The following is a 112513-nucleotide window of genomic DNA, read 5'->3' as shown; positions in this document are numbered from 1 at the left end:
CGCGACGGACGCCCTCGGAATAGACGTTGGCTTCGTCGTCACTGTGGCCGGCTTCCTTCAGAGCGCCCAGAAGGCCGCCGGTCGCGCCGCCCGCTGCGGCGCCGACCGCTGCGCCGACAGCCGTCGAGGCCAGCCAACCAGCCGCTACGACAGGGCCAAGGCCCGGGATGGCGAGCATGCCGAGGCCGGCGAGGATGCCTGCGCCTGCGCCGAGCACGCCGCCGGTGGCCGCGCCCTTGCCCGCGCCGTCGGCGACGTCATTCTCACCGTCGCCGTTGTTGCCGCCCAGCGGGCCCTTGTTGCCGCCGGCCGAGCCGGAGTGCCAGTTGTCGGTGTTGTTCGAGACGATGCTGATCTTGTCGTGCGAAACGCCTGCGGCTTCCAGTTCGGCGACGGCGTCGAGGGCTTCGGTGTGGCTGTCGAACAGCCGAGTGACGGTGGCCATGAATGGCTCCTTGAGGTTGTTGGAGAGGGTGGATCGACGCGGCCTATTGAGGCGACACGACGCCTTTGTAGTCGACCGAAACGGTGGTGGCGGCTCCGCCCGAACGCGTGGCCTGGGCCTTCCAGATGCCCTGCTCGTCTTGTGTCAGCGGGCCGGAGACGACGTAGCCCGCCTTCTCGATCGCTTCCTTGGCCTGACCTTCGGTGAAGGAGTTGGCGCCGGGGGTCAGTTCAGCTTTTTCCGCCGTTTCCTGAGTGTCGATGGCGGGGTTGGCCGGAGCTTCCGCGCTCGAGATGGCCGGCCCTTCAACCGGTGCTTCGGCGTTGTCGGCGTTGCCGCAGCCGACAAGAAGGATAGAGGTCGCCGAGAGGGCGAGGATGGTTTTCAGCATTGAGCAGTCCTTCCAAGATTGCCCAGCAGAAAGAGACAACCAGCCTGTTCGTTCCTAAGGCCAAGGTTGATACGGGCGCTGTCAGGCTAACTTCCCTAAGGGACAAAGCGCCCTACCCTGGGCTCGATCAGGCAAGGGCGGCCGCCCAAGCGGCGTCGGCTTGGGCGCGGAAACGCCGAAGTGTGGGTCTGCTGATCAAATGGCGCTGGATGCTGAAGGTGTTGTAGATCGCCGCGTGGGTGGTGAGGAATCTCTGGGCTGAGGCCTGGGATTTGAACCGCTGCTGCTGTCGCTCTCGTCGTCGGATCGGCAGGTGGGAGTTCTCTGCCCGATTGTTGTCCCGAAGCCGGCCGGGTCGATGCAGATGCCTCAAATCCAGGATATCGAGCGCCGCGCCATAGGAGGCCAAGCCGTCCGTCGTGATCGTCTGAGGCTCGATCGGCTGGTTGTGTAACAGGCGTCGGAGAAGCCTCAACGCCGCCTCTGTGTCCCGCCGGCGCTGGACCACGAGGTCGAGGACCTCGCCTTCATCGTCCACTGCGCGCCACAGATACATCCGCTTGCCGCCGATCCAGCAGACCATCTCGTCCAGGTGCCAGCGCGGCGACGGGGCTCCTCGCCGCTTCTTCAGCCGCCGGGCGATCAAGGGGCCGAACTTGATGGTCCAGCACCGGATCGTCTCGTAGCTGACGTCCACACCGCGGGCCGCCATCAGTTCCTCGACGTCACGAAAACTGAGGCTGAAACGAAAGTACAGCCAGACGGCATGGCGGATAACATCTGCCGGAAACCGGTGACGCTTGAACGAAATCGACTTCACGAAACATCATCCCCGTCAGCGGCTTAGGCCGCCGTAAGTGGAGACGTTTTAGCGTTGGACTGACAGCACCGTAGCGCCTATGTGCAGGTCGACAGCAGTAACACCATAGGCGAGTACAGGCGTAACCCGCCGACGAGTCTGGGTTGGGGATACCGGCTGTCCGCGAGCCGGGGCGATTTCGACCGCCAGGAGGCCGAAGCGACCTGGCTCGGTCCATCGGGTCAGGTCACGGCCCAGGCCGTGCATGCCGACGGTGCTGCCGCCGCTAGATTGCTCGTCAGCGGCGGGGTGATCCTGGCGGGCGGCGGCGCATACGCCACCCGCCGCGTGGACGGCGCATTCGCCTTGGTCGAGACGCCCGGTCAGGCCCATGTCAGAATCTACCAGGAAAACCGTCTCGTCGGGCGCACCGATGCGGCCGGCCGCGCCATCATTACCGCGTTACGGCCTTATGACGACAACCGGATCAGTCTGGCGGCGGGGGACTTGCCGCTGGACGTGCGTATCGACGGAGACATGCTCAACATCGTCCCGCGGTTCCATGGCGGGGTCGCTGCGCGCTTCGGCATTGACAGGAATCGCGGCGGCACGGTGTTGCTGCAACTGCCGGACGGACAGCCGATCGAACCCGGAACGCCTGTCCAGATCGACGGTTTCGGTTCGTTCGTCGGCTACGGTAGCGAGGTTTTCGTCGATGCGATCCGAGAAGGCGTTGTCCTGGAGGTGCAGGGGGCCGGAGGCTCCTGTCGCGCCGTGCTGCCTTCGCCGCCGCCGGAGACTATCCTTCCCCGCATAGGACCACTCACCTGCCAACCCCCGGGAGGCCCTCGATGACCCTGTGTCGGATCATCCTTTTTCTGTCGGCGCTGTGCGGCGGCATGGCTCTCGCCAACGGGGCCGAGGCGGCGTGCCCATTCCTGTCGTTCTGCACGTGCACCGCTTCGGCAACGGGGGTCAGCTTCGGCAACTACGATCCACTGTCGCCGATCCCGAAAGACGCAGCCGGCACGGTCACCGTCAATTGCACGTTCGCGGAATTGGGCAGCGGCACGTATGACATCAGTCTCAGCCCGGGCATGACGGGAACCTATGCCACCAGAAAACTTACCAGGGCGCAGTCCAGCATCGACTACAACCTTTACACCACTGCGGCGCGCACCCAGGTCTGGGGCAATGGCACGGGCGGGACGCAGAGAGTGGTGGGGACCCTGTCCGGGCTCCTCTCGAACCAACAGACCTTCAGCATACACGGCCGCGTACCTCCCGGGCAGAACGTACCGGACGGTGCCTACACCGACGTGATCGTGGTGACGGTCGCCTACTGAATTGGACGCAAAGCGGGCAGATGTCTGCCGACATTTCCGACCGTAGAGGGCGGAGGCATCAGGAGACCAGGTCAGCGGACGACATCAGGGCCAGCAGGCCAAGCCCTGCATCAACAGGCCGAATACCGACCGTAACCCACCAATCCCTACCTCAACGCCCTTGCCAATCGAGCGCCGTCCACAAAGGACAAGTTAGCGTTAGACTGACAGCACCGCCGCCTCTAAGCCCTGGCCTATTCAGACCAAGCGAGCCATCGCGCGCCGTGGCGGGCAGATCTTCCCGCCACTGACCAACGCCGTCAGGCTGCTGAAGCCGTTTCAACCCGATGTTCCCACGGGATCTGACGCTCATCCAGAACGATCAGATTCGTGGCTTCGATCAGTACGCCCGGCGAGTGGTGGCCGATCAGGGATTTGACCGAGAGGGCCGCGTTCCGAACCAGAATGGAGGTCTCCTCGGACGAAAAATCAGTCATTCCGCGGGCGCGCTCGACACCCATTTCGTCATAGACATGGACGACGTCGCCCTTGGCATAGGAGCCGGTCATCGAGACGACGTCGTGGCGATCGATTCCGCGCTCGCCCCGCTCGACGGCATCGGCCGCTGTGTTCGAGATCACGATACTCCCTGCCGCCTGGAGGCGATTGGTCAGCCAGGCCGCCCAACTTGTCATGGGCTCGGCATGGGCGACGCAGGTTGTGCAGGGACGCTCGCCCTTCATGACCGAAGAGACCGGATTTTCGACCTCGCCATTGGCGATCAAGGTGTTGCAGCCCGCGTTCTGAGCCATGTTGGCCGCCTGCATCTTGGTCAGCATGCCGCCAGTGCCCAAGGCGCTGACAGAGCGGGTTACATCCAGATATTGCGCGACGTCGGTCACGGTCTCGATCAGCGTGGCGCCCGGTTCGGAGGGGTGGCGATCATAGAGGCCGTCGACGCTGGTCAGGATGACGAGATGCTGGGCCTGGACCATCTGGGCGACCTTGGCCGCCAGCCGATCGTTGTCGCCGACGCGGATCTCCTCGGTGGTGACCGTATCGTTCTCGTTGATGATGGGCAGGACATTGGCCGCAAGCAGACGATCGACCGTATTCTTGGTGTTCAGGAACCGGCGGTGATCCTCGAAATCACCCAAGGTGACCAGAATCTGGGCGACGTTGATCTCATACTGATGGCCGATATGGGTGTAGGCGTTCAGCAGCAATGGCATGCCACAGGCGGCCGCCGCCTGCTTGTCACGCAAGCCTGCCGTCTCGGGGGTGACGTCGATCATCCGCATCCCCAGCGCGACGGCGCCCGACGAACACAGCACAACCTCGTATCCCTCTTCGCGAAGCAAAGAGATATCTTCGATGATTCGCTGCATGAATCCCCAACGGGGCGTGAGGCGCTTTTCATCAGCAAGAAGGCTAGAGCCGACCTTGATAACTATACGTTTCTTTTTACTCATATTGTTCTCCACTATCATATTCGATGTCGGAAGATTTAATCTAAAATTATCACAAATTGCACACGACTTGACGTTTTTTCGTTTGCAGATTATGGTGGCATTATACCCATGTGGGCAGAAATGGCAAGTTTATGCCGTTTCGTATATTTCCATAGCTCATGCAGATTTTTGATCTGGAAGTTATTTGGATATTCTCGCCCCAATTTGCGTCTTGATTAGTTCTGGACACCATTAAATCAATAAAGGAGGCGCGGTTTGAAGATCGCTCTTGTCGGTTACGGAAAAATGGGAGAGGCGTTGCTATCCCAGTGGCGGGCGGCGTCGCCGAGCTCGTTCCCTGACTACCGATTTGTGGTGATCGATCCCGCCGCGCAGCCGACGCCGGAAGGCCAGGAGGGCCCGAAGGGGGCGCCGGTGTTCCTGAACGCCCCACCGCCAGCGTCCGACAGCGCCTTCGACCTGGTGATCCTGGCGGTGAAGCCCCAGGTTCTGGACGTCGTCGCCCCGCTCTACACCGAACGCCTCGCGGCCGGCGGCTTCGTCGCCTCGATCGCAGCCGGCAGTTCGATCGCCCGGCTGAAGTCCCTGACCGGCAATGCGCCGATCGTGCGGATCATGCCGAACCTCCCGGCCGCAATCGGCGCCGGGGCCAGCGGCCTCTGCGCCGACCCAACTACCGATGCTGCCCAGCGAGGTATGGTGGAGGCGCTTATGCGTGCGGTGGGCTCCGTCCTGTGGGTCGACGATGAGGATCAACTGGACCGCCTGACCGCCATCGCCGGGTCAGGGCCGGGCTATGTGTTCGAGATCGCGCGCACCTATACGGAGGCGGCGACCCAACTCGGGTTCAGCCCTGACGCCGCCAAACAGCTGGTGCTGGACACCCTGGCCGGGACGATCGAGATGGCGCGGCAATCGCCACTCTCGCTCGAAGACCTGCGCGAAAGCGTCACCAGCAAGGGCGGGACCACCGCCGCCGGCCTGGACGCGCTCAATGGCGAAGGCGAGCTCGACCGGCTGTTCCGGTCAACACTTTCTGCGGCCTACGCGCGCGCTGTCGCACTGCGCTGAGCCGCATCCCTGCAACCGATTAGAGGTATCCTGCTATGACCCTGACTGAACTGAAGACTGAAACACCCGCCTCCCCCGCAGATCACGTCGCCACCCTGGGCGCCGCCGCTCGCAAGGCCGCGCGCGCCCTGGCCGCAAGCTCGGCCGAAACCCGTGACCGCGCCATCCGCGCCTCGGCCGCCCGCCTGCGCTCCGCCATGGCCACGATCCTGAAGGCCAATGCCGCCGATGTCGCCGACGTCGTCGATCACAAGCCCGCCGCCTTCATCGATCGGCTGCGTCTGGACAAGGCGCGCGTCGCCGCCATGGCCCAGGCTCTGGACGAGATCGCCGACCTGCCCGACCCTCTGGGCCGCGAACTGGCGCACACGCGTCGCCCGAACGGCCTGGATATCCGCCGCGTTGCTGTGCCGATCGGCGTCATCGCGATGATCTTTGAATCTCGCCCCAACGTCGCCGCCGACGCCAGCGCGATCTGCATAAAGTCCGGCAACGCCATCATCCTGCGCGGCGGTTCCGACAGCAGCCGGTCCACGGCCGCTATCGTGGCCTGCATGCAGGCCGGTCTGGCCGATGCGGGCCTGCCCGAGGCCTGCGTCCAGACGGTTGGAACACCCGACCGCGCCGTCGTCGGCGAACTTCTGCGCGCTATCGATCATGTCGATCTGGCTATTCCCCGCGGCGGTCGCAGCCTGGTCGAACTGGTCCAGCGCGAAGCCCGCGTCCCGACCCTGCTTCATCTGGATGGCAACTGTCACAGCTACATCCATGCCGGGGCCGACGTCGCCCAGGCCGTCGCCGTGATCGCCAACGCCAAGCTGCGCCGGACCGGCGTCTGTGGTGCGACCGAAAGCATCGTCATCGACCGCGCCATCGCGGCACAGGCCATCCCCGCCCTCGCCGACGCCATGCCGAACTGCGAACTGCGCAGTGATCCCGAGGCCTGCGCGATCCATGCGCGTCTGCTGCCTGCCCAGGCCAATGACTGGGATCTCGAATATCTGGATGCCATCGCTTCGGTTCGGATCGTGGACGATCTGGATGCTGCCATCGCCTTCGTGTCGGAACATTCTTCGGGCCATACAGACGCGATCATGACCCGCGACGCCGACGCCGCGAACCGCTTCCTGCTCGAGATCGACAGCGCGGTCGTGATGCACAACGCCTCGACACAATTCTCGGACGGCGGCGAGTTCGGCATGGGCGCAGAGATCGGCATCGCCACCGGCAAGATCCACGCTCGCGGCCCGGTCGGCGTCGAACAGCTGACCAGCTTCAAATACCTTGTGCGCGGCGACGGCCAGACCCGCGCCTGATCGCGCGCCAACCGCCAAGCCTTGAAGCCGAGCCTGCTCGAACTAGCCCCGAAAGATCTTGATGAACTTCGAAACCCTGGTGTCCCTAGGCGCCTATTTCGCTCTGATGCTCGGCATCGGCGTCTATGCCTGGCGCAAGTCGACCAGCAACGTCTCCGAGTTCATGCTCGGCGGGCGTCAGCTGTCGCCGGCTGTGGCCGCGCTGTCGGCTGGCGCCTCGGATATGAGCGGCTGGATGCTGATGGGTCTGCCCGGAGCCATCTATCTCTCCGGCTTCAGCGCCGCCTGGATCGCCGTCGGTCTGTTGATCGGGGCCTGGGCCAACTACCTGCTCGTGGCGCCCCGGTTGCGGGTCTACACCGAGCTGGCCGGAGACGCCGTCACCATCCCCGACTTCCTGGAAAAGCGTTTTGACGACAAGACCCGGCGCATCCGCGTTCTGGCCTCCCTCGTGATCGTCATCTTCTTCACCCTCTACACCTCCGCCGGACTGGTCGCGGGCGGCAAGCTGTTTGAGGCGTCCCTGGGCCTCGACTACACCCTGGGCCTGTTCGTGACGGCCGGCGTCGTGATCGCCTACACCCTGTTCGGTGGCTTCCTGGCGGTTAGCCTGACCGACTTCGTCCAGGGCTGCATCATGTTCGCTGCGTTGGTGCTGGTCCCCATCGTCACCATTGCGACCCTGGGCGGCTGGTCCTCAACCGAGGCGACCGTGGTCGCGGCTCATCCGGATTATCTGTCGTGGTTCTCCGGCGTCACTATACTTGGGCTGATCTCCAGCCTGGCCTGGGGCCTGGGCTATTTCGGCCAGCCGCACATCATCGTCCGCTTCATGGCCGTGCGCTCGGTCCGCGACATGCCGACGATGCGGCGGATCGGCATGTCGTGGATGGCTGTGACCGTGATCGGTTCAGTGCTGTGCGGCTTCGCCGGCCTCGCCTACGTCACCCGCACGGGCCTGACCCTGAACGACCCGGAGACGATCTTCATCGTCCTGTCTCAGACCCTCTTCCACCCCTATGTCGCGGGCTTCCTGCTGGCCGCGATCCTGGCGGCGATCATGAGCACGATCTCCTCCCAGTTACTGGTGTCATCCAGCTCCCTGACCGAGGATTTCTACAAGACCTTCTTCCGTCGCGAGGCGAGCCAGAGCGAACTCGTGCTGGTCGGACGGCTAGCCACGCTGGCGGTCGCCGTGGTCGCCATGGGCCTCGCGCTCGATCGGTCCAGCAGCATCCTGTCGCTGGTCGGTAATGCCTGGGCCGGCTTCGGAGCCGCCTTCGGCCCGGTCATCCTGCTTAGCCTGCACTGGAAACGCATGACGGCCAGCGCCGCCCTGGCTGGCATCGTCGCCGGCGCGGCGACGGTGCTGGTGTGGCTCTACGCCCCCTTCACCATCGGCGGCGTCGCTCCGTCCCAAGCGATCTACGAGATCGTCCCGGGTTTCATCGTCAGTGGCCTTGTCGCACTTCTGGTCGCCCGTTTCGGCAAGAGCGCGCCGCCCGAGGTGGCCGCCACCTTCGACGAAATGCTCGCGGCCGACGGACTCGGCCGTTCGGGAAAGGGCGCTGCCAGAGAAACTCCCGTCAGTTGAGAAGCCCCTACCCGGGGACTCGATCAGTCAACGGCGGCCGACCAAGCGGCATCGGCTTCAGCGCGGAATCGCCGGAGCGTGGGTGGTGAGGGATCTCTGGGCTGAGTCTCGAGATTTGAACCGCTCCTGCTGTCGCGCTCGCCGCCGGATAGGCAGGTCGGAGTTCTCGATCCGATTGTTCTCCCGAAGTCGGCCCGGTCGATGCACGTGTCTCAGATCCAACTGATCCAGTGCGGCGCCGTAGGACCCCAGGCTGGCGGTCGTGACCGTCCGCGGCCCGATCGGCTGGTTTTGAAGGAGGTTGCCAGCGTGGGGACGGCGGGCCCCGCCGCTTCTTCAATCGCCTCGCGATCAACGTGCCGAACTTGACCGTCCAGCAGCGGATCGTCTCATAGCTGACGTCGATCCCGAGTTGGTTCACCAGCCCCAGGCGTCCATCATCACCCGGAACAGGTGGGTGTTGGGGAAATATCCCCGGACCCGCTCGGCGCCCACCCCGATCGCCAGCACAGGAACCTCCTCGGCCGTATGCGTCCGGTTCACCAGCACATTCTCCAGTCGAACAAGGTCGGCCCCGTCATCCGAGGTCTTCCAGGCATCGTAGCCTTCCAGAAGAGGTTCACCCCGGCGACCCCCATCAACCTGGAGACCGAAGCTGTGGTCCGCGGTGAACACCAGCAGGGTGTCGCTGAGATCGACCCGCGCCTGGACCTCGGCGATCAGCCGGTCGAAATCAACGACGTTCTGAAGACCCGCGCGCGCATCGTCGGTGTGGGCGTCCCATTCGACCGTCAGGAAATAGCCGCGGGGGGATTGTTGCAGGATGTCCAGGGCCCGGAGCGTGGCGGCGTGGACGTCCATCGCGTCACTGACCACCACCGGCCGCATGTTCCCGGCCGGTACGTCACCGAGCGTCGCATAGATTGGTCGGGCGTGAGTCTGGCTGAGCTCATCGAAGCTCGTGCCCAAAGCGGCCAGCTGCTCGCCGACTTGCTGACGGCCCGCGCCGACCATGACATCGACGCCGTCGCCGAACCTCGGCGTGAAGGCCTGGACGAAAATCGGGCCCCAGTTTCCGCGATCGTTCGAATGGGCGTAGTTGGCCGCCGGCGTGGCGTCGGCAATGGACTGGGTCGTGATGACGCCGGTCCACAGGCCGTTTTCCTCCGCATATTCCAGCAGGGTCTTGGTCGGGGCGCCGTCGCTTTGCCCTCTCACCGCGTCAGGGCCCTGGCTGATGACGCCGTTGCGGGTCTTCACTCCCGTTACGATCGACGACATGCCGTTCGCCGAGTCCGAGACGAAATCATCGACCGGTGAAGTCTCGCTCAGGCCGAGGTGCGGCCATTGCTGAACATTCAGACGGAGAGGCTCGCCATAGCCATGCAGGCTGGCGGCAGAGATCGTCGGCACGCCGGCCGCATCTGCGAGGAACAGGATGATGTTCCTCGCCCTAGCCGGCTGCGTCGCCGCTGTAGCGATCGCGGGGTTGTCCTGCGCCATCACAGACGCGGGGGTCAGTACGAGCGCGGCGGCGACGGCCAGGAAGGTCGGATAGCGGACGCGTTTCATGTTTGCGGTTCCAGGCGTGAAGGGGATCGATCGCCGACCACGGCGTTGGGCCGGGGCGAGGGCGCTTCGTCAACGGACGGACTATCGCCCGGGCGTGACAGTTTGGGCAGTCGCTTGCCGCGGACTGTCCGGTGATCGGCTCATCTCCCGGTTCCGTCGGCGGCGAGCAGGTGCTGCAGCACGCGCTTTTCCAGCACCAGCAGAGCGCCGGCGTTGTTGGTGCGCATGACCAGTCCTGCAGCGAGCGGCCGTGCGGCCTGGTGAACGGCGGAGGCCAGACGCTCGAACTCCGGCCGGGCGCGACCACTGACCCCATGCAAGGCGCAGAGCTGGCGCCAATCTTGCACAAAGCTCTCCAGCAGCAGCCCAAACCGCGTAACGCGGGCCCCGGAGTCGGGGCCTTTGGCGTTCATGGTCAGTTCGGCGCGGAGGTCGTCGATCAGCCACTGCACCTCTGCGGCGGGCATGATCGGCGACTGCTGGACGCTCTCTGTCAGCAGGCGCGGCATGGCGTCCGGATCCCAGGGCATCGTCCGCCATTGCGCCTTGGGCGGCGTCGGGCCGCAGGCGAAACGCCAGAAGGCGGCCGTTCCGGTCGTGTCCGCGACCAGGTGGACGCGATCCGCGCTCGACCCGTTCTCGACATGGTGCCTGCGCCAGTTATCGAAGATCCAGGCCTCCCCGGCGGCCATATGCACGGTCTCTCCGTCGCAATGGAAACGCACCTGCGGCCGGGTCAGGATCGGGACGTGCAGGCGAACGCGTGTGTGCCAGTGGTAGTTGATGTCGGCATGCTCCGGCACGCGGGCGCCCGGCGCGAGGCGCATCAGGCGCGAACGGCTCCACACCACGCCGAACCCCGCAAGCACCTGCTGTACGTAAGGCATGGTCGTCAGCCAGCGCGTCCCGAGCATCTGGCCATGTACGGAATCCGTCTCCGCCCCGCCGGCGCTGATCAGGCGCGCCGCGCTGTTGCCGGCCAGGCTGTCGGGGTGCGAGACCCAGGCCTCGGCCGGAAGGGCCGCGACCTCGGACTGCAGACGCTCGACATCGAACAGGACCGGAAGCTGGAAAAAGGGTTTGGCGAGCCGCATTGATCAGTCCCTGTAGCCGGTCACGGCGTCGCCCAGCGCATCTTCCAGAGGCGACAGCCAGGGCGTGTAGTTCCGCCATTGGTCCAGCCCCTCCCGCGCGATGGGACGGCGCACCTGTTCGGAGCTGGGCGTGCGGATGCTGCGCCGGGTCTGGTGGAAAGCCAGACAGGCCGGTTCGAACGGCAGTCCGCAGTGCGCCAGCATGCGCCGAACCCCGCCTTCGAGGTCGTCAACCACGTCCTCATAGTTCACCCGCAGCGCCCGGCCTGGCAAGACGTCGTCCCAGTGGCTCATGAGCTCGAGATAGGTCCGGTAGTAGCGGCCGATGGCCTCGGCTCCATAGGTGAAGGCGTGATGGGTCGTGCCGAACAGCTGCTTGAGATTGCTGAACCCACAGGCCATCGGCGAGCGCCGGACGTCGATGATGATCGACCGGGGCAGGATCAGCTGGATCAGGCCGATGTGCCAGACATTGTTCGGCATCTTGTCGATGAAGAATGGCCGGCCCAGCCGGCGGTGGACGGCCGTGTCGGTAAGGAACCGCTGGCCCAGGGCGCGGGCCTGATCTGCCGTCAGGCGCGCGATGGCCTCAGGATGCAGCGGCAGGCCGCAATGGGGATCGCGACCGCAAAGTTCTCCGACGTATCGATCGATGACGGTCAGTTCCTGGGTGCCCTCGACTGCAGAATGGGAGGCCAGGATCTGCTCGATCAGCGTCGAGCCAGACCGTGGAAGGCCGACGATGAAGACCGGTGCAGCGTCAGCAACGCCCCAGCCGCTCCGCGCAGCAAAGAACTCGGCCGTGAACACCGCTTTCAAGCGCCGGGCGCAGGCCTCCGCGACCTCGGGACGCCAGCGGCCGGCGGCGCTGCGCAGGGCGTTGCCGCGTTCGTAGAACCGCCACGAGGCGGCATGGTCCTTCTGGTCTTCCAGCGCCTTGCCCAGAGCGAAGCACAGATAGACCCGATCCATCTCCTGCAGATCGTGTCGCGCCTCCGCAGCCTGCATACGGGCGACGTCATCCTTGGTGAAGGCATGGGTCTTCAGGTTGGCCAGGCTGAACCAGGCGACGCCATTGTCGGGGCGCGCCGCCAGGGAGGCGCGATAGTCCGCGATGGCTTCGCCTTGTCGGCCCGTCACCTTGAGGGCGTTGGCCCGCCACAGACGCAGGTCGGCGACCTCGGCGCTCGACCCGCGTCCATCGGCCAGCAGCGTTTCGTACAGGTCGATTACTGGCTCATGGTCGCCCAGGGCGACGCAGGCCGCGCCGTACAGTTTGCGGTAATCGCGGTTGGCAGGGTCTTGGGCGAGCAGGTGTTCCGCCTCTCGCCGCGCCGGCAGAGGCTGCTGCAGCGTGAGCAGCAGCATGGCGTAGTCGAGCCGGGCGGCGTGATAGTCCGGTGCGCGTTCGAGCGCCGCTTCGAGCAGTGTGGCGGCCTCCTCAGGCTCCTCCTGAGTCTGGCGGACGCGCGCCAACAGCCGCAGGGCCCCCACATTGTCGCCCGCCCGGCGCAGATAGTCCCGAAGGATTGTTTCGGCCGGCTCCAGGTCCCCGTCCGCCAACAGGCTGTCGGCCGCGACCACCTCCGGAGGCAGCTGATTCAGGACGGCCAGCCGCTCCGCCGCATAGGCCGCCTCGGCCGTCTCTCCGCGCAGGCGATGAAGCTGTTCCAGCATGTCCCAGCTGGCCGGCAACGTGGGATTGAGACGCACCGCCTGGCCCAAGGCCTCCAGCGCCGCAGCGGCATCCCCCAGCAGCACATGGCAGTGTCCGCGCTCCTGATGCAGGCGGCTGAACCGCGGATGCCGGTGGTGCAGATGCGCGAGTACGCCCAGGGCTTCGGGAATGCGCGCGCACACGCGCAGCTCGCGGGCGCGATGCAGCAAGGTGTCGCGCGTGTCGATGTCGAAGGGGGCGTTCACCGCGCGGCGCCAGTCATCAGGAAGGGCGCCAGCCATGGCGGGTCGGGCTGGTCGGCGTCGTAGTATTCGAAGATCAGATGGACGCGGTCGGTGTCGCCGGTGTTGCGCACCCAGTGCGGTCCGAGGTTGTCGACCTCGACCGCCTCGCCGACAGGGAAGTGATGTTCCTCGCCGCCGAAGAAGCAGACCACGGCCGGATTGGTCGACAGCGGCACGTGGATCTTGTGCGGCCACTTCGCGGCCGGATTGGCGTCGACGTGCGGATGGATCACGCCGCCCGGCCGCATCCTGGCCAACATCACCCGTGGAAAGACGCCGCGCGCATAGCCGTAGTCGCGCACGGCGGCAGCCATCACCGGTTCGAGCAGCGCACGCCAGTCCGGCCAGGCCGGGCGGTCGTGCGACGCACGCCAGTCGCGGCCGCTGTCGATGAAACGAAAGACGATGTGGCGCGTGGCGTCGAGGGCCTCGAGCTTGTTGGGCTTGTCGACGTTCTCGGCGTCCCAGACGGCTTCGGGAATCGCCCGCACGGCCGCTTGCAGCGCGACGATATCGACCGGCCCCAGCGGGCGAACGCCCGTGGTCTTGCGCGGATTACCGGTCAGGTCGACAGGGCTCACCGCGAACCTTCGAAGGTGTAGCCGAACAGGTCCAGGTCCTGCGCGTAGCGGGCGGCGACGGCGTCGATCAGCTCCGGGTCGTAATAGCGGCGATAGTCCCCGCGTCTGGTGCCGTTGATCCGCTCGAGCGGCCGGGAAGGAATGCCGATCCGCGCACAGATCGCATCGTACGAGCCCTGCATGTCCTCGACGCGGCCCACCACGTCCGTCAGCAAGGTCTCGCCATTCCCGTCAACCAGCAGGGACGCCTGCGGCTGGAACAAAATGTGCTGCTCAGGCGGCTGGTCGAACAGGAATTTGCGCATCACCTCGCGCGGCTGGCGCTCGAAGACGTCGCCTCCGCGCAGCATGAAGGCGCAGTAGGAGACGAAGCGGTCGAACGGATTGCGGACGAAGGCGAACTTCAGATAGCCGCCGAACGCCGCCTCGCCGAGGTGCGGACGCACCTGCTGAAGCGACAGGTGGCCGTGCCGGATGGCGGCCAGGTCGGACCACGGGAAACGCTTGTCGACGAACAGCCCCACCTGCTCGACATCCTCGTCCCCCATTTGTTCGCGCAGGGCCTGCCGGACCGCATGCGTGCCGGTCTTGGGCACGGCGGCGAAGATGAAGCGGTGACGATGGGAAACGATCATGGGTCGGATACCGAAAAGGGGCGCCCCCCCTCTCTGTGAGGAGGGACGCCCGTCATAGGCTGGCGATCGTGTCAGAACTTGTAGCTGACCCCGGCCATATAGGTCGTTCCGCTCTGGTTCTGATTGTAGAGATACTGGTTGCGCCCCCAGAACTGGGTGTCCTTCTCGTTGGTCAGGTTGACGGCGTCCACGGTGAGCTGCAGGTCATCCGCGATGTTGAAGAAGGCGGCAGCGTCGACGTAGGTCGAAGCCTCGAAGCCCCGCGTGCCAGCGCTCATCGGATCGGCGCTGTAGCCGCTGTAGCCGCTGAACCAGGTGGCGCGGTGGCTCATGGAGGCGCGAGCGCCCCACTGGGGGGTCTCGAAATACACAGTGGCGTTATAACTCTCGGGCGAGAAGCCGGTCAGGTCCTCGTCCGCGTCCACCTTGGTGTAGTTGGCCGTCACGCCGAAGCCGTCGAAAGGCGCCGGCAGGAAGGTCAGCTGCGCCTGCACCGTCAGTTCAACGCCGGTCAGAGTGTTTGTGCCCTCGATGTTGATGGGCATCGAGAACTCGCTGACGATGGTGTTTTCCGTGGCGCCCGGGATGGTGCCGAACGGAACACCTGTCTCGCTGAATGGCACGTTCTCCAGCAACACCGATCCGATGTAGTTGGTGATGTCCTTCTGGAAGAGGCTGACCGCGACGAGGCCGACGTCGCCGAAATAGTATTCCAGACCCAGATCGTAGGCGTTGACCTTGTAGGGCTCCAGATTCGGATTGCCGCGCGAGGCGGTGATCTCGCCCGAGTCCTCGTTCTGGAAGGCGCTGCCTTCGGCCGCCATCGAGCCGAGACCCGGGCGGTTCAGGTTCTGGGTCGCCGAAAAGCGCAGCAGGACGTCGGGGGCGACTTCAAGCACCGTGTTCAGAGCCGGCAGGACGCCCTCATAGCTGCCCTCGACATCGGATGTGCCCAGGTAGGCATAGCTGTCGCCCTGGATCCAGCCGACGCTGCGGGTGTCGGTCGAGTAGCCGCGCAGGCCGATGTTGCCGCGGAAGGGACGCCCCATCACTTCACTGTCCCAATCGGCCTGGACGAAGCCGGAGATCGTCTCTTCCGTGGTCTCGAAGACGTTCTCGATGTCCTGCAGCGCGCCGCCCGTGCCGTCGGTATTGGGACCGAAGCGGTGATATTCGCGGTATTTCGCGAAGGCCCGGTCGTAGTTGCCGACCAGCCAGGAGCCGAACTGGTTGGTGAAGACGTCGGCGATGTCGGCGACCGAAGTGCCGCGCGTCTTGCCCCGCGTGCCGTTGACGTTGTCGTCATAGAAGGTGTCGACGCCTTTCTGGCGGAACTTGTGATAGGCGGCGCCGGCGCTGAAGGTCCAGGTGTCGTTCAGTTCGAAGCGGGCGTTCAGCTCGCCCTCGTGAAGCTCAGATTCATTGTGGAAGCCACGGTAGTAGAACGAGTCCATCGCGTAGTTGGCCGGGTTGGTGGCGTCGAAGCCCGGATATTCGAAGGTCGCCGAGCGACCGTCAGCGCCATAGTTGGCGATCAGGTTGCCCTTGGCGCGCATGTACAGTTTGTCGTCGTAGGGCGTCTCATACGTCGACTTCTCGTAGCCGATGTGACCGTCGATCCTCAGGCGGTCGGACAGGTCCCAAGTGCCGGTCAACACGATCTGGTTGAACTCATTCTCGTTGCGTGACCGGCGATGCTCGCTGCCGAAGGTCGTGCCGGTGACGTCGGTCATGGTGACGTAGTCGTTGGCGTCCCAGGCGATGTCGTTGATGACCGACGCCGTCCGGAACATCGAAGGCCAGGGGGCGCCTGCGGCGGTGTCGAAGGCGATCGAGCCGGACGAGTTCAACGGGCGCGTGGCCAGGTGCAGCTCGTTCCGCTCAGTGGTGAACTGACCATGAAGCACGTCGAGCGTGAGCTCCATGGTCCCGGTCGGACGCCATTGGACCGCTGCCGTCAGGCCCACGCGCTCCTGCTCGGCGTTCCAGGACGAGGTGCGGTTGCCGTCAGCGAAATACAGGTCGCCGGACAGGAACTTCGCCTGTTCAGCTGCGGACAAGCGGGAGATGTTCAGGCCAGCGTTGACCATCGCCTGCAGACGGCCGGCGCTGGCCTGTTCGTAGTTATAGGTGTTGTGCCCCTGCTCGGTCGTCCGACGACGGCTGTAAGCCGCCGAGAAGGATACACCGAAAACATTGTCCCAATTCTGGGTGAGAAGGGCGGCGACGCGCGGCTGGGCGTCGTCGGTGTATTCGTTGGTCCCGACCTTGGAGGTCACGGCGCCGCGGAAGCCAGGCTCGGTGTCGAAGGGGCGACCGGTGAACAGGCCGACCGTACCGGCCATGCCGCCTTCTTTCTGCGACGCCTGGAAAGTCTTCTCGACCTCGACGCGCGAGAACAGTTCAGAGGCGAAAATGTTGAAGTCGAAGGCCCGGTCTCGCGACCGCTGGCCGCGGCTATCCTGGGCCGAGTCGACGTTGCCAAGAACTTCCATCCCGTTCAGCTGAACGCGGCTGAAGTCAGCGCCCAGTCCGCGCAGCGAAATCCGGCGGCCCTCGCCGGCTTCACGGGTGATCTGCACGCCCGGAAGACGCTGCAACGACTCCGCCAGGTTAAGGTCGGGGAATTTGGCCATGTCTTCCGCGACAATGGCGTCTACCGCGATGACCGAGTCCTGTTTGATGTCGCGGGCGTCGCTCAGCGAGCGGCGGTAGCCGGTGACGATGACCTCGTCGAGCTCACTGGCCCCGTCCTGCGCATAGGCGACCGTCGAACCGGCGCCGACGACGGCTGCGGAGACCGTAGCGAGCAGTAAATTCCTGAAATTCCGGCGCGTAGTCGGAACAGTGTTTTGCTTGAGCATGTGTTGTATCCCCCAACTGGTCTGCACCAGATTGTTAGAGCAGTTGGGGGTAACAGCCGCGTGACGTTTCGCTGACCACTCTGTGCGGAGTGCGAGAATTCGCGTCGTCCGATCGGTCGCTGTCATACGATCGCAATCGGCAAAACCTAGGAAGACGCGGGCGGCAGCGACTTGTCAGCCCCACCGTCCGGAGGACGAGCCATGACGCCAATGCAGGATCGCCGCAGCTTCATCGCCGCAATGATGGCCTCAGCGGGGGCGGCAGCCGCCTTTACGCCTTCGATCGCCCGGGCTCTGGAGATCCCCGCCGATCGACGCACCGGCACGTTGATGGACGTCGCGCACGTAGTTATCCTGACGCAGGAGAACCGCGCCTTCGACCATTATTTCGGCACGATGCGCGGCGTGCGGGGCTTCGGCGACCGTTTCGCCGTTCCTGCTCCCCCGTTGCAGACCGCGCCGGATCGTACCGTTCTGGTCCAGCCCAATGAGCAAGAGGGCGTCGAGCCCGCGCTGGTCGCGCCGTTCCGTTTGGATACGAATGCTGACTTCCGCCTCTATCGCCCGCTCGGCACGCCCCACGGCTTCGCCGACAGTCAGGCGGCCTGGGACAACGGGCGGATGGGCGAATGGCCACGCCACAAGCAGAACCAGTCGATGGCCCATTTCGCGCGCGAAGACCTGCCGTTCCAGTTCGCCCTCGCCGAGGCCTTCACCCTGTGCGACGCCTATCACAGCGCCCTGCACACCAGCACCAACCCCAACCGTCTCTATATCTGGACCGGCACCCACGACCCGCTCGCCAGGGCCGGCGGCCCCGCCATCAACAATGGCTATGACACCCTGGAGGCCGACCCGCTTCACCACGGCGGCTACCTCTGGACCACCTATCCCGAGCGACTGATGGACGCCGGCGTCGGCTTCCAGATCTACCAGGACATGGCGGACAATTTCACCTACAACCCCCTCGTCGGCTTCCAGAGCTATCGCCGGGCGCACGGCGCCTCGGGCGCCGCCGAGACCCTTCTGTCACGCCGAACCATGACGACCCGCACCCTGGACGGGCTCAAACAGGACGTGCTGGCGGGCAGCCTGCCGGAGGTGTCGTGGATTATCGCGCCTGCGGCCATGTCGGAACATCCCAGCGTCTCCACCCCCTCCAGGGCGCGGACTATACGGCCAGGGTGCTCGATGCCTTGACGGCCAACCCCCACGTCTGGGCGCGGACAGTCCTGCTGATCAATTTCGACGAGAACGATGGCCTGTTCGACCACGTGCCGCCGCCCGCCCCGCCAGCGCGCGTGTCCGGCCGCTCGGTCGGCGCGACCAGCGTACCGGCGGACGATGAATATCATGTCCACCCCCAGGCGGCCGGCGACGAGCCTTATCTGGACCGCCCCTACGGCCTTGGCATGCGCGTGCCACTGTATGTGATCTCGCCGTGGAGCAAGGGAGGGCATGTCGCGTCCGAGGTCTTCGATCACACCAGCATTCTGCGCTTCCTCGAGGCGCGCTTCGGCGTGCATGAACCCAATATCAGCGCCTGGCGACGCGGCGTATGTGGCGACCTGATATCATGCTTTGATTTCGCGGCGCCCGACACGGTCGACTTCATGGCGGCGCTTCCGGAGACCGAGGCGCTGTCGATCCGGGCGGCTCGCCTGGAGGAAATTCCTCCGCCCATGCCGGATCAGGCAGCCGCGCCAGTACAGGAGACCGGCCTGCGTCCGCGCCGCGCCACCCCCTATCATCTCGGCGCCCGGCTCCGGGTTTCGGACACAGGGCGCGCCCTGCTGCTGACGAACCAGTCGGTGGAGCGTGCAGCCGTCTTTCACGTCTATGACGTTGCGCGGCTGGACCGGTTTCCGGCCCGCTACACGGTGGGTGCGGGAGAGGAATTGGCCCACGCGCTCCCGCTGCCGGACAAAGACGTGAATCTGTTCGTCATCGGTCCCAACGGCTTCCACCGACGCCTGACGGGCCGAAGTGATCGGTTCGCGGTCAGCGTCGAGGGTGGCAGGGTCGCACCGACCGCACTGCGTCTTGAAAACCTCGCGTCGACGCCACTGTCGATCGCCATGACGGACCGCGCCTACGGCGCCGCCAGTGAGGTGGTCAGGCTGGCCGTCGGCGAGACCCGCACCCTCTCGATGGCGCTCACGGACAGCCACGGCTGGTATGATCGACAATTAGAGGCGGGCGGCCAGGCCTGGCGCATCGCGGGCCATGTCGAGACGGGACGCGCGTCCTGGTCGGACCCCGCGAACGGCGGACCGGGTCCCCTCCGCCTGGCTTAGCGCACGCGGATGTCGACGCTGATCCGCACAGCGTCGTGACGCCAGTGCTCGTGGTCGTACTCCACAACGCGGCCTTGCGCGTCGTAACTGATGCGCTGGACGGCCAGACCGGGCAGGCCTGGCTTTAGCCGCAAAGCCTTGGCTTCATAGCCCGTCAGGGCACAGGGCTGCATGCTGACCTGGTTGCGGGCGACGGACAGGCCGTACTCGCTCTTCAGAATGCTGGTCAGCGACTTGTCGAAGGAGAAGCGCAACAGGTCCGGCGCAAGCGCGGCGTCGACGACGATCCGCTCAACCAGCACGGCCCGACTGTCCACATAGCGGCGGCGGCGAATCATGTAGAGCGGCGAGCCGGCCGGGCGGGAGAAGACCTCGGCCAGAAGGGGGTCCGCGACGACCAGGTCGGCCGAAATGGTCTCCGTTGTCGGATTGCGCCCCTGCGCCTCGACATAGGACATGAAGCCTTCCCAGCGGGTCGGGTCATACACCACAGGCGGCGGCGATACGTACCAGCCGCTGCGGTCACGGCGATAGATCACCCCCTCTGCCTCGAGTTGGAACAGGCCCGCGCGGATGGTGCCTCGCGCGACGCCGACCTCGTCCTGCAGTCGCCGCTCGGACGGCAGCTTGTCGCCTGGCTTCAGATCGCCCGCGGCGATGCGCCTCGCGATGTCGTCGCGCATGCCCAGGTAGTGCAGACCTTCGGACTTCAAGGCTGAGGCGGTGTTCACCATTTGAATCCCGGGATTGAACCACGCCTTCGATCCGACCCCGTCGGTTCCACGTCAAGGCGCCACGCAAACGCCAAGAGTTTTTCACGAAAGCTTCGCCGAGCACGGCTCAATTCTTGGTACATACCAGTTTTGCAGGCCGTGTCTCGCGGCTTCTCAAGCCATTTCTCTCCGGGAGTCTGTCATGGACAAGCCGATCAAGGTCGCCGCGCTGGTCGTGGCCTTCACCGCCGCCGCAATGGCGGGCATGGGGCCCGCTTCCTCTGTCGCTGCTCAGACGGTCCGCCACGTCATTGTCATCGGCGTCGATGGCTTGAGCCCCGACGGCGTGATGAAGGCGGACACGCCGACCCTGGACAACATGATGGCCAATGGCAGCTGGAGCCTGCACGCCCGGGGCGTGATGCCGACGACAAGTGGCGCCAATTGGGCCTCCATCCTCAACGGCGCCGGTCCGGAACAGCATGGCGTGACGAGCAATGACTGGCAGGTGGGCGAGTTTAATTTCCCGACCTCGGTCACGGGCTCAGGCGGATTCTTTCCGTCCATCTTCCAGATTCTGACGGATCAGCATCCGGAGTGGGAGGTAGGTTCAATCTATAACTGGGAGGGGTTCGGCAACCTCTATGACCACCGGTTCGTGGACTACGACGTCAACGGCGAGAACGAGGACCAGACCACCGCACTGGCGACCGCCTACATAAGGGCCAGCTGCCCCAACTTCCTGTTCGTGCACCTCGATCACGTGGATCACGCCGGCCATCAATACGGTCATGGCACGCCGCAGTACTATGAGGCGGTGGCCAGGGCCGACGCGCTGATCGCTGAGATCCGGCAGGCCACCATCGAGGCCGGCATCGCCGACGACACGGTCATCCTGGTGACCTCCGACCACGGCGGCGTGGGCAAGGGGCATGGCGGAGAGACGCTGGCCGAGCTGGAAATTCCGTGGATCGCCTACGGCGGCGGCGTCAACCGGGGCGTGGAGCTCGACCTGCCCATCAACACCTTCGACACCCCCGCAACTGCGGCCTGGCTACTGGGCGCGGACATCCCCTATGCCTGGCTGGGGCGCCCGGTCCGGCCTGCCATGGCCGGCGAGCCGGCGCCGGTGCAGGCCTACCGGATCAGCAGCTTCCATGCCTCGCCGCTCATCGAACCCGTGGGGCAGGGCAATGCGCCTTCGGGCGGCCTGTTCGTCGACCGGACGGCGCAGATGACCATCCGCAATCCGAACCCAGTCGGCGAGATCCGCTATACATTGGACAATTCCATCCCAACCAGCGCGTCGCCCCTCTACGCCGGCCCGGTCCAGATCACCCGCAGCACCATCGTGCGCGCCGGCCTGTTCGTTGACGGCCTGGCCGCCAGCGTTCCGGCCACGGCCTATTTCCGTATCCTGGACGAGAGCGCCGGGCCGCGCGGCCTCACCTACAGCGCCTATCTGATGCCGGAAGGGCCGGTGCGGCTTCCAGACTTTTCGCGCCTTCAACCGGCGGCCACGGGTCATACGCATGAGCTGAGCATCGATGGGCTGACCCTGCCGCGCGAAGACGCCGTCGCCGTGGTGTTCGAGGGTGACATCACCATCGCCACCGCCGGGTCGTACGGCTTTTCGCTGGCCTCGGACGACGGCAGCAAGCTTTACATCGACGGCAAGACGGTCGTGGACAACGACGGCGACCACGGGGTGATCACCGCCGCCGGCAGGATCGATCTTCAGCCCGGCAAGCACGCCATCCGCGTCGAATACTTCAATGGGGGCGGCGGCTCTTGGCTGGGCGCCTATTTCGAAGGTCCCGGCATCCCGCGCCAGTTCGTCGATCCGAACCTGCTGACGCCGCGTTGAACGCCCCTTCCGCGGCTCGGTCCCATCGATCGGCCGGTCAACCGACTTAACGGCGCCAGGTTGTTCTGGTATAGTCCAAGATTGCCGCCTGGATTCCTTATGATGCGACCGCAATCCGCCGAAGCCTTCGTCGGCTCAACCATCGCCCTCTTCGATCAGCTCGGCGGCGCCCGCTATGGCGAGGCCGTGACGCAGCTCGAGCATGCGCTGCAATGCGCCCATCACGCGCGCGCCGCTGGCGATCCTGACGCGCTGGTGGCCGCCGCGCTGCTGCACGACATCGGCCACCTGCTGCAAAAGCAGGGCGAGGACGCCGCCGATCGTGGCCTCGACGCCTTTCACGAACGCATTGGCGCGGCCTGGCTGGCTCAGGGCTTCGGCCCGCTGGTCACCGAACCGATCCGCCTGCACGTGGAAGCCAAGCGCTATCTCGCGACCCGTGAAACCGGGTATCTGGAATCGCTGAGCCCGGCCTCCAGCCAGAGCCTGGATCTGCAGGGGGGAGCCATGACCGAGCCGGAGGCCGACGCGTTCAGCGCGTCTCCCGGGTTCGAGGCGGCTGTAAGGCTGCGTCGCTACGACGAACTGGGGAAGGTCGAGGGCGTGGTGATCGCGCCGCTGACCGACTATCGTGATCTGCTCATCTCGCTCGCCGCACAGACTGAAGCGGCGGCCCCGGTCGCTCAGACTTCCGCCTAGAGCAGGATCGGCTGAGGAGGAATCGCTTCGCGATTCCGCTGATGCCGTAAATCCTGCTCCAGATATGAGCGAGAGCCTGATTCACGCTTTCGACAGAAGCGCGAAGCGCTTCCGTCTCAAACGATCTGGCTCTAGCGGGCGTCGAGGCCATGGCCGGCACGCCGGGCGGCTTCGGCTTGCAGCGCCGGAACGAGATCGGCGACCGTGTCGATGACCAGGTCGGCGCCGGCTGCCCGCAACCGAACGGCGGCCGCGCTCAACAGAGCGGCCCGCGCATCGACGCCCAGCTCGGCCAGCGCCTGTGCCGTAAGGCCCGCCATATTGCCCGACGCGGCCACGCCCACGGTGAAACAGCCCGCATTCCGCCCCTCCGCCATCCCGACTTCGGCGTCGTCGACCTTGACCACACGTGCAAGCGGCCAGACGCCCAACTCGGCGCTGGCCTTGTAGATCATCAGCGGCGAAGGCCGTCCCTGGGGCGTTTCGTGCGCACACACGACCAGGTCGGGCGCATAACCCTGGCTCGCGGCGCGCGGCAGGATCGCCAGCATCATCTCGCGCGTGTAGCCGGTGCACGAGGCGATCTTCACACCCTGCTCGCGCAAGCTGGAAATGGCGGCGGCGACGCCGGGGACGAGGTCTGCAGTCTCTCCGGCCAGCCGGATCATCGGGGCCTGAAGCTCAGCCATTACCTGTTCAAGCGCCGCCTGCCCCGGCAGGGCGCGGTGCGCATCCTGCCAGGCCCGTGCGATCCGGGGCTGTTCGAACATGGCTCGGACATGGTCGGCCTTGGCGCGGCCCATATCGCGACGCGCCTCCTCTTCAGCGACTGTCACGCCGCGGGCGGCGAAGGCCTCGATCAACGCCAGCACAGGCGCGCGGCTGCCGAAATCGACGGTGGTGCCGGCCCAGTCGAAAACGACCATGTCAAAGGAGTCGCGGATGGAGGTCATGGTTCGGAAGTCTCCTCGAACAGGTTGGCGATCACCTCCTCGCCGAAGGCAAAGCCGGTGGAGGCGCCGTTCCCGGCGGTGACGAGCGCGAGGCGCACACGCGGATGCGGCGACTCGATCAGGCTGGCGTGGGGGCCGCGGGCATAGGTTCCCGTCCAGCGCTGCAGAACCGGCGGGGCCGGATGCCCGGTGGCGGCGCGCCACTCGTCCAGGATCAGCCGATCCACGGCCTCGCCCGCAAAGGGGTCCGGCGTGGCGGCATCGTGGTGGCTGTCGCCGACCACCAGGTCGCCGTCGGCCTCCTGCACGGCGATCAGATGGACGCCATTGGCGAGGGCGTCGCCCTGCTCCGCCTGCAGCCGCGCGCGCAGGGGGGCCGTTTCAGGCAGGTCTGCGTAACCGCCGTAACGGACGAGACCCAGATCCGACATGACCGGCGCCGGCAGGGTGAAGCCGGGCGAGGCCAATCGCATCATCTGCAGCTTGCAGCGCACCAGTCCGGCGTTGGACAAACGGTCCGGGAACAGGCTGGCGAAGTCGTCGCCGGGGCAGACCACCGCCGCACCGGCCTCGATCACGCCCCTGGCGGTGACGATGCGCGGCGGCTCGACCGCATGGACGGCGGTCTGGCGCAGGAAGACGACGCCGTAACGATCGGCCAGCCAGGCCGCCAGACGCGGGATCGCCGTACGCGAATCCACACGCAGATCATGGGGGCTCCAGAGGGTCGCGGCGGTCTCGGGGCCGGTCGCATCCGGCGCGCGCACCCGCGCCTCGTCCGCCGTCAACAGGCGACACCCCTCGCCCATTTCAGTCGCCATGAAGGCGTCCAGCACCGTGACGGCCTCGGGGCGCCGGACCGGTAGCCAAAGACCGCGTTGCAGTACCGGGATGCCCGCCTCTGCGGCGACCTCATCCCAGACGGCGCGGCTGCGGTGCGCCCGTCGCCAGACAAGGCCGCGGGGCTGGCCAGTGACGGTGACGAAGCCGAAGTTACGGATCGAGGCGCCGTTCGCCTGGGCGTCCCGGTCGATCACGACGACCGACAGACCCCGGCGGGCGGCGGCCAAGGCGCAGGCCAGGCCGACGATGCCCGCGCCCACCACCGCGATGTCGTAGCGCTTGTCCATCTGTCAGTTCACCGGTCGGGCCGAGGCGATCGGATCAATCCCGGCGTCGCCGCACCGGCCCGCCGCACGCAGCGGGTTGCACAGCGCGGCCGCATTCCCCGGCAGCCGCACCTGGTATCCGCCGGCGAACCGTGCGTCCGGTAGCATATAGTCGGTCGAGACGTATTGAGCGCCCGAAGCCAAGGCTGCGTCACGACGCCGGGCGTCGTTGACCCGCGCCTCGGCCGTATCCGCATCGGCGCGGGTGCGGACGATAAAACCGGCCTCAACCGCCGCCTGGATGCGCGGGCCCTCGGCGACGGGGTCGTTAAGCGTCAGATAGGCGGCGGCCGGCGAGGTCTCGTCGGTATTGATGAAGAAAACCCGGCCTTCGAGCGAGCGACGCGAACCGCGATAGGCGGCCGTCTTCTCCGGTCCCTCGTCCAGCACGAACATCACCTTGCCGCGGGCCTCGCCCAGCGTCGGCCAGGCTCCGGCGAGGACGGCCTCACGCAGCGTGGGATAGGCTCCCTGCACAGTGTCCGGCGTGATCAGGGCCTCGGCCGGGAAGACGGTGCGCACCTCGCTGTCCAGCGCATCCCAGGCTGCCGTGTCGAACGGGAGGGCGTCTGTTCCACCCGGAAGGGGCGAAGCGTCGGTTTTGGCGTTGAACATCAGAAGCAACGGGGCGTGATCGGGGTGGTCGACCGACCAGCGCCGGATGACGCCCAGACACTTGACCAGTTGCACGCAGACGCTCAACACATCGACGTCCTGGACATGCATCACCTTGAAGCCCGGAACCTGGAGCGCGGCGCCGTGCACCGGATCGAGCGTCAGAGCCGCAACGGCCATGCCCGCAGGCTCGGCAAACCTGCCGCCTTCGGGGTCGTAAAAGATGTCGATCTCGAGTTGGCGGGCGCCGTCGTCCAGTTGCTCGACCAACGGCCGATGGCCGTAGTCGAGTCCATCCGCCTGACCCGGGTCGAGCTGCCTCAGCAGGGTCATCAGCGGTCCGGGCATCGTTGCCTTGTAGCTATTGTGCGTGCCGACCATCAGCAGGTCGTTCAGCCGCAGATTGGCGTCCATCCAGGCGTGCTCACAGGCCGCGCCCGCACGATCGGCCGAGGCCGCGGCAAGGTCGCAGGGTGCCGCCTGCGCCATGCCCAAACCCGCCAGTTCCAGGATCGCCGCCACCCAGCGCATAGGCGCCTCTCCGTCATCCAGCCGTTGCAGGTTTGGTCTAGACCACATCGATGCAACGAAAGCATGTCAAGTGATGAACCGACTGCGGCTCTGGCTGGCGCGGGCCAACCCCGTGATCTTCGTTCTGTTCGCCGGTCTTGCGGGATTCTGCGCGTATTTCTCGATGTACGCCTTCCGCAAGCCGTTCACCGCCGCGACCTTCGACCTGGTCCCGGGCTGGGAATTCGCGCTGGACTACAAGATCGCGCTCGTGATCGCCCAGATCGCCGGCTACGCCCTGTCCAAGCTGATCGGCATCAAGGTCATCGCCGAGATGCGGCCAGAGCATCGGGCGGGCGCGATCATCATTTTGATCGGCGCCTCCTGGATCGCCCTCGTGCTGTTCGCCGTCGTCCCTGCGCCTTGGAACGTGGCGGCCCTGTTCCTCAACGGCCTGCCTCTGGGTCTGATCTGGGGTCTGGTGTTCGGCTTCATGGAGGGTCGACGCACCAGCGAGGTCCTGGGCGCGATCCTGTGCGCCAGTTTCATCCTGTCGTCGGGCGTGGTGAAGTCGGTCGGCAAGACCCTGATGGACGGCTTCGACGTCAGCGCCTACTGGATGCCGGCGGCGGTCGGGGTGGTCTTCATGCCGCTACTGGCGGTATCGGTCCTCGCGCTCGCCGCACTGCCCCCACCCAGCCCTGCGGACGAGGCCGAGCGCGTGGCGCGCCGGCCGATGATGGCCAGGGAACGGGCCGCCTTCCTGGCAGCCCATTGGCCGGTCCTCGTCCTGCTGGTCGCCGCCTATGTGATGCTGACGGCATTCCGCGACCTGCGCGACAATTTCGCCGCCGAGATCTGGCAGGCGCTGGGCTATGGCGACGCCGCCTCGGTCTTCACCGCCAGCGAAGGCCCGGTGGCGGTGCTGTCCCTGATCGCGATGGGCGTGATGATCGCGGTCAAGAACAATGGCGGGGCCTTGTTGCTGATGCACGCGGTGATCCTGGTTGGATTCGTCACTCTGGGCGGCTCGACCCTGGCCTTCCAGCACGGCCTGCTCTCACCGATCGCCTGGATGATCGTCAGCGGGGCAGGCCTGTATCTGGCCTACACGCCCTTCAACGCCATGCTGTTCGATCGGCTGATCGCCTATTCCGGAACCGTCGCGACCGCCGGCTTCCTGATCTATGTGGCCGACGCGTCCGGATATGTGGGCAGTGTCATACTGCTGCTGGTGCGCAACTTCGCCGCGGTCGATCTGCCTTGGCTGCGCTTCTTCGTCGGCGCAGCCTATGCCACCAGCTTGGCAGGCCTCGTGCTGGTGACTGGCGCGGCGGTCCTGTTCTTGCGTGACCGCGAGAGTGGCCCGATGCGTGACCCAACAGACGGAACGTAATAGCGCGCAGAGGTCACCGTGCTGGGGGACTGACCTTCCTCCGCAAAATTGGACGGCGTCAGGGTCTGGCCCCCAACCGGGCGAAGTCGAAAGGCGCCCTCCCCGTCTGGATTCAGCCAACCAATTCGGCCAACGCGTTCGCCGCCTCGGCCCGGAAAAGCCGGAGGCTCGGTCTGCTGAGCAGATGGCGTTGAATGCTGGAGGTTTTACAGATGACTGATTCTCCTGACAGCGTCGTCCGCACAGAGCTTGGGACGACCGCCTTGCGACGGCTCAAGACCATGCGATTCTAGCGCTCGGGCTCACTACGCAGATTGGCCCGGACGACGCCGAGGAACGCCTCTGCAAGGCGATCCGGGCCGGAGTTGGCCGAGGTCGCGAAGCCGTATTCGTGGCGGATGCCGGGCGTGAACCGCCGCAGGACCGTGCCCTCCCGGACATAGGCCTTCGCCAGCCTCTCGTTGACGATGGCGACGCCCACGCCACGAGACGCGAGCGCACAGGCCGAGGCGATCGTATGGGTCTCGACCTTGACCCTTGGCACCACGCCGGCATCGGCGAAGGCGGCCTCGACCTGGGCGCGGAACCGCTGGCCCTGGCCCAGCAGGATCAGCGGGACGCCGCGCATATCCGCCGCCGCGACCGTCTCCTGCGCCGCCAGAGGGTGGCCGACCGGTAGGACGCAGGCGCTCTCGCTGACCAGCACCGTTTCGGTCCGCAGGTCGGCGCGATTGTGCGGCAGTTTGACGAAGCCGGCGTTCACCGTCCGCGACGCGATCATCGCCTTGGCGACCTCGACGCCGTGGGAATCGATCGACACATGCACCTGGGGGTACTGCTCCAGAAAGCGCTCGATCATGTCGGGTAGGATCGCTTCGAGGAAACTGGGCGGGGCGACGAGGCGCAGGTGGCCGACGCGAAAGTCCGAGATGTCGCGGGCCAGCGACTGCACACGATCAACGTTGTCGAGCGCGCGTTCCACCTCCTGATGCAACAACAGTCCGTCGGCGGTAAGCATCAGCCGTCCACGATCGCGATGGAACAGTTCGAACCCCACGTCGCGTTCGAGCTGGGCCAGCAACCGGCTCGCGGCGGGCTGGCTCAGCCCCTGGGCGCGCGCCGCGCCGGTCACCGAGCCCAGCCGGACGATCGCGTTGAAGATCCGGAGCGCTCTCAGCCGGATCGTCTGACGGCCGTCGGCGTCCGGCGTCATGGCATGACCCTAGGCGATCGGCCGGATCGGAAGCACGATATGCGACGGGGCGTCGGGCCCGAAATGCACGGCGCAGATCGCAGCGACAGGTTCGCTGGCCTCCCCGGCCGGGACACCCGTGCCCGGGTTGACGTCGAAATGAGGGAAGTTGCTGGCCGATAGGTCCAGCCGGATCCGATGACCGGCCGCGAACAGGTTGGACGTCGGAAAGGCCTTGATGTCGACGCCATACACTTCCCCCGGCCGCATCGGATGCGCGGTCTCGAACCCGTCGCGGAAGCGTAGGCGCAGGACGCCATGGGTCAAGTTCAGGGCGTATCCCTCGGGATAGTCGGTATTGGGCGGATAGACATCGACCAGTTTGATCATGACGTCGCAGTCCAGGGCACTCGCGGAAATCCACAGCCGGGCCGACACCGGCCCGGTGACCTCCACCGCCTGGGTCAGAACTTCGGTCTGGAAGGTGACGACATCGTCGCGGTCGGCCAGGTCCCTGCCCGGCATGGAGGCCCCGTACAGGTCGAAGGTCTCCCGCTGGTCGAAGCCGCCCGCCTCCATCAGGGGCGCGCCCGAGGCGATAGCGCCGCCGATGGTGGGAACGGGATTGCCCGGATCGTGCCGCCAGGAGCGCTCGCCCGCCTCGGGGATCGCGCGCGACAGTCCTCCGTCGCCCGAGAGGTGGAAGGCCGTGGCCTCGACAGCGGGCGGCGGCCAGTCCGCCTCGTCGCGCCAGCGCCCGCCATGATCGAGTCGATCCTGCGCCGTGCGACGACCGGTCCCGCCGCCCATGACGAACAGCCGGACCGGCGACGACAGCGGGTCCGCGACCGCAGGGTCCCGGCGCAGGTGGCGGTCGAACCAGTCCAGGCGCAGACGCAGGTAGTCATCCGCCAGATGACCGTCCAGCGTCGCCTCCGGCCCGAAGTCGGCGTCTCCCGCGAAGGTCACCGACCGCTGCCCATGGGTCCACGGCCCCATCACCAGCCGCACCGGGCCCGCCTTCATGCGGCTGAGAGCGGCGAAATTCTCGGTCGCCGCGAGCGCATAGGGATCGTACCAGCTGCTCATGAACACCATCGGCGCGTCGGTGAACCGCTGGTAGTGGGCGGAGGCGCAAAGGTCGGGTTGCGTCCAGAACGGACCGAAGGTCTCGCGCGCCCACATCTGTACGATGAAGTCTTCGTATTCCGGGGCGGCGGTCAGGGGAGAATGGCCGGGAAGCCAAGGATTCACCCGCACCCACGCGCCGATGTCCTCAGCCTCCAGCGCGGCCCTGCGCGCCGGATCGGCGGCGGTCGCCGGTGCCTGCAGCGCGTGTTTGTAGGCCCAGGTCAGTTGCTTGAGCTCGAAGGCCCCGCCCTGGCGGATGCCGCTGTGATAGCCGCTGGAGAACCCGCCTGAATCCATGAACATCGCGGCCAGTGCCGGATGCCCCAGCGCCGCCACGGCCGCCTGGACGTGAGCGGAATAGGACAGGCCGGTCATGCCGATCCGCCCGTCGCACCAGGGCCGGTCCGCGATCCAGCTCAGGGTGTCATAGCCGTCGTCGGCCTCGTTCAGGTATTTGGAGAAGACGCCCTCGGAGGCCGAACGCCCCCGGCAGTCCTGCAGGACGTAGGCGTACCCGGCGCGCGCGAAGTCGGCCGCGACCTCGGGCTTGGAACGCGGCGTCGGATCGGCGGCCGTCCGGTCGGCGTGGTTCGTTCCCCGCTTGTCGTACGGGGTCCGCTCCAGAATGACGCTGAACGGACCCGTGGCGGCTGGCAGATAGATGTCTGCGGCCAGACGCACGCCGTCACGCATCGGCGCCATGACGTCGCGCAGGACAACGATGTCCTCACCCGGTCTGGGGTGGAGAACGGCGCTCACGGGATCGCCGGCGTAGCGATGGCGGGCGGCGGCAGCCTATAGGTCGCGGGCGCGCCCGGACCGACCGGCAGGGACAGGGATACCCACAGGGTCACCAGCGCGATCCCGGCCAGGCCGAAGGCGATACTGTAGGGTAGCATCAGGGCGATCATCGAACCGATGCCGAAATCGGGCTTCCACCTCTGGCTGATGATCAGCACCAGCGGGAAGTTGCTGGCCAGCGGCGTGACGATGTTGAAGATCGAGTCGCCCATCCGGTAGGCGGCCGTGGTCATCTCCGGCGAGACGCCCAGCAGCATCATCATGGGCACGACGACGGGCGCCATCGCACTCCACTTGGCCGAGGCTGAACCGATCACCAGATCCAGACCGGACGACATCCCCAGCAAGGACACCAGCAGCAGCGGCTTGGGCATGGACAGGGCGGTCAGCGCCTCGGCCCCCCGGACCGCCAGCACCGGCCCCAGGTTCGACCAGGAGAACATGGCGACGAAGTGGGCGGCGAAGAAGGCCAGCACGATATAGGGAGCGATGTCGCGCATCCCCTCCCCCATCATCCGGACCAGGGTGCGGTGGCTGGCAATGGTCCCCGCCGCCGCGCCATAGGCCCAGCCGCAGCCGAGGAACAGCATCATGAAGGCCGCCACCAGAGCCCCGTAGAAGGGCGCCAGTCGCCGGGGTCCGACCGCCTCGGCATCGATCAGCGGCGCGCCGGGCCACAGCGTCAGGGCAGCGAACAGACCCACGACCGACAAGGCAACCAGACCGGCCAGCATCAGGCCCTTCCGCTGGCGCGCATCGAGCACGCCCATGTCATCGGCCTCGGCGACGCCTTCCGGCAGCTGACCCGACCACTTGCCGAGGCGCGGCTCGATGATCCGGTCCGTCACAAACCAGGCGATGGGGGTGAACAGGACGCCGATGGCCAGGGTAAACCACCAGTTCCCGAGCGGATTGACGCCATAGCTCGGGTCGATCAGCTGCGCGGCCGGCGCCGTGATGCCAAGCATCAGCAGGTCGAACTGCCCGGGGATGACGTTGCCAGCGAAGGCACCTGAAATTCCGGCATAGGCGATCGCCACACCCGCCAGCGGATGCCGTCCCGCCCGCGCGAACATCAGCGCCGTCAGAGGGATCAGAACGACATAGGCCGCGTCGGCCGCATGGTGCGAAAACAGGCCGATGATGAAGACCGCCGGGCTCAGGAAGCGCGTCGGCAGATGGCGCACGCCTCCGCCCAGCAGCGCCGCGAACAGGCCCGACCGCTCGGCCACCGCCGCACCGAGCATGACCACCAGCACCAGACCCAGGGGCGGGAACCGCGTCAGCGTCTCGGGCATGTCGACGAAGAGTCTGGCGACGTTCTCCGACGACAGCAGGCTCTGGGTGGCCAGCCGGTCGCCGGTCACCGGATTGACCGCGCTCCAGCCCGACCCGGCCGCAAAGACGGACACGATGACCAGCACCACGATACATCCCGCCAGGATGAAGACCGGGTCGGGCAAGGCGTTGCCCAGCCGCTCGACCCGGTCCAGCCATCCCCGACGCGCCGTCGGGGATGGGCCATTCACATCCGTCATGCCGGAACCTGGATCCTAGAACTGCAACCCGACGCGAATGTAGGCGCTGCGACCACGGGCGTCATAGGTGTAGATGTCGTAGTTGATCGGCGCGTTTGCATAGGAAGCCGGGGGCTGCTCGTCGAACAGGTTGTTCACCCCGACCGAGACGGTCGCATCGTACATGTTGAAGGCGTAGCTACCCTCCAGGTCGTTGTAGAAGATGGCGTCGGTCGTCGCATCCTTGACCGTGTTCACGACATCGGTGCTCTCACCGATGTAGCGGCCACGCCAGAGAGCGCTCCACGCGCCGTCGCTCCAGCGCAGCGAACTCTGCCCCTTCCAGTGCGGATAGGTCGAGCGCGCCCTGTCGCCTTTCCCGGCCCGTTCATCGAGGATGTCGGGACCACCGGTCGGGTCGGGGCTGACGGTGGTGAATTCATCCAGGTACGAGGTGTCGAGGACCGCTGCGAAACGGCCGATGCCGGTGTCGAACTCGTAGCGGATCGTCGCATCGATGCCCGAGGTGCGAATCTCGGAGAGGTTCTGCGACCCCTGGGTCAGTCGGGTCACCGCACCGGTCACCGGGTCACGGGCCACCAGATCGCAGAAGGCGCCCCCGCGCGCCGCGCACAGGCCCAGGATCTGGGCCGCGGCCTGGGACGCGATCGCGTCCTGGATCTTGATATCATACCAGTCGGCGGTCAGCGTCAGGCCGGGGATGGCGTCAGGCTGGAAGGCGAAGCCGGCGCTGAAGGTGTCGGCCGTTTCCGGCTCCAGCTGGCGGTTGCCGGACGTCGTCCCCGGGATCAGGCCGTTCAGGTTGAAGTTTGCCTGGTTGTAATTGGCCGGAATGCCGGCGCAGCCCGGCAGGGTCGGCCGGGCCGCAGCGCCGCCGTTGCACGGGTCGATCGCCTGGATGCTGACTTCGCGCCCGCCCTGGAACAGCTCGAGGATCGACGGGGCCCGGAAGCCCTGGGAGTAGGTGCCGCGGATCAACAACGGCTCCACCGGCCTCCAGCCCACGCCCGCCTTGATCGTCGTGGCGTCACCCACGGTGTCGTAGTTCGAATAACGGGCCGCCAGGCTCAGATCGAGGCTGTGCGCCATCGGCATGTCGGCCAGCAGCGGAATGGCGACCTCCAGATAGCCTTCGTGCAGACTGTATTCGCCGATAGTCGGCACGCGCGTCTGGGCCGTCGTGGTCGTATAGATGTTCGACAGGAAGACGGGCGTCGAGTTGGCATAGGCGTCCGGCGTGTCGGTCGCCTTGTTCTGGCGATATTCGTAGCCGGCCGCCACCGACAGCGGCCCGGCCGGCAACTGGAACAGTTCGCCCGTGATATTGTAGGTCACGTCGAACAGCTCGGTCGAGTTGGACTCCCGCGTGGTGAAGCGGATGGAGTTGGCCATATCGGCCGTCATGGGGCCGAACAGGTTGATCGGCACGCACCCGGCCGAGGCCAGACAGTTTGCCGGATTGCCCAGCCCGCGGAACAGGTTCTCGTAGTTGACGCCGTTCAGGGCCGACGACTGGATCTCGTTCTTCGACCAGCTGCCGGTCAGGTCCCAGGACCATTCGCGACCGAAGCCGTTGAACGTGCCCTCGGCGCCGGCGCCGATGCGCCAGGTCTCGACGTCCTGGATGTTGTCGCGATTGCCGAGGTCGGTCATCACCTTGCGCACCCGCCAGGCCGAGGTCGCAGCGAAGGCCAGCGCATTGGCCGTCGGCACGCCGTTGGCCGTGCCGAACGGGTTGAACGGATGGTTGTTGGCCAGGGAATAGCCCCGGATGGTCCCGGCCGTGCCGCCGATATCCAGCAGCACCGGCGAGAACATCTGGTTCGACTGACGCCGGTTGTAGAGACCCTCGATGTGGGCCGAGACATTGTCCGAAAGGTCGGCGCGGAAGCGACCGTACAGGCCGTAGCGCTCGCTGGGTCCCGCCGAATAGATGCCCTGGGCCTGGGTGTTGAAGAAGTCCTCCGGCAGGGTCGCGGTCCGGAAACTGTTGTCCGCCAGGCTGCCCGCGCCGTAGTTGCCGAGGGCGATCTGGGTCGCGGGCGTTCCCGACGTGGCGAACCCCGTCGCGGTTCCGAAATAGGCGTTGTTCGACAGGCCCGGCAGGATGAACAGGCCGCGCGGGCTGGTGCCTGGCGCGGTCAGGGGCACGAGGCTGAGAGCGGTCCGCTCACGGTCCGACGTCAGGATCTCGTCCTCGCGCGCATAGCTGGCCGAGAGCACCACCGAGCTGTTTTCGAACCGCCGGCCCCAGTTTGCGACGGCCGAATACTGCTCGCCATCACCCTCTGACGTGATGCCCGCGCGGGTGTTCAGGCGCAGACCGTCGAAGTCGCGGATGGTGCGGATATTGACCACACCGGCGATCGCATCGGCGCCGTAGATGGCCGAGGCGCCGTCCTTCAGCACCTCGATGCCGTCGATCATTCCCAGCGGAATGGTGTTCAGATCGACGAAGTCACGGAAGCCGCGCTGGCCGACGCCATCGACCCACCGATGACCGTCCACCAGCACCAGCACCCGGTTGCCGCTGCCCTCGGCCCCGCCGAGGTAGCGCAGGTTGATGGAGGAGGCTCCGTAGGATGTGCCCTGGGTTCCGTTACTGTTCAGGCTGACGCCCGCCGACGGTAGACGCTGCAGCAGGTCGCCGACCGACACGGCGCCGGAGTTCTTGATGTCCTCGGCGGTCAGCGTCAGCAGCGGCCCGACCGAGTCGGCGTCGCGTCGCTGGATGCGCGACCCCGTCACGATGATCTCATCGACCGAGGATGTGTCGTCCTGAGGTGCGACCGGCGTCTGCGCCGTGGCCGGCGATGCGAGCAGGCCGAGTGTCAGCGCCGCCAGCGCCGAGCCGGTCAGGCACAGTGTCCGGATGGAAGTCGTCGTCGCCATGCTCATGGTCCCCGTTGTCCTTGCCGTTCCTCGATCGTGGATCGGCCCCCTGGGGGGAACAGTCGCAGCGGGTCCGCCACGTCCGCAACAATATGGCGATTTCGTATCACGTCATGCACTGAACGCATGCCCTATCGGTCTGCCGTCCTTGAAACGTATGGTCGGGTGCGGAGGCGTACATGGCGATGGATCGGCGGCAACTCGTCTGGGGCATAGGAGCGATGGCGACGCTGTCGGGCTGTGCAGCGGCCGCGCCCGGCGCCGGCGGCCTGCGTATCGACCTTCTGGGTCAGGCCCTGATCGAACATGCGCCGACGCCTGCCGAATGGCCCGGCCGGGCCGGCGTCGTCCGCACGCTCGGGGGAGCGGACGCCGTCTTCACCAATCTGGAGACGGTCATCCGTGGCCCGCGCGCCGCGGCGCCGACGCGGGACCTGCTGACGCTGCATGCCTCGGGACCAGAGATCCTGGAGACCCTGAAAGGCGCCGGGGTCGGACTGCTGACGACAGCCAACAACCATGCCTTCGACCTCGGCGGCGGCGGCATTCTGGACACGTTGGACGCCATAGAGGCGGCGGGCCTGCGCACGACGGGGAGCGGCGCCGACCTCGTGCGAGCCGCCGCCCCAGCCACCCTCGAAACCTCGGCCGGCAAGGTCTCGGCGATCGGCTTCGCCACCGGCAAGGTCCGCCCCGGCGGCGCGGCCGCCCTTGACCATCCGGGCGTCAACGAGTTGCGGCGCGATGCGACGGGGGCCCTGCTCGCCGAGGACGAGGCGCGGATTTTGGCTGCCATCCGGCAGGCTGCCGCGGCCTCCGACGCCGTGATCGCCTGCCACCACAATCACGACTGGGAGCCGGACAACAGCCAGGTCCCGGATTGGCAACAGGCCTTCGCCAGACGCTGCATCGATGCTGGCGCAAGCGTCTTCGTCGGCCACGGCTCACCCGTGCTCCAGGGCATGGCCGCCTGGCGGGGCCGCCCTCTCCTGTTCGGTCTCGGCAACTTCATCTTCCAGACCGAGAAGCCGCAGGGCGCCTACCCGCCGCCGGCGTGGCAGGGGGTGATTGCCTCGATCACGATCGACGGCGACCGGCCCGTCCGCGTAGAGTTGACGCCCCTGGTCCTCAACGAAGTCGGCCTGGGCGGCCCCGAGGATCAGGCCGCCCGGGGTTTCCCCACCCTGGCTGGCGATCGGGAAGCGGCCGACATCCTGGCGCGACTGGCGGTGCAGTCGGCGGCGATCGGCGGACATCTGGAGCTTCGCGGAACGCGCGGGACGCTCAGGACGGCCTGACGGACATCACTCTCTCACGAACGATAGGTCGCGCGCCGCCTCGTTAACGCGACATCCACGGCCCCTGTGCAGGATGGCGGCCATGACCAGCGCCATCGATATTGGCCGTGCGACGGCGCTTGCCGACGCCCGCAAGCCCGACGCGCGGCTCGACGCATCGGGATTGCAGGCGCTCGCGGCGCAGTCCGTGGCCGGCCCCAAGGCAGACGGCGCCGCGCGCCGCGGCCCCTTCCGTCCCGAGGTCTGGCTGAACGCGCGCCAGCGGCACGCCTCGCGCCTCGCCGTCCACTGGTTCCGCAGCGCCGACGTCGCCGCCGTCTCGGTCATCACCGTCGCCATCCTCTGGGCCATGACCCCGGCAGGCCTTCTTGCCTCGCCGCTGTCCGCCGCCGTGCCGCTGGCAGTCGGCGCAACCATCGTCCTCGGCCTGATGCGGTCGCTGGGGCTCTACCGCTTCGCGCGCGGGCAGAAGACACCCCTGCATCTGGCCGCCGTCGCCGGCCTCGCGCTGCTCGGCGGCCTCGCCGCCATTCTGCTGGACGCCGTCCTCGGTGGCGGGGCGACCCTAACCGTCTACATCATCTGGACCGCCCTGATCACCGTCAGTCTCTATGTCCTGCACATGGGCTGGAGCGACCTTGTCGCCGGCTGGCGGGCCAAGGGCGCCCTGACCCCGAACATCGTCCTGGTCGGCGCCACCCGCCACGCCGAGACCCTGATCAAGGAGGCGCTCAAGCGCCGCGACATTAATGTGCTGGGCGTGTTCGACGACCGTCTGGCCCGCTCGCCGGACACCGTGGTCGGCGTGCCGGTCCTGGGCGACGCCGAGGCGCTGATGACCCACCGGATGACGCCCTACGTCGACAAGATTGTGCTGGCCATCGACCCCAGGGCCGAGAAGCGCGTCCGCGAACTGACCGCCCGTCTGTCGACCCTGCCCAACGAGGTCACATTGCTGGTCGACCCGGCCGACGCCAGCGAACGCAGCGCCGCCCTCGACCGTCTGGCCAGCGCGCCGCTCGCCTCGCTCGACGGCCGGGTGGACGATGACCGTCGCGCGTTCAACAAGCGGATTCAGGACATCGTCATCGGCACAGTCGCCCTCATCCTGCTGGCCCCCGTCATGGCCTTGACCGCCCTCGCCGTCCGCCTTGACAGCCCAGGCCCGATCTTCTTCCGCCAGCGCCGCCACGGCTTTATCCACGAGGAGATCGTGGTGTGGAAATTCCGCTCGATGCGCCAGGAAGCCGCCGACGCCACCGCCAGCCGTCAGGTCACGACCGACGACGATCGCGTCACCCGAGTCGGCAAGATCATCCGCTCCACCAGCCTCGACGAACTGCCCCAGATCTTCAACGTCCTGAAGGGCGAGATGTCTTTGGTCGGCCCCCGTCCCCACGCCATCGGCATGAAGACCGGCGCGGTCGAGAGCGCCCGCCTCGTCGCCGAATACGCCCATCGCCACCGCATGAAGCCCGGCATGACCGGCTGGGCCGCCATCAAGGGCTCGCGCGGGCCCTTGCACTCCGCCCAGGACGTCCGCCGCCGGGTCCAGCTCGACATCGAGTACATCGAGCGCCAGTCCCTGTGGCTCGACCTCTGGATCATGGTCGTCACCATCCCCGTCCTGCTGGGCGATCGGGCCGCAGTTCGATGATGGGGGGCCGCTAATGTTCTGGCGCGGCGTCTGGGGCTATCTGCCCGCCAACATCATCCAGGGCCTGGTCGGGTTCGGGGCCATCGTGGTCTTCACCCGCCTGATGTCGGCCGAGGACTTCGGCCGCTACGCCATCGCCTTCTCGGTCATGACCCTGATCCACGTCGGGACCTTCAGCTGGCTGGAGGCCGCCATGGCGCGGTTCTGGGCGGCCGAGGAAGGCCAGTCCCTGGCCGACCATTTCCTGACGCTGTACCGCACCGCCGCCGTCGTCACCCTCGCCGCCCTGCCGGTCGCGGGGCTGATCCTGTGGGCCGTCCCCATCGGTCCGGGGCTGAAACTGGCCATCGGCGCAGGTCTCGTCGGCATCCCCATCCGATGTTTCGCCAAGCTCGCGCAGGAGCGGTTCCGCGCCTCGGGCGAGGTCACCAAATCGGCCGGGATGGACATCGCCGTCACCCTCGGAGGCTTCGCCATCGGGGCCTTCTGCGCCTTCCACGGCGTCGGCGCCGCCTCACCCCTGATCGGCCTTGCGATCGGCCCTCTGCTGGTCCTGCCCTTCGTCCTGCCGGGCGAGCTGAAACGGGCGCGGGGCGGAGTCCTCTACCGCGACCGGCTCGGCTCCTACGCCCGCTACGGCTATCCGATCGCGGCCGGCCTGGGCCTGTCGCTGATCATGGCCTCGACCGACCGCTTCCTGCTCGAAATATACCTCGGCCCGGCGGCGGTCGGCGCCTATCACGCGGGCTACAGTCTCGCCAACCGCACCCTGGACGTCCTGTTCATCTGGCTCGGCGCGGCCGGCACGCCCGCCCTGATCATGGCCTGGGAGCGCGGTAGCCGCGACGCCTTCATGAAGGCCGCCCGCGAACAGGCCTCGACCTTCATCCTGATCGGCCTTCCCGCCGCCGTCGGCGTGGCCCTGGTCGCCCGCCCGCTCGCCGACTTCATGATCGGCGAGGATCTGCGCTCCGTCGCCGCCTCCGTCACACCGTGGATCGCCCTGTCGGCCTTCCTGTCCGGCTCGACCGCCTACTACCTCAGCCAGTCCTTCGTGCTGGGGCGCCGCACCGATCGGCTGTTGCTGACCCTGTGCATCCCGGCGGGAGCGAACGTGATCCTCAACCTGATCCTGGTGCCGATGATGGGCGTCATGGGCGCTGCCATCGCCACGACGACCAGCTTCGCCATCGGCCTCCTCGCCTCCATCGGCATGGGTCGAAAGATCCTCGCCATGCCGATTCCGTGGGACACCTTGACCCGCTGCGGCGTCGCCTGCGTGGCCATGGCCGCCGCCGTCCTGCCCCTGCCCGCACTAGGCGGCGTGGCCGAATTGATCCTCAAGGCCGGGGTCGGGGCTGTGGTCTACGCCGCCGTCGTCATGGTCCTGAACGCCGCCGGGGTCCGCGACCTCGCTGCGCGCCTGATCGGCGCCCGCCTGTCCCGAAGAGCGACCGCATGAGCCGTCCCGTCCTCACCGACAATGCGAAGAGACGCGGCGCGAAGCCCGCCGTCTCGGTCCTGATCCCCTTCCTGCGCGACGACCCGTCCGAACTGCTCCAGCTCCTCGACGAGGAGGCCGGCGCCGTCGACCGCGCCGTCGAGGTCATCGTCATGGACGACGGTACCAACGACCCCGACCTCACCGCCCGCCTGCAAGCCCGGATCAAGGCGATGGCCCTCCCCGCCCGCCTGATCACCCTCAAGGCCAATGAAGGCCGCTCCAAGGGCCGCAACCGCCTCGCCGACGCCGCGCGCGCCGGCTCGCTGCTGTTCCTCGACAGCGACATGCGCCCCGACCATCGCCGCTTCCTGTGGACCTGGGCCGAGCTGGTGGCGCGCGAGGACCCGGCCGTGGCCTTCGGCGGCTTCTCCCTGCTGCAGGCCCCGACCGACGCCCGCTTCCAGGTCCATCGCTCGATGGCGGCGAAAAGCGACTGCGTCCCCTGGCACGAGCGCGCCCGCACGCCGGAGAAATACGTCTTCACCTCCAACCTCCTCGTCCGCCGCGACGTCTTCGAGGCCGAGATTTTCGATCCCGAATTCTCCGGCTGGGGCTGGGAAGACGTCGAGTGGGCCATGCGCGTCTCCCGCCGTTTCTCCGTCGTCCACGTCGACAACCCGGCCACCCACATGGGTCTGGACACGGTCGAGGCCCTGGCCGGGAAATACGAACAGTCCGCCGGCAACTTTGCCCGCGTCGTCGCCCGCCACCCCGACATCGTCGGGACCTACCCCAGCTACAAGGCCGCCCGCCTGCTGAAGAAGATTCCCGCGATCGGCGCCATCCGCCCGTGGATCAAGCGCATCGCCACGACCACCTGGATGCCGACCAGGGCCCGCGCCTTCTCGCTTCGCCTCTACCGCGCCGCCCTCTATGCCGGAGCCGTGTGATGCAGCCTGTGTCGGTCATCGTGCCGACCATGCGCCGCCCGGAGAGCCTCGAGCGGGCGCTGCGCTCCCTGTTCGCCCAGACGGCGCCGATGACCTCCATCGTCGTCGTCGACAACGACCCATCCGGGACGGCGGCGGCGGCTGTCACCCGCCTGGCCGCCGACAGCCCCTGCCCCCTGATCTACCGCCACGAGCCCCGCCCCGGCGTGGCCACGGCCCGCAACGCCGGCCTGTCGACGACCGACGTCCCCCTGATCGCCTTCCTCGACGACGACGAGGCCGCCTCCCCGACCTGGCTGGCCGCCCTCCTCGCCGCCCTTGACCAGACGAAGGCCGACGTCGTCTTCGGCCCCATCGCCGGTCGCGTGCCCGCAGACACCGGCTGGGCCACGCCCTATCTCGAGGCCTTCTTCGGTCGCGAAGGCCCCTCCCGGACCCAACGGATCGACAAGCCCTGGGGCTGCGGCAACTCCCTGATGATCCGGGCCACCGCCCTGCCCGGCCCCGCCCCCTTCGACGTCGCCGCCGACCAGTCCGGCGGTGAGGACGACGCCCTGTTCGCGGCGCTACAGGCGCGCGGCGGCACGTTCGGCTGGGCCGCCGACGCCTGGGTCGACGAGTTCGCCCCGCCGCACCGCGCCACCATGCATTACGCCCTGTCGCGCGCCTTCGCCTACGGCCAGGGCCCCAGCCAGACCGCCGCCAAGGCCCGTAACTGGCCCGGCGTCGCCCGCTGGATGGTCGTCGGCGCCGTGCAGGCCCTCGCCTGGGGTCTCGCGGCCATCGCCCTGAGCGTCATCGCCCATCCCTCGCGCGCCCGGATGATGGACAAGGCCGCACGCGGTCTGGGAAAGACATTCTGGATGAAAGGCTTCGAGCCGCGCTTCTACGGCGCGCGCGAACTGGCCCGCCTGAACGCGGTCAGCCCGTCAGCCGCCTGAGGAAGGCCGGAGGGCTGTAGGTCGAGCGATTGACCACAACGCCGGCGATCCGCCCGCCGACGGACTCGATCTCGTCGCGCAGAATGACCGGCTCGTTCGCCGCCGTGCTCTCCGCCGCCACGATCAGCACCGTCGCATCGACATAGGGCGCCAAGGTGATGCACAGGTCGCTGCGATCCGCGGCCGGGGCGTCGATCACCACCGTGTCGGCATGCTTCCGCATCGCATCCCAGTAGCGCGGATCCGGCAGGGGTTCCGCCCTCTGCCCGGACCTCAGCACCTCGGCCCGGAAACGCGTGATCCACAGCCGACCGCCAAGGCAGGGCCGCGCCGTCATCAGCCGCGCCGGCGCGATCGGCTTGCTGTCCCGCCCCATCACCGGCGGGGTCACCGCGAAGAAGCTCGATCCGTTCGGCGACGACGACGCGGCCGCCCCCAGCCGTCCGAACCGCTCGGGCTCAGCGGCCACCGCCTCCTGTTGCGTGGGCTGGGCCAGATCGGCGTCGATCAGCCAGACGGGCTTTCTCGCCCGCACCGCCGCCAGCCGCGCGAACTCGCGTGCGACGGTCGAGGCGCCTTCCCCGGAGTTGGCGCAGGCGAACTGGATGACACGTCCGCGGTGAGCGGGGGCCGATCCCAGCGCGGCCCAGAGGCCCGCCATTTCTGATGTGAGATCGACCATACGAATCGGTTACGCGATGACTCTGGGCCCGAAGGCTAACACGATGATCTCAATGGGCCTTCATCGGGGCGACAGCGAGAACGGGCATCTCCAGCGTCCGTCCCGCGATGGCCGGCGTCGCATAGCCGCGCCGCGTAAACACCCGCAGCAAACCTACGCACAGGGCCGTAAAGCCGGCGAACAGGATGACCAGGGCCAGCAGAGGCAGCTTCAAACTGGTCCCCCGCGTCGGCGCGGCCGCACGCTCGATGACCCGCACATTGTCGGCCCCGGCGGCGACCAGTCCGTTGTCGGCCCGGCTCTGGGTCTCGCGCTGCTGGAACTCGCGGATCGACGCCGTCAGCACGTCACGATTGGAGGTCAGGGTGGAGTTCTGCGATTCCTCGCGCGTCAACTGGGCCTGCCGGTCGAGAATTTCCGCCAGTTGCCGGTTCACCGACGACAGCCTCGCCGACAGGGAATCCCGCTCCGCCCGGGTCGTGATCCGGGTCGTCTCCAGCTCGGTCCAGACCGGGTTCGGCCCCAAGCGAACCTCCTTGGCCCCCACCGTCGTACCGCCGGCGACGTAGGCCTGCAGGCCGGCGATCCGGGCCTCGATGTCCAGGATTGGCTGGCTCTCGGGCTGATAGCGGGCCAGCAGCTGTTCGCGCTCGGTCCGCAACTGCAGGATCTGGTCTTGGGCCGAGACGTTCAGATCCTGCTGCAGGGTCACTTCGGCGGGGGTGTTCGCCTGCTGCGCCTCCAGGCTCTGCAGACGCCTCGCCGCCTGGTTCAGCTGGTTTTCGACCGAGAATTTCTCCGTCAGAGTCGTCTGATACAGGGCCGCCTGCGCCGCCTTGGACGCGGCGAAATCGCCGATGTTGTTGGTGGCGAGGAAGGTCTCGTAGGCGCGATCGACCTCGGCCAGCTCATCCTCGAAGACCCGGCGCTGCGTCTGGATGGCAGGGGTGGACCGATCCTGGAACACCTCGCGGCGATAGATCAGATACTGGTCGATGACGGCGTTCAGGACCCGCGCAGACTTCTCGGCGCTGTCGCTCTCGAAGCCGAGGCCGATCGTTGCCCCCTGGGGCGTGGTCGAAATGGTCAGGCCGTCATTGATGAATTTGATCGCATCGCCTTCCTGCTTGGCGACGGGGCCTGTCGAGACCCTGCCCGGCTTCTCGAAGAACGGCAGCCCCAGCGCGCGCACGGCTCTCAGCTTCACTTCCCGCGTGCCGATGATGCCGGCCTCGGCCTGGGCGACCTCGCCGACGGCGGGCGGCTGGGACTGTCGATCAGCCAGCCCGCCGACACGAGGCTGGTAGACATATTCCTGACCGGCGTTCACCAGCAGGCTGGCCCCGGCCGTGTAGGTCTTCTTCAACGTCATGACCGCCGCGGCGCCGATGGCCAGCACCAGCACGAACACCAGGATCATCACCAGCAGTTCGCGGAACAGAAGTCCGATCACGTCGAACAGCCCATAGCGCGGTCGCGCCGAGACATAGGCTGTCGTGGTGGCCGAACGCATGGGAACTGGCGAATCCGTGGCAGAGTGAACCGTCTCTGATCCTTCGCCTGTCGGCGTTAACCATGCGTTACTCATAACTGACGAGGGTCTTCCTATGTTCGATCGGCGTCAGATTCTTTGGACGATGGCTGCGGCCGTGGCCGCTTCGTCCGTGGCCGGCTGCGCCTCGGGCTCGTCGACGTCGCGCGGCGTGCGTGTCCAGCAAGGCGATTTCAACGACATCGCTTTCGCCGACTGGTCCGACGACGAACCCGAATACCTGCTCTACCCCGGCGACGAGATCGAGGTGGCGACGCCGACGGCGACCGAGTTGACGCGGACGTTGCGGGTCGGTCCGGACGGTCGCATCGCCCTGCCCCTGATCGGCCAGGCCATGGCGGCGGACCGGACGCTGTCGGAACTCGAATACGAACTCAGCTCGGCCTATGCGTCGCAACTGGTGCGGCCGGTGGTCGAGGTGACGCTGAAGACCGCGGGGCCGATAAAGGTCTGGGTCGACGGCGAGGTGCGCACGCCCGGCGTCTACGACATGAACGGCGACATCGACGCCTATCAGGCCATCATCCAGGCCGGCGGTTTCCTGCCCAGCGCCCGGCCTCAGCAGGTTGCCCTGATCCGCCGTGGACCGGGAAGCGTGCGGATGATGCGGGTGGTGGATCTGCGCCAGCGTCGCGGCGAGGTCATTGCGCTGCGTCGCGGCGACGTCCTGTATGTGCCGCGCTCGACGCTCGGCGAACTGGCCAACTTCTTCACCCAGGTGAAGGCGGCCCTGCCCGTCGGCTTCAACTACACGATCAACGGCCAGTATCAGCAGTTCTAGGCGGCCGCCGCTGATCTGCGTCATCCTCGGGCTCGACCTGAGGAACCGGCCTCACCGCTCTCAATGTCTGCACCATCCCGTCACAACGACCGTGAGGCTGGGTTCTCGGGTTCGCTTCGCGCCCCGAGAATGACGGATGGCGGAGGCGGAGAGCAGAATTTATTCTTATCTGCCTCTTGAGGCCGCCAGCGCAGGCTTCCCATCTATCGCTGAGGTCTTTGACAAGTCGATCAAGGGCGCCGAAATCCTCGGACAAACGAGCCGATAATTGCACCACGGCGCAATCCTTCCTCAGAGTCAATCTGCCGTCTTTTCAACGGCATCGCGCCGAAAGCTCCACGATTTGGACTCTTGCACCCTGTTTTTTCCAGGGTGCAAACGTCTCGAAAACCTCAGGCCGCCAGCTTGACCACGCCGGCGTCGATGTAGCGACGGGCTGCCCGCTGGGCCTCGGCGATCTCGTCGCGTTCCATCTCTTCGGACATCTCGCGGCGATAGACCCGGGCTTCGATCGAGCCCTTCATGGCCGCCAGGTTGAAGATCATGTGGGCCGAGACCCGATCCATCGGGCAACCGCCCGAACCCGACGAGTACATCATCCCCAGCCGGAACAGGGCGTCGCCGTCCATGTCGGCGGTGGGCAGGGGCAACGAGGCCGCCTCGACCTCGTTGTGCAGTTCCGGCGCGGTTTCTTGCGCGTTCATCACGGTCGTCCTTTGCGATGGCGGACGTCCGTTCTGGACCCGCCCTTCGACCGTGATCAAATACCCCCGGTTTGAAGTTAAAGTTAACAGCGCCCGGAGCTACAAACTCTTTTCAGTAAAGGAGAAATGAATACTCCACACTCGATTCACACCTCCGAAATATACCGTCAACACGGCGTTTACCTTAGAGCTGCGGACCTCAACGCGCCCGCTGACCGAACAGCACCTTCCGCGCCTCTTCCGCCGCCTTGCCGGAGGCCGCAAGGTTGCGCCGCATCTCGTCGCCCAGCGCCCGTCCGGCCTTCACCGCCGGCCTCTCTCCGACCCGCTCCATCCAGGCCGCCAGATGCGGGAAATGCGCCAGGTCCTGGCCCTGATGCTCCGGCAGGATCCAGGGCCAGGCCGCCATGTCGGCGATGGAATAGTCGCCCGCCAGATAGTCGCGATCCGCCAGCCGCCGGTCCATGACGCCGTAAAGCCGGTGCGTCTCGTCGGTGTAGCGGCGGACGCCATAGGCGATCTGCCTCTGGTCCTTGATGATCGCCGGAGCGTACTGGCGGAAATGGTGGGTCTGCCCCGCCATCGGGCCCAGGCCGCCGACCTGCCAGAACAGCCACTGGTCGATCTCGACCCGCTGGCGGACATCGGCCGGATAGAACTTCCCGGACTTGTTGCCGAGGTACTGCAGGATCGCTCCGCTCTCGAAGATCGACAGCGGCGTCCCGCCCGGCCCGTCGGGATCGACGATGGCCGGCATCCGGCCGTTGGGGCTGATCGCCTGGAACTCCGGCGTGAACTGCTCGCCCACGCCGATGTTCACCGGCTTCAGCTCGTAAGCCAGGCCCATCTCCTCCAGGGCGATGGAAACCTTCCAGCCATTGGGCGTCGGCCAGTACCAGAGCTCGATCGGGACGGTCATGGCGGCAAGCTCTTCGCGGTGGATCCGGGATCTGATCTGGGCCGCCTGCACCTCGGCCGCAAGGCCGTCATGGATCGTCAGAGGCGGTCGGCTGGTCGTTCAGCCGTCGTTCATGGACAAGGGCAGAGCGTGATGTCGAGCCGCCGGAGAACCGGCGTGCGGGGAAGACAAGACATGAGATCGATGCTGACGGCCTTTGTAGCCCTGGCCGCCCTGGCCATCCCGGCGGGCCTGCCCACAATGGCTCTGGCCCAGGACGACATTACCGTCGTCTCTGACGCGCCACCCCCTCCCAACGATGCCGGCGCCCGCTATCAACCGGACGAGTCCTCTCCCACCCCCGCGCAACCGCGCCCGCAGGTCCAGGAGGTCCAGGACCGTCGCGGCGGAGGCGGTGGAGACCGCGGCGGCCGCGGCGGTGATCGTGGTGGTGAAAATGGCGGCGGTGGTCGCGGCGGTGACCGGGGGGGCGGCGGTGATCGCGGCGGTGATCGTGGGGGTCGGGACGGCGGCAATGGCGGCGGCAATGGCGGCGGCTGGGACCGTGGCGGCGAGACCGAAACCGGCAACGGTCCCGGCCGCTGGAACCGCAACAATCCACCAGTAGTCACACCTCCTGCCCCCCCTCCGGGTCAGGATCGCGGCGGACGCGGGCGCGGCAGCGACGGCCAGGACTGGAACCGCGGCAACGACGGACGCGGTCGCGACAACAATGGCGGTTGGAACGGCGGCAACCAGGGTCGTGACGGACGCGGTCAGGACTGGAACCGCGGCAACGATGGCCGGGGCCGTGACAACGACGGTCGCGGAAACGGCGGCTGGAACGGCAACAATGGCCAGAACAACGGCGGCTGGGACCGCGACCGCAACAACGGCGGCCGCAACTGGCAGGGGGACCGCAACGGTCGCCGCGATTACGGCGGCTGGAGCAATCGCTGGAACCAGAACGACTGGCGTCGCGACTGGAACCGGGGCCGCAGCAATGACTGGTGGCGCAACGATCGCGGTTTCCGGGGCTACACCGGCTTCCGCTCAGGTTTCTATTTCGCGCCGAACTACGGCTACTACTCGGTGCCGAGGCAATACTTTGGCCAGCGCTACTATCAGGGCGACTACCTGCCCTCGATCTTCTGGCGCTACAGCCTGAGCGACTACCGCACCTACGGGCTGGGCTACCCGCCTCCGGGAACCCAGTGGGTCGCCGTCGACACCACGATCTATCTGATCGACAGCTACGACGGCTATATCATCGAGGTGATCAACGACGCCTGGCGCTGGTAGCGCCAGGCGGGGTCGGGATCAGCCGCAGTCGACGCTGCGGATGATCCCGGTGGCCTCGTCGAAGCGGATGTTGAGACGGTTGGGGCGATAGTCCTCGGTCGCCGAACAGGTCGTGCAGACGAACCGCACATCGGCCCCGGCCGCGAAATCGACCGCGCCGCGATGGCTCCCGATCAGGGACCGGGCAGCAGCCGCATCGCAACGCTGCGGCCTGGTCGGTTCGGGCGTCGGCGTCGGGGCGCACGCCGTCAGCAGCGCGCCGCCCAGCATCAGTGCGGCGACTACCCGCAGCGGACCTGCTCCACGATCTCGGTTTGGGTGTTGTAGAAGATGTTCAGCCGGTGGGGCGAGAAGTCCATCGTCACCGGGCAGGTCGTACAGACCACGCGGCGGTTGACGACCTCCACCGGCACCGGGATCTCGTTCCTGTGCTTGCCGACCAGATACTGGAAGTCGGCGGCCTTGCAGAGGTCGGCGTCGTCGTCCGGCATGTGCGATCCGACCGGCTGGTTCGCCTCGGCCTGCTCGATCACCGAAGGCCCGGAGGCTTCGCTGATCGCGGACGGAGTCGATGAGCAAGCGGCCAGGAAGAGGGCCGCGATCAGGCCGCTTTTTCCCAGCGCCCCTCGTCCGACTGCTTCCAGTAGGCGAGGTTCGCCCCCTGCTCCTTCAGCGCCTTCCAGCGTTCCCGTGCCCGGTGCAGCGCCGTCTCGTCGCGACCGTCGAAGATGATGAAGCATCGCTCGAACTCCTCTGTGAGGTTCATGTCTGAACCATCGACAATGAACAGCGCCTGAGACCCGTTCGGGTTCTCGTCTCCCGCCGTCAGCAGGATGGGCTGGCGCGCCGGATGGGGTTGATCCGACAGGCCGTGAGCCAGGAAGGACTCGTCCCGCCAGGTCCACAGCCGCTCGTCAATGGCCTGGCGTGCATCCGCATCCGCGACCCGGACCCGCGCCCGCCAGCCGCGTTGAAGGGTGCGGTCCAGCAGTTCAGGCAGGACCTGATCCAGCGTGGACCGCTCCAGATGATAGAACCAGATTTCCCCGGTCCCGCTCACCCGATCAGCCCTCGTAGGTGTCGGCCACCATACGATCCAGCAGTCGCACGCCCCAGCCCACGGGGCCGTCGGGAACGGTCGTCCGCGTGGACTTGGTGACCCAGGCCACCGGCGCGATGTCGATATGGGCCCACGGCACGCCGTTGGTGAAGCGCTGCAGGAACAGGCCGGCCGTGATCGACCCGCCGTCGCGCCCGGCCGAGTTCTTCACGTCGGCATTCACGCTGTCCATGATCTTGTCGTACTGCGGCGGCAGCGGCATCCGCCAGACGTTCTCGTTGACCTTGGGACCGGCCGCCAGGATGGCGTCGGCCAGTGCGTCGGAGTTCGAGAACACGCCCGCGTAGTCGAGGCCCAGGGCGACGATCATGGCGCCAGTGAGCGTGGCCAGATCGACCATGAACTTCGGCTTGAAGCGGTCCTGTGTGTACCATAGGGCGTCGGCGAGAACGAGGCGGCCCTCGGCGTCGGTGTTGATGACCTCGACCGTCTGGCCCGACATCGACTTGACGATGTCGCCCGGACGCTGGGCGTTGCCGTCGGGCATGTTCTCGACCAGGCCCAGCACGCCGACGGCATTGACCCTGGCCTTGCGGCCCGCCAGCGCGTGCATCAGTCCGGCCACGGCGGCCGCGCCGCCCATGTCCCAGATCATGTCCTCCATGCCGGCGGCCGGCTTGATCGAGATGCCGCCGGTGTCGAAGCAGACGCCCTTGCCGACGAAGGCGATCGGCGCGTCGCCGGCCTTGCCGCCGTTCCACTGGATGACGGCCAGCTGGCTCTCGCGAACCGAGCCCTGCCCCACGCCCAGCAGGACATGCATGCCGAGGGCTTCCATTTCCTTCTCGCCGAGGATCTCGACCTTCAGGCCCAGACGCTCCAGTTCCTTGACCCGGCGGGCGAACTCGGCCGGGTAGAGGATGTTGGCGGGCTCGGCGACCAAATCGCGCGAGAAGTAGATCGCGTCGGCGACAGCGTTCAGCGGCTCCAGCGCGGCCTTGGCGGCGGCGATGTCCCCGGTGATGATGTTGACGGTCTGGATCGACGGAATCTTGTCCGGCTTTTCCTTGGTCCGGTACTTGTCGAACCGATAGGCGGCCAGACGAACCGCGAAGGCGGCGCGCGCGGCCTCGGCTGCGGACAGGTGCCCAAGATCAATCGTCAGGGTCTCTGCGCCCGACAGCTTCACGGCGTGGTAGGCGGCGCCGGCGGCGGTCTCGAGCGCCAGGTCGTCGAACTTGCCTGCCTCGCCCGCACCGACCAGCACGATGCTGTCGGCCTTCACGCCGGAAGGCGCGGCGATGATCAGGCTGGAATTGGCGCCGCCGGTGAAGCGGCTTGCGGACATCGCGCGGGTCAGAGACCCGTCTGCAGCGGCGTCGTGATCGCCGCCCGCCCCGGCCAGGCTGCGACCGTCATGGACGAGGATGGCGAGAACGCCGGCTGCGCCGGCTTCGGCGACGAAATCGATCTTCATGGAAACGCATACTCCGGCCGGGGTAGACTCCCGGTCATTGAACTGTGGGTGGTCACGCCCGCCATTGTCGGCGGCGCGCCCGGACGTGTATTAGATGCGCCCCAACGTCCGCGCCCGCAACCGGGTGATTTCATCGCCCGCATGACCCTGATTCAACGCTACCTTTTCCGCCAGATCAGTTTGCCCGTCCTAGCGGCCTGCGGCTCGCTGGTCGGAATCGGCCTCCTGAGCCAGAGCCTCGACCAGCTCGAGGTCATCGTCGAGCGCGGGCAGAGCGTCTGGGTCATGTTGAAACTGACGCTGCTGGCGGTGCCCCAGCTGGTCGGCGTCATCCTGCCCATCGGCCTGTTCGTCGGCGCCCTGATCGCCCTGACCCGGCTGCAGAGGGAACAGGAACTGACGGCCGCCTACGCCAGCGGCATGTCGCGCTGGCAGATGATCGCGCCCTCGGCACGGCTGGCCTTGGCCGTGGCTCTCGTGGCCCTGACGACCAATGTCGTGATCCAGCCCTGGGCCCAGCGCACCTCGCGCGAACAGGCGTTCGAGATCCGTACCGACCTCGCCGCCCTGCTGGTCGAGGAGGGCCGGTTCGTTCAGGGCCCCAACGGCCTGACCGTCTACGTCCAGCAGATCGAACAGAACGGCCTGCTCAAGAACCTCTTCATCTACGTCGAGGACGGGGACAAATCGACGACCTGGGACGCGACCGAGGCGCGCTTCGGTCGGGTCGACGGCCAGCCCGTCCTGACCATGAAACAGGGCTCGTGGCAGCAGTACGATTCCAAGGGCGTGCTGAACCAGCTGTCGTTCGACGGTTACGTCTTCCCGCTGGGTCAGTACGTCAGTAACGACGAGCACATCCGCTACAAGCCCGCCGACCTCTGGATCACCCAGCTCTTCACCCCGACGCCTGAGCTGATCCGCGACACGGGTGCCCGCGGCGAGCTGCTGGCCGAGGTGCACAGCCGCCTATCCTCGCCGCTCTACGCCCTGACCGCCATGGCGATGGCCCTGGCCGCCATCATGGGAGGCGCCTTCAGCCGCACGGGTTACGGCATGAGGATCGCCAAGGCCTCTGCCGCCTTCCTGCTGGTTCGCATCTTCGGCTACGCGGTCGTCGCCGCCAGCGCGTGGAACAGCTGGCTGAACGTCTTCCAGTATCTGTTACCCATCGCGGCAACCGCCATCGCCCTTCGACTCCTGTTCCGGGCGCTGAAACCCCGCCGGTCCAAAGGCCGGTCGCCTCTGGCCCATTTGAAGGCGCGGTTCGCATGAGCGGCTTCGGATCCCTCGCCGATGCGCCACGGCACATCCTGAGCGCGCTCCGCATCGGGCGGATCGAACGCTATGTGCTGATCCAGCTCGCCCGCGCGCTGGGCATTGCCCTTGCGGTCATCGCCGCCCTGGTGATGCTGATCGACTTCGTGGAGATCTCGCGCGGCCTGGGGTCGGACACCGACCTGTCGGGCCTGCGCATCCTCGGACTGATGCTGTTGAAGTCCCCTGCCGTGATCGTGCAGCTTCTGCCCTTCGTCTTCCTGTTCGGCACCTTGGGCGCCTTCGTCGGTCTGAACCGGCGTTCGGAGCTGGTCGCCATGCGCGCGGCGGGCATGTCCGCCTGGCGATTCGTCCTGCCTGCGGCCGGGGCCGCGCTCGTGCTCGGCGTGCTCACAGTGACCGTGATCGGCCCCGTGGCCGCCTCGGCCGACGGTCTGTTCCAGCGCGAGCGCGCCCGCATCTCGGGGTCCGTGCTGGGTGCGGAGGAACAACAGGCGATCTGGCTGCGCGAGGGCGACGGCCCGCGTCAGATGGTGATCCGCGCCGGTCGTCAGGACCGCGCCAACGCCCGGCTGCTGGACGTGACCTTCTTCATCTACGCCACCGATCCGCAGGGACAACGCCAGTTCACCGAGAGGATCGACGCCCCGTCAGCCAGCCTCAGCGCGGGCCGATGGCGGCTGTTCGACGCGGTCGGGGCCCAGACCGGCCAGCGTGCGGTCCGCTACGCCACTCTCGACCTGCCGTCGGCGCTCGCGGACGAAGAGGCGTTCGAGCGTTTCGCCCGACCGCAGTCGACGCCCTTCTGGTCCTTGCCCGGTCAGATCCAGCGCATCGAGGACGCCGGCTTCTCCTCCACCGCTTACCGGCTCCGGCTCCAGTCGCTGCTGTCCACGCCCCTGGCCTTCGCCGCCATGACCATCCTGGCCGCAGCCTTCTCACTGCGACTGATGCGTCTGGGCGACCTGGCGCGCATGGCGGTCGCGGCTGTGGTGCTGGGTTTCGCCTTCTTCTTCCTCAGCCAGTTCTCAGCCGCCATGGGTTCGGCCGAAGTGGTGCCGCCGTTCGTGGCCGCCTGGCTGCCCGCGATCCTGACAGCGCTCGCCGCCTTCACCTTGCTGTTCTATACCGAAGACGGGTAAGCGGGCCTCCGGCGGGGGCCTGAAGGAACGGTTGATCAATGCGGGCTGAAGGCGCCGTCTCTCGCAAAAATGCACTGCGTGACCGCCTCCTGGCGGGTGCGGCGTTGCTGGCCTGTGCGCCCCTGCCTGCGATGGCCCAGACCGCGCCCGCCCAGACCTCGCCGCCGGCCGTGATTCAGGACGGCCTGACGCCGGATGCGATCTATATCGAAGCCGACCAGGCCGGGCGTCAGGGCGACGTCATCAGCGCCACGGGCGAACGGGATCGGGTCTATGCCCGTTTCCAGGGGCACACCCTGCGCGGCCGCGCGGTCACCTATGACATCGCCCAGGGCATCGGCACGGCGGACGGCGACGTGGAATTGGTCGATCCCGACCGCAACACCGTCTTCGCCAGCCACCTCGAGCTCGATTCCGACCTGCGAGCCGGCGTCGCCGTCGATTTCGCCACCCGCACGACCAACGGCGCCAGCCTGATGGCCGCCACGGCAGTGCGGCGTTCCGAGAATGTGAACGAGCTGAATTACGCGCTCTTCACCCCCTGCCCGATCTGCGACGCCGAGGGCAATCCGAAGACGCCCAGTATCTCGATCCAGGCCGAGAAGGTGGTCCAGGACGAGGAGCTGCGCGCGGTTCTCTATCGCAACGCCGTGTTCAAGGTCGGCGGGGTTCCGGTTCTCTGGACGCCCTTCTTTGCCCATCCCGACCCGACGGTGGATCGGGCCTCGGGCTTCCTGATCCCGATCTTCAACTATGACGACGGGCGCGGCGTGTCGGTGGAGACGCCCTACCTGAAAGTCATGTCGCCGTCCGAGGACTGGCTGATCAGCCCGCAGTTCAACACCCGGGTCCTGCCGTTCCTTAACCTGCAATGGCGCCGCCGCTTCGCCGAGGGGACCATCGTGGCCCGCGGCGGCTATACCTATGCCCAGAGTTTCGGCGACTTCGACCTGAACGGCGATGGTCGTGCCGAGAGCAACGTCGATTTCGGCGACCGCACCAGCCGCAGCTATTTCCTCGGTTACGGCAAGTTCGACCCGGCGGGCCCCTGGCGCTGGGGCTTTACCGCCGAGCGGACCTCCGACAAGACCCTGTTCGACCGCTACGACGTCATCGACCCGTATCAGGACAACGGCCTCTACTACGGCGACCAGCGCCGGCTGATCAGCCAGCTCTACGCCGAACGCCAGACCGCGCGCTCCTATCTGTCGGTCGCAGCCTTCTCGATCCAGAGCCTGCGGGTCGCCCGGTTCAACGACGTAACCCCGGCGCTGAACGTGTTCGAGTCCGACGGCGCCCTGCCGCTCGTCGCGCCCCTGATCGACGCCCGGTGGGAGCCGGCCGGCGCCGTCCTCGGCGGCCGCCTGCGCCTGCGCGGGTCCGCCGTGTCGCTCTATCGCGACGATTATTTCGGCAGCCCCGTCCTGCGGCCCGAGATCATTCCGGTGGGCTCGACCCTCGGTCTGCCCGGTGTCGACAGCCGGCGTGTGACCGGTCAGCTGGACTGGCGCCGGTCCTTCACCTCACCCGCAGGCGTGCGCTACGAGCCGTTCGTCGATGGCCGCGTCGACGTCTATTCGGTCGCTGACCTGCCGCCGATCCTCGGGCTGAAAGACGAGACCATCACGCGCCAGCGCGCCACGATCGGCCTGGACGTCAGCTACCCCCTGATCCGCCGCCTCAGCGACGGGGCCGATCTCATGGTCGAGCCGCTCGGCCAGATTTCGATCTCGACAGATCCGGACCTCGATCCGCGCATCCCGGTCGAGGACGCCCAGACGCTGGAGCTGGACGAATCGTCCCTGTTCCGGATCGACCGCTTCCCCGGCTACGACCTGATGGAGGGCGGGGTCCGCGTCACGGCCGGGGTGCGCGCTACCGTGCGCTGGAGCGAGGGCCGGACCGCCAGCCTGTTTGTCGGACGAAGCATGCGCGACGCCGAACAGGACAACTTCCGCATCCCGATCCCCGACGCGCCGAACAACCTTTACGATCCGACCGGGCTGGCGGCCCAGACCTCCGACTGGGTGGTTCAGGGCAGCTTCCAGCCGTCCGACCGAATCCGGGGCTGGGGCCACGCAACGGTGGACGGATCGGGCGACATCCGCCGCGCCGAGATGGCCGTGGACGGCCGTTGGGGTCGTCGCAATCTGGCGACCGCCAGCTATATCGTCGACCGCTCCAATCCCCTGAATGGACCCCTCAACCGCAACTACGAATTCGTGCAGTTGGCGGGCCAGCAATTCATCGCGGGAAACTGGGGCGTGGCCGTCGCCGGCATCGCTGACCTTGAACGCAACCTGATCACCCGCTCGGAAGTCGGCGTCGTGTTCGATGACGATTGCTTCCGCATCGAGGTCGGCTATCGCCGCGACAACACCCGCGTCAGCCCTACTGGCCCGTCTGGGGGTGTCTACTTCCGTCTAAACCTCGCCACTTTTGGAGGGTCAGGCTATGGATCAAACGGCTTGCGTTAGGCATGACGCGTAAAGGCGTGCGCCAACCCGGTGGAGAATCGGGGCAGCAGGCTCGAAGGAATCAGGACTGACCATGCGTTTGATGCGTTTTACGGCCGGGGTCGCGATGGCCGCGCTGGTCGCCGGTGCGGCGATTGCCCAGACCGCCCCTGCGGGTCAGGCGGCGGGCACGCTCGATCCTGCCGCCGAGCAGGCCCCCGCCACCGCCGCCGCTGCGGAACCCGAGTTCACCCTGGCGGACGGCATCGTCGCTACGGTCAACGACCAGGTCATCACCGGCTTCGACCTGCGTCAGCGCATGCTGTCGGTCATCGCCATGAGCCAGGTGCAGCCGACCGAGGAGAATATCCCGGCGATCCAGCAGCAGGCGCTCCAGGCGCTGATCGAGGAACGTCTCCAGTCCCAGGAGATCGCCAACTACGAAACCCTGAAGATCAGCGACGAGGAAGTGAATCAGGAAATCGCGGGCATGGCGCAGGAGGCCGGCACGACGCCCGAGAACTACATGGCCTTCCTGGCCCAGGGCGGCATCCGCCCCGAGGCCATGCGCGAACAGCTGCGCACCGAGATCGGCTGGCGTGAACTGGTCGGTGGTCGCTTCAACAGTCGCTCACGCGTCAGCCGCGCCCAGGTCGATCAGACCTTGCGCCAACTGACCGAAGCCGCGTCCAAGCCCCAGTATCTGATCGGCGAGATCTATCTTGAGGCCAACCGCGTTGGCGGCCAGCAGGCGGCCGTGAACGGCGCCGAGCAGCTGGTCACCCAGATGGTCCAGGGCGCGGCCTTCCAGGCCGTGGCCCGCCAGTTCTCGGCCGCGCCTTCGGCGGCCCGCGGCGGCGACGCCGGCTGGGTCGTCCAGGGCACGGTGCAGCCGGCTCTGCAGGCCGCGCTGGACTCGCTGCAGGTCGGTCAACTGTCGCGTCCCATTCCGGTCGATGGCGGCGTCTACATCATCTACATGCGCGACAAGCGCACGGGCGCGGCGACCAGCCTGGTCTCGCTGAAGCAGGCGATGATCGAGCTTCCGGAGACCGCAACCACGGAAGAGGTCGCCGCCGCCACCCAGCGTCTGGAAGGGATCCGCGCCAGCCTGACCTGCGACAATATTTTGCAGCGCGCGACGTCGGAAGCGGGCCTGCTCGGTTCGGACCTCGGCGAAAGCGACGTGGCCAACCTGGCGCCCCAGTTCCAGCAGGTCGCTCGTTCGGCCGAGGTGAACACGGTGTCGAACCCGGTCCGCACGCCTCTCGGCATCCACCTGCTCGCCGTCTGCGGCCGTCGGGTGGGCGGCGTGGATGTCCCCAGCTACCAGGAGGTCGAGGCCCGTCTGCGGAACCAGAACCTTGCGATGCTGGCGCGCCGCTATATCCGTGACCTGCGAGCCGACTCCCTGATCGAAATGAAGTAACCGAGGTGGCGGCGGTTTCCGGCAGCGTGGGGCCGCTGGTCCTCACCCTGGGCGAACCGGCGGGCGTCGGTGCGGAGATCATCGCCAAGGCCTGGAGCGCGCTCTCGGGGCAGGCTCCTTTCGCCGTCATCGGCGACATCCGGCTGCTTGAAGCGCAAGGCGTGCCCGTGCGGGAGATCGGCGACCTGTCCGATGCGGCGACCGTCTTCGCCCGCGCCCTGCCCGTCCTGAATCATCCGGCTCCAGCGCCGATCGAGCCGGGCAAGCCCGATCCGCGCAATGCCGCCGTGGTCGCCGACTGGATCGAGCGCGCCGTGGCCCTGGCCCTGTCGGGCGAGGCGTCGGGCGTGGTCACGGCCCCCATCGCCAAGGCTCCCCTCTATGCCGCCGGCTTCCGCTTCCCGGGGCACACCGAGTTCATCGCCGAACTGACCGCCGACGCTCCCTACGCCGGGACGCGCGGGCCGGTGATGATGCTGACGGCGAAGAACCTGCGCGCCTGCCTTGTCACCATCCACGTCGCCCTGGACCAGGTGCCCGAACTGGTGACCGGGGAGCGCGTCGCCCGCACCGCCCGCGTCGTCCACGAGGTCCTGCGCCGCGACTTCGGCATCGCCCGACCCCGGCTGGCCCTCGCCGCCCTGAACCCGCATGCGGGCGAAGGCGGGGCGCTGGGCCTGCAGGAGATCACCGTCCTGAGGCCGACAGCCGAGGCCCTGCGCGCCGAGGGGATCGACATCACCGATCCCCTGCCCGCCGACACGATGTTCCATGACGAGGCGCGGACGCGGTACGACGCCGCCATCTGCCTGTACCACGACCAGGCCCTGATCCCGGTGAAGACGCTGGACTTCTGGGGCGGGGTCAATGCGACACTGGGCCTGCCGGTCATCCGCACCTCGCCCGACCACGGCACCGGCTTCGACATCGCCGGCAAGGGGATCGCGCGGCCCGACAGCCTGATCGCCGCCATCCGTCTGGCCTCGGAGATGGCGGCGCGGCGAGCGGCGGGCTAACACGGCGCGGTGACCGACCTCCCCCCCCTCCGCGAATCCCTCGAAGCCCACGGCCTGCTGGCCAAAAAGAGCTTCGGCCAGCATTTCCTGCTGGACCTCAACATCACGCGAAAGATCGTCCGCCTCGCGGGGCCGTTCGAGGGCCGGGCCGTGATCGAGGTCGGTCCCGGACCCGGCGGCCTGACCCGCGCCATCCTCGAGAGCGACGCCGGCAAGGTGGTCCTGATCGAGAAGGATCCCCGCTTCCTGCCGCTGCTGGCTGAGCTGGACACCGGCGACGGGCGGCTGACCATCGTCGAGGCCGATGCGCTGAAGGTCGATCAGGGGACGCTGGTCGAGGGGCCGGCCCATGTCGTTTCCAACCTGCCCTACAACGTCGGCACGCCCCTGCTGATCGACTGGCTGACGGGAGCGTGGACGCCTGTCACCATGACCCTGATGTTCCAGAAGGAGGTCGCCGAGCGGATTGTGGCCGCGCCGGGCGACGACGCCTATGGCCGCCTGGCGGTCATCTCCCAGGCCGTGGCCGAAGTGAAGATCGTGATGCATCTACCGGCCGCCGCCTTCACCCCGCCGCCCAAGGTCGCCTCGGCCGTCGTCCATGTCGTGCCTCGCGCCGACCGGCCCGATGCCGCGACCCTGAAGCGGCTGGAGCGCGTAACGGCCGCCGCCTTCGGCCAGCGCAGGAAGATGCTGCGCTCCAGCCTGAAACAGCTGGGTGGCGGCGCCCTGTGCGAAGCCGCCGGAATCGACCCGGACGCCCGGGCCGAAGTCATCGACATCGCGGGCTTCCTCCGCCTCGCCGGAGCCCTCCAGTCATGAGTGAAATCGAACCCTTCCGCGCCATCGCCATCAGCCGTCTGGCCCATGCCCTGAAGGCCGAGGGGCGGTCGGTGATCCACATGGAGTTCGGCCAGCCCTCGACCGGCGCCCCGCCCGCCGCGATTGCCGAGGCGCATCGCGTGCTCGACATCGACAGCATGGGCTACTGGGAAAGCGCACCGCTGAAGGCGCGCATCGCCCGGCTGTACGACGAGCGGTATGGGGTCAGCGTCTCGCCCGACCGGCTGCTGCTGACCAACGGGGCCTCGCCGGCCCTGGTCCTGGGTCTGTCGTCGCGGTTCGCGCCCGGCGACCGGATCGCCATGGCCCGGCCCGGCTATGTCGCCTACCGCAACACGGTGAAGGCCCTGCGGATGGTCCCGGTGGAGATCGCCTGCGGCCCCGACGAACACTACCAGCTGACCGCCGCCGCACTTGATGCGCTGGAGCCTGCGCCGGCCGGGGTGATCATCGCCAGCCCGGCCAACCCGACGGGGTCGGTGATCGCGGCCGAGGAACTGACCGCCATCGCCGGGGTCTGTGCGCGCAAGGGGATCCAGATCCTGTCCGACGAGATCTACCACGGCCTCAGCTACGTCGGGCCCCAGCCGTCGCTGCTGCAGTTCGCGCCCGAGGCCATGGTGATCAGCAGCTTCTCCAAATACTGGAGCATGGCCGGGTGGCGGCTGGGCTGGCTGCTGGTCCCGCACGATCATATCGAGCGGGCCCGCGCCTACATCGGCAACCTGTTCCTGACCCCGCCGTCGCTGAGCCAGCACGCGGGCCTGGTCGCGATGGACCAGCACGCGGTGCTGGAGGGCCATATCGAGACCTACGCCCGCAACCGCACCCTGATGCTGGAGGCCCTGCCGGCCCTGGGCCTGAAGTCCATCGCCCCGCCTGACGGCGCCTTCTACATCTGGGCCGACATCGGCCACCTGACCGACGACAGCGTGGCCTTCTGCGAGCAGCTTCTGAGAGACACGGGCGTGGCCACGGCGCCCGGCGTGGACTTCGATCCCGTCGACGGCCACCGCTTCATGCGGTTCAGCTTCGCCGTCTCGACGCCGGAGATCGAGGAGGCCCTGCGCCGCATTACACCGTGGTTCGAGGCCCGATCCGCCTGACCCGGAATTGCACTCCAGAGGACAGGGTGCACAGAGTGCAAATGATTGATTACAATCAGTTGTAGCCAGACTCTGTCTTTCAGCCTGCGATATTTCTGGACTCTTCCGGGGTCCGAGCGATGCGGCCGGCCCACGCATGGACTCCGCAGAGACGAAGGCTATTCTCTCGCCGCGCAGGGAGGGGGGCCAGATGGCGAAGCTGATCTATGGTCTGAACCAGTCGCTGGACGGCTATGTGGATCACGACGGCTTCGCGCCCGACGCCGTCCTGTTTCGCCATTTCATCGAACACATGGGGCGAGTGACAGGCAGTATCTACGGCGGCCGGATGTACGAGATCATGCGCTACTGGGACGAGGATCAGCCCGAGTGGGACGATGCCGAGCGGGACTACGCCGGGGCCTGGCGCGACAGCCCGAAATGGGTCGCGTCCCGGTCGCACACGTCGGTCGGTCCCAACGCGACGCTGCTGAAGGGCGATCTGGAGACGGCGGTCCGCACGCTCAAGGCGGAACAGGACGGGGAGATCGAGGTCGCCGGACCGGCCTTGGCCGCGATCCTGATGTCGATGGGGCTGATCGACGCGTATCAGATCTACCTGCACCCGGTCGTACTGGGCGGCGGAACGCCCTTCTTCAAGGACGCCCGGCCGCCGCTGCGGCTCGTGGGAAACCAACCGATCGGCGAGTCGGTGGTCCGGCTGACCTACGTCCCGGCCTGAGGCGCGAGGTCTCTTATCACCGTGCACCCCGGCGGAGGCCGGGGTCCAGATGGCGAACTCCTACCTACACGTTGCTCTCGGTGCGAAATCCGAGCCGACGGAATCTGTGATCTGGACCCCGGCCTTCGCCGGGGTGCACGGAGGGGAGGCGAAAAGGCGCTAGACGGCCTCGGCCAGCAGGGCCGACTGGTAATCGGCGACCCAGATGTTGCGGAACCGGCGGCTGCGTTCGGAGTGATAGATGTGGGCCAGCTCCGCATAGGAGCGGTCGAAGTCGTCGTTGACGAAGACATAGTCGAAGTCTGTGCAGTGCTCGATCTCGCCCTTGGCGTTGGCGATCCGGCGCTCGATGACGTCGTCGGCGTCCTGCGACCGGGTCACCAGACGGCGCTTCAGCTCTTCGAGGGTGGGCGGCAGGATGAAGACCCGCACGGCGTCTTCCGGGCACTTCGTCGCGATATCGCGCGCGCCCTGCCAATCAATGTCGAACAGCACGTCACGACCCTCGGCGAGGGCCTTGTCGATCGGCGCGCGCGGGCTGCCGTAGCGAGAGCCGTGGACGTCGGCCCATTCCAGGAAGGCGTCGGCGTCGATCAGGCTCTGGAAGTCTTCCGGCGAGACGAAGTGATAATCGCGGTCGGCCACCTCGCCCGGGCGGATGCTGCGCGTGGTCATCGAGACCGACAGCTCCAGCCCGCCGTGGTCGGCCATCAGCCGTCGGCACAGCGACGTCTTGCCGGCCCCCGAGGGGCTGGCGACGATCAGGAGGACGCCCCGACGGGGCGTGCGTTCATTCGACATTCTGTACTTGCTCTCGAAGCTGTTCGATGACCGCCTTCAGGTCCAGGCCTGTGGCGGTCAGCGCGGTCGTAGCCGATTTCGAACAGAGGGTGTTCGCCTCGCGCATGAACTCCTGCATCAGGAAGTCCAATTTGCGGCCCGAAGGCGGTTGATCCAGCAGGGCGCGGGCAGAGGCGACGTGTGCGGTCAGCCGGTCCAGCTCCTCGCGCACATCCGCTTTCGTCGCGAGCGCGGCGGCCTCCAGCACGATCCGGTCTTCAAGCCCCGGCGCGTCAGGTGCCAGTTCGGCCATGCGGCGGGCGAAGCGTTCGCGGACGGCTTCCGTCTGGGCGGCGGCCCCGGTCTCGGCCGTGGCGACGAGGCTCTCGATGCGGGAGACGAAGTCCTCGATCACGGGCCGCAACTGGGCGCCCTCGCGTTCGCGGGAGAGTTTCAGCGCGTCGAGCGTCTGTTCGACGGTGGCGGACATGGCGGCCTCGATCGGGGCGCGTGCCTCGGGATCCTCGGCCTCCTCGTCGATATCCAGCACGCCCCGCAGGGCCAGCAGGCCATCGGCGGAGGGCGGCGTCGCCCCCTCCTCGGCCAGCTGGTTGGCGAGCTGGAAGTAACGGGCCAGCACGGCCTCGTTGACCTTCAGGGCCGAGGCGTCGCCCTGCGCGCGGCGCGCCTGGATGCCGATCGTGACCTGACCCCGGCTCAGACGCGCCTGACCGGCTGCCTTGGCGAGCCGCTCGAGGTTGTCGAAGCCGTTCGGACCCCGGAAGCGGACCTCCAGATTGCGACCGTTGACCGAGCGCGCCTCGACCGACCAGGTCCAGCCGTCGAGGGCGCCATCGGCCCGGCCGAAGCCGGTCATTCCGGACAGGATGGGGCCTGACGACACGCTCACGGTCCGTTCGCCGGAACCGGCGGTGTGGTCGCCGGGGGCGTGGGACGCAGGGTCCGCGACGGCGTCACCGTTCCCGGCGCCTGCATGGTGATCACGGCCTCGCCGGTCACGGTGGGCGGGGCGACCGCCGCGCCTTCCGGCGCGCCCTGTCCGGGCGGCGGGGCGCCGGGAACCGCGCCGGGCGGCAGGGTCTCGGCCGGCGGGGCCTTGCCCGCCTCGATCGCCCGCCAGCGCGACACGTTCATCAGATGCTCTTCATAGGTCCGGGCGAAGGCGTGGCCGCCCGTCCCGTCAGCGACGAAGAACAGGTCCTGGGTCGTCGGCGGATTGAGCACCGCCTCCAGCGCCTGACGGCCAGGATTGGCGATCGGCGTCGGCGGCAGGCCGTCGATCAGATAGGTGTTCCAGCCCGTGTCGCGCTGCAGCTCCGACAGACGGATGCCGCGTCCCAGCGGACGGCCTTTGGTGATGCCGTAGATGATGGTCGGATCGCTCTCCAGCCGCATGCCGATCCGCAGCCGGTTCGAAAACACGGCCGCGACGCGCGGCCGTTCGCGCGCCAGCCCGGTCTCCTTCTCCACAACAGACGCCAGGATCACGGCCTCCTCGGGGGTCCGGACGACGGTGTTGGGGCTGCGGGCGGCCCAGAGCTCGGCCAGATTGTCGGCGGCGTCGCGCTGCATCCGCGCGATCACCGAGGCCCGGGTCTCGCCCCGCGAGATCTCATAGGTGTCGGCCCACAGGGAGCCCTCCTCCGGGTCCTCGTCGATGGTCCCCGTCAGGATCGTCTCAGCGTTCAGGATGTCCACCGCCTGGGCCGAGGACCAGCCCTCGGGGATGGTCACGAAATGGCGCACCACCCGCCCGTCGGTCAGCAGGCCAATGACGGCCTTCAGCGAGGCGCGGGTCGGCACTTCGTACTCGCCGGCGCGCAGTCGACGATCCGCCCCGGTCAGGGTGGCGGCAGCCTTGAACATGTCGACGGACCGGATCACGCCGGCGCGCTTCAGCGTCGCGGCGATGGCCGAGACGCCCGACCCGGACGGGAGGGTGACCACCGTCGTGTCGCCTTCGCGCGCCGTCGGCCCGGGCGCGTAATAGACGCTCCATCCCCAGGCCAGGGCCGCAATCAGGAACAGGCTGAAGGTCGCGGACGCCGCCAGCAGCGCCGCCATCAGACCCGGACGCTGCCGTTTCGGCGCCCCCCCGGCGTTCGCCACGGTCAGGCGACCTTGCGGAAGATGATCGAGGCGTTGGTGCCGCCGAATCCGAAGCTGTTGGACATGGCCACATCGATCTCCATCGGCTTGCCCCTGTGTGGCACGAGATCGATGGCGGTTTCGTGTTCCGGGTCGTCGAGGTTGATCGTCGGCGGCGCGATCTGGTCGCGGATGGCCAGAATGCTGAACACCGCCTCGATGGCCCCGGCGGCGCCGAGCAGGTGTCCGGTCATCGATTTGGTCGAGGACATGGCCATGTCTTTCGCATGATCGCCGACCAGCCGCTCGACCGCGCGCAGCTCGATCCAGTCGGCCATGGTCGAGGTACCGTGGGCGTTGACGTAGTCTATGTCCTCGACCGCGATCCCGGCCCGTTTCACCGCCGCCTTCATGGCGCGATAGGCGCCGTCTCCGTCCTCGGACGGAGCGGTGATGTGCCAGGCGTCGCCCGACATGCCGTAGCCAATGACCTCGGCGTAGATCTTCGCGCCACGCGCCCTGGCGTGTTCGTATTCCTCGAGGATGACGACCCCGGCGCCCTCGCCCATGACAAAGCCGGCATGACCGCGGTCATAGGGGCGAGAGGCCTTCTCCGGCGTGTCGTTATAGGCGGTGCACAGGGCCTTGCAGGCGAGGAAGCCGGCGATACCGAGCGGCACGATGGAGCTCTCGGCCCCGCCCGCCACCATCACATCGGCATCGTCCAGCATGATCATCCGCGCCGCGTCGCCGATGGCGTGCACGCCGGAGGCGCAGGCCGTCACGACGGCGTGGTTCGGCCCCTTCAGGCCGTGGCGGATCGAGATCTGGCCGCTGGCCAGGTTGATCAGGGCCGAGGGGATGAAGAAGGGGCTGACGCGGCGCGGACCGGATTCGGCCAGGATCGCCGCGCTGTCGGCGATGGGACCCAGGCCGCCTATGCCCGCCCCCATGATGACGCCGGTGCGTTCCTTGTCCTCGTCCGTCTCGGGATGCCAATTGGCGTCATTCAGAGCCTCGTCGGCCGCTGCGATGCCGAACAGGATGAAGTCGTCGACCCGCTTGCGTTCCTTGGGCGTCATGATGGCGTCGGGATCGAAGCTGCCGGGGATGTCGGGCCCGCCCCCGCCGCGACCGTCCACGCTCGGAACCTCGCCCGCGATGGTGCAGCCGAAGCCCTCGGTATCGAAGGCCGTGATCTGTCGGATGCCGGAACGGCCCTCGAGAATGCCTTTCCAGCTTAAATCGACCCCGTTGCCCAGGGGCGTGACAAGGCCGAGACCGGTAACGACGACGCGACGCATGATGTCGGGCTCCAGCTCCACGAATCCTGAATCAGAAACAGTAATGGCCGCCGGGCCTCTCCGCTAGGAGGGCCGGGCGGCCATTGACTGCCGGCTGAGCCGACCGAGGCTTAGGCCGCGGTCTTCTCGTCGATGAACTTCACCGCGTCGCCGACGGTCTGAATGTGTTCGGCGGCGTCGTCGGGGATCTCGATATCGAACTCTTCTTCGAAGGCCATGACCAGTTCGACGTTGTCGAGCGAGTCAGCGCCCAGGTCGTCGATGAAGCTGGCCTTTTCGGTGACCTTGTCCGGATCGGCGTCCAGGTGGTCGATGACGATCTTGCGGACGCGTTCCAGGGTGTCGGACATGTGTGTCTCTGCCTTCTAGAGCCGCCGGGGCGGCGTATGATGGTCTTGCCGTCTCACGACGGCTCCGCTTGCGCAAGAGGCAACGCCTCACTGACCCAACCGGTTGCCCGGCCTTTAGCACACCCCTCGGCGAGGGAAATAGGTGTGAACTCTCATTGATGGGCGATCGCGCGGTCGCGCGACTTGAGCCCGAGGGCCTTGATCAGCGGCGGCGGTTGACCCACCAGACCAGGGCGCCGCCCACCAGGGCCATCGGCGCACCGTAGATCGCCCAGATGATCTGGCCGGTCATGAAACTGCCCGGCAGGACGTTCAGCCCCTGAAGCACCCAGATGACGCCGATCAGCAACAGCGGACCGCTGAGGATGGTGGCGAGGTAGCGGAGGGCGATCATCAGATCATCGCCATGCCGCCGTTCACGTGCAGCGTCTGCCCCGTGACATAGGCGGCTTCGTCGGACGACAGATAGACGGCGGCGGCGGCGATCTCGTCGCCCGTGCCCAGACGCCCGGCCGGGATGTTGCGCAGAATGCCCTCGCGCTGCTGCTCGTTGAGCACGTCGGTCATCGGCGAGGTGATGAAACCCGGGGCGATGCAGTTCACGGTGATGCCCCGGCTGCCGACCTCCTGGGCCAGAGATTTGGAAAAGCCGATCATCCCGGCCTTGGACGCCGCATAGTTGGTCTGGCCGGCATTTCCGGTGACGCCGACCACCGAGGTGATGCCGATGATCCGGCCCGAACGGCGCTTCATCATCCCCTTCATCACGGCGCGCGACAGGCGGAAATAACTCTCGAGATTGACGGTGAGGACGGACTGGAAGTCCTCGTCCTTCATCCGCATCAGCAGGCCGTCCTTGGTGATGCCCGCATTGGCGACGAGGATATCCAGGGGAGCTCCCGCCACGGCTTCCGCCGCCGCCACGAGGCCATCGACAGAGGTCGGCTCCGACAGGTTCGCGGCCGAGAACGTCGCACGGTCCCCAAGCTCCGCCGCCAGTTGCGCCAGAGCGGCCTCGCGCGTGCCGGACAGGACGACGGTGGCGCCCTGCGCGTGCAGGGCGCGGGCCACGGCCCCGCCGATACCGCCCGTGGCGCCGGTAATGAGGGCGGTCTTGCCTGTGAGGTCGAACATTTGAGTCTCCCTGTCCCTTCTCCCTTTGTGGGAGACGGTGGCCCGGAGGGCCGGATGAGGGGTCACGCGGACCTCTCCGATTGGTTTGCGACGGGTCACCGCATAGACCGGTGCGCCCCCTCGTCTGTCAGCCCCCGATCACCTCGGAGGGCTGCCACCTTCTCCCGCAAGGGGAGACAGAAATCAAAGCGACTTCGCAAATGCCTCGATATCTTCCGGCGTGTTGAGCGCCAGGCTCTCGGCGTCGGGGGCGATGCGTCTGGCCATGCCGATCAGGACCTTGCCGGAGCCGACCTCGACGAAACGGGTCACGCCCCCTTCGGTCGCCATCCACTCCATCGACTCGCGCCAGCGGACGCGACCGGTGACCTGTTCGACCAGCAGGCGACGGATCGCAGCGGCGTCGGCTTCAGGCCGGGCGGTGATGTTGGCCACGAGCGGCACGACGGGAGAGACCAGCGAGGCCGCCGCCAGGGCGGTCGCCATCTCGTCGGCGGCGGGCTGCATCAGCGGACAGTGGAAGGGCGCCGAGACGTTCAGCGGGATCGCCCGCGCGCCCAGTTCCTTGGCCTTTTCGATGGCGCGATCGACGGCGGCCTTCTCGCCCGAGATGACGACATTGCCGTTGTTGTTGTCGTTGGCGACGACGCAGACCCCGAGCTCGGCGCCTGCCGCAGCGGCGGCTTCGGCCAATGCGAGGTCGGTTTTCGGCCCGATGAGGGAGGCCATCGCCCCCTGTCCCACGGGCACGGCCCGCTGCATGGCCTGGCCGCGCAGTTTCAACAGGCGGGCGGTGTCGGTCAGCGACAGGGCGCCCGCCGCCGCCAGGGCAGAATATTCGCCCAGCGAATGGCCGGCGACGAAGGCGGCGCGATCCACGGAGACGCCGAACTCCTTGTCCAGCACCCGCATGACGGCCAGGGACACGGCCATCAGGGCCGGCTGGGCGTTCTCGGTCAGGGTCAGCTGGTCCTCGGGTCCGTTGCGCATCAGGCCGGACAGATCCTGTCCCAGGGCCTGGTCGATCTCGGCGAACACATCCCGCGCCGAAGCGAAGGCGTCGGCCAGCGCCGCGCCCATGCCGACCGCCTGGCTGCCTTGTCCGGGGAACAGGAGGGCGAGGGTCATCGATAGGGTCCGTGATCGTTGTCAGAAGCGCGGAGGGGTAGGCCAACCTGTCCATCGGCTCAAGGCCGACAAGACCCCGCAAGCGTCGCCGTTCATCCGACACAATCACCAGCAACCTAGGGTTAAGAGTAGGATTCTTGGGGGCGTTGCATGGCGGTTGGACGTAGGAGCGTGTGCGCGCTGGCGGGTGCGGCCGTCCTGGGTTTGAACCTCGTCATTTCGTCCGCCGCCTTGGCTCAGGCCAGCGTCGCGCTGACCGTCGATGCCAATGTCACCAACTACCCGGCGACCTTCTTCACAGAGTTCCGACCGGTGACGGCGCTGGACATGATCGGGCGCATTCCGGGCTTCCAGTTTGACGGCGGCACGTCGGGCCGGGGCTTCGCCGGAACCGTCGGCAACATCCTGATCGACGGCGAACGCCCGCCGGTCCGCAGCGATTCCCTTCAGTCCATCCTGTCCCGTATCCCGGCCGCGCAGGTCGTTCGCATCGACATCGTTCGAGCGGGCGCCGGCGGTATCGACATGCAGGGCAAGGCGGTCGTGGCCAACGTGATCCGCCGCCCTGACGGCGGCGTGTCCGGCTCCGTTTCCGCCAGCGTTACGGACAACACTCAGGGCCGCCTTCAGCCCAATCTGAACCTGCAAGCCCGGCGCCAGTGGGACGGCCGATCGCTGGAAGCCTCGCTCAGCGCCTATCAGGGATCGGGAGACAACCACGGCATCCGCGAGCGTCGATCGCCGACTGGCGCGCTGCTCCTGCTCGCCCGCAGCCAGGGGGTGTTCGACTTCCACGGCGTGTCCGGCACTACGGTCTACGAGGGGCCGTTCGGCGGCGGGCGCATCCGCCTGAACGGCCTCGTTGACGTCAACGGCAGCGGCTATGAGGGCGACGATATCCTGATCGTTCCGTTCGGTCGCGAAACCTCCCTGTCTGAAAGCACCCAGACCAAGGGCGAGATCGGCCTGCGCTGGACCCGAAGCCTGCCCCTCGGGGCGACACTGGAAGTTCTCGGCTCACAACAGCTGATCGACAACGACAGCATCGGTTCCTATGACACTCCCGACTTCACCTCGGCTACGGTCAGCGACGGATGGCGCGGGGAAAGTATCGGATCGGGGTCTCTGAAGTTCGCCTCGCTCGAGACCCCCTGGGGATCGATCGACTTCGAGGCGGGGTCCGAGATCGCCTTCAACTTCGTCGAGAGCGGCACCGCCTACCTATTCGACGGCTCACCCCTACTGCTTCCGGGAGACGACACCCGGGTGGAGGAACTACGCAGCGAGAGTTTCGTCTCCGGCGTCTGGACGCCCCGCGAAAACCTAAGCGTCACTGGCGCGCTTCGTTATGAGCGGTCGCGCATCACCACGACGGGCAGCGGGGGCGGGGCCGAAACCGATCTCAGCTTCCTCAAGCCCCGCCTGAACGTCGCCTGGACTCCGGCCCCGGGGCATCAGATGGCCTTCAAACTGGAGCGCAACGTCGATCAACTCTCTTTCGGCGCCTTCCAGGCCTCCGCCGCCTTCTCGACCGGCATCTTCGGGCGCGGCAACCCGGACATCCGTCCGGCACAGATCTGGTTGACCCAAGCCCGATATGAACGGGTTTTCGGTCGTCAGGGCTCGTTCGTCGCCGAACTGACCCACGAGGCCTACGACGACGTCCTGGGTCAGGTGGTCGTCTTCGAGACCCCGCCGGGCTACTCAACGCCACGCCAGTACAACGTTACCCGCAACGTCGGGACGGCGACGCGCGAGACCGCGAAATTCACCGGCCGCCTGCCTTTGGACAGCTACGGCATGCGCGGCGGCATCGCCTCAGCAACGCTTCAGCTGCGGCAGTCCGAAACCCGCGATCCCGTGACCCTGCTCGAACGGCGTCTTTCCGGCGAGCAACCCGTTACCCTGAGCCTGGGCCTCAGCCAGAACCTGGTCAGCCAGGGCATCAACTGGAGCGTCAGCGCATCGACCGCCCGGCCCGGGCGCAGCTTCGGCCCCAGCACCCTGTCGCGCTTCTCGATCGATCCCACATTCAACGCGGGTCTGAGTTGGCGGCCAGATGATCGCCTCAGCCTCGGCGGCGGAGTTACCGTCTCCGGCGGGTCAAACAACGAGTTCGTGCTGTTCGGCGCGCCGCGTGATCGCGGCGTCCCGGTCTATTCCGAAACCTCGCGCTCCAACGGCACGATCAGCGCCTATGGCAGCGTGCGCCGCAGCTTCTGATCAACGAACCGCTTGCGTCATTGCCCTCACCGCCCTTTTCCCCTATACGCGCCCGCTTTCCAGGGCTTCGGTCCGGTCGCGGAATACCAAAGGGTTCGGGAAGTCATCCCGGCCGCCGCTGCAGGAGCCATCGTGGTTCGGACTTACCCGGTCCGTCCGCGCCGACGCCCTACAAGGGAGACTGCACTATGGCTCTTTACGAGCACACGGTCATGTCGCGCCAGGATATCAGCGCGCAACAGGCCGAAGCCCTCAACGACACCATCAAGGACCTCATCGTGGCCGGCGGCGGATCCGTCGCCAAGATCGAGTACTGGGGACTGCGCAACCTGACCTATCGGGTCAAGAAGAACCGCAAGGCTCACTATTCCCTGCTGGCCATCGACTGCCCGCCCCCCGCCATGGCCGAAGTCGAGCGTCAGCTCGGCATCAATGAGGACGTGCTGCGCTGGCTGACGGTCAAGGTCGAGGAACTCGATCTGGAACTGTCGCCCCTGCTGGCCCGCCGCGAGCGTGAGCGCGAGCGTGACCGCGAGCGTACGCCGCGTGAAGACGCCGAAGTGGCCGCGTAAGGAGATCTGGACCCATGACTGACACCACCTCCCCCTCCGCCAACGTTCCCGGCACCCCTGCCGGCTCGGGCGGCTCCGGCCGTCGTCCCTTCTATCGTCGTCGCAAGGTCTGCCCGTTCTCGGGTGAAGGCGCGCCGAAGATCGACTACAAGGACGTCAAGCTGCTGCAGCGCTACATTTCCGAACGCGGCAAGATCGTGCCTTCGCGCATCACCGCCGTGTCCCAGATCAAGCAGCGCGAACTGGCCAAGGCCATCAAGCGCGCCCGCTATCTGGCCCTCCTGCCTTACGTGGTGAAATAAGATGAAGGTCGTTCTGCTCGAACGCGTCGAGAACCTCGGCGCCATCGGCGACGTCGTCACTGTCAAGGACGGTTTCGCCCGTAACTTCCTCCTGCCCCGCGAGAAGGCGCTTCGCGCCACCTCGAAGAACCTGGAGAAGTTCGAACTGGACCGCGTCGCCATCGAGGCGCGCAACGAACGCAACAAGACCGACGCCGGCGCGATCGCCTCGAAGATCGACGGCCAGGTCTATGTGATGATCCGTCAGGCCGGCGAAACCGGCCAGCTGTACGGTTCGGTCGGCGGCCGCGACGTCATGGAGGCCATCCAGGCCGAGGGCGGCAAGGTCGAACGTTCGCAGATCGTGCTCAACACCCCGATCAAGACCCTGGGTCTCCACGTCGTGCCGGTTCGCCTGCACGCCGAGGTCTCCGCCACGGTCACGATCAACGTCGCGCGCTCGGCTGATGAAGCCGAACGTCAGGCGAAGGGCGAGGACGTGATCAAGTCGGCCTACGACGACGACCGCAACGCGGCCGCCGAACAGGCTCGCGACATGGTCGAGGGCGGCGCCGGTCAACAGGACGGTCTCGGCTCCGAGGCCTGATCCTGAAGATCGGTTCGTCGAGCCGATAGAGACGCTAAAGGGCGTGTCCTCCGGGCACGCCCTTTTTGCTGCAAGCGAACCGAACTATGTCAAAATTGCAACGAGGACGGTCGCTTGCATTAACACACGCTTGACCACACCGCTCGACGCACCCAGCTTGCATGGCAGGGGGCGTCCGCGCTGGTCCGCGCAATATTTTTGCGTGGCCGGTCGGCCGATAACCACGCGGCGGTCAACGCCGGACATCCGACCACATCTCGCGCGCCACGCGTCCCGCGTCGGCCCCATCTCGTCAGGCTCGTCATGCACCTCAGAATTTCCCGCTCAGTCCTTCTCGGCTTCAGCTCCGCCGCGACCCTGCTCGCCTGCCCGATCGCGGCGACAGCCCAGACGGCGCCTCAGGAAGCGACCGCGGTCGACGAGATCATCGTCACCGGCACGCGCACCGTGGGCCGCACGCGTCTCGACTCGGTCGCCCCGGTCGATGTGATCTCAGGCGAAGTCCTGACGCGCCAGGGCGCCGGCACCGAGCTGGCTGCGGCGCTCGCCGCCACCGCCCCGGCCATCAACTTCCCCCGTCCCGCAATCTCGGACGGTTCGGACCACGTCCGCCCGGCGACACTGCGGGGCCTCGCCCCCGACCAGACACTGGTCCTGATCAACGGCCAGCGCGGCCACGTCGCCGCTCTGGTCAACGTCAACGGCAACCTCGGTCGGGGCTCGACGGCCTTCGACCTGAACACGATCCCGGCGATCACCCTCGGCAGCGTCGAAGTCCTGCGTGACGGCGCCTCGGCCCAGTACGGCGCCGACGCCATCGCCGGCGTCATCAACCTGCGCCTGCGCGAGGCCGCCTCGGGCGGCGGCCTGACCGCCGTCTATGGCGTCTACGACACCCAGTTCGACACCGCGCGCGGTTCGCACGACCGCAACGATGGTGAGCAGATCTCGCTCTCCGGCTGGGTCGGCCTGCCCCTGTTCGGCGATGGCTTCCTGACGATCTCGGGCGAGGTCCAGGAGCGCGACCCGACCAACCGCTCCGACTACGCCGCGCCCGGCAGCGTCTCGAATGGTTCGTCCACCACCGTCCTCGGCCGCTTCGGCGATCCGAAGGCCAGCGCCCAGTCGGTCTGGTTCAACGCCGGCAAGCCGCTGGAAAACGGCTGGGAAGGCTACGCCTTCGGCGGCTACCAGCACCGGGATTCGGAATCGGCCGCGACCGCACGTGCCTTCAACAACAGCAACAACGTCCTGGCCATCTATCCGAACGGCTTCCTCCCGATGATCGGCGCCGCGATCGACGACTACAACCTGTTCGGCGGCCTCAAGGGCGAAGCCGGCGGCATCGATTGGGACTTCTCGGCCGGCTACGGCCGCAACGAGCTGGACTATAACGTCTTCAACAGCCTGAACGCCTCCTACGGCGCGGCGTCCCAGACCTCCTTCGACGCCGGCGGCCTGGCTTATGACCAGCTCACCGTCTCGATCGACGGCGTGAAACAGGTCGAAGCCAACCTGTTCGAGCCCCTCAACGTCGCCTTCGGCCTGGAATATCGGCGCGAGTCGTTCGAAGTCCACGCTGGCGAGCCGACCTCCTACAACCGCGGCCCGCTCGCTGCCGGCGGCGGCGCCCAGGGCTTCCCGGGCTTCCAGCCGGCCAACGTGGTCGATGAGGACCGCAGCAACGTCAGCGCATACATCGATCTGGAAGGCCGCCTTTCTGAATCGGTCACCATCGGCGCCGCCGCACGTTACGAAGACTATTCGGACTTCGGCGACACCCTGACCGGCAAGCTGTCGGCCCGCTGGGACGCCAATGAACATTTCGCCCTGCGCGGCGCGATCTCGACAGGCTTCAAGGCCCCGGCCCTGCAGCAACAGTTCTTCAGCTATGTCGCCACCAACCTGGTCACTACCGTGGTCGGCGGCGTGCCCGTGACCTCGCTGGTCCAGGCCGGTTCGTTCCGGGTCAATGACCCGGTCGCCATCGCCCTCGGGTCGGCGCCGCTGGAGCCGGAACACTCGACCAACTTCTCGGGCGGCTTCGTTCTGCGGAACGGCGGGTTCGAGCTGACGGTCGACGCCTACCGCATCGATATTGCGGACCGGATCATCTACTCCGAGACGCTCGGCCTGGCCCGTCCCAGCCAGTCGGCGGCGACCACCAGCGCCACTCTGGCCCTGCTGGCGTCCTTCGGCGTGACCGGCGCACGCTTCTTCCTGAACGGCGTCGACACCTCGACCAGCGGCGTGGACGTCGTGGCCCGCTATCGCACCGACCAGGACTTCGGTCAGTTCACCTTCACGGGCGCTGCGAACTTCAACGCGACCGAGATCACGGCCCTGCCGGAAATCCCGTCCACCGTCGCCATCCCGACATCGCCGGGTTATCTGTTCGACCGCGCCAACCAGCTGTCGTTCACGGACGGCACGCCCCGGCGCAAGGTCGTCGGCAGCGTCGACTGGAGCCTGGGCGACTTCTCGGCCACGGCGCGCGCGACCTACTACGGCAGCGTCCTGGTCCCCAACAACACATCGACCCTGGACTACCAGGCGGGCGACGCGACCCTGATCGATCTGGAAGGCCGCTACACCTTCCCGATCGGCGTCACGGCAGCTGTGGGCGTCAACAACCTGACGGACGAGTATCCGCAGTTCACGCCGTCAGCGCTCAACGGCGGCACGGGTTCGGTGGGCTTCCCCAGCTTCTCGCCTTACGGCTTCAACGGCCGTTTCCTGTTCGCCCGCGTGAGCTACAACTTCTAGAGCGCGCTCCAGACCTGAACGACGGAACGGCGCGGAGAGCGATCTCCGCGCCGTTTCGCAATTCGGCGCCATGTTTCCGCCACTAGCAGGCGTTGAAGCTTGGCAGTCAACCGGAGGTATCGTCGTGAGAGTCGCCAGTTTCGCAGCCGCCTTCGTGGCAGTATCGGTCGTGCTTGCCGCACCAGCCTCGGCCCAGTCGAACACGACGCTTGACGCCTTCGTGGCCCGGGCCAATCGCATCCCGTTGAACCCACTCGCAGCGCTTCGGCCTGACGCGCGCCGTCTGATGTCCGAAGCCAACGCGGCCTTTACCACGGTCAGATCCGATATCAGCGCTGCCCGGGCGGCGGGTCGCCGGCCGGGCGCGTGCCCGCCCGAGCGGATCGAGGTCAACCCGCGACAGTTGCTGGCCTTCCTCAACGCCATTCCTCCGGCGCGCCGCACGCGCATGACAGTCGCGGAAGGCTTCGGCGAATGGATGGCGTCGCGCTACCCCTGCCCGGCCGCCTGACGGCGCCGGAACTGATCCGTCTAGGGATTTTTCAGCAGTCCACAGTCCGACTGATTCCATCCCCGTTGACGGGTGCGTCCGGGCATGTCGCAGGGGCGTGGGACGGGTAAGCGTTAACCCGATGAACGCTTTCTCTCCCTTTGCCCCGTCCGATTCATTTGGGGCCGTCGCGATTCCGTCGCTGCCTCATAACCTTGAGGCCGAACAGGCGCTGCTGGGCGCCCTGATGTTCGACAACGCCATCTTCGAGCGGCTCAGCGACCGCCTGCGCGGCCAGCACTTCTACGAGCCCTTCCACCAGCGGCTCTACGACGCGATCGAGGACCATATCCGCCAGGGCATGCTGGCCGAGCCGACCATTCTGATGGAACGGTTCAAACAGGACCCGGCCTTCGCCGAGTTCGGCGGCCTGCGCTATCTGGCCGACCTGATGGACCGCGCCCCCCTCGGCGCCAACGCGCCGGACTATGCCCGTGTGGTCTATGATCTGGCCCTGCGCCGCGACCTGATCCGCGTCGGCGGCGACATCGTCAGGGACGCCCCCAACCCCGAGACCGCCGCCATCGACCAGATCGAGCAGGCGGAACTGACCCTGTATTCGCTGGCCGAGACCGGCGCGCCTTCGTCCGGGTTCGTCAGCTTCTCGACCGCTCTGGCCGGGGCCGTCCAGATGGCGGGCGAGGCCTATCAGCGCGACGGCAAGCTGGCCGGTCTGGCGACCCACCTCGACGATCTGGATTCGAAGCTCGGCGGCATGCACCCGTCCGACCTGCTGATCCTCGCGGGCCGTCCGTCGATGGGCAAGACGGCGCTGGCGACCAATATCGCCTTCAACGTGGCCCGCAACTACCGCTGGGAGCCGACGCCTGACGGCCGCAAGACCGTCTCCGGCGGCGTAGTTGCCTTCTTCTCGCTGGAAATGAGCGCCGAACAGCTGGCCATGCGGATTCTGGCCGATGCCTCCGGCGTGTCCTCCGACCGCCTCCGCAAGGGCGAGATCGACGCCTCAGACTTCGGCAAGGTCCGCGACGCCGCCATCGAGATCGGGGAAAGCCCCCTCTATATCGACGCTACCGGCGGCCTGGCCATCTCCAAACTGGCCGCCCGCGCACGGCGCCTGAAGCGGATGGAGCAGGGCCTCGACCTGATCATCGTCGACTACCTCCAGCTCATCACCGTCGGCGACGGCAATGCGCAGAAGAACCGGGTGCAGGAGGTGTCCGAGATCACCGGCGGCCTGAAGGCCCTGGCCAAGGAGTTGAACCTGCCGATCATCGCCCTGTCGCAGCTGTCGCGTCAGGTCGAGAACCGCGAGGACAAGCGGCCGCAGCTGTCCGACCTGCGCGAGTCGGGCTCGATCGAGCAGGACGCCGACTGCGTCATGTTCGTCTATCGTGAAAGCTACTACCTGGGCCGCACCGAGCCGCGCGAAGGCACGGAAGAGCACCTGAAATGGCAGGAGGACATGGACCTTCTGGAACACCAGGCGGAGGTCGTCATCGGCAAGCAGCGCCACGGCCCGATCGGCATCGTGAAACTGAGCTTCGACGCCGACACCACCCGCTTCGGCAACCTGGCCCGCAGCGGCTACGGCAACTTCAGCGACATTCCGGAGTAGGAGCCCGATAAAACTCCGTGCATCCCCGCGAAGGCGGGAACCCAGTTCTTTAGGCGATGGATGTCACCGAACGCTCGCGGACCTTGATCCCGGGCACAGAGTTGCCGCTAAAGCCTGGGTCCCCGCCTTCGCGGGGATGCACGGGTTTGGCGTCTCAATCGTCCCTGTGAACCCGTTCGCGGCGCTCGTGGCGTTCCTGGGCTTCGACGGACATGGTCGCGGTCGGACGGGCTTCCAGCCGCCCGAGGCCGATCGGTTCGCCGGTGTCCTCGCAATAGCCGTAGGAGCCGTCCTCGATCCGACGCAGGGCGTCCTCGATCTTGGAGATCAGCTTGCGCTGTCGGTCGCGCGTGCGCAGCTCCAGCGCGCGGTCCGACGCCGAAGACGCCCGATCCAGCAGATCCGGATGGTTCTCCGTCTCGGCCTTCAGGTTGACCACGGTGCCTTTGGATTCGCGCAGGATGTCATCCCGCCACGCCATGAGCTTGTGCTTGAAATAGGCGAGCTGACGTTCATTCATGAACGGCTCGTCGTCGGAAGGTCGGTAGGCGACCGGTTCGTCAGACACGATCGAGGCCAATGCGGTCATCATCGCACTCACACTCTAGAACAACGCCCCCCATGGCGCTTGCAGGCGTATAGGCAGGCCGGAGAGTCGCGGCAACCGTGTTCGCGCGTCCGTGATCGCGGCAATGCTTCGTTGGACCCGGCACCGTGACATTCTGTCCTCACCTTGTCCCCGGAACAGGGGAATAAGGCCGCTTTTCCGCAGTTTATGCTGCATTGCGGCGAACTTCGGCCTTGGCCAGCTCAACTGCAGCGCGCAGGTCGATCTGTTCCAGCAGGCCTGTCAGGCCCGCGTCCTCGTCCTCCGGACGTTCCTCGCGAAGGGTCCGGCCCAGGCGTTCGAGCGCGCCTTCCCCGGCCTCACCCGACAGCATGGCGATCTTCAACTCGTCCAGACGGTCCAGCAGGGTCCCGCCGCGACGGATGGCGCGACGACGGCGCTCCGTCGCCGTTTCGACGCCCTGAAGCGCCATCAGGGCCGAGAGATCTGCGACCGCGGACGCCGGAACCACCGCCTGCGACGCACTGGCCGGGGCCGCGCCGGACGGCTGGGGCATGGAAAATCCGCCGGCCGAGCGCACCGGACGCTGGCCGCCGGTTGGGGCGGCGCCGGACGGGCCGTTGACCTTCATGAGCGGAGACTCCGGGACATTCCGCACCATCGTCGGGCGACCGTCACTGTTTGGTTAACGGCAAGGCAGGATTTGCCGGGCCAGGCGGGCGTCGGCCAGATCGATTCGTTGATTTAAAACGGTTTCCTTCGCGGCACGATCTTCGCAACGCCTGTCCCCGAACCCTCGTGGAAAGCCGGCCAGTGCAAAAGTTTCTTACCGCCTTCCTGATCCCCTTCGCCCTCGGCGCCGTGATGGCCGCCCCGGCGTCGGCCCAGTCGCGGATCAAGGACATCGCCTCGATCGAGGGCGTCCGGACCAACCAGCTGGTCGGCTACGGCCTCGTCGTCGGCCTGAACGGCACGGGCGACAGCCTGCGCAACTGCCCGTTCACCCGCCAGTCGCTGGAAGGCATGACCGAGCGCCTTGGCGTCAACATCCGCGGGACCAACGCCAACTCCAAGAACCTGGCCGCCGTCATGGTGACGGCCGAGCTGCCGCCCTTCGCCACGCCCGGCTCGCGGGTCGACATCTCGGTCTCCAGCCTGTGCGACGCCAAGAGCCTGCTCGGCGGCACGCTTCTGGTCACCAGCCTCCAGGGCGCCGACAGCCAGGTCTATGCCGTGGGGCAGGGCTCGGTGCAGACCGGTGCGGTGTCGGGCTCGGGCGGTTCGGGCTCGTCGGTGACACGCGGCGTGCCGACCGCCGGCCGCATCGCCTCGGGCGCCACGGTCGAACGTGAAACCGGCTTCCAGCTCGACAGTCTCACCGAAGTGCGCCTGACCCTGCGCAATCCTGACTTCACGACGGCCCAGCGCGTGGCCGCCGCCATCAACGCCACCTACCCTTCGACCGCCCTGGCCGAGAATGGCTCCGTCGTCGCCCTGCGTGCGCCCGGCCAACTCGGCATGGCCGCCTTCATCAGCCGCGTCGAGAACATGCCGGTCGCGGTCGACACCCCGGCCCGGGTGATCATCGACGAGGTCAACGGCGTGATCGTCATGGGCGAGAACGTCCGCATCTCCACCGTCGCCATCGCCCAGGGCAACCTGACCATCTCGGTCCAGGAGAACCCGCAGGTCAGCCAGCCGGCCCCCTTCAGCCAGGGCCAGACGACGGTCGTCCCGCAGTCCGATGTAACGGTCGAGGAAGAACTGGGCCGCGAGATCCGGCTGGTGAACGGCGCGACCTCGCTGTCGACCCTGGTCAACGGGCTGAACGCGCTCGGCGTCTCGCCCCGCGACATGATTTCCATCCTTCAGGCCATCAAGGCGGCGGGCGCCCTGCAGGCCGACATCGAGGTTCTGTGATGAGTGACCTGGCCGTCTCCCCCTCCCTGCTGACCTCGCCAATGGCCGCACCGACCGCCGAAACGCCGCGCATGCGCGAGACGGCGGAGAAGTTCGAGGCCTCCTTCCTGTCGCAGATGCTCAAGCCGATGTTCGAGGGTATCGACACCAACGGCCCGTTCGGCGGCGGCGAGGCCGAGGGCACCTGGCGCAGCTTCATGATCGACGAAATGGCCAAGCAGACCGTCCGCGCCGGAGGCATCGGCCTGGCCGATACCGTCGTGTCCGAGATGATCCGCATGCAGACCGAACAGACCCAGGTCCAGCCCGGAGCGGTCGCATGACCCACGATCCGACCACCGCCACGGCCTATCTGCGCAGGCTCACGGCGCTGACCGACCGACTGACCGCCCGGCTCGAGCGGGAGACCGACGCCTTCGCCACCCGTCGCGCGGCCGATGTCACGGCAGGCCTGGCCGAGACCCAGGAGCTGGCCAACCAGTATCGCAAGGAAACCGGGCACCTCAAGGCCAACAAGGCGATCCTGGCCGCCGCGCCGGCGAGCGATCGCATGGCCCTGATCAAGGCGACCGAGGCGTTCGAGGCGGTGCTCGCCATCCACGGCCGCACGGTCGAGGCGGCGCGCACGATCTCGGAGGGTCTGGTCCGCACCATCGCCCAGGAGGTCGCAGGCGCGCGAGCCATGGGAACCGGCTACGGCGCCTCCGGCAAGGCGAACGGCGGCGACAGCCGCGCCGTCACACTGAACCGCACGGCCTGAACCGCCTGGCCTGAACCGGCACGTTAACGACAAGTCTGAGGCCAAGCTTAACGGGTTGGCGGCAGTATCGCGCGATGTCCATCCGCAAACGCCTTCTGGGTCTGGCCTTCGCCTCGTCGGACCTCCTGCTGGAGATCGACAGAGACGGCCGGATCGCGTTCGGGCTGGGATCCGGTCCCTCTGCTCAGACGTCGGCGGAATCCCTTATCGGCAGCTCCCTTTTCGACGGCATCGGCAAGGCCAGCGCCAAGCTCCTCGAGCGGGTCGTGGCCGATCTTGCCGCCGGCTCGCGATCCGCCCCGGTCGAAGTGCTCTTTAGGTCCGGCGATGACCGCGTGCGCCGGGCGACAATACGGCTTTTCGGGTTGCCGGACCTCGCACCGAACATCTCGATCTCGGTGGCCTGGGAGGGCCCGGCCTATGCGCTCCACGATCCTCACGCGCGGCCGGCGCTGACGCCGGGCGCCTTCCTGGATCGCGCCTGCGACCTGCTGACGGCGCCCGACGCCTCGGCGGACATGACGGTCGCCTTCGTCGATGTCGTCGGTCTCGCGGCGGCCGAAGGCCTTGGCGAGGCGGGCCAACGCCTGACGGCGAGGGTCGAGGCCGCGCTCCAGGCGGCTTCGATCGACGGAGCCAGCGCCGGCAAACTCGGCCCGGAGCGTTTCGCCATGTTGCGCGACCGCACGATCGCCCATGACCTCGCCGGGGAGATGCGTGAACTGGGCCTCAGCGAGGGCCTGACGCTCGATGTCGCCGCGACGGACGTGGGCACGGAGACCGGCGGCAACACCCTGAACACCCTCCGGGCGCTGCGCTTCGCTGTCGAAGGCTGCCTGAACGGCGGCGCGGGCGGGCCCGAGCTATCGTTCACCGCATCCCTGTCCCGCACGCTCAAGGATGCCGACGCCTTCAGGGCCATGGCGCGCGATCGCAGTTTCGATCTTCACTACCAGCCGATCGTCGACCTGAAGACCGGCGGGGTCCATCATTTCGAGGCGCTGGCGCGCTTCAAGGGTTCCGCCGGGCCGGCGGACACCATCCGGATGGCGGAAGAACTCGCCCTGATTGACGCCTTCGACATCGCGGTGGCGGAAAAGGCTCTCAGCCGGCTCCGGCGCCCCGGCGCCGGTCTCATGAAGTTCGCGGTCAATGTCTCCGGGGCTTCGCTGGCCGACGACCGCTATGTGCAGGCCGTCCTGCGAATGACGGCGTCCAAGCCCGACGAGAGACGCCGCTTGATCGTCGAAGTGACCGAGTCCGCCGCCGTGGCGGATATCGAGTCCGCCAACCGCCGACTGGGCGCGCTACGCGCGGCCGGCATCAGGGTCTGTATTGACGATTTCGGAGCCGGCTCGGCCTCCTATGACTACCTGCGCGGCCTCTCGGTCGACACGGTCAAGATCGATGGACGGTTCGTGGAGGGGATCCAGACCGACCCTCGCGCCCGGACGATGATCGGCCATCTGGTCGACCTCTGTCGCTCGATGAAGGTCGAAACCATCGCCGAGATGATCGAGACCGAGGACGTGGCGGACATCCTGCGCGATCTCGGCGTGAATCAGGGGCAAGGTTGGCTGTTCGGCAAGGCCGAAGCCGAACCGCGCACCGTGCTGGCCTATGGCGAGCCGGCCGCCGCTGTCCGACGCGTGGGCGCCGTTTCCGGCTGGGGCTGACGGACCGCCGCGAAGCGTGACAGGTCAGGCCGCCGGCATCCGGAGGTCGCCTTGGTCCGCCCCATCCTCGCCGCAACCGTCCTGATCCGGCCATCGATTCCAGGTGCTTGCCGACGATTGCACGCTCCGGACGACCGAAATCGCCGAACGGATCTGCCCGGCGTAGACGACCGCTACATCGGGGGTGTCGAGGACATCCCCTGCGTCGTCCCCCTGAACACCCGCGCCGCGCTGCTGGAGTGACAGCATCTGGCGGCAGCGCCTTGATGTTCCCATATTGTTCTTGCTGATATCCCCGGATCAGTTCCCATATAGCGTTGTCGCTCCGGACCTCGTCCGGTCTCCCGCGTTCCCGGCCCCCGTTTCCTGGCAGCATGACCGAAAAGCACAACTTCATCCGCGTGCGCGGCGCCCGCGAGCACAATCTCAAGGGTGTGGATGTCGACATCCCGCGCGAGAAGCTGGTCGTCATGACCGGCCTGTCGGGGTCGGGCAAATCCTCACTCGCCTTCGACACCATCTATGCCGAGGGCCAGCGCCGCTATGTCGAGTCGCTCAGCGCCTATGCGCGCCAGTTCCTGGAGCTGATGGGCAAGCCGGACGTCGACCTGATCGAGGGCCTGTCGCCGGCCATCTCGATCGAACAGAAGACGACGTCGAAGAACCCGCGCTCGACCGTCGGCACGGTGACCGAGATCCACGACTATATGCGTCTGCTGTGGGCGCGCGTCGGCGTGCCCTACTCGCCTGCGACCGGCCTGCCGATCGAAAGCCAGACCATCTCCATGATGGTCGACAAACTGGGCACCCTGCCAGAGGGCGAGCGCCTGCTGCTGCTGGCCCCGGTCATCAGGGGTCGCAAGGGCGAATACAAGAAGGAGATGGCCGAGTGGCAGCGCTCGGGTTTCCAGCGTCTGAAGATCGACGGGGCCTTCTACGCCATCGAGGACGCGCCGACGCTCGACAAGAAATTCAAGCACGACATTGACATCGTCGTGGACCGGATCGTCACCAAGGCGGGTCTTGAGGCGCGCTACGCCGACAGCCTGCAGACCGCGCTCGGTCTGGCCGACGGCATCGCCGTCGCGGAATGGGCCAATGCCGAGGAAGGCCAGGAACCGCGCCGGATCACCTTCTCCGAGAAGTTCGCCTGCCCCGTCTCCGGCTTCACCATCGCCGAGATCGAGCCGCGGCTGTTCTCGTTCAACAATCCGTTTGGCGCCTGTCCGGTCTGCGACGGCCTGGGGGTCAAGCTGGCCTTCGACGCCGACCTGGTCATCCCGGACCGCGACAAGACCCTGCACAAGGGCGCGGTAGCCCCGTGGTCGCGCGGCCCCTCGCCGCTCTACACCCAGACCCTGCAGGCGCTTGCGCTCCACTACGGCTTCTCGATGGACAAGCCGTGGCGCGAGCTGCCCGAGAAGGCCCAGTCCGTGATCCTGAACGGCACGGGTTCGGAGAAGATCAAGTTCGTCTATGACGACAACGCCCGGAAATACGAGGTGTCCAAGCCGTTCGAGGGGGTCGTGCCCAACCTCGACCGCCGCTGGCGCGAGACCGACAGCGCCTGGGTCCGCGAGGAGCTGGGGCGGTTCCAGTCCGAGACCCCGTGCGACGCCTGCGGCGGCAAGCGGCTGAAGCCCGAGGCCCTGGCGGTGAAGATCGCCGGCAACGACATCTCCGAGATCTCCATGCTGTCGATCAGGAAGGCCTACGACTGGGTCAGCGCCCTGCCCGACCAGCTGACCGACAAGCAGATGGAGATCGGCCGCCGCATCCTTAAGGAGATCAGCGACCGGCTGCGCTTCCTGAACAATGTCGGCCTCGACTATCTCAGCCTGTCGCGGTCGTCCGGCACCCTGTCCGGCGGCGAGAGCCAGCGCATCCGCCTGGCCTCCCAGATCGGCTCGGGCCTGACCGGCGTGCTCTATGTACTGGATGAGCCGTCGATCGGCCTGCACCAGCGCGACAACAGCCGGTTGCTGGAGTCCCTCCGGGGTCTGCGCGATCTCGGCAACTCCGTCCTCGTCGTCGAACACGACGAGGAGGCGATCATGACCGCCGACTATGTCATCGACATGGGGCCGGCCGCCGGCGTCCACGGCGGCGAGATCTGCGCCGAGGGCACGCCCGAAGAGGTCATGGCCAATCCGAAGTCCCTGACCGGCAAATACCTGACCGGCGAGCGTGAGATCGAACTGCCGCCGGAAGGCCGCCGTCCGATCGACCGCAAGAAGATGCTCAGGATCTCGGGCGCGACCGGCAACAATCTGAAGGCGGTCACGGGCGAAATCCCCGTCGGCCTGTTCACCTGCGTCACCGGGGTGTCGGGCGGCGGCAAGTCGACCTTTACGATCGAGACCCTCTACAAGGCGGCGGCGCGCCGGCTTCACAACGCCTCCGACGCCCCGGCCCCCTTCGACCGGATCGAGGGGCTGGAGCATTTCGACAAGGTCATCGACATCGACCAGTCGCCCATCGGCCGCACCCCGCGCTCCAACCCGGCCACCTATACCGGTGCCTTCGGGCCCATCCGCGACTGGTACGCGGGCCTGCCGGAATCCAAGGCGCGCGGCTATGGGCCCGGGCGGTTCAGCTTCAACGTCAAGGGCGGGCGCTGCGAGGCCTGTCAGGGCGATGGCCTGATCAAGATCGAGATGCATTTCCTGCCCGACGTCTATGTCACCTGCGACGTCTGCAAGGGCAAGCGATACAACCGCGAGACGCTGGAGATCGTCTTCAAGGGCAAGAGCATATCCGACGTGCTGGACATGACGGTCGAGGAGGCCGGCCATTTCTTCAAGGCCGTGCCGCCGATCCGCGACAAGATGCTGACCCTGTCACGCGTCGGCCTCGACTACGTCAAGGTCGGCCAGTCTGCGACGACCCTGTCGGGGGGCGAGGCCCAACGGGTCAAGCTGTCCAAGGAGCTGTCGAAACGGGCGACCGGCAAGACCCTCTACATCCTCGATGAGCCCACCACAGGCCTGCATTTCGAGGACATCCGCAAACTGCTGGAGGTGCTGCAGGAACTGGTCGAGGCCGGCAACACGATCGTGGTGATCGAACACAATCTCGATGTCATCAAGATCGCCGACTATCTGCTGGACTTCGGCCCCGAGGGCGGCGACGGCGGCGGCGAGATCGTCGCGGTGGGCACCCCCGAACAGGTCGCGGCGAACGAGGCGAGCTGGACCGGCAAATACCTCAAGGAGGTGCTGGACCGGCACGAGACCCGCCGCAAGGCGCGGGTCGCCGCACTCACCGCAGAAGCCCCGGTGAAGAAGGCCCGAGCCAGGGCCGGCGCCTGAGGATCAGGTCGCGGGCGCCTCGGCGCGCGCGACCGGTTCCGGCGTTGCGTGGCCCTTGAACGGTCCACGCAGGACGACCCAGACGCTGGCCCCCAGCAGGATGGCGGTCGTCACCACGCTGGCCTCGGGTCCGAAGGTCGCGCCGGTCAGCCACCAGGGCGCGCCCGCCGTGGTCGTCAGGTCGACGAACAGGGGGGTGACGTCGATGACGTGTCCCGATACCTCCAGGCCGAAACCCAGACCCAGCAGCCAGTTCCAGGCCGCATGCCAGCCGCACACGCCCCACAGCGAGCCCTCACGCGCCGCATAGAGGCCGATGAAGGTGCCGAACAGGACGGCGTTGACGATCAGGGCGATGACCAGGCCGTGGCGCGAGGCGATCAGCTGCATCAGCCATCCCCGGAACACGATCTCCTCGGCCGAGCCCTGGACGATAAAACCCAGCAACAGGGCGCCGATGGGCAGGAGCGCCGCGACCGCGCCGGCCTTGGCAAACACGCCGCCGCTTTCGATGCGATAGCCGCCGGCAACCCAGATCAGGCCGATCGTCGCCAGCAGGAAACCCAACCCGATCGCATAGCCGCGCAGGAAGCGCTTCAGGCCATGCTGGTTGAAGCCGATGGTCGACAGCGGCCGCCGCTCGAACAAGACGACCCAGGCGATCAGCAGCGCCGCCGTCAGGCCGAAGAAGACGACCAGCTGATAGAGCTCGCTGGTCCACCCCATCCGGGAATTCAGCCCCGTGAGCTTGGCGATCAGGACCGCGATCAGCGGCCCGCCAATCAGGAAGACTGCGGCGAGAACCACCGCGGCCACGCTCCATGTGCGTCGATGACGCGCCAGCCTCGGCGCGTAGAGTTCAATTCCGGCCATCTGGGGTCCCCCGCCCTGTTTCCATGACGCTATCCGCCCGGTCGCACCGCGCCAAGTTACCCTTGCGACAGAAAGCCTAGTCCTGCGGCAGACCCTTCAGGTCGCGATAGGCGGCCGAAAACGGCGCATAGACCACCGCGATCTGGAGCGCTGAGAAGATGGCGTTGACCACGCCCCAGCCGATCAGGCCGGCTCCGGCGGCCTGCAGGATCTGCGCCGTCGACTGACCGTCCATCGTCGCCAGTTGCTGGATTCCGCCGGTCGCCAGCGTGATGGGCAGGGCGATGATCGTGCCCAGCAGGGTGACGAGGATCGACATGATGAAGGCGATGACCGCCATGCCCAGCAACGGCAAGGCGTGGCCCTTGGTCATGGCGAAGGATGCGAACGGCGCGATCCGCTTTTCGGCCACGGTCAGAGGGATGGCCATGCTGAGGCGGATCGCCAGCCAGAAGAGGACAACGCAGGCGCCGAGGCCGACCAGGACCCCGACGAGGATGCCAACGCCTGCATTGGCCTGCGCGGCCAGTCCGGCCAGCACTCCCACGACCCCGAACAGAACGATGGAAACAGCGAAGAAGACGATGCCCAGAATCACCGAGACAGCGAGTACCCGCAACTCATCGCCACCGAGGCGCACGTAGCCGAAGCCCTTCTCGGCGGGAAACAGGACCGCGCGCGCGACGGCGGCGTTCAGCACGGCGCCGATCACGAGCCCAAGCGGCAGGGCGAGGGCCATGAAGCCCAGATAGGTCTGGCCCAGGGCTTCCAGCTCCTGCGCGCTGGGCTGCGCGCCCTCCAGGCTCTCGGTCGTCGCCATCAGGGTCGCCAGCGAGCCGCCGAACAACCCGAAGAAGGCGGCGAAGAAGATCAGATAGGCCAGACTCCAGAACACAATCGCCAGCGGATGGCGGCGCACCACGCGAAAGCCTTCGAAGGCTGCCTCGGTCGCTGAAAAGGTCATCGATTCCCTCCGTGAATCCCTATTGGGATGGTTGTAGCGTATCGACGGGCGGCGCGTCTTCGACGATCGCGGCCGGCGCGGGAACGCCGTCCAGAAGTTGGCGAGCAGCCACCACGCCGGGGGCGGCATACAGGGCCATCACCCAGCCGAACCCGAGCGACATCGGAATCACGGTCCCCAGCGCCGGTAGCAGCATCGGCCGCAGCAAAGGCTCCAGGTCCGCGACGCTGTCGATATCATGCGGCCAGACCAGGCCCTGACCGAAGAACCCGGCCGCCAGGATCGCGCCGACCGCGGCGTAGATCAGGATCGTGCTGATCATGTAGATGATCCAGATCACCAGGTTCAGGCCCAGCAGCTTCCACATCTGGCCCCGCGCGATTGCGCAGCCTTCGGTGAAGGCGAACCGCTTCAGGATCAGGCTGGCCGGCGCGATCAGCGACACCCTCAACCACCCCCAGACCGACAGTGCGAAGACCAGCAGGCCATAGGCGATGAGCACGCCGATAGTTGTGGCATGGCCCTGGCTCCACAGCGCCAGGCCGATGCCGACCCCGATCAGAACCATGACGATCAGGACGATGTACCAGATGAAGAAGACCGCAATCATCGTCACGGCGACCCGGACCTCGTCCATGCCCAGTCGCAGGAACAGGAAAGGATCGCCACGGCCCGGCGAGAGGGTCGCGCGGGCCGCCGCCGTCCAGGTCAGCAGCATGACCAGGTACATGGCTACGTTCATGCCGTTGACCGTCGCCTGCAGCCGGATCGTCTCCGTCAGATAGGTGTCGAACGCCGCCTCTCTGTCCGGAGCGACGATCATCGAGCCCAGGGCGGGGATCATCAGGCTGTAAAAGGCCGCGATCAGCGCCGCCATTATCAGGCCCCAGACGAACAGGCTCAGCGGCCGCCGGCGCAGCAGCACAAACGGAGCGCCGACGGCGTCGTTGAAGGAAAAACCCGGCTTCATCGCGTCGTCTCCATCATTTCGGTTCGTCGGGGGACCAGTATTCCAACTGTCGATAGGCCGCGCCGAGGAAGCCGATCGTCAGCGGCAGTTGCAGCCCCACCAGGCCCACGACCCAGGCGACCTGACCCGCCACGCCGGTCAGCATCCCGGTCCCGATCAGCGTCAGCAGCACGATCTTGGGCAGGGCCGTCGCGATCAGTCCCGCCAGCAGCGGCCAGAAACTGCCGTAGGCGATGCCCATCGAGTTCAGCGATACCATCTGGCGTCGTCCCAGGGTGGCGTGCACGAACAACGACAGCCGCACGAGGAGCAGCAGCGGAATCGCCACCGCCCCCGCAGCGAGCACCGCCAGCACGCCGAGCTTCCACGGCGCGCCCACGGCGGCCCAGTTCCGCGCCTGGATGGCCTGAACGTTCAACTCCGCCATACCGAAGATCGCCAGAACGACCAGCGTCAGGATCGCCACGATCATGGACAGGAACAGCAGACACAGCAGCAGGGCGCCGACCAGACGCGCCTCGGGCGGCTTCGCCTGCAGACCCAGCGGCCCCAGACCCAGCGCGCGCGCCTCGGTCACGTCGTCACGAATAGACAGGCGGGCCAACGCTCCGACCGCGACCAGGGCGGTTGCCCCTGCCGCCAGCGCCCATGCCCACCGCATCCAACCCTCGATAGGCCAGACGACAGGCAGCAACCAGAGCACCGCACACAGACCCAACGCCCCGGCCGCACCCGACCACAGTCGAGGCAGAGCGCGCACCGTCGTCCCCAGCGCGGCCTGAAGGTTCAGGCGCCGGCCTCCGACATCCTTGTTGCTCATCAAGCCCCCTCGCCGAGCGTTCGGCCGATCATAGCGGGCGATACCACACGCCGACCAGACGCCTGCTGACGAACACCATTCCCGTGTCTAAGAAGCCGCATGACTGACCTCTCCCCTATCCACGTGATCGGCGGCGGCCTCGCCGGATCCGAAGCCGCCTGGCAGATCGCCTCGGCCGGCGTCCCCGTCGTCCTGCACGAGATGCGCGGCGTGCCGGGCATCAAGACCGACGCCCACCATACCGACGGTCTGGCCGAACTGGTCTGCTCCAACTCCTTCCGCTCCGACGACTGGGAGCACAATGCCGTGGGCCTGCTGCACGCCGAGATGCGGGCGCTCGGTTCGATCATCATGTCCTGCGGCGATGCGCATCAGGTACCCGCCGGCGGCGCCCTGGCCGTCGACCGCGACGGATTCTCCCATGCCGTGACCGCCAAACTGGAGGCCCATCCGCTGGTCACGATCCAGCGCGAGGAGATCGCCGGCCTGCCGCCCGAAGAGTGGGACAGCGTCATCGTCGCCACCGGCCCCCTGACCTCCCCGGCCCTGGCCGAGGCCATCCTGAAACTGACCGGCGAGGAGAGCCTGAGCTTCTTCGACGCCATCGCCCCCATCGTCCACGCGGAGTCGATCGACTTCGACATCGCCTGGCGTCAGTCGCGCTACGACAAGGAGGGTCCGGGCGGAGACGCTGCCGCCTACGTGAACTGCCCGATGAACAAGCAACAGTATGACGCCTTCGTCGACGCCCTGATCGACGGCCCCAAGGCCGAGTTCAAGGAATGGGAGAACGTCCCCTATTTCGACGGCTGCCTGCCCATCGAGGTCATGGCCGAACGCGGTCGCGAGACCCTGCGCCACGGCCCGATGAAACCCGTCGGCCTGACCAATCCGCGCGATCCGCTGGTCAAGGCCCACGCCATCGTCCAGCTGCGTCAGGACAATGCACTGGGTACATTGTTCAACATCGTCGGCTTCCAGACCAAGCTGAAGCACGGCGGCCAGGCTGAGACCTTCCGCATGATCCCGGGCCTGCACAACGCCCAGTTCGCGCGGCTCGGCGGCCTGCACCGCAACACCTATCTGAACAGCCCTCAGTTGCTGGACCGCCAATTGCGGATGAAGTCGATGCCGCGCCTGCGCTTCGCCGGTCAGGTCACGGGCGTGGAAGGCTATGTCGAAAGCGCGGCCACCGGTCTGCTCGCCGGCCGTCTCGCCGCCGCCGAGCGGCTCGGCAAGCCGCTGGAAGCGCCGGAAGCCCACACCGCCATCGGCGCCCTCGTCGAACACATTACCGGCGGCCATCTGGCGGGCTCGAAGTTCCAGCCGATGAATATCAACTATGGACTTCTGCCCCCGCTCGAGGCGCCCAAGGTTGACGAGGCCGGGGTCAAGATCCCGATGAAGGAACGCGGCCGGGCCAAGAAGCGGCTGATGAGCATCCGGGCCCTGCGCGCGCTGGAAACCTGGCGGGACGCGGCCGCGTGAACTCCAGCGAGGACAGAGCCATGCCGATCACACCCGACATCTCTCACGACTTCGATTTCGAGATCGGGCATTGGACTGTCCGACATCGCCGACTCCGCGATCGACTGCTCGGCTGCACCCAGTGGGACGAATTCGACGGCACCGCGCACACGCGGCCGGTCCTGGGCGGCAACGGCAATATCGAGGACAATGTGCTGCAGTTCCCCGGTGAATCGATCCGGGCCCTCGCCATCCGGTCTTACGACCCGGTCGAGCAATCGTGGGCGATCTGGTGGCTCGCCTCGAATGATCCGCACCGAATGGAGGTCCCCGTACGCGGTCGCTTTGAAGACGGCGTCGGTCGCTTCTTCGCAGAGGACCTCTTGCGCGGCGAGCCTGTCCTGACGCGTTTCCTTTGGCTCCAAACCGAGACAGAGACGCCACGCTGGGAGCAGGCGATGTCCGGAGATGGAGGCGACACTTGGGAAACGAACTGGACGATGGATTTCACGCGCGCCTGATCCGATGATTCTCGATCCCGTGAAGGTCGCGGTCCGACGCCGCATCAATCAGCTCTTCAACGACTATGAGCGCGGCGAGCGGCCGGCCCTGCGCCGCGCTGACGCCCTGTTCCCGACCGACGCCGTGGCCTGGCGGGTCAATGGCGACATCGTCACCATGATGATCGGCGGGGTGTCGGGCCTGCTGCTGCAGATGCTGCATCCGGCGGTGCTGGCGGGCGTCTGGGATCACTCCGACTTCCGCGCCGACATGCACGGCCGCCTCCGGCGGACGGCCAAGTTCATCGCCGTCACCACCTTTGACCATGCCTCAGCCGGTCAGGCGGCCATCGACCGGGTCAAGGGCATCCATCGCAAGCTCGGCGGGACACTGCCCGACGGAACGCCCTATCGCGTCGACGACCCGGCCCTGCTGGCCTGGGTCCATGTGACGGAGATCAAGAGTTTCCTCGACGCCTGGATCCGCTATCAGGATCCGCAGATGTCGATGGCGGACCAGGACGCCTATTTCGACGAGATGGCCCGCATAGGGCTGGGCCTCGGCGCCGACCCCGTGCCCCGCAATCGCGCAGAGGCCGAGGCCCTGATCCAGTCGATGCGGCCGCAGTTGCAGGCCGACGCCCGCACGCGCGAGGTCGCCGCCCTGGTCATGGGCCAGAGGATCGGCGGCCCGGCCGAGGGCGTCGCTGCCGGTCTGGTCATGGCCGCCGGCGCGGACCTGTTGCCGGACTGGGCGCGCGCCATGCACGGACTCCCGGCGGCGCTACCCGCCCAGCGATTCGGCGCACGCTCCCTGGCCCGCACCCTGGCCTGGGTCTATCAGGGCTCGCCCAACCGCGAGGTCTGGCCCGATCAGGTCCACGTCTGGCCCGAGTACTAGGCCAGCCAGAACCAGACGCACAGTGCGAACTGCGCCGCAGTCGCCAGCACAAGGCCCGCGACCAGCATCAGCTCGACCCGATCCGGCCGCCGAAGGGGCGCGCCCTTGGAGGGAGACGGGGCTTTGGACACGGCGGGAAAGGGGTGAACGCTCAACGACACGGCTCCGGCGACCCCCGACAGTACACGATTCGGATCACCACTTGAGCGGGGCGCAGCGGACGTCGATCTCTACCTCTACGTGCTTGGCGTCCGCTTCTATTGCAGTCGCGCCCGCCTCAGGTCCTGAAGATTGGCCGAGCCGGTGCAGAAACACGTGGTGCGCAGCTGGCGGATGACGATCTGGAAATGCTCGACCACCGCCTCAGTCGAGAGGGTCGCGGCCTTGAGCACGCCGGCCGCCTGACCGACGATGTCGGCGCCCAGCCGGATGGCCCTGGCCGCATCGACGCCGTCGCGGACCCCGCCCGATCCGATCAGGACCATGTCCGGACAGGCCGCCCGCGCCTGGGCGATCGCCACGGCGGTTGGAATGCCCCAGTCGGCGAAGGCCAGCGCATGCGCCTTGTCGGCCGGATGGGCCGCCCTCTCACCCTCGATCAGCCCCCAGTTCGCCCCGCCCGCTCCGGCCACATCGAGCCCGGCCACGCCCATCTCCGCCAGACGTCGCGCCGTCGCCGCCGACAGACCGGCGCCCGTCTCCTTGACGACGACCGGCGCGTCCAACCGTCGCACCAGCGCCTCAAGCGCCGCGCCGACGCCCCACCAATCACGGTCGCCCTCGGGCTGACAGGCTTCCTGCAGCGGGTTCAGATGGACGATCAGGGCGTCGGCCCCGATCATGTCGACGACCCGCCGCGCCTCCTCGAGGCCGAAGCCCCGCGTCAGCTGGGCCGCGCCGATATTGGCCAGGATCGGCATGTCCGGCGCCCGCCGGCGCAGAGACTGGTCCAGACCGCTCGCCCCGCCCTGAAGCGCGGCCCGCTGGGAGCCCACCGCCAGGGCGATACCCAGCGCCTGCGCCGCCTCGGCCAGATGAGCGTTGATCGTCTCGGCCCGGGCGGGTCCGCCGGTCATCGAACTGATCAGCAGCGGCGCCTTCAGTCGTCGGCCGAGGAAGTCAGCGCCGAGGTCGATCTTGGCGTGATCCAGATCCGGCAGGGCCTCATGCACGAAGCGGATCGCATCGAACCCGGCGTCGTGCGCATGCCGGCCGCCGCCCGCCAGAACGACGTCCAGATGCTGGTCCTTGCGGTCGCGGATCACGTCGTCGGCCATGCAAGACTGCTTAGCGGCATGACGCCACGGTTGGAACAGCGGCCGCGCAGGCGTATCCTGCCGCCCATGCTTCCCGTGTGGTTCACCCTGCTGACCCTGGCCGTCTTCTTCCTCATGGAGGGCGTCGCCTGGTGGACGCATCGCTATGTCATGCACGGGCCCCTCGGATGGGGGTGGCACCGCGATCACCACGAGCCCCACGACAAGACGTTCGAGACCAACGACCTCTATGGCGTCGTCGGCGCGATCGTGGGGACGGGCCTGTTCGTCATCGCCTGGCTGACGGGTCTGTGGTGGGTGCGGGCCATAGCGCTGGGGGTGACCCTGTACGGCGCCGTCTACGCCTTCGTGCACGACGGACTGGTGCATCAGCGCTGGCCGTTTCACTGGATGCCCAAGAACGGCTACGCCCGCCGTCTGGTCCAGGCGCACAAACTGCATCACGCGGTCCAGACGCGGGAAGGCGCCGTGTCGTTCGGCTTCGTCTTCGCCCCTGACCCGCACCGCCTCAGCGCCGTCCTGAAGGCCCGCCGCACCGAACGCGCCGCCCAGGCCCCGGAGTGACAGCCGGCCGCCAGAGCGCAATCGGCCTGGGCCTCGCCGCCCTGATCGTCGGCGGCTGGGCGACGCTGCATGTCTGGGGCGTCTTCTTCCAGCCCTTGACCTGGCCGGCGGTCGCGGTCGTACCGCTGATCATCCTGACCCAGAGCTGGCTCGGCGCCGGCATGTTCATCGTCGCCCACGACGCCATGCACGGCTCGCTGGCGCCCGGCCGTCCGCGCGTGAACGCCGTGGTGGGGCAGATCTGCGTCGGGGCCTATGCCGCCTTCTCCTACCGCAAGCTCAACGGCAGCCACCATCAGCATCACCGGACGCCCGGCCAGGCCGAGGACCCGGACTTCCACGCCGCGCGACCCGAAGCCTTCGCGCCCTGGTTCTACAGCTTCTTCATGCGCTATTTCGGCGGGCGGGAGTTCGCCATCGTGACGGCTGTGCTGATCGCATATCTGCTGATCGGCGCCCATGTCGCCAATATGATCCTGTTCTGGGCGCTACCGGCGATCCTGAGCGCCTTGCAGCTGTTCGTCTTCGGCACCTGGTTGCCGCATCGACACGACCAGGGTGCCGAGGCCTTCGCCGACCATCACAACGCCCGGACGATTCCGATGCCGTGGATCGCATCACTGCTGACCTGTTTCCACTTCGGCATGCACCACGAGCACCATCTCTCACCGGGGACGCCGTGGTGGCGGTTGCCGGACGTCCGGCGCGAAACAGTCAGACCCGGGTCCACAACCCCGGTCTAGGCGGCGGCGCCTTCCCGCGATCGAGGACCTGGGTCCAGATTGCGATCATCGCCCCCCGCCCGAACAGCCACAGCTTCATCGCCCGGCCGACCGACACCCGCTTGACCCACACCCCCGGCCCGCGTCGACGCACCTTGCGGCCGATCTCGCGATAGATGCCGCGCGCGGCCGCGATCGCCATCGAGGATCGGAACGGCAGGCCCCGCAATCCGTCCCGCGCGCTATCGTAATAGGGCTCGGCCGCCGCCAGAAGACGTTGGGTCACGGCATGCACCACCGCCCGGTTCGCCGGGTCAGCGACGGCCTGGGCCGTCGGTTCCAGCCCCGCCTCGACCAGCCAGTCCGACGGCATGTAAACGCGGCCGTCCTCGGCGTCCTCGATCACGTCGCGCGAGATATTGGTCAGCTGGAAGGCCAGACCCAGATCCTGGGCCCGGCGCAGGACCTCGGCGTCGGTCACTCCCATCACGCGGGCCATCATGACCCCGACGACACCGGCGACATGCCAGCAATAGGCCATGACGTCTTCGAGCGTCCGATAGTCCCGATGCTCCACGTCCATGGCGAAGCCGTCGATCAGATCCATCGCCCAGCGCTCCGGCAGGCGATGGCGGATGGCGACGCGCTGGAAGGCGGCAAAGGTCGGGTCAGGCATGGATTCGCCGGTCATGGCGCGCCGGGTCATGTCGTAGAGGCGGGCCAGACGTCGCTGCTGCTCCTCGACCGACAATTCCTCGTGGCCGAAGCCGTGGTCCTGTCCGTCGATCTCGTCGTCACAGGCCCGGCACCAGGCGTAGAGCAACCACGCGTCCTCGCGCACGGCCGGCTCGAACAGCCGCGAGGCGGAGCGGAAGCTCCTGGACCCTTTGGTGATCGAGGCCTTGGAGGCGGCGAGGACGGCGTCGGTCATTGGCTCTGCGCGGCCTGTTCCAGCATCAGCCCCGCCGTGGCCTTGGCCGAGCCGACCACGCCGGGGATGCCCGCCCCGGGATGGGTGCCAGCCCCGACGACATACAGGTTCGAGATGACATCGTCGCGATTGTGCGGCCGGAACCAGGCGCTCTGCGTCAGAATGGGCTCGAGCGAGAAGGCCGAGCCCAGGTGGGCGTTGAGGTCTTCCTTGAAATCGGCAGGCGTCCAGATGCGCGTCGTGACCAGATCGCGGCGCAGGTTCGGGATGTACCGTTCCTCCAGGTAGTCGATGATCTTCTCGCGATACTCCGGCCCCCTGGTCTCCCAATCGATGTCGGCGGCGCCGAGGTGCGGGACGGGCGACAGGACGTAGTGGCTGCTCATCCCCTCGGGCGCCATCGACGGGTCGGTGGCGCAGGGCGCGTGCAGATAAAGGGAAAAGTCCTCGGGCAGGGTCGGGCCGGAGAAGATTTCCGAGATCAGTTCGCGATAGCGCGGACCGAAGCAGATCGTGTGATGCGCCAGCTGCGGCTGGGGCTTTGACGTGCCGAAGTGCAGCACGAACAGCGACATCGAGAACCGCTTGGATTTCAGCGATTTCGCTTTCGCCTTTCCGCGCGGGGTCCGGCCCAGAAGCTTGTCGTAGGTGTGGACGACGTCGGCGTTCGACGCGACCATGTCGGCAGGGATCGTCTCGCCGGTGTCGAGGGTCACGCCGGTCGCCCGGTCGCCTTCGGTCTCGATGCGCTCGACGGAGGTGTTCAGGCGGACGGTCCCACCCAGATCCTCGAACCCCTTCACCAGCCCGGCGATCAGGGCCCCGGTGCCGCCGCGTGCGAACCAGACGCCGCCGCGCCGCTCCAGGGCGTGGATCAGGGCATAGACGGAGCTGGTCTTGAACGGATCGCCGCCGACCAGCAGCGTATGGAAGCTGAAGGCCTGCTGCAGATGCGGGTCCTCGATGTAGCGGGCGACCATGGCGTGGACGCTGTTCCAGCTTTCCAGCCGGGCCAGCTCCGGCGCCGCCTTGATCATCGACCAGAAGGACTGGAAAGGCACCGCGCCAAGTTTGAGGTATCCCTCCTGGTACAGCTCCTCGGAATAGGCGTGGAACCGGTTGTATCCCTCGACATCGGCCGGATTGAAGGCCGCGATCTGGCGCTCCATCGCGGCCTGGTCGTCGTTGTAATCGAACGACGCCCCGTCCTCCCAGCAAAGCCGATAGAAGGGATCGACCGGCAGAAGTTCGGCATAGTCGGACAGTGACCGGCCCGTGCCTTCGAACAGGTCGGTCAGACAGTCGGGGTCGGTGATGACCGTGGGGCCCGCGTCGAAGGTGAAGCCCTGTTCCTTCCAGACGTAGGCGCGGCCGCCGGGCTTGTCGCGCTTCTCGATCAGGGTAGTCCGCACGCCCGCGCGCTGGAGGCGAATGGCCAGGGCGATGCCTCCGAAGCCGGCGCCGATCACTACCGCGCGCTTGGCCGTCACGTCTCTCATTCCGCTTTTCCTCGCCCGGATTCCCGGAGTTGCCTCAGCGCCCGACCGACGGGCACGGGGGGTTTTCCTGCCAGGATGCGGACCTTGTCCAGCGCCGTACTGGCGCCTGCGTAGAAACGCCTCACCAGGGGTTCCGGCAAGCCGTAGAAGCGTCGCAGCACCTTCCACCGCTCCCTCGGCTCCGCCGCCCGGAACAACATTCTGTCGAGCAGCCGATAATGGGCGCGCCTGGCCCAGAGCGATTTCGAATATCCCTCAATCAGTGTCCGCAGAGCCGCCGAGGACAGGTCGTCGGCCTCCGCCACCAGTCGCGCCACGGCGACCGCATCCGGCAGGGAGTATCCCGTTGTCGGGTGGAACAGCGCTCCGGCCAGACCCGCGCGCGCCACCGGTGGTCCCTCGGCCCAGAAGGCGTCAATGTCGCCGTCCAGCGCGATGGGCAGGACGCCCTCCTCCTCGCCGACCACGGCCTCGACGCTCCAGCCACGCGAGCAGATGTAGGCGTCGATTCGCCGGTTCAGCAGCGCCCGGTCCAGCATCGGCCCATCGACATAATAGGTGTCCTCGACCAGCACCGTCCGCTCATCGAACGGCAGAAGATAGACGAACCGGTAGGCGTCGCCCTGACCCACCGTGGCGTCCATGATCGTCGGACGTGTCAGGCCGTGCGGCTGGGTCAGCCTTACCGTCCGGCCGACGAACAGCTGCCAGCCCAGGTCCAGATGCGGCGTCGGCGCAGGGCCCCGCGCGTCGATCACCCCGGCCGCCCCCAGCACCCGCCCGTCTGACAAGGTCACACCGTCTGGTCGGACCTCGACCGCCCTGCCCTTGACAAGGCGGTCACCCAGCAGCGGCGCGACGGTCGCGTGCAGCCGATCGGACGTCAGGCTGTTGTACGGCGTCTGCAGCACCCGGCTCAGCCCCGGAAAAAAGACCTCATACCCGTCCGGCCAGCGGTGCGGCGTCGCGGGCTCCAGCCAGGCGCGATCCCTGGCCGGAATGTCGCCATCGAAGAAGGACCAGGTGTGCTCGCCACCCAGCCGCCCGTCCCGTTCGACCACCGCGACGCGCAAGTCCGGCCGGTCGAGCGCCAGTCGCCAGGCGATCAGGCTGGAGGCCAGACCGCCGCCGACAAGGATCAGATCATGCTCGAGCGCAGCCATGTCCGATCCTTAAACGAAAGAGGCCCCGACGCGAACGCATCGAGGCCTCCCTGAAGATGCAGTCTCTGCGTAATCCGCAGAAATCTGCGTCGCCATCGTCACCGAAATCGCCGGCTGACAGCTGGCTTTGCGTAGTCGAAGTCGCCGCCAACTCACCGATTGGCGGCGAACGGCAATCGACTACTCCTTGGGTTCAATCGTCAGCGCGTAGGCGCCCGACTGGCCCGAGGAGAAGCTGCGGGCGCGGATGACGTAATCGCCCTCTTCCTCGACCGCCCAGTCGACCTTGGCATGCGTGTCCGACAGGCTGTCGTCGTCCGAGACCACTGAGGTGAAGACGCCGGCCTCATCCTCGCGACCGATATCGATGAAGGCGTCGAACTCGTTGGAAACCATGGTCAAACGCAGCTTGTCGCCGGCCTTCACCGAGATCTTGTAGGCATCATAGAAGCTGCCGTCCTCGGCCAGGGCGTCGTCCTCACCCAGCGTGCCGCGCGCCGTGGCGCCGACGAGGATGCTGCCCGGCAGGGGCTGCGGACCGCGATCCAGCAGCTCCAGGGAATACAGACCGTCGGCGTCCGCATAGAGCGGCGAGGCGCGAACGATGAACTCCCCGTCGGACGGCAGGATGTAGTTCAGGCGCGAGTCCGTGCCTTCGCCCAGACCGTCGTCATCCGAGGCCATGGCGTAGAAGTCGCCCTCGGGGCTGCCGACCTGGAGGTAGGTGTCGAAGTCGCCTGAGCGCATGATCAGCTGGATGCGGTTTCCGGCCGTTCCACTGAAGGTATAGGCGTCGAAACCACGGCTCTCGTCGTCGCGCGGATCTTCGGCGACGATCTCGCCCTGCACCGTCGCGCCCCAGGACAAGGCGACCGGCGCCGGCAGCGGCGGCGCCTCCTCGAACGTGAGGGTATAGGCGCCTTCGCCTTGACCGGTGAAGGCCCGGGCCTCGATCGTGTACTGGCCGTCGGACGGGATGGTGTAGGTCAGGCGGGAGTTGGTGCCCTCGCCCGCGCCGTCGTCGTCCGAATCCAGCGCATAACGACCGCCGGCTTCGTCGGAATTCTCCGAGAACAGCTCGAGATAGGTATCGAACGCGTCCGAACTCATGGTCGCGACGATCCGCTGGCCCGTCGTTCCGGTGAAGGCGTAGGCGTCGGCGCGCGTGCCGAAGGCGTTGCCGCCGTCGCCGGCGGCCAGCGAAGCCTCGACCGTCTCGCCGACGGCGATCGGACGCGCCACCAGCGGCGGCGGGGCCTCGGCGAGGGCCAGTTCGTAGTCGCCGTCGGCCGAACCATCCAGGGGCGCGGCGCGGATCACGTACTCGCCGTTCGAGGGGGCGGTGAAGATCAGATAGGAGTTCAGGCCGCCGGCGCCGGAGTCGTCGTTCTGGGCCAGTTCCTCGAACGCACCGCCGCGGCCCATCCGGCCCACACGCACGATCGGATCGAAGTCATCGCTCTCGAGCGTGATGGCGAACCGCTCGCCCTGACGCGCCCGGAAGCTGTAGCCGTTGTAGGTGTACTCCCCGTACTGCCCGTCCTCTTCGCTCGGGCTGCGGTCGCTGATCGCGCCGTCGACGTCGTCGCCCATGCGGATGGCGGTCGGGCGCGGGGCGCGGGGCGCGGGCCCGCGGTCGGTCACCTGGATGGTGTAGTCGCCACCTTCCAGACCGCCCAGGGTGCGGGCGCGGATAATGTAGGTTCCGTTGTCGGCCGAGAAGCGCAGGCGCGAGTTGGTGCCCTCGCGCAGGCCGTCGTCGTCCATGGCGATCGCCTCGCCCGTATCCGAGCCCTCATAGGCTTCTAGATAGGTGTCGAAGGCGTCCGACCGCATCGTGACTTCCAGTCGCTGGCCGTCGCGCGCCTGGATCGACCAGGTGTCGTAGAGGTACTGGCCGAGTTCCTCGCTATCGACCTTGGTGTCCTCTGCAGTCAGCTGACCGTTGACCGTCTGGCCGACGCGCAGAGGCGCGGCGTCCTGGGCCGCGGCCTGGCCGGCGGCGAACAGCGCGATCACGCTGACGGTCATGATGAAGGTAGAGCGGCGCATTGGAAGTCCCCTGTTCTGTGGAGGGAACATAGACGCTGAACCGTGACGCCTGTAAATCGCCCGGACCTTATCGAATCCTGACGAAAGAGGGCCTCCCATGGCCGGACCCGACACGCGCGCGGCGATCATCGACGGCAAGGCCTTCGCCTCCGGTTTGGTGGGGCGGGTCGCCGCCGCCTCGGCGCGGCTGGAGGCGACCCACGGGCTCAAGCCGGGCCTGGCCGTGGTCATCGTCGGCGAGGACCCAGCCAGCCAGATCTACGTCCGCAACAAGGGCGAGACGACCACCCGCGCCGGGATGCGTTCGGATACCCACCGCCTGCCCGACACGACCAGCCAGGCCGAACTGCTGGCCCTGGTCGGGACACTGAACGCTGACGCCGGCATCCACGGCATCCTGGTCCAGTTGCCTCTGCCCGCGCGGATCGATTCCTCGGCGGTGCTGGGCGCGATCGACCCGGACAAGGACGTGGATGGGTTCCATGTCGTCAACGCCGGGCGACTGGCGGTTGGACTGCCCGGTCTCGTGCCCTGCACCCCCCTGGGGTCGACCATGCTGCTGAAGCATCAGCTCGGCGACCTGTCGGGCCTGAACGCCGTCATCGTCGGGCGCTCGAACATCGTGGGCAAGCCGATGGCCCAGTTGCTGCTGGCCGAGAATTGCACCGTCACCATCGCCCACTCGCGCAGCCGCGACCTGCCGGCCCTTTGCCGCGCCGCCGACATCCTGGTCGCCGCCGTGGGCCGGCCGGAGATGATCCGGGGCGACTGGATCAAGCCAGGCGCGACCGTGATTGACGTCGGCATCAACCGCGTCCCCTCCGCTGACCCGGTCAAGGCGGCCGAGGGCAGGACACGAGTCGTCGGCGACGTCGCCTTTGCTGAGGCCGTCACGGTCGCCGGGGCGATCACGCCGGTCCCGGGCGGCGTCGGCCCGATGACCATCGCCTGCCTCCTGGCCAACACCTATAACGCCGCCTGCCGCGCGGCCGGGATCGAGCCGGAACGTCTGGACGCTTGAAGCGCCGTCACGAACCGCTGATAGTCCCGGGGTGACCTGCGGCGATCGGCCGTCGGATGGAGGGGTTCATGGCTCGCAGCGCATCTCGTCTCGTCGGTTCAGTCGCCATCCTTCTCGCCGCCCAGAGCGTGGCGGCCTGTGGCTACAACACCATCCCGACCAAGCAGGAGCGCGCCCAGGCGGCGTGGGCCGACGTCCAGAGCCAGTATCAGCGGCGCGCCGACCTGATTCCCAATCTTGTCGCCACCGTCCAGGGCTCAGCCATCCAGGAGCGCACCACCCTCACCCAGGTGATCGAGGCCCGCGCCCGGGCCACGGCGGTCCAGATCACGCCCGAGACGCTCAGCGATCCCGCCGCCTTCCAGGCCTTCCAGGCGGCGCAGGGCCAGTTGACCAGCGCCCTGTCGCGCCTGCTGGTGACGGTCGAGGCCTATCCTCAGCTGCAGGCCAACCAGAACTTCCTCCAGCTCCAGTCGCAGCTCGAAGGCACCGAGAACCGCATCACCATCGCGCGGCGCGACTACAACGAGGCGGTTCGCGACTACAATACGAGTCTGCGCACCTTCCCGACCGTGATCTGGGCCAAGACCGCCTTCGCGGGTGAGGAGCCGATGCAGTTGTTCACCGCGACGACCGAGGCCCAGAGCGCGCCCCAGGTGCAGTTCAATCTCGACGGCCAGACACCGGTCGCGACGGGCGGCGCGGCCGCCGCCGTCGCCCCCGGTTTGACGCCGCCCGCCCGGTGAGCCCGATCAAGTCAGTTCGGCCGGCACACTCTCTTCTGGCCATCCTCATCGCGGGTCTGACGGTTCTGTTCGCGCTCGTCCCGCACGCCTTCGCGGCCGACCCGACCTTTCCCGCCCTGTCCGGTCGTGTCGTCGATCAGGCCCAACTGCTGACGCCCGACACAGAGGCTGCGATCACCGCCAAATTGACCCGGCTGGAGACGGACACGGGCGACCAGTTCGTCGTCGTCACCCTCGACAGCCTCCAGGACTATGAGATCGAGGACTACGGCTACCGCCTCGGGCGCGCCTGGGGCATCGGCAATGCGGAGAATGACAGCGGCGTGCTGCTGATCGTGGCCCCCAATGAACGCAAGGTCCGGCTGGAGGTCGGCTATGGTCTTGAGCCCGTTCTGACCGACGCCCTGTCCAACCAGATCATCCAGACCGAAATCCTGCCGCCGTTCCGCGACGGCGGCTATGCCGGGGGTATCGAGGCCGGGGTAGACGCCGTCATTGCCCAGTTGCGCCTGGACCCCGCTGAGGCCGCCGCCCGCGCCGCTGCGGCCGCGCCCAGCGAGGCGGAAGCGCCGATCTTCCCAGGCATCGTCATAGCCCTGATTTTCATCTTTTTCTTCCTGAGCTTGCTGCGCGGCATCGGGCGGCGGGGACGCAAACGCGGCGCGCGGCGTAGCGGAATTGATCCGATCCTCGTCTGGGGAGCGGCGGAAATCCTGTCCAACGTCTCACGGGGGTCTTCGCGCAGCTCTTCGGGAAGTTCGGGGGGCAGCTTCGGCGGGTTCTCCGGCGGTGGCGGCAGCTTCGGCGGCGGGGGGGCCTCGGGCGGATGGTGATGCGACTGAACTCCGGCGAACACGCGCGCGTCGCGGGCGCCATCGCGGCGGCGGAGGCGCGCACCTCCGGCGAAATCTTCTGCGTCCTGGCGGGACGGGTCTCGAGCTACCGCGACATCAGCCTGGCCTGGGCGGCGGCGGCGGCCCTGCTCCTGCCGCTCATTCTGATCCCGTTCGGCTTCGAGTCCGCCTGGTTCCCGGGTCTGGCCGACAACTGGGAGGCCGGGCATCTGTCGGCCCTGAACCTGACCATCGGTCGGGCCATCGGGGTCTATGCGGTGGTCCAGGCCGCTGTGTTCCTGGCAGTCTATGTTCTGTTGCGGGTCCCCGCCCTGACCCGACTGACCACGCCGCGCGGGGTGCGCCGCGACCGGACGCGCCAGGCGGCCATGCATCAGTTCCTGGCCCACGGCCTGCATGTCACAGAGCACCGCACGGGCGTGCTCATCTTCGCCGCCATGGCCGATCGACAGGTCGAGGTCATCGCCGACAAGGGAATCCACTCGCGTGTCGATCAGGCGATCTGGGCCGACGCGGTCCAGGTTCTGACCGAGGGACTGCGCGACCGACGCGCTGCCGAAGGCTTTGAACGGGCCATCGCCCTGGTGGGCGGCGTCCTGGCCGAACATTTCCCGCCCAGGCCGCGCAATCCGAACGAAGTCCCCGACCGGCTGGTCGAGATCTGACGCTGCGCGCGGTCTCGCTTTCGGCGGGGAATTGGCCTAGCCGGTGCCGCCATGCGGCTAGTCACCTATAACGTTCATCGCTGTGTCGGGGTCGACAAGCGACTGGATGTCGAGCGTATCGTCGGCGTGATCGCCGAGCTCGAACCCGACATCGTCTGCCTGCAGGAACTCGACGTCGGCCGCGCGCGCACCGGGGGGGTCGACCAGGCGCGCGCGATCGCCGACCGCCTGTCGATGGCCGTCCGCTTCCACGCCGCCATGCGGGTCGAGGCCGAGGAGTACGGCGATGCTATTCTGACGGGGCATCCGGAAACCCTGATGCACGTCGGCGCCCTCCCTACCGTGCGCGGCGTGCCGGGACTGGAGCCGCGCGGCGCTCTGTGGGTGCGCGTCAACATTGAGGGCGTCGACATCAACGTCCTGACCACCCACCTCGGGCTGGTCCCGCGCGAGCAGCGGCTCCAGGCGGCGGCCCTGGTCGGCAAGGACTGGCTCGGCCATCCGGACTGCAAAGGCCCGACGCTGCTGGCCGGCGACTTCAACGCCACCTCGATCACCCGCCCCTACCAGACGCTGGCGCGGAACCATGCCGACTGTCAGCGCCAGCTGGGTCTGCGTCCGACGATCAAGACCTTCCCGTCCGGCTTCCCCGCGATCCGCATCGACCACGTCTTCGTCAGCCAGGAGATCAGAATCACCGGCGTCCGCGCGCCCTTCTCGCCCCTGTCGCGGATGGCCTCGGACCATCTGCCCCTGGTGGTCGATTTCGAGATTCAGCCCGTCGGTTGAAGCCGCTGCGAGCGGTTGCGCCGCTTCCATGGCCGCCAGGCGTCCCGTGGTGAGGTCGGGTCCCCCAACTGGAACTCGGCGATGGTGCGCTGGATCATCGACGGCGGCGTCGCGCCCAACGGCGACATCCTGCCACTGCCGAACTTCTGGATCGCCTCGCCGGTCGAGCCGCAGACGGCCTCGGCCGCCCCGAATTCGTCCGCGGTCACGCCGATGAAGTGACCGATAGTCCGATGCCGAAAATGCCGGATGGCCTGGCGGCCCGCCTCATCCTCCGGCGCGATGGCGATATCGCACTCGGTGTCGAAACCTAGCGACCGGTTGTTCAGATTGGTCGAGCCGATCCGTAGCAAGACGTCGTCCACCACAGTCACCTTGGCGTGGACGATGATCCGCTCGCCGTTCTTCGTATTGGGGCTGAAGGCGAAGAAGCGGTTGTGCCGGTCAGCGCTTTCCAGCCGGAACAGGACCTCGGCCCTCGCCGTGTCCATGGTCATGCTGTCGAACCAGCTCGGGCTGCGTCCCGTCGAGACCAGCACGATCTCCGGCCCGTCCGGTTCGTCCAGCCGCTCGGCCAGGGCGTTGGCGACGATCGGCGAGGTGAAATACTGGTTCTCCATATAGATCCGCTTCCGTGCGCCCCGAATGGCCTCCAGGTGCAGTCTCTCGTTCTCGCGTACCTCGTGACGACCGCCGAAGCCGGGCTCGGTTCGGGCGATCCCGACCGGCGTGTCGTGGAAGTCGACCGCCAGACCCTCGGGCCAGGGATCGCCATCGACCATTTCCGGCACCGTCCGCTCCCAGGTCGCCTTGAACCAGCGCTCGCGCGCCAGATCGCCCAGAGCGCGCGCCGCCGCTCCGTCCATGACGCACATGGTCTCGTGCCGGGGCGGCGAGATGATCCCCGATGGCTGGCAGCGTCTCGGATCATCGTCCGCATGTGCCTCGGAATCCCAGCGATCGACCGAGATATCCCCGCCGCCGCAAAAGGCCACGGCGTCGTCGATGATGATCGCCTTCTGGTGATGGCAGGCGCCGATGGGGCCCGGCGTATCCAGCCGGAACTCGACCATTCGCTTCCTGAACCAGGCCTGGGCCTTGTGCGGATAGAAGCCCTGCGATGCCGCGATCAGCAGCGGCGACTTCCAGATCAGCAGCCGCACGTCGAGTTCCGGTCGGGTCTTGACCATCATCCGCAGCAAATGGCCGATCTCGGCCTGTTTGTCGCCGGGCCGGGTCTCGGGGTCCAGCCGGGTCCGCGGGTCGAACTGCCAGCCCAGAATCACCACCGAACGCCGCGCCTTGGACAGAGCCGAGGCCAGGGCTTCGAAATAGGCGCCGTTCTCCATAAGGATCGACAGCCGGTCCGCCCGCTCGACCCGCCAGCAGGTCTCGCCGGGCGCCAACAGGGCGGCTGTGTCCAGCAACGGGCCTTGGGCGGCGTCCATATCGGTGTCCCTGCCGGCGTCGGTGATCGAGCGTCCGGCTCGGAGAGACGCCCGGACCCGTCTTCCGTTCCATGCCCGCGCCCCGCTGGTCAATGGCGCCTCCAGGCTGGATTGTCCCGTTCGCCGAAATCAGGCATAAGGTAAAGCCGGAATGGGGGAGTGCCGATCGTGCAGGCGTTGATCGAGTTGCTAGCCGGCTTCATCGCCCTGCTCGCCACGGCGGCCTTGGCTCAATTCGGCGTGGACCTGAACGCTGCCCCCCGCCCTGATCGCGAAGTCCATCGCGTCAGTGATTGCCCCGAGGCGCCAACCAAGGCGCTCATAACAGCGCCTCGCTCGAACGACTGCTAGTCGCGCCGCCCGCCGAAATCGGCCGGGTACATACCTCTGATCCATTTTTTGACGCAACGGCGGGTCGATACCCACGCAAAATGGTCTAGGGTTGCGGCTGCGCACGACTCCTGCGTCACGCGCCAGCCCACCTGAGATCCGCGCACCATGAAGTCCCGCTCCCGGCCGCCGTTGACCTTGTCCGACCCCGAACCGGCGCCCCCGGGCGACGCGACGGCCGGACTCGAGGACGCCGCCACTCCCGAACTCGTCGCCAAGCCCCAGGCCGCCCCCGAACGTCCGATGTCGGAGCGTCGTCGCCGTCGCCTGCTGGAGCAGGAGCGGAGCGCCGCTGATCTCGAATTTCCCTCGCCCGCCGAGCCCGACCCCACAGCCCCTGTCGCGCCTCCGATCCGGTCAGAAGAGGCTGAACCGGCGATCGAACCCCTGGCTTTCTCGACCAGCGCCGGCGCCCCGCCCGCCACCCAGGCTTCGCCGCCCGCGCCTACAGCAGCGGCGATTGCCTTGAGCCCCGCCGAGGTGCGGTCCGGCCCTTCCTATCTGATCGCCGGGATTGCCGCGGCCTTGTGGATGGGCGGCGTCGCTTCCTGGGCGGCCTATGAGGTCGGTTCCGGCGCGGTCTCGCCCGATCCCCTGCGCCTGGCCATCTACGCCCTGATCGCACTCGCGCCCGCAGGCCTGGCCATCATGCTGGCCCATGCCGTTCGTCAGGGCGCCGGCCTGGCCTCCGAAACCCGGCGCGCCCGCGAACTGGCCGAGGCGCTCGTCGCGCCGACGGCGCTCGCGGCCCAGCAGACCGGACATGTCCTGTCGGCCCTGCGCAACGACATCGACCAGGCCGCCCTTGCCGCCGAGCGGGCCCGCAATGACATGGCCCTGCTGCGTGAGGCTCTCTCTCTGGAGACCAGCCGCCTGAACGAGGCCGCCGAGGCCGCCGGTCGCACGGCGCGTCGCCTGACCGAGTCCCTCGGCCGCGAGCGCGACGAGATGACAGCCCTCGGCAGCCGCCTGGACGGACAGGCGTCGGGCGTGCTCGACGCGGTGGAGCGCCAGTCGCGCCTGATCGTCGATGCGTCTGATCTCGCCCAGACCCAGCTTCGCGAAGCCGAGGCCGCCCTCGCCGCCCGCGCCGCCGACCTCGCCGCTGCCGCCGGCGAGGCGCAGGATGCCGCCCGCATGGCCGCCGACGACCTAGCCCGCCAGACGCTGCGACTCGAGAACGCCGGCACCGGCGTCGCCGAACAGATCCAGTCCGTCGAAGAGGGGCTGGGCCAGCAGCGCGCCGCCCTGGTCACCGCCGCCTACGCCCTGCGCACCGATCAGGAAGACTTCTCCGCCCAGGTCGAGAGCCAGCGCGCCCAGCTGACCGAACAGCTGTCTGCGGCCCGCACCGCCACCGGCGACCTCGGCGAAACCTCCACCAAGGCGTCCGAGGGGCTGCGCGACCTGGTCGAGGCCGCAACCGACCAGTTCCGCGCCCTGGTCGACCTGTCCCAGCGCGAGGCCGACGGCTTCGACGCCGCCACCAAACAGTCGCTGGACCGTTTCGAGGCCCTGGCCGCCGAGGCCCGCGACACCCTGATCGAGGAAACCCGCCGAACGCTCGCGGTGCTCAAGGCGACTGCCGAGGAAAGCCGGCAGGCCGCTGATGGAGCCACGGGCCAGGCCCAGATCCGCGCCGACCGGCTGGGCGAGGCTCTCTTCGACGCTGCCCAGAAGGCGGATGCCGCAGCCGACGCGCGCGTCGAGGGCGCGCGCAGGATCGTCGGCGAGACTGTCGATCTGGTGGACCAGGCCGGCGAGCGGGCCATCGAGAAACTGGAGTCCACCCTCTCCCGCATGACCCAGGCCCTGGCCGAGGTCGATGCCGCCATCGGCGATCTGGACGACCGCGCCTCCCGCCTGCCCGAGGAAGCCCGCGCCCGCGCCGAATCCGTCCGCATCACCGTCGAGGAAGGCCTGGCCGCCCTCGGCGCCGCATCGCGCAAGGCCGCCGAGGACACCGAGGCCCTGGACGCCAGCTTCCAGGAGCGGGTCCGACGCAACTACGACATGCTGACCGAGGCCGTGCGCCTGATGGGGGTCGTGTCCGGCGACGGCGGAGCCCCCCTGCGGCGGCGCGACATTCTGGCTGAACCCGCCGCGCCTGCGGGCGAACGGCCGCTCCGCCCGACTGCGACCGAGCCTGAACGCGAACGCGGCTTCGGCCTGCGCGGTCGGCTGAAGCTGGCTCCAGCCGCCGACGATCCGGGCGCGCGCGGCGCGCCGCCGCCGAAGGATCGGCTCGACTGGAGCGACCTGGTCGATGACGGGCCGGGCGAGCCCCCGCTCGATCTCGACACCCCCGTCATGCCCGCCGACGAGGATGCCCTGACCGACCGGATCACCGCCGCCATTCGCCGTATGGGCGTCGATCCGAATGCCCTCCTGCCCAGGTCGCGGGTCGAAGAGGCAGCGTCCGCCTTCGCCGGGCGCGATCCCGACCGGGCGCGGCAGATCGTCCGGCGCGTCGCCCCGGCCGCCGTCCGCAGCGTCTCTCGCCGGGTGATGAGTGATGCGGAGTTGCGCAGCGATGCCGAACGTTATGTCCGCGCCTTCGCGGGCCGGCTGAACGACGAGGCGCGAGGCGGCGCGGCAGCCGTGCTATCCACGCTGGCCACCGACGCTGGCCGCGCCTTCATGCTGCTGGACGCGGCGGTCGGCGACCTCGCCTGAAACACGAATCGACCGGCCGAACCATCCCGAGCGCCGCTTTTGGCTTGACGGGATCATCCGCTTGCGGACACCGTCCGGTCGCTGTCATGACGTTGTCACGCACCTAGCAGGGTCCATGCTCGACACCATCGCCGAGAACCAGCCCGACCGCAGGCCTGCGATCCTCGTATGCGTCTATGAGAGCGATGATCCACTCTGGACCGCCATCGATGAGGAAGCCGCCAGATGGACGCCGCCCGGAACCCGCCTTCGTCCGGTCGGTCCCGATGATCCCGCCGCCCTCGCGGCCCTGATCACCGGTCAGCTTGAAGATGCCGATTGTCGCGCCGTGCTGCTGGTGGGACGGACACGCAAGAGCAACGGCTTCCGCGTCCAGATGCGGGCCGAGAATCGCGCCCTCGACGGCGGCAAGAAGATCTCGCAGACCGGCCCCGCCCTGGCTCGCGCCACCGCACCCGCCGCCGAAATGGTCCGTGCACTGATCGACGCCGGCCTCGCCGCCGACGCGACCTCGGACAGCGAGGAGGATACCGGCTCCTACCTGCTCTATTGCGTGCTGGCCGCCCTGCCCGACAATGCCGACGCCCCGTCGGTCGGACTGCTGCGGGTCCCGGCCTCGCTGAACGTCGATCAACTGCGTATCGGCGTCCAGACGGCCGCCGCCGCCATGGCGCGCCACCTGTCGCCTCTGCCTCGCGCCCGCGTCAACTAGACCGCCGCGACCCGGCGTAGCCGCCACTGCAGCAGAAGACCGATCGCGGCCAGTCCGGTCATGGCGAGATAGCCCAGCACGCCGACTCGATCGTACAGAGGCCCGGCGGCCAGGGTCGCCAATCCTATCAGAATGCCGGCCGCCATTACGGAGTTCAGGGTCTGGGCCGCCGTGTGGCCACCCGGCGGCGCGAGCTTTTCGATAATCTGCACGCCCGCCAGATAGGTCGCCGCGAATGTCAGGGCATGCAACGCCTGCAAGGGCCACAGCATCCACAGCGGCGGGGAGAAGGCCAGGGCCGTCCAGCGGATCACCGCCGCCACGCCCCCCAGCGTCAGGATCACGCCCGGGCCGATCCCGCGCCGCTTCCGCCATGGCTCGATCCACCACATGAAGGCGATCTCGACCACGACGGACATCGCCCACAACAGGCCGGTCATGGTCTCGCTGATCCCCTGCGCCTTCCACGCAATAGCGGAGAAGCCGTAGTAGAAGCCGTGCGTCGCTTGCACGGCGCCGATGGCCAGGACGGCGGTCATGAAGACCGGATCGACGGCCAGCCTCGCCAGCCCGGCCAGCCGTTCACGACCGGCGATCCTGGGCCCCTCCGTCACCGGGTCGCTGGGCAGGAGGGTGGCAGCCGTCAGGGCGACGAGGGCCCCGGCGACGGCGATCCAGACGATGACCCAGTCCGCCGAGCCACGCGTCAGGATCGCCCCCATCAGAACATTGGCCGCGACGAAGGCAGCGGACCCGCAACCCCGGGGCCAGGCAAAGTCAAAGCCGTGCCGCCGCGCGACTTGCAGTGACAGCACGTCACTGAGCGGAATCAATCCGGCCATCGCCGTCGCCGCGACGAACCAGAGGAACCCTTGCAGCCAGACCCCCTCGGTCAGGCCGGCGCCGGCGTAGCCCAGACCCAGGATCAGTCCCAGGATCGCGATGGGAGAGCGCCGCCGCCGGAATCCGTCCGCCCACACCGCGATGGCCGGTCCCGTGATCAGCCGGGCCAGCATGGGGGCCGCCAGCAGCACGCCGATCTCGGCTCCCGAGAATCCCTGCGCGCGGAACCACAATCCCGCGAAGGGCAGGCTCACGCCGTTGGCGCCGAAGAGCAACACATACTGCAGCGCCATGCGGCGAGACGGAGTCATCGCGCATCCGATAGCAGACGGCGACGGATCCGTGGGCTAGGTTCAGCCCATGAGTCGGAATCGTCACCTGGCCGTCTTCGCGGCGTTCAACGGCGCTATGGCGGTGGCTGTAGGGGCGTTAGCCGCCCACGGAGCGGGACCGCAGATCAAGTCCCTGTTGACCACCGGCGCCTCCTACCAGTTGGCTCACGCCCTGCTGGCCCTCATCTGCGCCGTCGCGCCGATCGGTCGGCTGGGGGCCGTGGCCGGGTGGCTGGGCTCTTTCGGCGGCTTGATCTTCTGCCTGGCCCTGGCCTTCCTCGGCCTGCTCAGCCTGCCCGCGCTCGGCGCCGTCGCTCCGATCGGAGGAGTTCTGATGATCGCCGGCTGGCTGGTGCTTGCCTTCGCCGCGTTTCGGTCACAATCAGTAACCGCCTGACCCCCTACCTGAAAGCTCCGACCACCGAATGGCCTTCCCTGTGACCGAGACGCCCCGACGCGAACTGTATCCCGAGCTCGAGCCCTTCGCGTCCGGCTGGATGCAGACCGACAGCGTTCACGAGATCTATTACGAGGAATGCGGCAATCCGCAGGGGCGACCGGTCCTGGTGCTGCACGGCGGTCCCGGCGGGGCCATCAACGCCGGCATGCGCCGCTATTTCGACCCGGCCATCTATCGCATCGTCCTGTTCGACCAGCGCGGCTGCGGCAAGTCGCGGCCGTACGCGTCTCTGGACGACAACACCACCTGGACCCTGATCGACGACATCGAACGCCTGCGTGAACGCTGCGGCATCGACAAGTGGGCGGTCTTCGGCGGATCCTGGGGTTCGACCCTTTCGATGGCCTATGCCATCACCCATCCAGAACGGGTCGACGCCCTGATCCTGCGCGGCATATTCCTGCTGACGAAGAAGGAGTTGCACTGGTTCTACCAGGACGGTGCCTCAATGATCTTCCCGGACGCCTGGGAGCGGTTTGTCGCCCCCATCCCCGAGGACGAGCGCCACGACCTGATGGGCGCCTACTACAAGCGTCTGACCGGCGACGACCGCGCCGAGCGCGAACGCTGCGCCATCGCCTGGTCCAGCTGGGAAGGAGAGACCGTCAGCGTCGAAGGCCCCGCGGCCCGCCCTGACAAGTTCGCCGAACCGGACTTCGCCGTCGCATTCGCCCGCATCGAATGCTGGTATTTCGTCAACGGCGGCTTCTTCCCCGAGGAAGGCTGGCTGCTGAAAAACATCGGCCGGATCCGCCATATCCCGACCTGGATTGCCCAGGGCCGGTTCGACGTGGTTACGCCTATCGCCAGCGCCTGGGCCCTGCATCGGGCCTTCCCCGAGGCGAAGCTGGACATCGTCCCCGACGCCGGCCACGCCTCGACCGAGCCCGGCATCATCGATAGCCTGGTGCGCGGCACCGACTGGGCCGCATCGCTTTAGGCGGAACCCGAGGCTGGCGCAGGGCGTAAGGCCCCGATGGCGGTGAAGCTGAAGGTTTTCACCTGGTGCGACGGGTTTCACACCTTCACGATGGCGGCTTCCTCACGCCCGAAGGCCCTCGAAGCCTGGGGCACGAGCCAGGACCTGTTCAGGACCGGCCTGGCCCAGGCGGTCGACGAGGGCGCAGACCGCGACACCGCCCTCGCCTCCCCGGCACGGTGATCTCGCACCGCCGCCGGCTGATCGATCAGATAAGGCCATTGCCCTTGGGCAGTTCCACGTACCGGTGAACCCGGGTCGACAGCACCAGTCCAAAGCCGATCATCACGGTCATCATCGACGACCCGCCGTAGGACAACAGCGGCATGGGCACCCCGACCACCGGCGCCAATCCCATCACCATCGCTCCGTTGACCAGGACGAAGAGGGCGAAAAACGCTGTCATGCCGGCTGACGAGATACGGCCGAAATGGCTGTGCGAAAGCGACGAAATTCTCAGGGCGATCAGGATGATCGCCAGATAGCAGGCCAGCAGTGTGAAGGATCCGACGAAGCCGAATTCCTCCGACACGGTCGAGAAGATGAAGTCCGTCTGGCGCTCCGGCAGGAACTCCAGCTGGCTCTGGCTCCCGAGGCCATAGCCTCTTCCCAGCAGGCCGCCGGACCCGAGGGCGATCTTGGATTGAATGATGTTGTAGCCGATGCCCGACGGATCGGACTCAGGACTCAGGAACGTCAGAACCCGATTGCGCTGGTACTCGTGCATGCCGAACATGACGAACGGCGGCACGATGGCGACGACGGCCGCAGCGCCCGCCGCGATGACCCGCCAACTCAGACCGGCGAGGAACATTACCGCGGCCCCCGTCAGGCCGATGACCATGGCAGAGCCCAGATCGGGCTGCTTGGCCACCAGGATGAACGGCAGGCCGATCATGCCAGCGGGAAACACAAGCTTCCACGACCAGCGCGCGTCCTGGGCAGAGTGACTGTGGTACCAGCGGGCCAACGCCAGAACGAGACCCAGCTTCATGAACTCGGCAGGCTGGATACGAATGAAGCCGAGGTTCAGCCAATTCTTGGCCCCGCCGGCTGTATAGCCCAGCGGGGTGAACTCGATCAGCAGCACCATGAGGATCAGCATCCCATACAAGGGGTAGGCCGCGCCGAACCACCATTTCGGGTGCACCAAAGCCAGTCCCAGCATCATCGTGAGCAGAGCGCCAAACCGGATCAGGTGCTTGGCCGCCCAGGGGTCCCAGTGCCCGCCAGCGATCGAGTACAGCATGGCAGTGCCGATCCCGGCGATCACGCAAAGCAGGGCCGTCAATCGCCAGTCGATCTGGGTCAGTTTGACCGACAGTCGCTCGCGCTCGCCGGGACGGGTCAGGGCCGAGGATGTCATTGCGGACCCGAGAGATAGGGGCGCGGTCCGCCGGTCGGGCGAGGCGTCGCCGGGACGCTGGGCGCAGGCGGAGCGACAGCCGATTCAGGCGCGGCGCCGATCTCGCCCTCGTCAATCTGAGGGCCGGTGGCTTCCGGCGGCGGCGGACGGGTGATGCGTTCGCGCATCTCCGGATCCTTCAGCAGCACGGTTCGCATGACCTCCCGGGCACGCGGGGCCCCGGCGGTGCCCCCGCCCCGGCCGCCGTGCTCGATGATGACCACCACGGCGTAGCGCGGCGCATCGACCGGCGCGAAGGCGATGAACAGGTTGTGGTCCTTCTGCGACCAGACGTTCGAGCGACGGCTGCCGGAACCATAGTTGCGCGTCTGGGCCGTGCCCGTCTTGCCGGCCATCTGGATGTCGCCGAGGCCGAGCTGGGACTGGCGATAGGCGGTGCCGGACCGATCGTTGGCCACGGCGATCATGCCGCCCCGGACGATGTCCAGATGCTCGACGCTGAACGGCAGATCCGGAACCTCGGCGCCGCTGGGACGGTCGACGCCGCCGACCGACTTGATCAAGCGCGGCAGGATCGCCTTGCGGCCGTTGGCCAGACGCGAGGTGTAGACGGCCAGCTGCAGGGCGTTGACCGTGACCGCCCCTTGGCCGATGGCGACCGAGGTGGTCTCGCCCGGATGCCAGACGGGGTCACGCGGGAAGGTCCGGCGCTTCCACTCCGTGGAGGGCAGCAGTCCCTTGCGCTGGTTGTCGACGCCGATATCGAACTCGTGCTCGAAGCCCAGCTTCATGGCCGTGTCGCGGATCAGATCGACGCCGGCCCGATTGCACATGGTGTAGAAATAGATGTCGCAGGAGTTCTTGATCGCGTTGTGCATGTCTTGCGAGCCATGACGGCCCCAGCACCGCTGACCGGTACGGAAGACGCCGCTGCAATTCACGCGATCGGCCGGATCGACGCCCGCCGCCAGCAAGGCCAGGGCCGTCGCGGGCTTGAAGGTCGAGCCCGGCGGGAAGGTGCCGTTGATCGCCTTGTCCAGCAGCGGCTTGCGTTCGTAGTCGGCGAGCGCGCGGTAGGTGCGGGTCGGAACACCCGAGACGAACAGGTTCGGGTCGAACGACGGCGCCGACAGCATGCACAGGATATCGCCATTGCGGACGTCCATGACCACGCAGGCCCCGGACTCGTCGCCGAACACCTCGAGCGCCCGGTTCTGCACGTCGGCGTCCAGCGTCAGGACCACGTCCTTGCCTGGCACGGCAGGTCGAGAGCCGCCGAC

Annotated in this window: 103 protein-coding genes and 1 pseudogene (1 of these 104 cut by a window edge); 53 read left to right on the top strand and 51 right to left on the bottom strand. The window is 67.3% G+C overall.

Features of this window, described 5'->3' with window-relative positions; genetic code table 11:
* The 3 genes from ACP7AZ_RS14530 to ACP7AZ_RS14520 all read right to left on the bottom strand — a co-directional run.
* On the bottom strand, positions 1–445 hold the 5' portion of the coding sequence (locus tag ACP7AZ_RS14530; protein ID WP_426039349.1) for a hypothetical protein. 194 nt of this gene lie to the left of the window's left edge; only the first 445 of its 639 coding nucleotides appear in the window; the start codon lies at positions 443–445; the stop codon falls past the left edge of the window.
* A gap of 43 nt (positions 446–488) precedes the next feature.
* Positions 489–836, bottom strand: coding sequence for a hypothetical protein (locus tag ACP7AZ_RS14525; protein ID WP_426039348.1), 348 nt, complete (start codon positions 834–836; stop codon positions 489–491).
* A gap of 127 nt (positions 837–963) precedes the next feature.
* On the bottom strand, positions 964–1656 hold the full coding sequence (locus ACP7AZ_RS14520) for an IS6 family transposase (protein ID WP_426039347.1): 693 nt from the start codon (positions 1654–1656) through the stop codon (positions 964–966).
* An 81-nt stretch (positions 1657–1737) separates the two neighbouring features.
* Here ACP7AZ_RS14520 and ACP7AZ_RS14515 point away from each other — a divergent pair, with 81 nt between their 5' ends.
* Together ACP7AZ_RS14515 and ACP7AZ_RS14510 are read left to right on the top strand one after the other, a co-directional pair.
* Positions 1738–2490 carry a fimbria/pilus outer membrane usher protein gene (locus ACP7AZ_RS14515; protein WP_426039346.1) on the top strand — a complete coding sequence of 251 codons (753 nt, stop codon included), beginning with the start codon at positions 1738–1740 and terminating at the stop codon, positions 2488–2490.
* A complete protein-coding gene (locus tag ACP7AZ_RS14510) occupies positions 2487–2981 on the top strand; it encodes a Csu type fimbrial protein (RefSeq protein ID WP_426039345.1) in 495 nt (164 codons plus the stop codon). Before ACP7AZ_RS14515 ends, ACP7AZ_RS14510 begins: the two co-directional genes overlap by 4 nt.
* Before the next feature lie 299 nt (positions 2982–3280).
* On the opposite strand, the gene proB is transcribed toward ACP7AZ_RS14510, so the two are convergent.
* A complete protein-coding gene (proB, locus tag ACP7AZ_RS14505; RefSeq protein WP_426039344.1) occupies positions 3281–4432 on the bottom strand; it encodes a glutamate 5-kinase in 1152 nt (383 codons plus the stop codon).
* Between the two features lie 255 nt (positions 4433–4687).
* Between proB and proC the strand changes: the two genes are divergently transcribed.
* The 3 genes from proC (at position 4688) to putP (ending at position 8413) form a co-directional block, all read left to right on the top strand.
* Entirely contained in the window at positions 4688–5503 is an 816-nt protein-coding gene (gene proC, locus ACP7AZ_RS14500; protein WP_426039343.1) for a pyrroline-5-carboxylate reductase, read from the top strand.
* A 35-nt stretch (positions 5504–5538) separates the two neighbouring features.
* On the top strand, positions 5539–6819 hold the full coding sequence (locus tag ACP7AZ_RS14495; RefSeq protein ID WP_426039342.1) for a glutamate-5-semialdehyde dehydrogenase: 1281 nt from the start codon (positions 5539–5541) through the stop codon (positions 6817–6819).
* Between the two features lie 61 nt (positions 6820–6880).
* Positions 6881–8413, top strand: coding sequence for a sodium/proline symporter PutP (gene putP / locus ACP7AZ_RS14490; protein WP_426039341.1), 1533 nt, complete (start codon positions 6881–6883; stop codon positions 8411–8413).
* 57 nt (positions 8414–8470) lie between these two features.
* Here the strand turns inward: putP and ACP7AZ_RS14485 are convergent, their stop codons facing one another.
* From ACP7AZ_RS14485 to ACP7AZ_RS14455, 7 genes are all read right to left on the bottom strand, one after another.
* Positions 8471–8665, bottom strand: coding sequence for a hypothetical protein (locus ACP7AZ_RS14485; RefSeq protein ID WP_426039358.1), 195 nt, complete (start codon positions 8663–8665; stop codon positions 8471–8473).
* Between the two features lie 165 nt (positions 8666–8830).
* Entirely contained in the window at positions 8831–9985 is a 1155-nt protein-coding gene (locus ACP7AZ_RS14480; RefSeq protein WP_426039340.1) for an alkaline phosphatase, read from the bottom strand.
* A 140-nt stretch (positions 9986–10125) separates the two neighbouring features.
* Entirely contained in the window at positions 10126–11079 is a 954-nt protein-coding gene (locus tag ACP7AZ_RS14475) for an aspartyl/asparaginyl beta-hydroxylase domain-containing protein (protein ID WP_426039339.1), read from the bottom strand.
* Between the two features lie 3 nt (positions 11080–11082).
* Entirely contained in the window at positions 11083–13038 is a 1956-nt protein-coding gene (locus ACP7AZ_RS14470) for a sulfotransferase (protein ID WP_426039338.1), read from the bottom strand.
* On the bottom strand, positions 12999–13622 hold the full coding sequence (locus ACP7AZ_RS14465) for an aspartyl/asparaginyl beta-hydroxylase domain-containing protein (protein ID WP_426039337.1): 624 nt from the start codon (positions 13620–13622) through the stop codon (positions 12999–13001). The genes ACP7AZ_RS14470 and ACP7AZ_RS14465 overlap by 40 nt, the downstream gene beginning before the upstream one ends.
* On the bottom strand, positions 13619–14257 hold the full coding sequence (locus tag ACP7AZ_RS14460) for a sulfotransferase family 2 domain-containing protein (protein WP_426039336.1): 639 nt from the start codon (positions 14255–14257) through the stop codon (positions 13619–13621). Before ACP7AZ_RS14460 ends, ACP7AZ_RS14465 begins: the two co-directional genes overlap by 4 nt.
* A 71-nt stretch (positions 14258–14328) precedes the next feature.
* Positions 14329–17121 carry a TonB-dependent receptor gene (locus tag ACP7AZ_RS14455; RefSeq protein WP_426039335.1) on the bottom strand — a complete coding sequence of 931 codons (2793 nt, stop codon included), beginning with the start codon at positions 17119–17121 and terminating at the stop codon, positions 14329–14331.
* A 201-nt stretch (positions 17122–17322) separates the two neighbouring features.
* Between ACP7AZ_RS14455 and ACP7AZ_RS14450 the strand changes: the two are divergent.
* Positions 17323–18584 (top strand): annotated as a pseudogene (locus ACP7AZ_RS14450) (alkaline phosphatase family protein); the annotation flags it as partial.
* Between the two features lie 150 nt (positions 18585–18734).
* A complete protein-coding gene (locus ACP7AZ_RS14445; RefSeq protein WP_426039357.1) occupies positions 18735–19418 on the top strand; it encodes a phospholipase domain-containing protein in 684 nt (227 codons plus the stop codon).
* On the opposite strand, the gene ACP7AZ_RS14440 is transcribed toward ACP7AZ_RS14445, so the two are convergent.
* A complete protein-coding gene (locus ACP7AZ_RS14440) occupies positions 19415–20152 on the bottom strand; it encodes a UTRA domain-containing protein (protein ID WP_426039334.1) in 738 nt (245 codons plus the stop codon). The genes ACP7AZ_RS14445 and ACP7AZ_RS14440 overlap by 4 nt on opposite strands.
* A gap of 181 nt (positions 20153–20333) precedes the next feature.
* Between ACP7AZ_RS14440 and ACP7AZ_RS14435 the strand changes: the two genes are divergently transcribed.
* Both ACP7AZ_RS14435 and ACP7AZ_RS14430 read left to right on the top strand, forming a co-directional pair.
* Positions 20334–21998: an alkaline phosphatase family protein gene (locus ACP7AZ_RS14435; RefSeq protein WP_426039333.1), complete on the top strand. Its 1665-nt coding sequence runs from the start codon at positions 20334–20336 to the stop codon at positions 21996–21998.
* 99 nt (positions 21999–22097) lie between these two features.
* Positions 22098–22697: a phosphonate degradation HD-domain oxygenase gene (locus ACP7AZ_RS14430; RefSeq protein ID WP_426039332.1), complete on the top strand. Its 600-nt coding sequence runs from the start codon at positions 22098–22100 to the stop codon at positions 22695–22697.
* Between the two features lie 131 nt (positions 22698–22828).
* Here ACP7AZ_RS14430 and phnX read toward each other — a convergent pair whose 3' ends face one another.
* From phnX to ACP7AZ_RS14415, 3 genes are read right to left on the bottom strand one after another with little or no spacing between them, the layout of a single operon-like run.
* Entirely contained in the window at positions 22829–23650 is an 822-nt protein-coding gene (gene phnX / locus ACP7AZ_RS14425; protein ID WP_426039331.1) for a phosphonoacetaldehyde hydrolase, read from the bottom strand.
* Positions 23647–24780: a TIGR03364 family FAD-dependent oxidoreductase gene (locus ACP7AZ_RS14420; RefSeq protein WP_426039330.1), complete on the bottom strand. Its 1134-nt coding sequence runs from the start codon at positions 24778–24780 to the stop codon at positions 23647–23649. The genes phnX and ACP7AZ_RS14420 overlap by 4 nt, the downstream gene beginning before the upstream one ends.
* Before the next feature lie 3 nt (positions 24781–24783).
* Positions 24784–25965, bottom strand: a complete 1182-nt coding sequence (locus tag ACP7AZ_RS14415) for a phosphatidylinositol-specific phospholipase C1-like protein (RefSeq protein WP_426039329.1) — start codon at positions 25963–25965, stop codon at positions 24784–24786.
* A gap of 73 nt (positions 25966–26038) precedes the next feature.
* Here ACP7AZ_RS14415 and ACP7AZ_RS14410 point away from each other — a divergent pair, with 73 nt between their 5' ends.
* Positions 26039–27340: a DUF5690 family protein gene (locus ACP7AZ_RS14410; RefSeq protein ID WP_426039356.1), complete on the top strand. Its 1302-nt coding sequence runs from the start codon at positions 26039–26041 to the stop codon at positions 27338–27340.
* A 289-nt stretch (positions 27341–27629) separates the two neighbouring features.
* Here ACP7AZ_RS14410 and ACP7AZ_RS14405 read toward each other — a convergent pair whose 3' ends face one another.
* Genes ACP7AZ_RS14405 through ACP7AZ_RS14390 form a run of 4 tightly spaced genes read right to left on the bottom strand, consistent with a single transcriptional unit; the run spans position 27630 to position 34894 of the window.
* Positions 27630–28553 carry a LysR substrate-binding domain-containing protein gene (locus ACP7AZ_RS14405; RefSeq protein WP_426039328.1) on the bottom strand — a complete coding sequence of 308 codons (924 nt, stop codon included), beginning with the start codon at positions 28551–28553 and terminating at the stop codon, positions 27630–27632.
* Between the two features lie 9 nt (positions 28554–28562).
* A complete protein-coding gene (locus tag ACP7AZ_RS14400) occupies positions 28563–30422 on the bottom strand; it encodes a CocE/NonD family hydrolase (protein ID WP_426039327.1) in 1860 nt (619 codons plus the stop codon).
* On the bottom strand, positions 30419–32002 hold the full coding sequence (locus ACP7AZ_RS14395; RefSeq protein ID WP_426039326.1) for an AbgT family transporter: 1584 nt from the start codon (positions 32000–32002) through the stop codon (positions 30419–30421). Before ACP7AZ_RS14395 ends, ACP7AZ_RS14400 begins: the two co-directional genes overlap by 4 nt.
* Before the next feature lie 15 nt (positions 32003–32017).
* Positions 32018–34894 (bottom strand): TonB-dependent receptor, encoded by a 2877-nt coding sequence (locus ACP7AZ_RS14390; protein ID WP_426039325.1) that lies wholly within the window; start codon positions 34892–34894, stop codon positions 32018–32020.
* A gap of 179 nt (positions 34895–35073) precedes the next feature.
* On the opposite strand from ACP7AZ_RS14390, the gene ACP7AZ_RS14385 reads away from it, so the two are divergent.
* The 5 genes from ACP7AZ_RS14385 to ACP7AZ_RS14365 all read left to right on the top strand — a co-directional run bounded on the left by ACP7AZ_RS14385 (position 35074) and on the right by ACP7AZ_RS14365 (position 41184).
* Complete coding sequence (locus ACP7AZ_RS14385) at positions 35074–36192, top strand: CapA family protein (protein WP_426039324.1); 1119 nt, start codon at positions 35074–35076, stop codon at positions 36190–36192.
* Between the two features lie 82 nt (positions 36193–36274).
* Entirely contained in the window at positions 36275–37849 is a 1575-nt protein-coding gene (locus ACP7AZ_RS14380; RefSeq protein ID WP_426039323.1) for an exopolysaccharide biosynthesis polyprenyl glycosylphosphotransferase, read from the top strand.
* 13 nt (positions 37850–37862) lie between these two features.
* The gene (locus tag ACP7AZ_RS14375) at positions 37863–39311 is read left to right on the top strand and encodes a lipopolysaccharide biosynthesis protein (protein WP_426039322.1); all 1449 of its coding nucleotides are present in this window, start codon (positions 37863–37865) and stop codon (positions 39309–39311) included.
* Positions 39308–40243, top strand: coding sequence for a glycosyltransferase family 2 protein (locus ACP7AZ_RS14370; protein ID WP_426039321.1), 936 nt, complete (start codon positions 39308–39310; stop codon positions 40241–40243). The genes ACP7AZ_RS14375 and ACP7AZ_RS14370 overlap by 4 nt, the downstream gene beginning before the upstream one ends.
* On the top strand, positions 40243–41184 hold the full coding sequence (locus tag ACP7AZ_RS14365; protein ID WP_426039320.1) for a glycosyltransferase family 2 protein: 942 nt from the start codon (positions 40243–40245) through the stop codon (positions 41182–41184). The genes ACP7AZ_RS14370 and ACP7AZ_RS14365 overlap by 1 nt, the downstream gene beginning before the upstream one ends.
* Here ACP7AZ_RS14365 and ACP7AZ_RS14360 read toward each other — a convergent pair.
* Both ACP7AZ_RS14360 and ACP7AZ_RS14355 read right to left on the bottom strand, forming a co-directional pair.
* Positions 41165–41866, bottom strand: coding sequence for a hfsB (locus ACP7AZ_RS14360; RefSeq protein WP_426039319.1), 702 nt, complete (start codon positions 41864–41866; stop codon positions 41165–41167). The two genes, ACP7AZ_RS14365 and ACP7AZ_RS14360, sit on opposite strands and share 20 nt — an antisense overlap.
* Positions 41867–41915: 49 nt before the next feature.
* A complete protein-coding gene (locus ACP7AZ_RS14355) occupies positions 41916–43379 on the bottom strand; it encodes a GumC family protein (protein WP_426039318.1) in 1464 nt (487 codons plus the stop codon).
* A 94-nt stretch (positions 43380–43473) separates the two neighbouring features.
* Here ACP7AZ_RS14355 and ACP7AZ_RS14350 point away from each other — a divergent pair, with 94 nt between their 5' ends.
* A complete protein-coding gene (locus ACP7AZ_RS14350) occupies positions 43474–44199 on the top strand; it encodes a polysaccharide biosynthesis/export family protein (protein WP_426039317.1) in 726 nt (241 codons plus the stop codon).
* Between the two features lie 392 nt (positions 44200–44591).
* On the opposite strand, the gene ACP7AZ_RS14345 is transcribed toward ACP7AZ_RS14350, so the two are convergent.
* Positions 44592–44903 (bottom strand): sel1 repeat family protein, encoded by a 312-nt coding sequence (locus ACP7AZ_RS14345; RefSeq protein ID WP_426039316.1) that lies wholly within the window; start codon positions 44901–44903, stop codon positions 44592–44594.
* Between the two features lie 199 nt (positions 44904–45102).
* A complete protein-coding gene (locus ACP7AZ_RS14340; RefSeq protein ID WP_426039315.1) occupies positions 45103–45822 on the bottom strand; it encodes a glutathione S-transferase family protein in 720 nt (239 codons plus the stop codon).
* 174 nt (positions 45823–45996) lie between these two features.
* Here ACP7AZ_RS14340 and ACP7AZ_RS14335 point away from each other — a divergent pair, with 174 nt between their 5' ends.
* Positions 45997–47103, top strand: a complete 1107-nt coding sequence (locus ACP7AZ_RS14335) for an RcnB family protein (RefSeq protein ID WP_426039314.1) — start codon at positions 45997–45999, stop codon at positions 47101–47103.
* Positions 47104–47121: 18 nt separating this feature from the next.
* Here ACP7AZ_RS14335 and ACP7AZ_RS14330 read toward each other — a convergent pair whose 3' ends face one another.
* From ACP7AZ_RS14330 to ACP7AZ_RS14315, 4 genes are all read right to left on the bottom strand, one after another.
* Positions 47122–47373 (bottom strand): hemolysin, encoded by a 252-nt coding sequence (locus ACP7AZ_RS14330; protein ID WP_426039313.1) that lies wholly within the window; start codon positions 47371–47373, stop codon positions 47122–47124.
* 11 nt (positions 47374–47384) lie between these two features.
* Positions 47385–47636 (bottom strand): I78 family peptidase inhibitor, encoded by a 252-nt coding sequence (locus ACP7AZ_RS14325; RefSeq protein ID WP_426039312.1) that lies wholly within the window; start codon positions 47634–47636, stop codon positions 47385–47387.
* 68 nt (positions 47637–47704) lie between these two features.
* Positions 47705–48163 carry a DNA polymerase III subunit chi gene (locus tag ACP7AZ_RS14320; protein WP_426039311.1) on the bottom strand — a complete coding sequence of 153 codons (459 nt, stop codon included), beginning with the start codon at positions 48161–48163 and terminating at the stop codon, positions 47705–47707.
* A 4-nt stretch (positions 48164–48167) separates the two neighbouring features.
* Positions 48168–49640 carry a leucyl aminopeptidase gene (locus ACP7AZ_RS14315; RefSeq protein ID WP_426039310.1) on the bottom strand — a complete coding sequence of 491 codons (1473 nt, stop codon included), beginning with the start codon at positions 49638–49640 and terminating at the stop codon, positions 48168–48170.
* Positions 49641–49781: 141 nt separating this feature from the next.
* Between ACP7AZ_RS14315 and ACP7AZ_RS14310 the strand changes: the two genes are divergently transcribed.
* From ACP7AZ_RS14310 to ACP7AZ_RS14275, 8 genes are all read left to right on the top strand, one after another.
* A complete protein-coding gene (locus ACP7AZ_RS14310; RefSeq protein WP_426039309.1) occupies positions 49782–50915 on the top strand; it encodes an LptF/LptG family permease in 1134 nt (377 codons plus the stop codon).
* Positions 50912–52060: an LPS export ABC transporter permease LptG gene (gene lptG / locus ACP7AZ_RS14305; RefSeq protein WP_426039308.1), complete on the top strand. Its 1149-nt coding sequence runs from the start codon at positions 50912–50914 to the stop codon at positions 52058–52060. Before ACP7AZ_RS14310 ends, lptG begins: the two co-directional genes overlap by 4 nt.
* Before the next feature lie 38 nt (positions 52061–52098).
* The gene (locus ACP7AZ_RS14300) at positions 52099–54537 is read left to right on the top strand and encodes an LPS-assembly protein LptD (RefSeq protein ID WP_426039307.1); all 2439 of its coding nucleotides are present in this window, start codon (positions 52099–52101) and stop codon (positions 54535–54537) included.
* 73 nt (positions 54538–54610) lie between these two features.
* Positions 54611–55945 (top strand): peptidylprolyl isomerase, encoded by a 1335-nt coding sequence (locus ACP7AZ_RS14295; protein ID WP_426039306.1) that lies wholly within the window; start codon positions 54611–54613, stop codon positions 55943–55945.
* 5 nt (positions 55946–55950) lie between these two features.
* Positions 55951–56961 (top strand): 4-hydroxythreonine-4-phosphate dehydrogenase PdxA, encoded by a 1011-nt coding sequence (gene pdxA, locus ACP7AZ_RS14290; protein ID WP_426039305.1) that lies wholly within the window; start codon positions 55951–55953, stop codon positions 56959–56961.
* Positions 56962–56970: 9 nt separating this feature from the next.
* Entirely contained in the window at positions 56971–57783 is an 813-nt protein-coding gene (rsmA, locus tag ACP7AZ_RS14285) for a 16S rRNA (adenine(1518)-N(6)/adenine(1519)-N(6))-dimethyltransferase RsmA (protein ID WP_426039304.1), read from the top strand.
* Positions 57780–58910 (top strand): pyridoxal phosphate-dependent aminotransferase, encoded by a 1131-nt coding sequence (locus ACP7AZ_RS14280; protein ID WP_426039303.1) that lies wholly within the window; start codon positions 57780–57782, stop codon positions 58908–58910. Before rsmA ends, ACP7AZ_RS14280 begins: the two co-directional genes overlap by 4 nt.
* A gap of 190 nt (positions 58911–59100) precedes the next feature.
* Positions 59101–59631 carry a dihydrofolate reductase family protein gene (locus tag ACP7AZ_RS14275; RefSeq protein WP_426039302.1) on the top strand — a complete coding sequence of 177 codons (531 nt, stop codon included), beginning with the start codon at positions 59101–59103 and terminating at the stop codon, positions 59629–59631.
* Between the two features lie 159 nt (positions 59632–59790).
* Here the strand turns inward: ACP7AZ_RS14275 and gmk are convergent, their stop codons facing one another.
* The 8 genes from gmk to fabD all read right to left on the bottom strand — a co-directional run bounded on the left by gmk (position 59791) and on the right by fabD (position 66436).
* Complete coding sequence (gene gmk, locus ACP7AZ_RS14270; protein ID WP_426039301.1) at positions 59791–60432, bottom strand: guanylate kinase; 642 nt, start codon at positions 60430–60432, stop codon at positions 59791–59793.
* A complete protein-coding gene (locus ACP7AZ_RS14265; RefSeq protein ID WP_426039355.1) occupies positions 60422–61288 on the bottom strand; it encodes a YicC/YloC family endoribonuclease in 867 nt (288 codons plus the stop codon). The genes gmk and ACP7AZ_RS14265 overlap by 11 nt, the downstream gene beginning before the upstream one ends.
* A 29-nt stretch (positions 61289–61317) precedes the next feature.
* Positions 61318–62541, bottom strand: a complete 1224-nt coding sequence (mltG, locus tag ACP7AZ_RS14260) for an endolytic transglycosylase MltG (RefSeq protein WP_426039300.1) — start codon at positions 62539–62541, stop codon at positions 61318–61320.
* Between the two features lie 2 nt (positions 62542–62543).
* A complete protein-coding gene (gene fabF / locus ACP7AZ_RS14255) occupies positions 62544–63824 on the bottom strand; it encodes a beta-ketoacyl-ACP synthase II (RefSeq protein ID WP_426039299.1) in 1281 nt (426 codons plus the stop codon).
* A gap of 110 nt (positions 63825–63934) precedes the next feature.
* Complete coding sequence (locus ACP7AZ_RS14250) at positions 63935–64174, bottom strand: acyl carrier protein (RefSeq protein ID WP_013270001.1); 240 nt, start codon at positions 64172–64174, stop codon at positions 63935–63937.
* A 202-nt stretch (positions 64175–64376) separates the two neighbouring features.
* Entirely contained in the window at positions 64377–64568 is a 192-nt protein-coding gene (locus ACP7AZ_RS14245; protein WP_426039298.1) for a hypothetical protein, read from the bottom strand.
* Positions 64568–65308 carry a 3-oxoacyl-[acyl-carrier-protein] reductase gene (gene fabG / locus ACP7AZ_RS14240; protein ID WP_426039297.1) on the bottom strand — a complete coding sequence of 247 codons (741 nt, stop codon included), beginning with the start codon at positions 65306–65308 and terminating at the stop codon, positions 64568–64570. Before fabG ends, ACP7AZ_RS14245 begins: the two co-directional genes overlap by 1 nt.
* Before the next feature lie 183 nt (positions 65309–65491).
* The gene (fabD, locus tag ACP7AZ_RS14235) at positions 65492–66436 is read right to left on the bottom strand and encodes an ACP S-malonyltransferase (protein ID WP_426039296.1); all 945 of its coding nucleotides are present in this window, start codon (positions 66434–66436) and stop codon (positions 65492–65494) included.
* 150 nt (positions 66437–66586) lie between these two features.
* Between fabD and ACP7AZ_RS14230 the strand changes: the two genes are divergently transcribed.
* The 7 genes from ACP7AZ_RS14230 (at position 66587) to ACP7AZ_RS14200 (ending at position 75014) form a co-directional block, all read left to right on the top strand.
* Positions 66587–68659, top strand: a complete 2073-nt coding sequence (locus ACP7AZ_RS14230; RefSeq protein ID WP_426039295.1) for a TonB-dependent receptor plug domain-containing protein — start codon at positions 66587–66589, stop codon at positions 68657–68659.
* Positions 68660–68847: 188 nt separating this feature from the next.
* Positions 68848–69231: a 30S ribosomal protein S6 gene (rpsF, locus tag ACP7AZ_RS14225; protein ID WP_303696101.1), complete on the top strand. Its 384-nt coding sequence runs from the start codon at positions 68848–68850 to the stop codon at positions 69229–69231.
* A 14-nt stretch (positions 69232–69245) separates the two neighbouring features.
* Positions 69246–69533, top strand: a complete 288-nt coding sequence (gene rpsR / locus ACP7AZ_RS14220) for a 30S ribosomal protein S18 (RefSeq protein WP_303696100.1) — start codon at positions 69246–69248, stop codon at positions 69531–69533.
* 1 nt (position 69534) lies between these two features.
* The gene (gene rplI / locus ACP7AZ_RS14215; RefSeq protein ID WP_303696099.1) at positions 69535–70119 is read left to right on the top strand and encodes a 50S ribosomal protein L9; all 585 of its coding nucleotides are present in this window, start codon (positions 69535–69537) and stop codon (positions 70117–70119) included.
* Between the two features lie 303 nt (positions 70120–70422).
* Positions 70423–72885: a TonB-dependent receptor plug domain-containing protein gene (locus tag ACP7AZ_RS14210; protein ID WP_426039294.1), complete on the top strand. Its 2463-nt coding sequence runs from the start codon at positions 70423–70425 to the stop codon at positions 72883–72885.
* Between the two features lie 124 nt (positions 72886–73009).
* Complete coding sequence (locus ACP7AZ_RS14205; RefSeq protein ID WP_426039293.1) at positions 73010–73396, top strand: hypothetical protein; 387 nt, start codon at positions 73010–73012, stop codon at positions 73394–73396.
* A gap of 121 nt (positions 73397–73517) precedes the next feature.
* On the top strand, positions 73518–75014 hold the full coding sequence (locus tag ACP7AZ_RS14200) for a replicative DNA helicase (RefSeq protein WP_303696096.1): 1497 nt from the start codon (positions 73518–73520) through the stop codon (positions 75012–75014).
* 154 nt (positions 75015–75168) lie between these two features.
* On the opposite strand, the gene dksA is transcribed toward ACP7AZ_RS14200, so the two are convergent.
* Positions 75169–75603 (bottom strand): RNA polymerase-binding protein DksA, encoded by a 435-nt coding sequence (gene dksA / locus ACP7AZ_RS14195; protein WP_303696140.1) that lies wholly within the window; start codon positions 75601–75603, stop codon positions 75169–75171.
* A gap of 184 nt (positions 75604–75787) precedes the next feature.
* On the bottom strand, positions 75788–76213 hold the full coding sequence (locus ACP7AZ_RS14190) for a flagellar assembly protein FliX (RefSeq protein ID WP_426039292.1): 426 nt from the start codon (positions 76211–76213) through the stop codon (positions 75788–75790).
* Between the two features lie 233 nt (positions 76214–76446).
* On the opposite strand from ACP7AZ_RS14190, the gene ACP7AZ_RS14185 reads away from it, so the two are divergent.
* From ACP7AZ_RS14185 to uvrA, 5 genes are all read left to right on the top strand, one after another.
* Positions 76447–77502 carry a flagellar basal body P-ring protein FlgI gene (locus ACP7AZ_RS14185; RefSeq protein WP_426039354.1) on the top strand — a complete coding sequence of 352 codons (1056 nt, stop codon included), beginning with the start codon at positions 76447–76449 and terminating at the stop codon, positions 77500–77502.
* A complete protein-coding gene (locus ACP7AZ_RS14180) occupies positions 77502–77825 on the top strand; it encodes a rod-binding protein (protein ID WP_426039291.1) in 324 nt (107 codons plus the stop codon). The genes ACP7AZ_RS14185 and ACP7AZ_RS14180 overlap by 1 nt, the downstream gene beginning before the upstream one ends.
* Positions 77822–78262, top strand: a complete 441-nt coding sequence (locus ACP7AZ_RS14175) for a flagellar basal-body protein FlbY (protein ID WP_426039290.1) — start codon at positions 77822–77824, stop codon at positions 78260–78262. Before ACP7AZ_RS14180 ends, ACP7AZ_RS14175 begins: the two co-directional genes overlap by 4 nt.
* A gap of 74 nt (positions 78263–78336) precedes the next feature.
* Complete coding sequence (locus ACP7AZ_RS14170) at positions 78337–79938, top strand: EAL domain-containing protein (RefSeq protein WP_426039289.1); 1602 nt, start codon at positions 78337–78339, stop codon at positions 79936–79938.
* Positions 79939–80312: 374 nt separating this feature from the next.
* Complete coding sequence (gene uvrA, locus ACP7AZ_RS14165) at positions 80313–83249, top strand: excinuclease ABC subunit UvrA (RefSeq protein WP_426039288.1); 2937 nt, start codon at positions 80313–80315, stop codon at positions 83247–83249.
* Positions 83250–83252: 3 nt separating this feature from the next.
* Here uvrA and ACP7AZ_RS14160 read toward each other — a convergent pair whose 3' ends face one another.
* From ACP7AZ_RS14160 to ACP7AZ_RS14145, 4 genes are all read right to left on the bottom strand, one after another.
* Positions 83253–84122 carry a CPBP family intramembrane glutamic endopeptidase gene (locus tag ACP7AZ_RS14160; protein WP_426039287.1) on the bottom strand — a complete coding sequence of 290 codons (870 nt, stop codon included), beginning with the start codon at positions 84120–84122 and terminating at the stop codon, positions 83253–83255.
* 76 nt (positions 84123–84198) lie between these two features.
* Positions 84199–85086 carry a hypothetical protein gene (locus ACP7AZ_RS14155; protein ID WP_426039286.1) on the bottom strand — a complete coding sequence of 296 codons (888 nt, stop codon included), beginning with the start codon at positions 85084–85086 and terminating at the stop codon, positions 84199–84201.
* 19 nt (positions 85087–85105) lie between these two features.
* The gene (locus ACP7AZ_RS14150) at positions 85106–86056 is read right to left on the bottom strand and encodes a hypothetical protein (RefSeq protein ID WP_426039285.1); all 951 of its coding nucleotides are present in this window, start codon (positions 86054–86056) and stop codon (positions 85106–85108) included.
* A gap of 13 nt (positions 86057–86069) precedes the next feature.
* Positions 86070–86876 carry a hypothetical protein gene (locus ACP7AZ_RS14145; protein ID WP_426039284.1) on the bottom strand — a complete coding sequence of 269 codons (807 nt, stop codon included), beginning with the start codon at positions 86874–86876 and terminating at the stop codon, positions 86070–86072.
* A 99-nt stretch (positions 86877–86975) separates the two neighbouring features.
* On the opposite strand from ACP7AZ_RS14145, the gene trmFO reads away from it, so the two are divergent.
* Genes trmFO through ACP7AZ_RS14130 form a run of 3 tightly spaced genes read left to right on the top strand, consistent with a single transcriptional unit; the run spans position 86976 to position 89744 of the window.
* On the top strand, positions 86976–88364 hold the full coding sequence (gene trmFO / locus ACP7AZ_RS14140) for a methylenetetrahydrofolate--tRNA-(uracil(54)-C(5))-methyltransferase (FADH(2)-oxidizing) TrmFO (protein WP_426039283.1): 1389 nt from the start codon (positions 86976–86978) through the stop codon (positions 88362–88364).
* 20 nt (positions 88365–88384) lie between these two features.
* A complete protein-coding gene (locus ACP7AZ_RS14135) occupies positions 88385–88864 on the top strand; it encodes a DUF1579 domain-containing protein (protein ID WP_426039282.1) in 480 nt (159 codons plus the stop codon).
* Between the two features lie 4 nt (positions 88865–88868).
* Positions 88869–89744: an oxygenase MpaB family protein gene (locus ACP7AZ_RS14130; protein WP_426039281.1), complete on the top strand. Its 876-nt coding sequence runs from the start codon at positions 88869–88871 to the stop codon at positions 89742–89744.
* On the opposite strand, the gene ACP7AZ_RS14125 is transcribed toward ACP7AZ_RS14130, so the two are convergent.
* Positions 89741–89899, bottom strand: coding sequence for a hypothetical protein (locus ACP7AZ_RS14125; protein ID WP_426039280.1), 159 nt, complete (start codon positions 89897–89899; stop codon positions 89741–89743). The two genes, ACP7AZ_RS14130 and ACP7AZ_RS14125, sit on opposite strands and share 4 nt — an antisense overlap.
* Before the next feature lie 102 nt (positions 89900–90001).
* Positions 90002–91021 (bottom strand): type 2 isopentenyl-diphosphate Delta-isomerase, encoded by a 1020-nt coding sequence (gene fni / locus ACP7AZ_RS14120; protein WP_426039279.1) that lies wholly within the window; start codon positions 91019–91021, stop codon positions 90002–90004.
* 18 nt (positions 91022–91039) lie between these two features.
* Between fni and ACP7AZ_RS14115 the strand changes: the two genes are divergently transcribed.
* Together ACP7AZ_RS14115 and ACP7AZ_RS14110 are read left to right on the top strand one after the other, a co-directional pair.
* On the top strand, positions 91040–91585 hold the full coding sequence (locus tag ACP7AZ_RS14115) for a sterol desaturase family protein (protein WP_426039278.1): 546 nt from the start codon (positions 91040–91042) through the stop codon (positions 91583–91585).
* Positions 91582–92328, top strand: coding sequence for a fatty acid desaturase (locus tag ACP7AZ_RS14110; protein ID WP_426039277.1), 747 nt, complete (start codon positions 91582–91584; stop codon positions 92326–92328). Before ACP7AZ_RS14115 ends, ACP7AZ_RS14110 begins: the two co-directional genes overlap by 4 nt.
* On the opposite strand, the gene ACP7AZ_RS14105 is transcribed toward ACP7AZ_RS14110, so the two are convergent.
* From ACP7AZ_RS14105 to ACP7AZ_RS14090, 4 genes are all read right to left on the bottom strand, one after another.
* Positions 92300–93238 (bottom strand): phytoene/squalene synthase family protein, encoded by a 939-nt coding sequence (locus tag ACP7AZ_RS14105; protein ID WP_426039276.1) that lies wholly within the window; start codon positions 93236–93238, stop codon positions 92300–92302. The genes ACP7AZ_RS14110 and ACP7AZ_RS14105 overlap by 29 nt on opposite strands.
* Positions 93235–94737 carry a phytoene desaturase gene (locus ACP7AZ_RS14100; protein ID WP_426039275.1) on the bottom strand — a complete coding sequence of 501 codons (1503 nt, stop codon included), beginning with the start codon at positions 94735–94737 and terminating at the stop codon, positions 93235–93237. Before ACP7AZ_RS14100 ends, ACP7AZ_RS14105 begins: the two co-directional genes overlap by 4 nt.
* On the bottom strand, positions 94734–95900 hold the full coding sequence (gene crtY / locus ACP7AZ_RS14095) for a lycopene beta-cyclase CrtY (protein WP_426039274.1): 1167 nt from the start codon (positions 95898–95900) through the stop codon (positions 94734–94736). Before crtY ends, ACP7AZ_RS14100 begins: the two co-directional genes overlap by 4 nt.
* 180 nt (positions 95901–96080) lie before the next feature.
* On the bottom strand, positions 96081–97952 hold the full coding sequence (locus tag ACP7AZ_RS14090) for a PPC domain-containing protein (RefSeq protein WP_426039273.1): 1872 nt from the start codon (positions 97950–97952) through the stop codon (positions 96081–96083).
* A 97-nt stretch (positions 97953–98049) separates the two neighbouring features.
* On the opposite strand from ACP7AZ_RS14090, the gene ACP7AZ_RS14085 reads away from it, so the two are divergent.
* From ACP7AZ_RS14085 to ACP7AZ_RS14065, 5 genes are all read left to right on the top strand, one after another.
* Positions 98050–98973 (top strand): bifunctional methylenetetrahydrofolate dehydrogenase/methenyltetrahydrofolate cyclohydrolase, encoded by a 924-nt coding sequence (locus ACP7AZ_RS14085; protein WP_426039272.1) that lies wholly within the window; start codon positions 98050–98052, stop codon positions 98971–98973.
* Positions 98974–99041: 68 nt separating this feature from the next.
* The gene (locus ACP7AZ_RS14080; RefSeq protein WP_426039271.1) at positions 99042–99719 is read left to right on the top strand and encodes a LemA family protein; all 678 of its coding nucleotides are present in this window, start codon (positions 99042–99044) and stop codon (positions 99717–99719) included.
* The gene (locus tag ACP7AZ_RS14075) at positions 99716–100552 is read left to right on the top strand and encodes a TPM domain-containing protein (RefSeq protein ID WP_426039270.1); all 837 of its coding nucleotides are present in this window, start codon (positions 99716–99718) and stop codon (positions 100550–100552) included. The genes ACP7AZ_RS14080 and ACP7AZ_RS14075 overlap by 4 nt, the downstream gene beginning before the upstream one ends.
* Positions 100552–101238 (top strand): TPM domain-containing protein, encoded by a 687-nt coding sequence (locus ACP7AZ_RS14070; protein WP_426039269.1) that lies wholly within the window; start codon positions 100552–100554, stop codon positions 101236–101238. The genes ACP7AZ_RS14075 and ACP7AZ_RS14070 overlap by 1 nt, the downstream gene beginning before the upstream one ends.
* Before the next feature lie 51 nt (positions 101239–101289).
* Entirely contained in the window at positions 101290–102027 is a 738-nt protein-coding gene (locus ACP7AZ_RS14065; protein ID WP_426039268.1) for an endonuclease/exonuclease/phosphatase family protein, read from the top strand.
* On the opposite strand, the gene ACP7AZ_RS14060 is transcribed toward ACP7AZ_RS14065, so the two are convergent.
* On the bottom strand, positions 102012–103475 hold the full coding sequence (locus ACP7AZ_RS14060) for a phospholipase D-like domain-containing protein (RefSeq protein ID WP_426039267.1): 1464 nt from the start codon (positions 103473–103475) through the stop codon (positions 102012–102014). The genes ACP7AZ_RS14065 and ACP7AZ_RS14060 overlap by 16 nt on opposite strands.
* Before the next feature lie 159 nt (positions 103476–103634).
* Here ACP7AZ_RS14060 and ACP7AZ_RS14055 point away from each other — a divergent pair, with 159 nt between their 5' ends.
* The 3 genes from ACP7AZ_RS14055 to ACP7AZ_RS14045 all read left to right on the top strand — a co-directional run bounded on the left by ACP7AZ_RS14055 (position 103635) and on the right by ACP7AZ_RS14045 (position 107253).
* Complete coding sequence (locus tag ACP7AZ_RS14055; protein ID WP_426039266.1) at positions 103635–103826, top strand: hypothetical protein; 192 nt, start codon at positions 103635–103637, stop codon at positions 103824–103826.
* Between the two features lie 147 nt (positions 103827–103973).
* Positions 103974–106541 carry a tipN gene (locus tag ACP7AZ_RS14050; RefSeq protein ID WP_426039265.1) on the top strand — a complete coding sequence of 856 codons (2568 nt, stop codon included), beginning with the start codon at positions 103974–103976 and terminating at the stop codon, positions 106539–106541.
* Between the two features lie 115 nt (positions 106542–106656).
* Positions 106657–107253 carry a hypothetical protein gene (locus tag ACP7AZ_RS14045; protein ID WP_426039264.1) on the top strand — a complete coding sequence of 199 codons (597 nt, stop codon included), beginning with the start codon at positions 106657–106659 and terminating at the stop codon, positions 107251–107253.
* On the opposite strand, the gene ACP7AZ_RS14040 is transcribed toward ACP7AZ_RS14045, so the two are convergent.
* The gene (locus ACP7AZ_RS14040; protein ID WP_426039263.1) at positions 107250–108407 is read right to left on the bottom strand and encodes an MFS transporter; all 1158 of its coding nucleotides are present in this window, start codon (positions 108405–108407) and stop codon (positions 107250–107252) included. The genes ACP7AZ_RS14045 and ACP7AZ_RS14040 overlap by 4 nt on opposite strands.
* Positions 108408–108456: 49 nt before the next feature.
* Here ACP7AZ_RS14040 and ACP7AZ_RS14035 point away from each other — a divergent pair, with 49 nt between their 5' ends.
* Genes ACP7AZ_RS14035 through ACP7AZ_RS14025 form a run of 3 tightly spaced genes read left to right on the top strand, consistent with a single transcriptional unit; the run spans position 108457 to position 110050 of the window.
* Positions 108457–108825, top strand: a complete 369-nt coding sequence (locus tag ACP7AZ_RS14035) for a DUF423 domain-containing protein (RefSeq protein WP_426039262.1) — start codon at positions 108457–108459, stop codon at positions 108823–108825.
* A gap of 28 nt (positions 108826–108853) precedes the next feature.
* Positions 108854–109828 (top strand): prolyl aminopeptidase, encoded by a 975-nt coding sequence (gene pip, locus ACP7AZ_RS14030; RefSeq protein WP_426039261.1) that lies wholly within the window; start codon positions 108854–108856, stop codon positions 109826–109828.
* Positions 109829–109864: 36 nt separating this feature from the next.
* Positions 109865–110050, top strand: a complete 186-nt coding sequence (locus tag ACP7AZ_RS14025; RefSeq protein WP_426039260.1) for a hypothetical protein — start codon at positions 109865–109867, stop codon at positions 110048–110050.
* 25 nt (positions 110051–110075) lie between these two features.
* On the opposite strand, the gene rodA is transcribed toward ACP7AZ_RS14025, so the two are convergent.
* On the bottom strand, positions 110076–111233 hold the full coding sequence (gene rodA, locus ACP7AZ_RS14020; protein WP_426039259.1) for a rod shape-determining protein RodA: 1158 nt from the start codon (positions 111231–111233) through the stop codon (positions 110076–110078).
* A partial coding sequence (locus tag ACP7AZ_RS14015; RefSeq protein ID WP_426039258.1) for a penicillin-binding transpeptidase domain-containing protein occupies positions 111230–112513 on the bottom strand: 1284 nt, incomplete at its 5' end. The genes rodA and ACP7AZ_RS14015, both read right to left, overlap by 4 nt.

It is taken from the genome of Brevundimonas sp. DC300-4 (genome assembly GCF_049897365.1).
GTDB lineage: Bacteria > Pseudomonadota > Alphaproteobacteria > Caulobacterales > Caulobacteraceae > Brevundimonas.
The sequence above is the reverse complement of the archived record's forward strand: the minus strand, read 5'-3'. Positions and strand labels throughout refer to the sequence as shown.

Excerpts from the sequence above, each read along its gene's own strand:
- ACP7AZ_RS14380 (WP_426039323.1), top strand. The coding sequence starts at position 36,275 with ATGACCAGCGCCATCGATATTGGCCGTGCGACGGCGCTTGCCGACGCC.
- ACP7AZ_RS14415 (WP_426039329.1), bottom strand. The coding sequence starts at position 25,965 with ATGCGCTGGGTGGCGGCGATCCTGGAACTGGCGGGTTTGGGCATGGCG.
- ACP7AZ_RS14135 (WP_426039282.1), top strand. The coding sequence starts at position 88,385 with ATGCCGATCACACCCGACATCTCTCACGACTTCGATTTCGAGATCGGG.
- fabG (WP_426039297.1), bottom strand. The coding sequence starts at position 65,308 with ATGTTCGACCTCACAGGCAAGACCGCCCTCATTACCGGCGCCACGGGC.
- ACP7AZ_RS14150 (WP_426039285.1), bottom strand. The coding sequence starts at position 86,056 with ATGAAGCCGGGTTTTTCCTTCAACGACGCCGTCGGCGCTCCGTTTGTG.
- ACP7AZ_RS14100 (WP_426039275.1), bottom strand. The coding sequence starts at position 94,737 with ATGAGAGACGTGACGGCCAAGCGCGCGGTAGTGATCGGCGCCGGCTTC.
- ACP7AZ_RS14210 (WP_426039294.1), top strand. The coding sequence starts at position 70,423 with ATGCACCTCAGAATTTCCCGCTCAGTCCTTCTCGGCTTCAGCTCCGCC.
- ACP7AZ_RS14175 (WP_426039290.1), top strand. The coding sequence starts at position 77,822 with ATGACCCACGATCCGACCACCGCCACGGCCTATCTGCGCAGGCTCACG.
- ACP7AZ_RS14350 (WP_426039317.1), top strand. The coding sequence starts at position 43,474 with ATGTTCGATCGGCGTCAGATTCTTTGGACGATGGCTGCGGCCGTGGCC.
- ACP7AZ_RS14280 (WP_426039303.1), top strand. The coding sequence starts at position 57,780 with ATGAGTGAAATCGAACCCTTCCGCGCCATCGCCATCAGCCGTCTGGCC.
- ACP7AZ_RS14295 (WP_426039306.1), top strand. The coding sequence starts at position 54,611 with ATGCGTTTGATGCGTTTTACGGCCGGGGTCGCGATGGCCGCGCTGGTC.
- ACP7AZ_RS14335 (WP_426039314.1), top strand. The coding sequence starts at position 45,997 with ATGAGATCGATGCTGACGGCCTTTGTAGCCCTGGCCGCCCTGGCCATC.
- ACP7AZ_RS14025 (WP_426039260.1), top strand. The coding sequence starts at position 109,865 with ATGGCGGTGAAGCTGAAGGTTTTCACCTGGTGCGACGGGTTTCACACC.
- trmFO (WP_426039283.1), top strand. The coding sequence starts at position 86,976 with ATGACTGACCTCTCCCCTATCCACGTGATCGGCGGCGGCCTCGCCGGA.
- ACP7AZ_RS14230 (WP_426039295.1), top strand. The coding sequence starts at position 66,587 with ATGGCGGTTGGACGTAGGAGCGTGTGCGCGCTGGCGGGTGCGGCCGTC.
- ACP7AZ_RS14365 (WP_426039320.1), top strand. The coding sequence starts at position 40,243 with ATGCAGCCTGTGTCGGTCATCGTGCCGACCATGCGCCGCCCGGAGAGC.
- crtY (WP_426039274.1), bottom strand. The coding sequence starts at position 95,900 with ATGGCTGCGCTCGAGCATGATCTGATCCTTGTCGGCGGCGGTCTGGCC.
- rpsR (WP_303696100.1), top strand. The coding sequence starts at position 69,246 with ATGACTGACACCACCTCCCCCTCCGCCAACGTTCCCGGCACCCCTGCC.
- ACP7AZ_RS14070 (WP_426039269.1), top strand. The coding sequence starts at position 100,552 with ATGCGACTGAACTCCGGCGAACACGCGCGCGTCGCGGGCGCCATCGCG.
- fabF (WP_426039299.1), bottom strand. The coding sequence starts at position 63,824 with ATGCGTCGCGTCGTCGTTACCGGTCTCGGCCTTGTCACGCCCCTGGGC.
- ACP7AZ_RS14385 (WP_426039324.1), top strand. The coding sequence starts at position 35,074 with ATGGCGATGGATCGGCGGCAACTCGTCTGGGGCATAGGAGCGATGGCG.
- ACP7AZ_RS14130 (WP_426039281.1), top strand. The coding sequence starts at position 88,869 with ATGATTCTCGATCCCGTGAAGGTCGCGGTCCGACGCCGCATCAATCAG.
- ACP7AZ_RS14375 (WP_426039322.1), top strand. The coding sequence starts at position 37,863 with ATGTTCTGGCGCGGCGTCTGGGGCTATCTGCCCGCCAACATCATCCAG.
- ACP7AZ_RS14300 (WP_426039307.1), top strand. The coding sequence starts at position 52,099 with ATGCGGGCTGAAGGCGCCGTCTCTCGCAAAAATGCACTGCGTGACCGC.
- ACP7AZ_RS14275 (WP_426039302.1), top strand. The coding sequence starts at position 59,101 with ATGGCGAAGCTGATCTATGGTCTGAACCAGTCGCTGGACGGCTATGTG.
- fni (WP_426039279.1), bottom strand. The coding sequence starts at position 91,021 with ATGGCCGACGACGTGATCCGCGACCGCAAGGACCAGCATCTGGACGTC.
- ACP7AZ_RS14355 (WP_426039318.1), bottom strand. The coding sequence starts at position 43,379 with ATGCGTTCGGCCACCACGACAGCCTATGTCTCGGCGCGACCGCGCTAT.
- ACP7AZ_RS14105 (WP_426039276.1), bottom strand. The coding sequence starts at position 93,238 with ATGACCGACGCCGTCCTCGCCGCCTCCAAGGCCTCGATCACCAAAGGG.
- fabD (WP_426039296.1), bottom strand. The coding sequence starts at position 66,436 with ATGACCCTCGCCCTCCTGTTCCCCGGACAAGGCAGCCAGGCGGTCGGC.
- ACP7AZ_RS14420 (WP_426039330.1), bottom strand. The coding sequence starts at position 24,780 with ATGGACAAGCGCTACGACATCGCGGTGGTGGGCGCGGGCATCGTCGGC.
- ACP7AZ_RS14145 (WP_426039284.1), bottom strand. The coding sequence starts at position 86,876 with ATGAGCAACAAGGATGTCGGAGGCCGGCGCCTGAACCTTCAGGCCGCG.
- ACP7AZ_RS14080 (WP_426039271.1), top strand. The coding sequence starts at position 99,042 with ATGGCTCGCAGCGCATCTCGTCTCGTCGGTTCAGTCGCCATCCTTCTC.
- ACP7AZ_RS14115 (WP_426039278.1), top strand. The coding sequence starts at position 91,040 with ATGACGCCACGGTTGGAACAGCGGCCGCGCAGGCGTATCCTGCCGCCC.
- proB (WP_426039344.1), bottom strand. The coding sequence starts at position 4,432 with ATGAGTAAAAAGAAACGTATAGTTATCAAGGTCGGCTCTAGCCTTCTT.
- ACP7AZ_RS14470 (WP_426039338.1), bottom strand. The coding sequence starts at position 13,038 with ATGGCTGGCGCCCTTCCTGATGACTGGCGCCGCGCGGTGAACGCCCCC.
- ACP7AZ_RS14445 (WP_426039357.1), top strand. The coding sequence starts at position 18,735 with ATGGCGGCGCTTCCGGAGACCGAGGCGCTGTCGATCCGGGCGGCTCGC.
- ACP7AZ_RS14040 (WP_426039263.1), bottom strand. The coding sequence starts at position 108,407 with ATGACTCCGTCTCGCCGCATGGCGCTGCAGTATGTGTTGCTCTTCGGC.
- ACP7AZ_RS14340 (WP_426039315.1), bottom strand. The coding sequence starts at position 45,822 with ATGACCGTCCCGATCGAGCTCTGGTACTGGCCGACGCCCAATGGCTGG.
- ACP7AZ_RS14330 (WP_426039313.1), bottom strand. The coding sequence starts at position 47,373 with ATGCTGGGCGGCGCGCTGCTGACGGCGTGCGCCCCGACGCCGACGCCC.
- ACP7AZ_RS14035 (WP_426039262.1), top strand. The coding sequence starts at position 108,457 with ATGAGTCGGAATCGTCACCTGGCCGTCTTCGCGGCGTTCAACGGCGCT.
- ACP7AZ_RS14050 (WP_426039265.1), top strand. The coding sequence starts at position 103,974 with ATGAAGTCCCGCTCCCGGCCGCCGTTGACCTTGTCCGACCCCGAACCG.
- ACP7AZ_RS14360 (WP_426039319.1), bottom strand. The coding sequence starts at position 41,866 with ATGGTCGATCTCACATCAGAAATGGCGGGCCTCTGGGCCGCGCTGGGA.
- ACP7AZ_RS14310 (WP_426039309.1), top strand. The coding sequence starts at position 49,782 with ATGACCCTGATTCAACGCTACCTTTTCCGCCAGATCAGTTTGCCCGTC.
- ACP7AZ_RS14460 (WP_426039336.1), bottom strand. The coding sequence starts at position 14,257 with ATGATCGTTTCCCATCGTCACCGCTTCATCTTCGCCGCCGTGCCCAAG.
- ACP7AZ_RS14480 (WP_426039340.1), bottom strand. The coding sequence starts at position 9,985 with ATGAAACGCGTCCGCTATCCGACCTTCCTGGCCGTCGCCGCCGCGCTC.
- ACP7AZ_RS14510 (WP_426039345.1), top strand. The coding sequence starts at position 2,487 with ATGACCCTGTGTCGGATCATCCTTTTTCTGTCGGCGCTGTGCGGCGGC.
- ACP7AZ_RS14065 (WP_426039268.1), top strand. The coding sequence starts at position 101,290 with ATGCGGCTAGTCACCTATAACGTTCATCGCTGTGTCGGGGTCGACAAG.
- ACP7AZ_RS14170 (WP_426039289.1), top strand. The coding sequence starts at position 78,337 with ATGTCCATCCGCAAACGCCTTCTGGGTCTGGCCTTCGCCTCGTCGGAC.
- ACP7AZ_RS14405 (WP_426039328.1), bottom strand. The coding sequence starts at position 28,553 with ATGACGCCGGACGCCGACGGCCGTCAGACGATCCGGCTGAGAGCGCTC.
- ACP7AZ_RS14190 (WP_426039292.1), bottom strand. The coding sequence starts at position 76,213 with ATGAAGGTCAACGGCCCGTCCGGCGCCGCCCCAACCGGCGGCCAGCGT.
- ACP7AZ_RS14060 (WP_426039267.1), bottom strand. The coding sequence starts at position 103,475 with ATGGACGCCGCCCAAGGCCCGTTGCTGGACACAGCCGCCCTGTTGGCG.
- ACP7AZ_RS14250 (WP_013270001.1), bottom strand. The coding sequence starts at position 64,174 with ATGTCCGACACCCTGGAACGCGTCCGCAAGATCGTCATCGACCACCTG.
- ACP7AZ_RS14200 (WP_303696096.1), top strand. The coding sequence starts at position 73,518 with ATGAACGCTTTCTCTCCCTTTGCCCCGTCCGATTCATTTGGGGCCGTC.
- ACP7AZ_RS14525 (WP_426039348.1), bottom strand. The coding sequence starts at position 836 with ATGCTGAAAACCATCCTCGCCCTCTCGGCGACCTCTATCCTTCTTGTC.
- ACP7AZ_RS14085 (WP_426039272.1), top strand. The coding sequence starts at position 98,050 with ATGGCCGGACCCGACACGCGCGCGGCGATCATCGACGGCAAGGCCTTC.
- ACP7AZ_RS14265 (WP_426039355.1), bottom strand. The coding sequence starts at position 61,288 with ATGACCGGCTTCGGCCGGGCCGATGGCGCCCTCGACGGCTGGACCTGG.
- ACP7AZ_RS14045 (WP_426039264.1), top strand. The coding sequence starts at position 106,657 with ATGCTCGACACCATCGCCGAGAACCAGCCCGACCGCAGGCCTGCGATC.
- ACP7AZ_RS14345 (WP_426039316.1), bottom strand. The coding sequence starts at position 44,903 with ATGAACGCGCAAGAAACCGCGCCGGAACTGCACAACGAGGTCGAGGCG.
- ACP7AZ_RS14435 (WP_426039333.1), top strand. The coding sequence starts at position 20,334 with ATGGACAAGCCGATCAAGGTCGCCGCGCTGGTCGTGGCCTTCACCGCC.
- ACP7AZ_RS14155 (WP_426039286.1), bottom strand. The coding sequence starts at position 85,086 with ATGACCTTTTCAGCGACCGAGGCAGCCTTCGAAGGCTTTCGCGTGGTG.
- ACP7AZ_RS14315 (WP_426039310.1), bottom strand. The coding sequence starts at position 49,640 with ATGAAGATCGATTTCGTCGCCGAAGCCGGCGCAGCCGGCGTTCTCGCC.
- ACP7AZ_RS14370 (WP_426039321.1), top strand. The coding sequence starts at position 39,308 with ATGAGCCGTCCCGTCCTCACCGACAATGCGAAGAGACGCGGCGCGAAG.
- ACP7AZ_RS14245 (WP_426039298.1), bottom strand. The coding sequence starts at position 64,568 with ATGATCGCCCTCCGCTACCTCGCCACCATCCTCAGCGGTCCGCTGTTG.
- ACP7AZ_RS14185 (WP_426039354.1), top strand. The coding sequence starts at position 76,447 with ATGGCCGCCCCGGCGTCGGCCCAGTCGCGGATCAAGGACATCGCCTCG.
- ACP7AZ_RS14090 (WP_426039273.1), bottom strand. The coding sequence starts at position 97,952 with ATGCGCCGCTCTACCTTCATCATGACCGTCAGCGTGATCGCGCTGTTC.
- ACP7AZ_RS14475 (WP_426039339.1), bottom strand. The coding sequence starts at position 11,079 with ATGCGGCTCGCCAAACCCTTTTTCCAGCTTCCGGTCCTGTTCGATGTC.
- putP (WP_426039341.1), top strand. The coding sequence starts at position 6,881 with ATGAACTTCGAAACCCTGGTGTCCCTAGGCGCCTATTTCGCTCTGATG.
- rplI (WP_303696099.1), top strand. The coding sequence starts at position 69,535 with ATGAAGGTCGTTCTGCTCGAACGCGTCGAGAACCTCGGCGCCATCGGC.
- gmk (WP_426039301.1), bottom strand. The coding sequence starts at position 60,432 with ATGTCGAATGAACGCACGCCCCGTCGGGGCGTCCTCCTGATCGTCGCC.
- ACP7AZ_RS14390 (WP_426039325.1), bottom strand. The coding sequence starts at position 34,894 with ATGGCGACGACGACTTCCATCCGGACACTGTGCCTGACCGGCTCGGCG.
- ACP7AZ_RS14160 (WP_426039287.1), bottom strand. The coding sequence starts at position 84,122 with ATGGCCGGAATTGAACTCTACGCGCCGAGGCTGGCGCGTCATCGACGC.
- phnX (WP_426039331.1), bottom strand. The coding sequence starts at position 23,650 with ATGACCTCCATCCGCGACTCCTTTGACATGGTCGTTTTCGACTGGGCC.
- pip (WP_426039261.1), top strand. The coding sequence starts at position 108,854 with ATGGCCTTCCCTGTGACCGAGACGCCCCGACGCGAACTGTATCCCGAG.
- dksA (WP_303696140.1), bottom strand. The coding sequence starts at position 75,603 with ATGACCGCATTGGCCTCGATCGTGTCTGACGAACCGGTCGCCTACCGA.
- rodA (WP_426039259.1), bottom strand. The coding sequence starts at position 111,233 with ATGACATCCTCGGCCCTGACCCGTCCCGGCGAGCGCGAGCGACTGTCG.
- rpsF (WP_303696101.1), top strand. The coding sequence starts at position 68,848 with ATGGCTCTTTACGAGCACACGGTCATGTCGCGCCAGGATATCAGCGCG.
- ACP7AZ_RS14440 (WP_426039334.1), bottom strand. The coding sequence starts at position 20,152 with ATGGTGAACACCGCCTCAGCCTTGAAGTCCGAAGGTCTGCACTACCTG.
- ACP7AZ_RS14495 (WP_426039342.1), top strand. The coding sequence starts at position 5,539 with ATGACCCTGACTGAACTGAAGACTGAAACACCCGCCTCCCCCGCAGAT.
- ACP7AZ_RS14455 (WP_426039335.1), bottom strand. The coding sequence starts at position 17,121 with ATGCTCAAGCAAAACACTGTTCCGACTACGCGCCGGAATTTCAGGAAT.
- ACP7AZ_RS14430 (WP_426039332.1), top strand. The coding sequence starts at position 22,098 with ATGATGCGACCGCAATCCGCCGAAGCCTTCGTCGGCTCAACCATCGCC.
- ACP7AZ_RS14180 (WP_426039291.1), top strand. The coding sequence starts at position 77,502 with ATGAGTGACCTGGCCGTCTCCCCCTCCCTGCTGACCTCGCCAATGGCC.
- uvrA (WP_426039288.1), top strand. The coding sequence starts at position 80,313 with ATGACCGAAAAGCACAACTTCATCCGCGTGCGCGGCGCCCGCGAGCAC.
- ACP7AZ_RS14410 (WP_426039356.1), top strand. The coding sequence starts at position 26,039 with ATGAACCGACTGCGGCTCTGGCTGGCGCGGGCCAACCCCGTGATCTTC.
- lptG (WP_426039308.1), top strand. The coding sequence starts at position 50,912 with ATGAGCGGCTTCGGATCCCTCGCCGATGCGCCACGGCACATCCTGAGC.
- ACP7AZ_RS14395 (WP_426039326.1), bottom strand. The coding sequence starts at position 32,002 with ATGACGGATGTGAATGGCCCATCCCCGACGGCGCGTCGGGGATGGCTG.